The sequence below is a fragment of the Mesorhizobium sp. M0854 genome (assembly GCF_040319815.1).
Classification (GTDB): domain Bacteria; phylum Pseudomonadota; class Alphaproteobacteria; order Rhizobiales; family Rhizobiaceae; genus Mesorhizobium.
The window spans coordinates 1-99,970 of the sequence record NZ_JAMYOL010000016.1 but is presented as its reverse complement, the minus strand read 5'-3'; the positions used below and the strand labels follow the sequence as shown (position 1 = coordinate 99,970).

Annotated in this window: 104 protein-coding genes and 4 pseudogenes; 49 read left to right on the top strand and 59 right to left on the bottom strand. The window is 63.1% G+C overall.

The window, feature by feature from the left end; translation table 11 throughout:
- Positions 1-173: 173 nt before the first annotated feature.
- From NKH99_RS22495 to NKH99_RS22470, 6 genes are all read right to left on the bottom strand, one after another.
- Entirely contained in the window at positions 174-935 is a 762-nt protein-coding gene (locus NKH99_RS22495; protein ID WP_352472198.1) for an ABC transporter ATP-binding protein, read from the bottom strand.
- Between the two features lie 37 nt (positions 936-972).
- Positions 973-1,971 (bottom strand): ABC transporter substrate-binding protein, encoded by a 999-nt coding sequence (locus NKH99_RS22490; protein ID WP_352501265.1) that lies wholly within the window; start codon positions 1,969-1,971, stop codon positions 973-975.
- A gap of 58 nt (positions 1,972-2,029) precedes the next feature.
- Positions 2,030-2,878 (bottom strand): ABC transporter permease, encoded by an 849-nt coding sequence (locus NKH99_RS22485; RefSeq protein ID WP_353015594.1) that lies wholly within the window; start codon positions 2,876-2,878, stop codon positions 2,030-2,032.
- Between the two features lie 40 nt (positions 2,879-2,918).
- Positions 2,919-4,283, bottom strand: coding sequence for an LLM class flavin-dependent oxidoreductase (locus NKH99_RS22480; RefSeq protein WP_352501263.1), 1,365 nt, complete (start codon positions 4,281-4,283; stop codon positions 2,919-2,921).
- A 52-nt stretch (positions 4,284-4,335) separates the two neighbouring features.
- Positions 4,336-4,893 carry an FMN reductase gene (gene msuE / locus NKH99_RS22475; RefSeq protein ID WP_023677302.1) on the bottom strand — a complete coding sequence of 186 codons (558 nt, stop codon included), beginning with the start codon at positions 4,891-4,893 and terminating at the stop codon, positions 4,336-4,338.
- 732 nt (positions 4,894-5,625) lie between these two features.
- Positions 5,626-6,918 carry an Nramp family divalent metal transporter gene (locus NKH99_RS22470; RefSeq protein ID WP_352501261.1) on the bottom strand — a complete coding sequence of 431 codons (1,293 nt, stop codon included), beginning with the start codon at positions 6,916-6,918 and terminating at the stop codon, positions 5,626-5,628.
- Positions 6,919-7,154: 236 nt separating this feature from the next.
- On the opposite strand from NKH99_RS22470, the gene NKH99_RS22465 reads away from it, so the two are divergent.
- Positions 7,155-7,460, top strand: coding sequence for a hypothetical protein (locus NKH99_RS22465; RefSeq protein WP_023677305.1), 306 nt, complete (start codon positions 7,155-7,157; stop codon positions 7,458-7,460).
- Between the two features lie 104 nt (positions 7,461-7,564).
- Here the strand turns inward: NKH99_RS22465 and NKH99_RS22460 are convergent, their stop codons facing one another.
- Positions 7,565-8,419, bottom strand: a complete 855-nt coding sequence (locus tag NKH99_RS22460) for an aldo/keto reductase (RefSeq protein WP_352997294.1) — start codon at positions 8,417-8,419, stop codon at positions 7,565-7,567.
- Between the two features lie 228 nt (positions 8,420-8,647).
- Between NKH99_RS22460 and NKH99_RS22455 the strand changes: the two genes are divergently transcribed.
- From NKH99_RS22455 to NKH99_RS22440, 4 genes are all read left to right on the top strand, one after another.
- The gene (locus NKH99_RS22455) at positions 8,648-9,283 is read left to right on the top strand and encodes an ankyrin repeat domain-containing protein (protein WP_353015591.1); all 636 of its coding nucleotides are present in this window, start codon (positions 8,648-8,650) and stop codon (positions 9,281-9,283) included.
- A gap of 145 nt (positions 9,284-9,428) precedes the next feature.
- Positions 9,429-9,818: an ArsR/SmtB family transcription factor gene (locus NKH99_RS22450; protein WP_352569142.1), complete on the top strand. Its 390-nt coding sequence runs from the start codon at positions 9,429-9,431 to the stop codon at positions 9,816-9,818.
- Complete coding sequence (locus tag NKH99_RS22445) at positions 9,815-10,348, top strand: SRPBCC family protein (protein WP_353015589.1); 534 nt, start codon at positions 9,815-9,817, stop codon at positions 10,346-10,348. Before NKH99_RS22450 ends, NKH99_RS22445 begins: the two co-directional genes overlap by 4 nt.
- 101 nt (positions 10,349-10,449) lie before the next feature.
- Positions 10,450-11,025: a dihydrofolate reductase family protein gene (locus NKH99_RS22440; RefSeq protein ID WP_353015587.1), complete on the top strand. Its 576-nt coding sequence runs from the start codon at positions 10,450-10,452 to the stop codon at positions 11,023-11,025.
- A 64-nt stretch (positions 11,026-11,089) separates the two neighbouring features.
- Here the strand turns inward: NKH99_RS22440 and NKH99_RS22435 are convergent, their stop codons facing one another.
- The 6 genes from NKH99_RS22435 to NKH99_RS22410 all read right to left on the bottom strand — a co-directional run bounded on the left by NKH99_RS22435 (position 11,090) and on the right by NKH99_RS22410 (position 16,858).
- Entirely contained in the window at positions 11,090-11,890 is an 801-nt protein-coding gene (locus NKH99_RS22435) for a class I SAM-dependent methyltransferase (RefSeq protein WP_353015585.1), read from the bottom strand.
- Positions 11,891-12,050: 160 nt separating this feature from the next.
- Positions 12,051-12,962 carry a DUF930 domain-containing protein gene (locus NKH99_RS22430; RefSeq protein WP_353015583.1) on the bottom strand — a complete coding sequence of 304 codons (912 nt, stop codon included), beginning with the start codon at positions 12,960-12,962 and terminating at the stop codon, positions 12,051-12,053.
- 183 nt (positions 12,963-13,145) lie between these two features.
- Entirely contained in the window at positions 13,146-13,895 is a 750-nt protein-coding gene (locus tag NKH99_RS22425; protein ID WP_352489988.1) for a glucose 1-dehydrogenase, read from the bottom strand.
- A 47-nt stretch (positions 13,896-13,942) separates the two neighbouring features.
- Positions 13,943-14,947: a sugar-binding protein gene (locus NKH99_RS22420; RefSeq protein ID WP_352489989.1), complete on the bottom strand. Its 1,005-nt coding sequence runs from the start codon at positions 14,945-14,947 to the stop codon at positions 13,943-13,945.
- A gap of 53 nt (positions 14,948-15,000) precedes the next feature.
- Positions 15,001-16,062: an ABC transporter permease gene (locus NKH99_RS22415; protein ID WP_352489990.1), complete on the bottom strand. Its 1,062-nt coding sequence runs from the start codon at positions 16,060-16,062 to the stop codon at positions 15,001-15,003.
- A gap of 55 nt (positions 16,063-16,117) precedes the next feature.
- On the bottom strand, positions 16,118-16,858 hold the full coding sequence (locus NKH99_RS22410) for an ATP-binding cassette domain-containing protein (RefSeq protein ID WP_254819718.1): 741 nt from the start codon (positions 16,856-16,858) through the stop codon (positions 16,118-16,120).
- A 469-nt stretch (positions 16,859-17,327) separates the two neighbouring features.
- On the opposite strand from NKH99_RS22410, the gene NKH99_RS22405 reads away from it, so the two are divergent.
- Together NKH99_RS22405 and NKH99_RS22400 are read left to right on the top strand one after the other, a co-directional pair.
- Positions 17,328-18,761 carry a coiled-coil domain-containing protein gene (locus tag NKH99_RS22405; RefSeq protein WP_352472183.1) on the top strand — a complete coding sequence of 478 codons (1,434 nt, stop codon included), beginning with the start codon at positions 17,328-17,330 and terminating at the stop codon, positions 18,759-18,761.
- A gap of 185 nt (positions 18,762-18,946) precedes the next feature.
- Positions 18,947-20,449 carry a serine hydrolase gene (locus tag NKH99_RS22400; protein WP_352472204.1) on the top strand — a complete coding sequence of 501 codons (1,503 nt, stop codon included), beginning with the start codon at positions 18,947-18,949 and terminating at the stop codon, positions 20,447-20,449.
- A 19-nt stretch (positions 20,450-20,468) separates the two neighbouring features.
- Here NKH99_RS22400 and NKH99_RS22395 read toward each other — a convergent pair whose 3' ends face one another.
- Positions 20,469-21,401, bottom strand: coding sequence for a hypothetical protein (locus tag NKH99_RS22395; protein ID WP_353015581.1), 933 nt, complete (start codon positions 21,399-21,401; stop codon positions 20,469-20,471).
- Positions 21,402-21,666: 265 nt separating this feature from the next.
- On the opposite strand from NKH99_RS22395, the gene NKH99_RS22390 reads away from it, so the two are divergent.
- Positions 21,667-22,107 (top strand): lipid-binding SYLF domain-containing protein, encoded by a 441-nt coding sequence (locus NKH99_RS22390; protein WP_352451439.1) that lies wholly within the window; start codon positions 21,667-21,669, stop codon positions 22,105-22,107.
- Positions 22,108-22,125: 18 nt separating this feature from the next.
- On the opposite strand, the gene NKH99_RS22385 is transcribed toward NKH99_RS22390, so the two are convergent.
- Complete coding sequence (locus tag NKH99_RS22385) at positions 22,126-22,758, bottom strand: TetR/AcrR family transcriptional regulator (RefSeq protein ID WP_023677324.1); 633 nt, start codon at positions 22,756-22,758, stop codon at positions 22,126-22,128.
- A 717-nt stretch (positions 22,759-23,475) separates the two neighbouring features.
- On the opposite strand from NKH99_RS22385, the gene NKH99_RS22380 reads away from it, so the two are divergent.
- From NKH99_RS22380 to NKH99_RS22370, 3 genes are read left to right on the top strand one after another with little or no spacing between them, the layout of a single operon-like run.
- Positions 23,476-23,961 carry a (2Fe-2S)-binding protein gene (locus NKH99_RS22380; RefSeq protein ID WP_352489999.1) on the top strand — a complete coding sequence of 162 codons (486 nt, stop codon included), beginning with the start codon at positions 23,476-23,478 and terminating at the stop codon, positions 23,959-23,961.
- Positions 23,958-24,941, top strand: a complete 984-nt coding sequence (locus NKH99_RS22375) for an FAD binding domain-containing protein (protein WP_352458226.1) — start codon at positions 23,958-23,960, stop codon at positions 24,939-24,941. The genes NKH99_RS22380 and NKH99_RS22375 overlap by 4 nt, the downstream gene beginning before the upstream one ends.
- Positions 24,938-27,259 carry a xanthine dehydrogenase family protein molybdopterin-binding subunit gene (locus tag NKH99_RS22370; RefSeq protein ID WP_353015573.1) on the top strand — a complete coding sequence of 774 codons (2,322 nt, stop codon included), beginning with the start codon at positions 24,938-24,940 and terminating at the stop codon, positions 27,257-27,259. The genes NKH99_RS22375 and NKH99_RS22370 overlap by 4 nt, the downstream gene beginning before the upstream one ends.
- A gap of 347 nt (positions 27,260-27,606) precedes the next feature.
- On the opposite strand, the gene NKH99_RS22365 is transcribed toward NKH99_RS22370, so the two are convergent.
- Entirely contained in the window at positions 27,607-28,617 is a 1,011-nt protein-coding gene (locus NKH99_RS22365) for a zinc-dependent alcohol dehydrogenase family protein (RefSeq protein ID WP_352774396.1), read from the bottom strand.
- Positions 28,618-28,722: 105 nt separating this feature from the next.
- Between NKH99_RS22365 and NKH99_RS22360 the strand changes: the two genes are divergently transcribed.
- Entirely contained in the window at positions 28,723-29,652 is a 930-nt protein-coding gene (locus NKH99_RS22360; RefSeq protein WP_352490004.1) for a LysR family transcriptional regulator, read from the top strand.
- 36 nt (positions 29,653-29,688) lie between these two features.
- Here NKH99_RS22360 and NKH99_RS22355 read toward each other — a convergent pair whose 3' ends face one another.
- Positions 29,689-30,459, bottom strand: coding sequence for a slipin family protein (locus NKH99_RS22355; protein WP_023680344.1), 771 nt, complete (start codon positions 30,457-30,459; stop codon positions 29,689-29,691).
- Positions 30,456-31,847, bottom strand: coding sequence for an NfeD family protein (locus NKH99_RS22350; RefSeq protein WP_352472176.1), 1,392 nt, complete (start codon positions 31,845-31,847; stop codon positions 30,456-30,458). The genes NKH99_RS22355 and NKH99_RS22350 overlap by 4 nt, the downstream gene beginning before the upstream one ends.
- 88 nt (positions 31,848-31,935) lie before the next feature.
- On the opposite strand from NKH99_RS22350, the pseudogene NKH99_RS22345 reads away from it, so the two are divergent.
- Positions 31,936-32,025: pseudogene (locus tag NKH99_RS22345) on the top strand (HAD family hydrolase); the annotation flags it as partial.
- 100 nt (positions 32,026-32,125) lie between these two features.
- Here the strand turns inward: NKH99_RS22345 and NKH99_RS22340 are convergent.
- The 4 genes and pseudogenes from NKH99_RS22340 to NKH99_RS22325 form a co-directional block, all read right to left on the bottom strand.
- Positions 32,126-32,413 carry a hypothetical protein gene (locus NKH99_RS22340; protein WP_352472174.1) on the bottom strand — a complete coding sequence of 96 codons (288 nt, stop codon included), beginning with the start codon at positions 32,411-32,413 and terminating at the stop codon, positions 32,126-32,128.
- 69 nt (positions 32,414-32,482) lie between these two features.
- Positions 32,483-33,073 (bottom strand): RES family NAD+ phosphorylase, encoded by a 591-nt coding sequence (locus NKH99_RS22335; RefSeq protein WP_353015570.1) that lies wholly within the window; start codon positions 33,071-33,073, stop codon positions 32,483-32,485.
- Positions 33,074-33,421, bottom strand: a complete 348-nt coding sequence (locus tag NKH99_RS22330; protein ID WP_023680350.1) for an antitoxin Xre/MbcA/ParS toxin-binding domain-containing protein — start codon at positions 33,419-33,421, stop codon at positions 33,074-33,076.
- 146 nt (positions 33,422-33,567) lie between these two features.
- Positions 33,568-33,765 (bottom strand): annotated as a pseudogene (locus NKH99_RS22325) (pseudouridine synthase); the annotation flags it as partial.
- 134 nt (positions 33,766-33,899) lie between these two features.
- Between NKH99_RS22325 and NKH99_RS22320 the strand changes: the two are divergent.
- Together NKH99_RS22320 and NKH99_RS22315 are read left to right on the top strand one after the other, a co-directional pair.
- A complete protein-coding gene (locus tag NKH99_RS22320; RefSeq protein ID WP_352501243.1) occupies positions 33,900-34,409 on the top strand; it encodes a hypothetical protein in 510 nt (169 codons plus the stop codon).
- Complete coding sequence (locus tag NKH99_RS22315; RefSeq protein WP_352501242.1) at positions 34,399-34,608, top strand: hypothetical protein; 210 nt, start codon at positions 34,399-34,401, stop codon at positions 34,606-34,608. The genes NKH99_RS22320 and NKH99_RS22315 overlap by 11 nt, the downstream gene beginning before the upstream one ends.
- A gap of 22 nt (positions 34,609-34,630) precedes the next feature.
- On the opposite strand, the gene NKH99_RS22310 is transcribed toward NKH99_RS22315, so the two are convergent.
- A complete protein-coding gene (locus NKH99_RS22310; RefSeq protein WP_352774402.1) occupies positions 34,631-35,395 on the bottom strand; it encodes a pseudouridine synthase in 765 nt (254 codons plus the stop codon).
- Between the two features lie 114 nt (positions 35,396-35,509).
- On the opposite strand from NKH99_RS22310, the gene NKH99_RS22305 reads away from it, so the two are divergent.
- Complete coding sequence (locus NKH99_RS22305) at positions 35,510-36,100, top strand: DUF922 domain-containing Zn-dependent protease (protein ID WP_352541186.1); 591 nt, start codon at positions 35,510-35,512, stop codon at positions 36,098-36,100.
- A 36-nt stretch (positions 36,101-36,136) separates the two neighbouring features.
- Here the strand turns inward: NKH99_RS22305 and NKH99_RS22300 are convergent, their stop codons facing one another.
- Complete coding sequence (locus tag NKH99_RS22300) at positions 36,137-36,880, bottom strand: SDR family oxidoreductase (RefSeq protein WP_352817036.1); 744 nt, start codon at positions 36,878-36,880, stop codon at positions 36,137-36,139.
- A gap of 284 nt (positions 36,881-37,164) precedes the next feature.
- On the opposite strand from NKH99_RS22300, the gene NKH99_RS22295 reads away from it, so the two are divergent.
- The 5 genes and pseudogenes from NKH99_RS22295 to NKH99_RS22270 all read left to right on the top strand — a co-directional run bounded on the left by NKH99_RS22295 (position 37,165) and on the right by NKH99_RS22270 (position 42,132).
- Positions 37,165-37,788, top strand: coding sequence for an NAD(P)H-dependent oxidoreductase (locus NKH99_RS22295; RefSeq protein ID WP_352472165.1), 624 nt, complete (start codon positions 37,165-37,167; stop codon positions 37,786-37,788).
- Between the two features lie 875 nt (positions 37,789-38,663).
- Positions 38,664-39,086: an arsenate reductase (glutaredoxin) gene (gene arsC, locus NKH99_RS22290; RefSeq protein ID WP_353015567.1), complete on the top strand. Its 423-nt coding sequence runs from the start codon at positions 38,664-38,666 to the stop codon at positions 39,084-39,086.
- A gap of 69 nt (positions 39,087-39,155) precedes the next feature.
- Positions 39,156-39,488 (top strand): ArsR/SmtB family transcription factor, encoded by a 333-nt coding sequence (locus NKH99_RS22285; RefSeq protein ID WP_352490030.1) that lies wholly within the window; start codon positions 39,156-39,158, stop codon positions 39,486-39,488.
- Positions 39,489-39,538: 50 nt separating this feature from the next.
- Positions 39,539-40,915 (top strand): FAD-dependent oxidoreductase, encoded by a 1,377-nt coding sequence (locus NKH99_RS22280; protein ID WP_502900096.1) that lies wholly within the window; start codon positions 39,539-39,541, stop codon positions 40,913-40,915.
- A pseudogene (locus NKH99_RS22270) lies at positions 40,912-42,132 on the top strand (MFS transporter). The gene NKH99_RS22280 and the pseudogene NKH99_RS22270 overlap by 4 nt, the downstream one beginning before the upstream one ends.
- A gap of 24 nt (positions 42,133-42,156) precedes the next feature.
- On the opposite strand, the gene NKH99_RS22265 reads toward NKH99_RS22270, so the two are convergent.
- Together NKH99_RS22265 and NKH99_RS22260 are read right to left on the bottom strand one after the other, a co-directional pair.
- Positions 42,157-42,381 (bottom strand): hypothetical protein, encoded by a 225-nt coding sequence (locus NKH99_RS22265; RefSeq protein ID WP_031213090.1) that lies wholly within the window; start codon positions 42,379-42,381, stop codon positions 42,157-42,159.
- A gap of 230 nt (positions 42,382-42,611) precedes the next feature.
- On the bottom strand, positions 42,612-42,977 hold the full coding sequence (locus NKH99_RS22260; protein ID WP_352472157.1) for a VOC family protein: 366 nt from the start codon (positions 42,975-42,977) through the stop codon (positions 42,612-42,614).
- A gap of 144 nt (positions 42,978-43,121) precedes the next feature.
- Between NKH99_RS22260 and NKH99_RS22255 the strand changes: the two genes are divergently transcribed.
- The gene (locus NKH99_RS22255) at positions 43,122-43,433 is read left to right on the top strand and encodes a hypothetical protein (RefSeq protein ID WP_352686972.1); all 312 of its coding nucleotides are present in this window, start codon (positions 43,122-43,124) and stop codon (positions 43,431-43,433) included.
- A 44-nt stretch (positions 43,434-43,477) separates the two neighbouring features.
- A complete protein-coding gene (locus NKH99_RS22250; protein WP_353015559.1) occupies positions 43,478-44,353 on the top strand; it encodes a sigma-70 family RNA polymerase sigma factor in 876 nt (291 codons plus the stop codon).
- Positions 44,354-44,541: 188 nt separating this feature from the next.
- Here the strand turns inward: NKH99_RS22250 and NKH99_RS22245 are convergent, their stop codons facing one another.
- Positions 44,542-45,699 (bottom strand): sulfite oxidase, encoded by a 1,158-nt coding sequence (locus NKH99_RS22245; protein WP_353015556.1) that lies wholly within the window; start codon positions 45,697-45,699, stop codon positions 44,542-44,544.
- Between the two features lie 278 nt (positions 45,700-45,977).
- Between NKH99_RS22245 and NKH99_RS22240 the strand changes: the two genes are divergently transcribed.
- The gene (locus NKH99_RS22240; RefSeq protein WP_353015554.1) at positions 45,978-46,130 is read left to right on the top strand and encodes a hypothetical protein; all 153 of its coding nucleotides are present in this window, start codon (positions 45,978-45,980) and stop codon (positions 46,128-46,130) included.
- A gap of 149 nt (positions 46,131-46,279) precedes the next feature.
- On the opposite strand, the gene NKH99_RS22235 is transcribed toward NKH99_RS22240, so the two are convergent.
- The 5 genes and pseudogenes from NKH99_RS22235 to NKH99_RS22215 all read right to left on the bottom strand — a co-directional run bounded on the left by NKH99_RS22235 (position 46,280) and on the right by NKH99_RS22215 (position 50,004).
- A complete protein-coding gene (locus tag NKH99_RS22235; protein WP_353015552.1) occupies positions 46,280-46,924 on the bottom strand; it encodes a hypothetical protein in 645 nt (214 codons plus the stop codon).
- A 168-nt stretch (positions 46,925-47,092) separates the two neighbouring features.
- On the bottom strand, positions 47,093-48,334 hold the full coding sequence (dinB, locus tag NKH99_RS22230) for a DNA polymerase IV (RefSeq protein ID WP_352472146.1): 1,242 nt from the start codon (positions 48,332-48,334) through the stop codon (positions 47,093-47,095).
- A 131-nt stretch (positions 48,335-48,465) separates the two neighbouring features.
- Positions 48,466-49,016, bottom strand: a pseudogene (ybiA, locus tag NKH99_RS22225) (riboflavin biosynthesis intermediates N-glycosidase).
- 98 nt (positions 49,017-49,114) lie between these two features.
- On the bottom strand, positions 49,115-49,573 hold the full coding sequence (locus NKH99_RS22220; protein WP_352472143.1) for a GNAT family N-acetyltransferase: 459 nt from the start codon (positions 49,571-49,573) through the stop codon (positions 49,115-49,117).
- A gap of 68 nt (positions 49,574-49,641) precedes the next feature.
- On the bottom strand, positions 49,642-50,004 hold the full coding sequence (locus NKH99_RS22215) for a hypothetical protein (protein WP_353015550.1): 363 nt from the start codon (positions 50,002-50,004) through the stop codon (positions 49,642-49,644).
- Positions 50,005-50,204: 200 nt separating this feature from the next.
- Between NKH99_RS22215 and NKH99_RS22210 the strand changes: the two genes are divergently transcribed.
- Positions 50,205-50,498, top strand: coding sequence for a hypothetical protein (locus NKH99_RS22210; RefSeq protein WP_353015548.1), 294 nt, complete (start codon positions 50,205-50,207; stop codon positions 50,496-50,498).
- A gap of 234 nt (positions 50,499-50,732) precedes the next feature.
- Here NKH99_RS22210 and NKH99_RS22205 read toward each other — a convergent pair whose 3' ends face one another.
- Complete coding sequence (locus tag NKH99_RS22205) at positions 50,733-51,428, bottom strand: XRE family transcriptional regulator (RefSeq protein WP_352579488.1); 696 nt, start codon at positions 51,426-51,428, stop codon at positions 50,733-50,735.
- Between the two features lie 82 nt (positions 51,429-51,510).
- Here NKH99_RS22205 and NKH99_RS22200 point away from each other — a divergent pair, with 82 nt between their 5' ends.
- The 3 genes from NKH99_RS22200 to NKH99_RS22190 all read left to right on the top strand — a co-directional run bounded on the left by NKH99_RS22200 (position 51,511) and on the right by NKH99_RS22190 (position 53,286).
- Positions 51,511-51,927: a hypothetical protein gene (locus NKH99_RS22200; protein ID WP_353015546.1), complete on the top strand. Its 417-nt coding sequence runs from the start codon at positions 51,511-51,513 to the stop codon at positions 51,925-51,927.
- Between the two features lie 52 nt (positions 51,928-51,979).
- Positions 51,980-52,615, top strand: a complete 636-nt coding sequence (locus tag NKH99_RS22195) for a high mobility group family protein (RefSeq protein WP_353015544.1) — start codon at positions 51,980-51,982, stop codon at positions 52,613-52,615.
- Positions 52,616-52,680: 65 nt separating this feature from the next.
- Complete coding sequence (locus NKH99_RS22190) at positions 52,681-53,286, top strand: DUF6456 domain-containing protein (protein ID WP_352472136.1); 606 nt, start codon at positions 52,681-52,683, stop codon at positions 53,284-53,286.
- 44 nt (positions 53,287-53,330) lie between these two features.
- Here NKH99_RS22190 and NKH99_RS22185 read toward each other — a convergent pair whose 3' ends face one another.
- Together NKH99_RS22185 and NKH99_RS22180 are read right to left on the bottom strand one after the other, a co-directional pair.
- Complete coding sequence (locus NKH99_RS22185; protein ID WP_352467934.1) at positions 53,331-53,642, bottom strand: hypothetical protein; 312 nt, start codon at positions 53,640-53,642, stop codon at positions 53,331-53,333.
- A gap of 223 nt (positions 53,643-53,865) precedes the next feature.
- Positions 53,866-54,129, bottom strand: a complete 264-nt coding sequence (locus NKH99_RS22180; protein WP_352997785.1) for a hypothetical protein — start codon at positions 54,127-54,129, stop codon at positions 53,866-53,868.
- A gap of 273 nt (positions 54,130-54,402) precedes the next feature.
- Between NKH99_RS22180 and NKH99_RS22175 the strand changes: the two genes are divergently transcribed.
- Both NKH99_RS22175 and NKH99_RS22170 read left to right on the top strand, forming a co-directional pair.
- Complete coding sequence (locus NKH99_RS22175; RefSeq protein WP_352774435.1) at positions 54,403-54,660, top strand: hypothetical protein; 258 nt, start codon at positions 54,403-54,405, stop codon at positions 54,658-54,660.
- Positions 54,661-55,165: 505 nt separating this feature from the next.
- On the top strand, positions 55,166-56,158 hold the full coding sequence (locus tag NKH99_RS22170; RefSeq protein WP_353015541.1) for an HNH endonuclease: 993 nt from the start codon (positions 55,166-55,168) through the stop codon (positions 56,156-56,158).
- A gap of 27 nt (positions 56,159-56,185) precedes the next feature.
- On the opposite strand, the gene NKH99_RS22165 is transcribed toward NKH99_RS22170, so the two are convergent.
- The 7 genes from NKH99_RS22165 to NKH99_RS22135 all read right to left on the bottom strand — a co-directional run bounded on the left by NKH99_RS22165 (position 56,186) and on the right by NKH99_RS22135 (position 65,754).
- A complete protein-coding gene (locus tag NKH99_RS22165) occupies positions 56,186-57,940 on the bottom strand; it encodes a response regulator receiver domain (protein ID WP_353015539.1) in 1,755 nt (584 codons plus the stop codon).
- Entirely contained in the window at positions 57,930-60,911 is a 2,982-nt protein-coding gene (locus tag NKH99_RS22160) for an ATP-binding protein (protein WP_353015537.1), read from the bottom strand. Before NKH99_RS22160 ends, NKH99_RS22165 begins: the two co-directional genes overlap by 11 nt.
- Complete coding sequence (locus NKH99_RS22155) at positions 60,908-62,014, bottom strand: DNA cytosine methyltransferase (RefSeq protein WP_353015535.1); 1,107 nt, start codon at positions 62,012-62,014, stop codon at positions 60,908-60,910. The genes NKH99_RS22160 and NKH99_RS22155 overlap by 4 nt, the downstream gene beginning before the upstream one ends.
- Positions 62,015-62,051: 37 nt before the next feature.
- Positions 62,052-62,660: a very short patch repair endonuclease gene (locus NKH99_RS22150; RefSeq protein ID WP_353015532.1), complete on the bottom strand. Its 609-nt coding sequence runs from the start codon at positions 62,658-62,660 to the stop codon at positions 62,052-62,054.
- Positions 62,661-62,754: 94 nt separating this feature from the next.
- Positions 62,755-64,719, bottom strand: coding sequence for an acyltransferase family protein (locus NKH99_RS22145; RefSeq protein WP_353015530.1), 1,965 nt, complete (start codon positions 64,717-64,719; stop codon positions 62,755-62,757).
- Positions 64,720-64,911: 192 nt separating this feature from the next.
- On the bottom strand, positions 64,912-65,133 hold the full coding sequence (locus NKH99_RS22140) for an alkylphosphonate utilization protein (protein WP_023675660.1): 222 nt from the start codon (positions 65,131-65,133) through the stop codon (positions 64,912-64,914).
- A 333-nt stretch (positions 65,134-65,466) separates the two neighbouring features.
- Positions 65,467-65,754 carry a hypothetical protein gene (locus NKH99_RS22135; RefSeq protein ID WP_352501220.1) on the bottom strand — a complete coding sequence of 96 codons (288 nt, stop codon included), beginning with the start codon at positions 65,752-65,754 and terminating at the stop codon, positions 65,467-65,469.
- Positions 65,755-66,014: 260 nt separating this feature from the next.
- Between NKH99_RS22135 and NKH99_RS22130 the strand changes: the two genes are divergently transcribed.
- Positions 66,015-68,012, top strand: coding sequence for an AI-2E family transporter (locus tag NKH99_RS22130; RefSeq protein ID WP_352969806.1), 1,998 nt, complete (start codon positions 66,015-66,017; stop codon positions 68,010-68,012).
- A 124-nt stretch (positions 68,013-68,136) separates the two neighbouring features.
- On the opposite strand, the gene NKH99_RS22125 is transcribed toward NKH99_RS22130, so the two are convergent.
- From NKH99_RS22125 to NKH99_RS22085, 9 genes are all read right to left on the bottom strand, one after another.
- On the bottom strand, positions 68,137-69,072 hold the full coding sequence (locus NKH99_RS22125) for a phosphatidate cytidylyltransferase (protein ID WP_023675663.1): 936 nt from the start codon (positions 69,070-69,072) through the stop codon (positions 68,137-68,139).
- A 22-nt stretch (positions 69,073-69,094) separates the two neighbouring features.
- The gene (locus NKH99_RS22120; protein WP_031211476.1) at positions 69,095-69,757 is read right to left on the bottom strand and encodes a lysophospholipid acyltransferase family protein; all 663 of its coding nucleotides are present in this window, start codon (positions 69,755-69,757) and stop codon (positions 69,095-69,097) included.
- Between the two features lie 8 nt (positions 69,758-69,765).
- Positions 69,766-70,194 carry a hypothetical protein gene (locus tag NKH99_RS22115; RefSeq protein ID WP_353015528.1) on the bottom strand — a complete coding sequence of 143 codons (429 nt, stop codon included), beginning with the start codon at positions 70,192-70,194 and terminating at the stop codon, positions 69,766-69,768.
- The gene (locus NKH99_RS22110) at positions 70,191-71,534 is read right to left on the bottom strand and encodes a phosphatase PAP2/dual specificity phosphatase family protein (protein ID WP_353015526.1); all 1,344 of its coding nucleotides are present in this window, start codon (positions 71,532-71,534) and stop codon (positions 70,191-70,193) included. The genes NKH99_RS22115 and NKH99_RS22110 overlap by 4 nt, the downstream gene beginning before the upstream one ends.
- A 2-nt stretch (positions 71,535-71,536) precedes the next feature.
- Positions 71,537-73,324, bottom strand: coding sequence for a bifunctional alpha/beta hydrolase/class I SAM-dependent methyltransferase (locus NKH99_RS22105; RefSeq protein WP_353015524.1), 1,788 nt, complete (start codon positions 73,322-73,324; stop codon positions 71,537-71,539).
- Positions 73,325-73,350: 26 nt separating this feature from the next.
- Positions 73,351-73,953, bottom strand: a complete 603-nt coding sequence (locus tag NKH99_RS22100; RefSeq protein ID WP_353015522.1) for a CDP-alcohol phosphatidyltransferase family protein — start codon at positions 73,951-73,953, stop codon at positions 73,351-73,353.
- A gap of 109 nt (positions 73,954-74,062) precedes the next feature.
- Complete coding sequence (locus tag NKH99_RS22095) at positions 74,063-74,740, bottom strand: hypothetical protein (protein ID WP_352775650.1); 678 nt, start codon at positions 74,738-74,740, stop codon at positions 74,063-74,065.
- Between the two features lie 63 nt (positions 74,741-74,803).
- On the bottom strand, positions 74,804-75,325 hold the full coding sequence (locus NKH99_RS22090; RefSeq protein WP_353015520.1) for an Hsp20/alpha crystallin family protein: 522 nt from the start codon (positions 75,323-75,325) through the stop codon (positions 74,804-74,806).
- A gap of 29 nt (positions 75,326-75,354) precedes the next feature.
- The gene (locus NKH99_RS22085; protein ID WP_353015518.1) at positions 75,355-75,831 is read right to left on the bottom strand and encodes an Hsp20 family protein; all 477 of its coding nucleotides are present in this window, start codon (positions 75,829-75,831) and stop codon (positions 75,355-75,357) included.
- Between the two features lie 332 nt (positions 75,832-76,163).
- Here NKH99_RS22085 and NKH99_RS22080 point away from each other — a divergent pair, with 332 nt between their 5' ends.
- A complete protein-coding gene (locus NKH99_RS22080; RefSeq protein WP_031211480.1) occupies positions 76,164-76,388 on the top strand; it encodes a hypothetical protein in 225 nt (74 codons plus the stop codon).
- Positions 76,389-76,525: 137 nt separating this feature from the next.
- Positions 76,526-76,795, top strand: coding sequence for a DUF982 domain-containing protein (locus NKH99_RS22075; protein ID WP_352541165.1), 270 nt, complete (start codon positions 76,526-76,528; stop codon positions 76,793-76,795).
- A gap of 115 nt (positions 76,796-76,910) precedes the next feature.
- Here the strand turns inward: NKH99_RS22075 and NKH99_RS22070 are convergent, their stop codons facing one another.
- On the bottom strand, positions 76,911-77,180 hold the full coding sequence (locus tag NKH99_RS22070; protein WP_352457304.1) for an usg protein: 270 nt from the start codon (positions 77,178-77,180) through the stop codon (positions 76,911-76,913).
- 339 nt (positions 77,181-77,519) lie between these two features.
- Between NKH99_RS22070 and NKH99_RS22065 the strand changes: the two genes are divergently transcribed.
- From NKH99_RS22065 to NKH99_RS22050, 4 genes are all read left to right on the top strand, one after another.
- Complete coding sequence (locus NKH99_RS22065; protein WP_352457303.1) at positions 77,520-77,834, top strand: co-chaperone GroES; 315 nt, start codon at positions 77,520-77,522, stop codon at positions 77,832-77,834.
- Positions 77,835-77,891: 57 nt separating this feature from the next.
- Complete coding sequence (gene groL, locus NKH99_RS22060) at positions 77,892-79,523, top strand: chaperonin GroEL (protein WP_352472117.1); 1,632 nt, start codon at positions 77,892-77,894, stop codon at positions 79,521-79,523.
- Positions 79,524-79,626: 103 nt separating this feature from the next.
- Positions 79,627-79,842 (top strand): hypothetical protein, encoded by a 216-nt coding sequence (locus NKH99_RS22055; RefSeq protein WP_353015515.1) that lies wholly within the window; start codon positions 79,627-79,629, stop codon positions 79,840-79,842.
- Between the two features lie 292 nt (positions 79,843-80,134).
- On the top strand, positions 80,135-80,467 hold the full coding sequence (locus tag NKH99_RS22050) for a DUF982 domain-containing protein (RefSeq protein ID WP_352501430.1): 333 nt from the start codon (positions 80,135-80,137) through the stop codon (positions 80,465-80,467).
- Between the two features lie 196 nt (positions 80,468-80,663).
- On the opposite strand, the gene NKH99_RS22045 is transcribed toward NKH99_RS22050, so the two are convergent.
- The 5 genes from NKH99_RS22045 to NKH99_RS22025 all read right to left on the bottom strand — a co-directional run bounded on the left by NKH99_RS22045 (position 80,664) and on the right by NKH99_RS22025 (position 85,628).
- The gene (locus tag NKH99_RS22045) at positions 80,664-81,161 is read right to left on the bottom strand and encodes a GNAT family N-acetyltransferase (protein ID WP_352457301.1); all 498 of its coding nucleotides are present in this window, start codon (positions 81,159-81,161) and stop codon (positions 80,664-80,666) included.
- A 90-nt stretch (positions 81,162-81,251) separates the two neighbouring features.
- Entirely contained in the window at positions 81,252-81,620 is a 369-nt protein-coding gene (locus NKH99_RS22040; RefSeq protein WP_352472114.1) for an endonuclease domain-containing protein, read from the bottom strand.
- Between the two features lie 241 nt (positions 81,621-81,861).
- Positions 81,862-82,878, bottom strand: a complete 1,017-nt coding sequence (locus NKH99_RS22035; protein ID WP_353015513.1) for an ABC transporter permease — start codon at positions 82,876-82,878, stop codon at positions 81,862-81,864.
- Positions 82,875-84,449 (bottom strand): sugar ABC transporter ATP-binding protein, encoded by a 1,575-nt coding sequence (locus tag NKH99_RS22030; RefSeq protein WP_352541163.1) that lies wholly within the window; start codon positions 84,447-84,449, stop codon positions 82,875-82,877. The genes NKH99_RS22035 and NKH99_RS22030 overlap by 4 nt, the downstream gene beginning before the upstream one ends.
- Positions 84,450-84,677: 228 nt before the next feature.
- Positions 84,678-85,628 (bottom strand): substrate-binding domain-containing protein, encoded by a 951-nt coding sequence (locus NKH99_RS22025; protein ID WP_352472200.1) that lies wholly within the window; start codon positions 85,626-85,628, stop codon positions 84,678-84,680.
- 317 nt (positions 85,629-85,945) lie between these two features.
- On the opposite strand from NKH99_RS22025, the gene NKH99_RS22020 reads away from it, so the two are divergent.
- The 6 genes from NKH99_RS22020 to NKH99_RS21995 all read left to right on the top strand — a co-directional run bounded on the left by NKH99_RS22020 (position 85,946) and on the right by NKH99_RS21995 (position 92,587).
- A complete protein-coding gene (locus tag NKH99_RS22020; protein ID WP_352472112.1) occupies positions 85,946-86,170 on the top strand; it encodes a hypothetical protein in 225 nt (74 codons plus the stop codon).
- Between the two features lie 87 nt (positions 86,171-86,257).
- The gene (gene ligD, locus NKH99_RS22015; protein WP_353015511.1) at positions 86,258-88,756 is read left to right on the top strand and encodes a DNA ligase D; all 2,499 of its coding nucleotides are present in this window, start codon (positions 86,258-86,260) and stop codon (positions 88,754-88,756) included.
- A gap of 218 nt (positions 88,757-88,974) precedes the next feature.
- Positions 88,975-89,889 carry a non-homologous end joining protein Ku gene (gene ku / locus NKH99_RS22010; protein ID WP_353015509.1) on the top strand — a complete coding sequence of 305 codons (915 nt, stop codon included), beginning with the start codon at positions 88,975-88,977 and terminating at the stop codon, positions 89,887-89,889.
- Positions 89,886-90,980 carry a tetratricopeptide repeat protein gene (locus NKH99_RS22005; RefSeq protein WP_352490093.1) on the top strand — a complete coding sequence of 365 codons (1,095 nt, stop codon included), beginning with the start codon at positions 89,886-89,888 and terminating at the stop codon, positions 90,978-90,980. The genes ku and NKH99_RS22005 overlap by 4 nt, the downstream gene beginning before the upstream one ends.
- Before the next feature lie 182 nt (positions 90,981-91,162).
- Positions 91,163-91,807, top strand: coding sequence for an alpha/beta hydrolase family protein (locus tag NKH99_RS22000; protein ID WP_353015507.1), 645 nt, complete (start codon positions 91,163-91,165; stop codon positions 91,805-91,807).
- Between the two features lie 9 nt (positions 91,808-91,816).
- On the top strand, positions 91,817-92,587 hold the full coding sequence (locus NKH99_RS21995) for an exodeoxyribonuclease III (protein WP_353015505.1): 771 nt from the start codon (positions 91,817-91,819) through the stop codon (positions 92,585-92,587).
- 39 nt (positions 92,588-92,626) lie between these two features.
- Here the strand turns inward: NKH99_RS21995 and NKH99_RS21990 are convergent, their stop codons facing one another.
- Positions 92,627-93,091: a GFA family protein gene (locus tag NKH99_RS21990; RefSeq protein ID WP_352490952.1), complete on the bottom strand. Its 465-nt coding sequence runs from the start codon at positions 93,089-93,091 to the stop codon at positions 92,627-92,629.
- Between the two features lie 65 nt (positions 93,092-93,156).
- Here NKH99_RS21990 and NKH99_RS21985 point away from each other — a divergent pair, with 65 nt between their 5' ends.
- The 3 genes from NKH99_RS21985 to NKH99_RS21975 all read left to right on the top strand — a co-directional run bounded on the left by NKH99_RS21985 (position 93,157) and on the right by NKH99_RS21975 (position 96,227).
- A complete protein-coding gene (locus NKH99_RS21985) occupies positions 93,157-93,528 on the top strand; it encodes a WD40 repeat domain-containing protein (protein WP_352816966.1) in 372 nt (123 codons plus the stop codon).
- Between the two features lie 363 nt (positions 93,529-93,891).
- Entirely contained in the window at positions 93,892-94,443 is a 552-nt protein-coding gene (locus tag NKH99_RS21980; protein WP_353015501.1) for an isochorismatase family protein, read from the top strand.
- A 161-nt stretch (positions 94,444-94,604) separates the two neighbouring features.
- The gene (locus NKH99_RS21975; protein ID WP_352472101.1) at positions 94,605-96,227 is read left to right on the top strand and encodes an ABC-F family ATP-binding cassette domain-containing protein; all 1,623 of its coding nucleotides are present in this window, start codon (positions 94,605-94,607) and stop codon (positions 96,225-96,227) included.
- Positions 96,228-96,288: 61 nt separating this feature from the next.
- Here NKH99_RS21975 and NKH99_RS21970 read toward each other — a convergent pair whose 3' ends face one another.
- Positions 96,289-96,720 carry an SAM-dependent methyltransferase gene (locus tag NKH99_RS21970; protein WP_023675692.1) on the bottom strand — a complete coding sequence of 144 codons (432 nt, stop codon included), beginning with the start codon at positions 96,718-96,720 and terminating at the stop codon, positions 96,289-96,291.
- 491 nt (positions 96,721-97,211) lie between these two features.
- On the opposite strand from NKH99_RS21970, the gene NKH99_RS21965 reads away from it, so the two are divergent.
- From NKH99_RS21965 to NKH99_RS21955, 3 genes are all read left to right on the top strand, one after another.
- The gene (locus NKH99_RS21965; RefSeq protein ID WP_502900095.1) at positions 97,212-98,333 is read left to right on the top strand and encodes a KamA family radical SAM protein; all 1,122 of its coding nucleotides are present in this window, start codon (positions 97,212-97,214) and stop codon (positions 98,331-98,333) included.
- Positions 98,334-98,528: 195 nt separating this feature from the next.
- Positions 98,529-98,783: an exopolysaccharide production repressor protein gene (locus NKH99_RS21960; protein WP_352472098.1), complete on the top strand. Its 255-nt coding sequence runs from the start codon at positions 98,529-98,531 to the stop codon at positions 98,781-98,783.
- 325 nt (positions 98,784-99,108) lie between these two features.
- The coding region (locus tag NKH99_RS21955; RefSeq protein WP_353015496.1) for a hypothetical protein at positions 99,109-99,970 on the top strand (862 nt) is incomplete at its 3' end.

Below are 99,970 nucleotides of genomic sequence, written 5' to 3'. Positions count from 1 at the left end.
CCGGGCGGGGGGCGCGGAGAGGCTCAGACGCCCCCGCGCGCGCGGCCCCCCCCCCCCCGCGGGCGGCGCCCGCCCCCGCGCCAATAACCGAGGCCCCCGCGCCGCGGCCCGGCGGCCGCCTACACACCTCTCCCGCTTTGCGGGGCGAGGACCCAAGGCTCCTTAGGCGGCTTTCAGTGCAGGCCGAATTCGCGCAGCAATTCCTCGCGGTAGCGCACGAAGCGGCTTTCGCTGCGCTCGCGCGGGCGGGGCAGGTCGATGTCGATCAGCCGCGCCGCGCCGCCTTTCTCCTTGGGCAGGATCAGCACCCGGTCGGCGAGGTAGATTGCTTCCTCGAGGTCGTGCGTCACCATCACCATGGTGACGTTCTCCTCGCTCCAGATGCGCGCCAGTTCCTCCTGCATGCCGATCTTGGTCATCGCATCGAGCGCGCCCAGCGGCTCGTCGAGCAGCAGGATTTCGGGCTGCACGGTCAAGGCGCGGGCGATGCCGACGCGCTGCGCCATGCCGCCCGACAGCTGCCGGGGAAAGGCATCGCTGAATTCGGCGAGGCCGACGAGCGCGATGTAGAAGCGCGCCCGTTCCTCGGCCTCGGCCTTTGGCACGCCGCGCACTTCGAGACCGAAGGCGACATTGCCGAGCACGGTCAACCAGGGCAGTAGGCGCGGTTCCTGGAAGATCACCGCACGTTCGGCACCGACGCCGTGCACCGGCTTGCCGTCGATGGCGACGCCGCCGCTGTCGGCGGCCTCCAGCCCGGCAAGGATGCGCAGCAGCGTGGTCTTGCCCGATCCGCTGGCGCCGACGATGACAAGGCATTCGCCCGAGCGGATGTCGAGGTTGAGGGTCCTCAACACGGCGAGCGAGCGCCCACTGATGCTGAACGATTTGGACAGGTCGCGTATGCTGACCTGACCGCCGCTTGTGCTGCTCATCGCGCGCGTCTCCCAACTGGTTGGTCGGTTGCCTTTGTCAGTTGGTCTTGGTTTCGCCCGGCCGGTAGAGGATGTCTGTTGCCTTCAGCTTGCCCTTTGGCAGGCGGCCGTCGCGCTCGAGCACGCTGACCCAGAAGTCGATGTCGCGGTCCGTCGCCTTGGCCCCCTGGCGCAGGCCGAAGCCGGTCCAGTAACGCGCCAGTTCGCCGTTTTCGCCGCGCTTGTCGAGGATTGTGGCGAGCACCTTGCGCGCTTCGTCGGGGTTCTGCAGCGACCAGTCGGAGGCGCGCGCCGATTGTTCGACGAAGTTGCGGGCGGCGTCCGGATGCGCGGCGATGAAGTCGCGCCTGAGCACGACGAAGCCGCCGGCCAGCTCGCCCAGCACGTCGGTGTCGTTGAACACGCCACGCACGCCGCCGTTGTCCACGAGGGCGCCGGCAAACGTCGCCTGCCAGTAGCCGAGCGCCGCGATGTCGACCTGACGGGAGCGCAAGGTCTGTTCGAGCTGCGGTCCGGGCACGACGACGAGATTGGCGGCATCCGGCGGCAGGCCGACGCTGTGCAGCGCCTCGCGCACGGTGTAGTCGAGATGGGCGCCGAGCGTGTTGACGGCGATGGTCTTGCCGGCGATGTCGGCGATCGATTTGATCGGGCTGTCGTCCAGCACGTAGAAGACGCTACGCACCTTGCTGTTGATGCCGTTGCTCGGATAGGCGGCGACGAAGTCGTTGCCGCCGGAGATCGAGTTGATCACGGCTGCGGTTGCAGCCGAGCCGATATCGACGCTGCCGGAGGCCAGCGCAAACAATGATTCCGGGCCGCCGCCGGAATAGCCGACATTCTCGACCTCGATACCGAGGCCTTTGAAATAGCCGAGCTCGGCGGCCAACTCATGCGGAGAGATGCTGCCACGGCTGGCGAGGGAGCGGAACTTCACTGGTTCCGCTTCGGCAAAGGCGAAGCGCGGCAGGCCCGCGGCGAGAAGGCCGGCGGCGAAGGGCGCGCCGGCAAGCAGGGAACGGCGGGAGATTTTCATGGTCCGGGTCTTTCCTGATTTGAGTTCTGGCCTGGTTGAGATTGGTAAGGGCGGGTGGTCAGTCGACGGAATTGCTCCAGCGGCAGAGCCGGCGCTGCAGGCTGACCAGCGCCTGGTTTGCAATCAGGCCGAGGCCGGCGAGGATGACGATTGCCGCAAACATCAGCGGGATCTGGAAATTGTATTGCGCGTTCATCACCTGGAAGCCGATGCCCTTGTTGGCGCCGATCATTTCGGAAGCGATCAACAGCAGCAGCGCCGTGGTGGCGCTGAGCCTCAGTCCGACGAAGATCGACGGCACGGCGCCGGGCAGCACGACGCGACGGAAGACGGTGAGCTGCCTGGCACCATAGACGCGGGCCATCTCCAGCAGTTTCGGATCGACTTGCTTGACGCCGCCGATGGTGTTGAGCAGCAGCGGGAACAGCGTCGCCCAGAAGATGACGAATACCTTGGACGCTTCGCCGAGCCCAAGCAGCAGGATAAAGACGGGATAGAGCGCCAGCGCCGAGGTCTGGCGGAAAACCTGCAGGATGGGATCGAGCGCGGTTTCGACCGTGCGCACCTGACCCATGAACAGGCCAAGCGGGATGGCGACCAGCACGGCGGCCGCGAAAGCGAGACCGGCGCGCTGCAGGCTGATGGCGATGTCGCCGAGCAGAGTGCCGCCGGCCAGCCCCTTCCAAAGTGCTGCGACAATCATGTCGATCGGCGGCAGCACGGCCGCGTTGACCCAGCCCGCGCTGCTCGACACTTGCCAGATTGCGAGGAAAGCGATGAGGACGCCGTAGCGCGACAGGAAGCGGATGCCCGCCCGGCCACCGAGGCGCAGGAAGTCCGTGCCGAGGCTTGTCGTGCTGTCAGGCGTGCCGAGGCTGGCGGCCTGTTCGATGTGCTGCAAGGTCATCGTGTTGCCTCCTGCTTGGAAAATATCGGGCTTCTCGGGATTATTCGGCGGCCAGCACCGCCGAGCGGGCGGCGGTCCAGGGGTTTTCCGGCCGCCTGAGGCCGAGGTTCTCGCGCAGGGTCCTGCCTTCATAGGCGGTGCGGAACAGGCCGCGGCGCTGCAGTTCGGGGATCACCAGCTCGACGAAGTCGTCGAGCCCGCCGGGCAGCCAGGGCGGCAGGATGTTGAAGCCGTCGGCGGCTTCGTTGCCGAACCATTCCTCCAGCTGATCGGCGACCTGCGTGGCGCTGCCGATGACGGTATAATGGCCGCGGGCCGTTGCCACCCATTGGTAGAGCTGTCGGATGGTGAAGTTGTGCTCGTCAGCAATCTGGCGGATCAGCGCCTGGCGGCTCTTCATGCCTTCGGTCTCCTTGCTCGGCGGCAGTGGTCCATCGAGCGGATAGCCGGTGATGTCGAGCGTCTGGCCGGCCAGCCCGTTGAGCAGGGCGACGCCGTCTTCGGGCAGGATGAGATCGTTCAGTTGCTGGTACTTGGCGCGCGCTTCTTCTTCGGTGCGGCCGACGAAGGGTGCCACGCCCGGCATGATCAGCACCTGCTCGGGATCGCGGCCGACGGCCGCCACGCGCGCCTTGATATCGCGATAGAATTCCTGCGCCGACGCCAGGTTCTGATGGGCGGTGAAGATGACTTCCGCCGAGTGGGCGGCGAGCTTGCGACCGTCTTCCGATTGCCCCGCCTGCACCACGACCGGGTGCCCCTGCACCGGGCGCGGCACGTTGAGCGGCCCTTTCACGCTGAAATGCGCTCCCTTGTGGTCGATGTCGTGGAGCTTGTCCTTGTCGTAGAAGCGCCCCGATTTCTTGTCGCGGATGAAGGCATCGTCCTCCCAGCTGTCCCACAGGGCCTTGACCGTCTCGACGTGCTCATGCGCGCGGGCATAGCGCTCGGCGTGGGCAGGCTGCGTCTCCCGATTGAAGTTGCGCGCGGTTTCGTCGCCGGCCGAGGTGACGACGTTCCAGCCGGCGCGGCCATTCGACAGATGATCGAGCGAGGCGAATTTGCGGGCGAGCGTGTAGGGCTCCTCGTAGGTGGTCGAGGCGGTAGCGATGAAGCCGAGATGCGTGGTGAGCGGCGCCAGCGCTGCAAACAGCGTCACTGGCTCGAAGCCGGCGATCTTGGCATTGCCGCCTTCGCGGGCGCCGAGCCCGACCGTCAGATTGTCGGCGAGGAAATAGGCATCGAACAGGCCGCGCTCGGCGGTCAGGGCGAGCTGCTTGTGGAACTCGAAATTGGTGGCGCCGTCGGCCGGCGCCTCGGGGTGGCGCCAGGCGGCGATATGCTGTCCGCCGCCGGGCAGGAAAGCGCCCAGTTTGATTTGCCCGGATTTGGTGGATCTGGTCATCGCGGCGTGCTCCTGGACGGATCGGAAAGGGGATCTCGGGTCAGTGGTGCGTTCAGGCGGCAAGGCCGACGCCGTAGGGCACCCCGGTTACACGGCATGCCTCGGCGACCGCCTGCCGGGCGCGGGCGTGGATGGCTTCCGACACCAGCACGCCATTGGCAAAATCCTTGTCGGAGGCGTAGATCGCGGTCGGCACGGTCAGCGCCTCGAAGAAGCCGAACAGCGGCCGCAACTGGTGCTCGACGATCAGCGAATGGCGCTCGCCGCCGCCGGTCGCGGCGAGAATGACGGGCTTGCCCCTCAGCGACGACGGATCGAGCAGGTCGAAGAAATGCTTGAAAAGCCCGGTATAGCTGCCTTTGAAAGTCGGCGAGCCGGCCACCAGGATGTCGGCGCCCAGCAGCCGTTCGACAATGTTGCGCGCCGCCGGGTCGAGGTCGCCGAGGCGCCTTGCCTGCGGCAGGGAAGCGCCGAGATCCTCGATATCGAAGACGGCCGAGGCCGCGCCGATGCTTTCGGCGGCCTGCCCGACGATGTGGCTGACGAACGCCTTGGTCTTCGAGGGCCGGGTCAAATTGCCCGACAGCCCCACCACGAGCTTTTTCGACATTCCTGGCTCCCTCTCAAGCGCTCTATTTTAAGATCTTGGGTCTAGCGATCTATGTTAAATCTAGAGAGTTTGTAGAATTAAGAGAGTGAGAAAATTTCAAAAGTAGCGCAGTGGGCGAACGGAGTTTGCGGCACATCGCCCACAATTGGTTCATTCAATGCGCCGCAGCGCGCTGAAAACCCGCCACAGCGCCTTCAGCCGCGATGGCGCAGCGCGTCGGACAGAGCGCATGAAGCCGGCCGGACATATAAGGCAAGTCGCCCTCGGACGCTCCCGGCGCGACGTCGAGGAACTATGTCCCGATACCACGATCCTCGACGGCCTAGCGGTCCTCGGGGAGGATGCAAGCGAGGCACAGGCCACGGCGCTGGAGTGGCTCCGCGGCATGCAGTGAGTCAGGCCAATTTGATTCAAATCCGGCTGTGGATATTTGCTTTTGGCTAAATCGAGGCGGTCATCTTGCCGGCGGGCGGGCAACAGGGAGATGCCTATGACAAGCGACTTTGCCGCCGCACACCTGCACCTTGAACGAGCCTGCCACTATTTGAGCGGCGAGGACGAGACGAGCCGCACGGCTCGTGCGGCTCTGGATCTCCTGATCGATGCAATTGTCGCAGCGCAATACAAGCGGCCGGTGGGAGATGTTGTGGAGTTTCCAAGGCCGGCAAAGCTGGGGCAATCCGCAAGCGGGAACGGGTAGTCCAACTGGCGGCGTCCCTTGTCCTGCCGGATTTACATGAACCAGGTGGCCACCAGGCCGATCGTCGCCGAGAAGATGGCGGCGGTCGTTGCCCAACCGAGTATGTTGGTGCTGCGGCTGTTCACCTGCTCCCCCATGATCCTGCGGCTGTTCGTCATCAGCATGATGAGCAGCAGCAAGGGCGGTGTCGAGAAGCCCTGAACGATGCCGGACCAGACCAGCGCCTTCATCGGATTGAAGCCGAGAAAGTTGAGGCCGGCGGCGATCGCCGTAAAAAATCCGATGGCGAGATAAAATTTGGGTGCCTCTCGAGCCCGGGCGTGCAGGCTGTTTTTCCAGCCGATGGCTTGCGCCACGTCATAGGCAGCGCCGGCGGTCATGACAGGAACCGCGAGGAAACCGACGCCGATCACGCCTGCGGCGAACAGGACGCTTGCGGCCTGGCCGGCTAGCGGGCGCAGCGCCTCCGCCGCTTGCGCTGCCGTGTCGATATCGTGGTGGCCCGCCTTGTAGAGCGTAGCACCCGTCGACAGGATGATGAAATACATGATGAGATTTGAAAACGTCATGCCTATGAGGATGTCCCGGCGCGAGCGGCGGAGTTCGCTGTCGGTAGCGCCCTTCCTTTGGCTGAGCGTTGTGCGCCCCTGGGCAATCTCCTCCTCCACCTCCTCATTGGACTGCCATGTATAGAGATAGGCGGACAGCGTCGTGCCGATGATGGCGACCAGGATCGACAGGAACTCGCGATTGAATTCGATCCTTGGAAGCAGCGTTCCGCGCAGCACCGCCGCGGCGTCCGGTTTGGCCAGAATGGCGGCACCGACATAGGCGAGCAGCGCCAACGCCAGCCAGCGAAAGATGTTGCGGATCAAAGTATAGGAGCCGAAAACCTGGAGGGCGAAGATGAGGGCGGCGACGAACAGCACGATCAGCGGAATGGGAAGCGGCACGAATATGTTGATCGCCGCCGCCATTCCACCAAGATCCGCCGCTGCCTCGATGGTGTTGCCGACGAGCACACCCAACAGCACCGACCAGAGCAGCCACCGCGGGTAGAAGTCCTTGATGACGTGGAACAATCCGCGCCCCGACACCTGGCCGAGCTTCGACGACAGATAGACAACCGCGTACATCATCGGCAACGTCACCGGGGCCGTCCAGAGCAGGTCGGGTCCGAAACGGGCGCCGGCACTTGCATAGGTGCCTATAGCGGAACAATCGTCGTCGGCCGCCCCTGTTATCAGGCCGAGGCCGAGCGCTCGTCCTATGCCGCCCTTGCCCTCCTTCGGTGGGATGGAATGATCGGAACCGGCCTGCCTCATTGCGACCGGACCGGGTTGCGAACGAAAGACGCGGCCTGCCATGCAATAATGGTAAGGATGGGTCGCGGCGCTGGTCTCATTTTGCTTCCTTCAACAACTTGCCCAAACCCGGCGTGCCATGACTTGTTCCGCGACGACCGGACAGGGGTTTTGTCTCAGGCAAAAAAGTTCAGGTTGACCACTTCCGAACGCGAAGCGACTATCCGTTCGAGGCGAAGATCGCAGGAGGAAATGCAATGGACGAGCCCGGTCAGTGGCGCCACATGTCGAGCGCGCCAAGGGACGGCAGCAGAATCCTTGTCACGGTTCGGCCGTCCGAGCAGGGTCCGGCCGAGGTCGACATGGCTTACTGGGCCCGCGCCGATCAGTTCGGCAGCGAAGGCTGGCGCGCCTCCGACTCGTCTCCAGGACGCATCGTCGAATATGCCGAACCCGAACTGAAGTGCTGGATGCCGCTGCCGTCGGCCAATCTCAGCAAGGGATCGATGCCGAGCCCCTGGGAGGGCGAAGATGTGCCGCTGGTGGATGGCTCCGGGATATGAGCTAGCGGGAAGGTAGTTTTGATCGCTGGCGGGACAACGCCTCCCTCTGTCCTGCCGGACATCTCCCCCACAAGGGGGGAGATAGGCAGCTTCACTGTCGGCCCTCAGAACAGGAATGCAGCTGTAGCGGGGTTCGGGCCGGTGCGGCCGTCGGGCGAATCCATGCCCCGGATAAGCTCGAGGTCCTTCGCTTCGAGCTCGAAATCGAAGACATCGAAATTGGCGGCGATGCGGTCCTGGTGGATCGACTTTGGAATGACGATCAGCCCTTCCTGAAGGTGCCACCTGACGATCGTCTGCGCCACCGACTTGCCGTGTTTCCTGGCGATACTTTCAAGCGTCGGATCGCTCAACAGCCGGCCGCTGCCCAGCGGGCTCCAGCTCTCGATGCGGATGTTGTGGCTGTCGTGGAATTCACGTTTGTCACGCTGCTGGAAGCGGGGGTGGAGCTCGATCTGGTTGACGGTCGGCGTGACGCCGGTCTCGCCGATGATCCGTTCGAGGTGGTCCTGGTTGAAGTTCGAAACGCCGATCGACTTGATCCGGCCTGATTGCCTGAGTTCGATCAGCGTCTTCCAGGCCTCGACATATCTGTCCTGGCTGGGCACCGGCCAATGGATCAGGAACAGGTCGATCTGTTCGATGCCGAGCTTGCTCATCGTTTCGTCGAAGGCGCGCAAGGCGGCGTCGCGCTGATGCGCGCCGTTGCGCAGTTTCGAGGTGATGAACAACTCGCTTCTCGGGACGCCGGCCGAGCGGATCGCCTGCCCGACACCTTCCTCGTTCTGATAGCCTTCGGCGGTGTCGATCAGCCTGTAGCCGGCCTCGATTCCCCAGCGCACCACCTTGGCGGTGATGGCTGGATCGACCTGCCACACGCCGAGGCCGATTTGCGGAATGGCGGAGTCGTCGTTCAATCTGATTTGTTCAGGTCTATTCAGGGTAATCTGTTCAGGCATGTTCAGGTCCTTCTGCATCGTTCCGCCCGGCGCAGGCTCTATCTAGTCTGAATGGCCGCCAAAGCCAGTCGATATCAGGAGAATGTGAGGAGACGGACGTGAAGCGCTGATCCTCCGCTTCGGGCCGACAGCTCTCTGTGACCCACGGGCTCCAGGGAACTCTATGCAGGATGACCCCACTATCGCGGATTCTGTGGTATTCTGTGACTATCCGAGGAGGCGACTGCGTTGACCAACAGCTTGGAAGCCGAAGGGGCAAGAGACTGGTCGCCCCTGCTGGTCGCGGCAGAACAAGGCGATGCGGAGGCGGTTCGATCGGAATTGGCGGCTGGCGCCGACATCAATCAGTCGGACGACGGCGGCTGGTCTGCACTTCACCTTTCAGCCCTCAATGACCGCACAGCTGTGGTGGAGGCGCTGATCGAAGACCCGGAAATCGACGTGAATGCCAGAAACAAGTGGAAGAGCACGCCCTTGAGCCTTGCGTCGGCCAAGGGACATTACGCGTGTATCTCAGTCCTCGTGAGACACCCCCAAATAGAGATCAACGCGCGAGCTGACTACTACGGCAGAACGGCTCTTATCGAGGCGGCGAAGAACGGGCATCTCGAAGTCGTCAAGTTGCTCGTGGAGAATGGCGCGGAAGTAAATCTGACCGACAAGACGGGGAGAAACAACGCGCTCATCGAGGCTATCAAGGGGCGGCACTACGAGATCGCGGAATACCTGCTGGATTCTGGGAAAGTGAGCTTTATCAACAAAGAGATGAGGCTAAACGCCCTGATCTGGGCTGGCAGCTGCCACAACCCTCAGCTTATCGAAAAGCTGGAAGCCGCGATCCACAGTTTCTTCGACGGCAAATAAGGGCCTCGCCCTTACTGTCGCGGGGCGCGTCCCTATCTCCCGTCACGTCGACGCGCTCGATGGCGCAAGCGGCCCCGCGGCGCTTCGCATAAATTATTCAACCAAATGGTTGACTATCTCAAAGCGCGCGTCTATATTCAACTACATGGTTGAATTAGAGACACCCCAGATGGACGCGGTTTTTCACGCCCTTGGCGACGCCACCCGGCGGCACATGCTTCGCGATCTCGCCGATGGCGAGAAAACGGTAAGCCAGCTGGCGGAACCCTTCGCGATGTCGCTCGCGGCGGCCTCCAAGCACATCAAGGCGCTGGAGAACGCAGGGCTTATTCGTCGAGAGGTGAGGGGCCGCACGCATCTGTGCCGACTAGCCCCTGGACCGCTGGCCAGCGCCCATCAGTGGCTCAGCTTCTACGAGCGCTTCTGGACCGGTCGTCTCGATGTTCTCGAACGCCTTCTTCGCGAAGAGGACGCACGCAAAGCCCAGGATGAGTCCAGGAAATCGCCCAACCCGAAAGAAGGAGACGAGCAATGAACCAGATGAGAAGCATCGACGCCTATGGCGCGCTGAGCGAGCCCGCCACGTTCACCATCCAGCGCCTCTTGCCCGGCCCCATCGAGCGCGTCTGGGCCTATCTCACCGAGAGTGACTTGCGCCGGCAATGGATGGCCGCGGGCCAGATGGAAATGAAGGCCGGCAGCTCGTTCGAATTGGTCTGGCGTAACGACGAGCTGACGGACCCGCCTGGCCAGCGCCCCGCGGGCTTTCCCGAAGAGCATCGTATGGAGGGCCGGATCACCGAACTCGATCCGCCGTCCAAGCTTTCCATCACCTGGGGAAACACCGGCGGCGTCTCCTTCTTGCTGGAGGCGAAGGGTAGCGATGTGCTGCTCACCGTCGTTCATCGCCGCCTGCCGGAACGTGCAATCCAGCTCAACATCACCGCCGGCTGGCACATACACCTCGACCTGCTGGCCGCCCGCCTGGCGGGCAAGACGCCGACCTCGTTCTGGGACGGCTGGAGCCGCCTGCGGGAAGAATACGACCGCCGTCTGCCGGCCTGATGTAACTCGCGGCGGCTATCCCTGAGGTCGCCGCCAGCAACACGAAGCAACGCCGAACCGATGAAACGTGCTTGCATCCCGCAAGCCTGATGGAGGAAGTCATGCGCAAATTGATCGCTGGAATGAAGATTTCCGTCGATGGCAAGATGGAGGGGCCCGAGGGTTACGCCGACTGGGTCGACGCGTGGTCGGACGAATACGGCCTGACGCCGCAAATCGATGCCTGCCTGCTTGGCAGCGTCATGTATGCCGGCTACGAGCGCTACTGGAGCGCCATCCAGAACGAGCCCGACAAGCCGCTGCCGATGACCGGCAAATTGCCGAAGCCGGCCGAGCTAGAATGGGCCCGCTTCGCCGCGCTGACCCCGCATTATGTGCTGTCGAACACAATGACTTCGGCGGCCTGGCCAAAGACGCGCTTCGTGCGGAATTTCGAGGATATCGCTGCGCTGAAACAGCAGCCCGGCAAGGACATCTACCTTATGGGCGGCGCCCGAATTACCGCAAGCCTTATCGATGCCGGGCTGGTCGATGAACTCAGGCTGATCGTCTATCCGCTGCTTGCCGGTGAAGGAAAGGCGCTGTTTGGGACGGCGAAAAATCGTCGTGGGCTCGAACTGCGCAAGGTCGAGCGGCTGTCGGATGGCCGCGTCGGGCTGGTCTATGGGATCGGCTAAAGCGCGTCGCGTTCGATCGGCCTCATGCGACGCGCTTTTTGCGCGGCATGCATTAGCGCCAAGGTCAGGCAACGACGCCGCGGCAGGCCCAGGCGACATTGGCAAAGGACCTCGGGCCGTCGGGCCGGCCGGCCTCGTAGGCGTCGCGCATGGCGGCGTCGGTGCGCGCCCGCTCTTCCGGGTCGAGCGCGGCCACATATTTGCCGAGCGGCCCTTCGCCGGCGGCAATCGGCGCCCAGTAATCATCGAAGTTTTGGTAGTCCATGCGGATCATCAACTCGGTTTCCGTAACGTCGCGGAGATCCTGTTCGACAAAGGTCCGTTTCATTTCACCCGGCTGCATCATCGGCTGCGTGCAATAGCGGGCACGCAGCTGGCGTCCGCCTTCACTGAGCACCGCCACCGTGTCGATCATCATGCGCATCCCCGGCATGCCGCCGAGATGGTCCCATACCGTCGCCGCGACGACGCCGCCCGGCCGCACGACGCGGCGCATCTCGGCGACTGCCTTGCCGGCTTCGGGCACGAAATGGAGCACGAGCAGGGCCAGGGCACGGTCGAACGCGCCGTCCTCAAAGGGCAGGGCGCAGGCATCCGCCTGACGGATTTTTATCCGCGGATCGGTGTTGCGCCGGATTGCCTCCTCGACGAAAACGGCCGAAAAGTCGATCGCCGCGACCTCACCGAGGTCAGCGGCCTTGGCGAGCGCGAAGGTCAGACTGCCGGTGCCGCAACCGACGTCGAGGATCTTTTCGCCGTCCTTGAGGCCCGCGAAGCCGATGAACAGCGGCGCGAGCTTTTGGCTCCAGCGGCCCATGAGCTGCTCATAGCCGGCAGCATGGTGAACGTTGAAACTTGAAGTCATCGAACCCTCCCTTAGCATAAGCTAAACCTCGACACAGCGATTGCCAAGACGGGCGAGCATTCGTCCCACCTTCGGCCGGCCGTTGGCGAAAGCTAACTTACGGATGCCGGGTTGCTTCGTGGATTGAGGCCCCGCGTCGGCCTCGATTAGCCTCAGCGAGTTATTCGGCCGGCAGCCCGCGACGTTTCAATTCGCTGCGCGGCACCGGATCTCCGACACGGAAGCCGAAGGAAATGACTTTCGTCGCGTCCGGATCGACCTCGCAACGAAAGCTCAGGTCGTACCACTGCCCGTTGACGGGAAAGGGTGCACTGGCGACGTCAAGGACCGTGCCCTCCTTCAACCGATACTTGGGAATGCTATCAAAAAAATAGGGGGGCGAGGCGTGGAGCAACTGCCCGCCGAGTTCCGTGGCGCAGAGCTGCCCGACCCGTTCGCCGCGCGGCAAAGCAGCCATTGCGATTGTCGCTATCGGATCACCGGTTACTGCTTCCGAGAACAACGTCTTGGCTTGCTGAAGCTTCAAGGGTTTTTGCTCCTTGGCGACGTTCGCTGGCTTGGGCTTAGGCGGCGCGGATGCGCCAGGCGGTGGAGCCGAGTCTTTGCCGTCGGCCGCAGTCACGGCAGGTGGCTGCGCAAGATCCTGATTATTGGGATCTTGCGGCGCTGGCGGTTGTTCCGAACCATCCTCCGCACTGTTGCCGTCCAGAGACTCGCGAGGACCGGCGTCCTTCTCACCGAATTGGAAGACATGTCTCTGCGCGGCAACCTCACGGCTCGTCGGCGTCTCGACCTTAGGTTCCGGCTGCTTTTCCGGCTTGGGCGGCTCAGCGGGGGACGGAGGTTTGATTTTTTCCGGCGGTTTAGGCGGCGGCACGATATCAACTGCGATGGGCTGCTCCTTCCCTGGCTGCGAGAGCGTTGCCGGCAGTCCGAACAACAAAAGCGCGACGATGAGCAGATGCAGCGCAATCGAGGTGGGCAAGGCCCACCCGAATACCCGGCGCTGATCCCGTATGTCGTCTCTCATCGTGACCGGTGTGTGGAATGAAATATTGGCGGCATCAAGCATCGATGCCGCCAGACGTCGAAATAACCTGTTGCGAATCGAAAGTCGGCGGCTGCAATGCGGCGCGGCATCCAATCGTGTGGCGTCGGCGTCCGCGCAGGGGACCGGGCCAGCAGCGCATGCATCAAGTCGTCATTTCAGGCGGCTAGCAGGCACGCCCTCCCGGCACGGTGTCGCCGGTTGAAATCACAGGGAAACCGATAGCCCGCCGTCAACCGCCAGCACGTGCCCGTTGACGTAAGCGGCAGCGTCGGAGGCGAGAAACACCACGGCTCCGCCGAGCTCCTCAGGCTGGGCCCAGCGGCCCGCGGGGGTTCGTGCCTCGACCCATTTGGTGAAGGCCTCGTCGTGCATAAGTGCGGTGTTGAGCTCGGTGGCGAAATAGCCGGGGGCGATGGCGTTGACGGTGATGCCGTGACGGCCCAGCTCAGCGGCAGTGGAGCGTGTCAGCCCGTGCAGGCCCGCCTTTGCCGCCACATAGGCGTGAATGGTGGGGCGGCCAAGGATCGCTGCGACCGATCCGGTGTTTATTATGCGCCCGAACTTGTTTGGCAGCATCAGGCGCACCGCGTCGCGCATCATGCGGAAGCAAGCCGACAGATTGACGGCAACCACATGGTTGAAATCCTCGTCCTGCCATTCGACCAGCGGTTTCCGATGCTGGATGCCGGCGTTGTTGACCAGAATATCGAGGCGGCCGTGGCGTTCGACGATTCCTTCGAGCGACGCCCTTGAGATCGCCGCGTCGGTGACATCGAACGGCAGGGCTTCTGCACCGATCCTTTCGGCCGCCACGGAAAGGGCGGCCACGTCGCGGGCATTGACGATCACCGTCGCACCGTTTTCGGCAAGTGCCTTGGCCATGGCAAAACCAAGACCACGCGAGGCACCCGTGACCAATGCGACACGGCCCTTGAGCGAGAACAATTCCGGCATTGAGATCCCCTATGAAAAGGGCGGGAGTTTCCTCCCGCCCAAAAGCGCTATTTGGCGACGCAGGTGTCGGCTGTCTCCGGAGTGCAGACATCGAGGCCCGTGTAGGTCGGGTCGGCCGGCGGAGCCTTGCCCTCCTTCATGTCCTTCAGCGCCATCATCGTCTTGTAGCCCATCTCGAACGGCCGCTGACCGACCTGGCCAAGGGAGAAACCTTCCTTCATCTGGTCGATCTGTACCGGAAGCGTGTCGGCAACGACAAGGGCCAGGGCTTTCGAGGCGATCTTGTCCTTGTACGGTGCGACCGCGGCGCGGTTGGCGTCGGGAATGAACTGCGGGAAGCCACCGGTTGGGACGAATGCGTCGAGGTTCGGGTTTTTCGCCATGATATCCTCGAACTGTTGCACCGAAAGCGGGAAATCATCGTTGGTGTAGAGCGGACAGCCTTCGATTTCGGTCCAGCCGTTCTGGCCCGTCAGCCGATCCCCGGGCGAGGCCGCCGATTTGGTGCCCGAAAGCGTATCGCGAATGCCCTGCATGCGCTCGTTGTGGTTGGCCGCCGCGGCGCCGCCGGACTGGATGCAGATCGTGCCGCCTTTGGGCTTGATCTGCATGACAAGCTTGGCGAGGTTCTCGCCGATCTCATAATTGTGCGTGCCGATATAGGCAACGCGCAGATCCTTGTTTTCGGGCAGGAGATCGGAGTCCCAGGTGAGGACCGGGATGCCGGCTTCCTTGGCGGCCTGCAGCGCAACCGCCATCGCGGCGGCGTTCGATGGCGACACGGCGATGCCGTCCACCTTCTTGGCCACGAGATCCTGCACGATCTGCACCTGCTCGTCGCCACCACCATGTTCGCCGGGGCCGATATACATGCACTCCACGGCGCCATTGGATTCGGCCTCGGCTTTCTTGCAGCCGTCGCGTGCCTGGTCGAAGAAAGGATTGTTCATGTTCTTCGGCACCAGGGCGAAGGTGTATTTCGCCTGGGCGCCGGAAACGGCAAGCACCATTGCGCCAAGCGCGACGGCGGCCGTCAGCAGATGTTTTTTCATGTGACGTTCTCCTCCTTGGTGTGATGTCCCGCAAGCCTCCCGCCGGCGGGTTTCTAGCGGCGTTTTTTGGGCATCAAGACTGCCAGCGACGCGGCGAGAATCGATTTGCCGCCCGTTTGCATGCCCAAGAGAACCGCAAGAACGATGAAGGCGCCGACGAAGGCACCCTGCCAGTTTGAATCGATGCCGGCCATCAGCAGCGCATTCCTGATCACCTCGAGGAAGGCCGAACCGATGATCGCACCGAAGGCCGTGCCGGCGCCGCCCATGAGGCTGGCGCCGCCAATGACTGTCGCGGCGATAACGCGCAGTTCGTAGCCCTGGCCCATGGCATTTATAGCCGAACCGTTATAGCCGAGGAGCAGGAGCGAGGCGAGCGCGGCGGTGAAAGCCGAGAAGACATAGGCCTCGAATTTAATCCAGTTGACCGGAACGCCGGTGAGCCGTGCCGCCTCCTCATTGCCGCCGATGGCGAACAGATGCCGGGCCCAGGCTGTGAAGTTGAATACGAAGCCGACAATCAGGGCCAGGATCACCATGGTCCAGAACTGTGACGACAGTTCTGGTATCCAATGCGGTGCCCAGTCGTTCGGACCATGCCGCGGCCATTTCCACTGACCGATTGCCTTCACGATCGGAGCATCGGGCCCGAACTGGTAGAGCATCTGGTTGGCCGAGAATACGACCGCCAGCGAACGCGCGACGGACAGCATGCCGAGGGTGACCACAAAGGACGGCATCCCGACATAGGCGACAAAGAATCCGTTGACCGCGCCACAGGCCAGACCGGAGAAAAGGCCCATGGCGAAGGCGACGTACCAGGGATAATGCCAGGTGAGGAACAGGCCGGCGACGATGACCACGAGACCCATGACGGAGCCGACCGACAGATCGATACCGCCGGTGATGATGACGATCGTCATGCCAAGTGCCATGATGCCGAAAGGTGCGAAGTTGCGCGTCACATTGGCGACGTTTTCAGAGGTGCCGAAGCTCGGCTCCATCGCAGTCATCAACATGACGAGCGCGATGAGCGCGATCATCACCCAGAAGGGCTGACTTGAAATCACACGTTGGAGAACTGTTTTTTCCTTGGTCGGGACGAAATCCGACATGGCCGGCCTGCCATGTTCTTCGACTGAGCCCTGAACGCCAACTGACTCCTGAACACTATTCGCCACGGATGGCCCCCGTTATCAGTCCGGTGATTTCCTCGGGCGATGTTTTGTCGGCTGGCTTGTCGGCAACTTTCGAGCCCCGCCTGAGGACGATAATGCGATCTGCCACGGCGAACACGTCAGGCATTCGGTGACTGATCAGCATGACGCCGACTCCTTGTGCTTTGAGGCGTCGGATCAGTTCGAGTACTTCCGCCACCTGGCGCACTGAGATGGCGGCCGTTGGTTCGTCCATCAGCACCAGCTTGGCATTTGAAAGCCGGGTCCGCGCGATGGCGACCGCCTGGCGCTGCCCACCCGACATCTTCCTGACGAGGTCGCGCGGCCGGGTTTCCGATTTGAGTTCCTTGAACAGCGCTGCCGAGCGATCGATCATCGCCTGCTTGTCAAGAATCCTGATCGGCCAGAAGCCCTTCTTGATCTCGCGCCCCAGAAAGACGTTCTGCGCGGCCGTCAGATTATCGGCGAGCGCCAGGTCCTGATAAACAACTTCGATCCCCTTGGCGCGGGCCTGCACGGGCTGGTGGAAGTGGCACACCTCGCCCTCGACTACAATTTCGCCGTCGCTCGGAGGAAAATTCCCGGCCACAGTCTTGACTATCGTCGACTTGCCGGCGCCGTTGTCCCCCATCAGACCAACGACTTCGCCTCGCTCCACCTGGAAGCTGACGTCGGTCAGGGCCTGGATAGCCCCGAAATTCTTGGAGACGTGGCGAACCTCAAGCACCGGCATCGCGGTCCTCCCGGGACAACATTTTATCGGTCTTGTCCCTGGTCTATGCACAGCAGCTAATCAGCGAAACGTATTCAACACAATCATTTATTAGGTCAGGCATTTATTAGATCAGGCCTCCCGGCAGTGACACGCGTCGTCTTAGGCCGTGACCTTGTAGCTGCTGCAGAACACCGAGGGCTCGGCCGGTCCTTAAGACAATCACCAGGCGATCCTCAGGCTTGCGCCGCTTCATATCCGTTTCGGGTGAAATGAGCAGGCATTTTGCGAGCGGTGCCAACGCCTCGGGTATGGAGCGCGGCAGAACACGGTTTGCGTCATTCAAACACACGAGGACAGTGGCCAAGCCTGTCCCTAGCGTGCGTCGGCCAGAGCGCACGTCAGGAGATGAACCCGCATTCGGGGGAGGCGAGGGTCAAGTATTGAAAATCCGCTCCTTGCCGGCGCTGCACGAGAGGGATATTCGGTCATGAATTTCAAAGGTTTGATCAAGCGTGCCGAGACAGTGGAGAGAGCGTTCAAGGAGCTCGAAACCGATTTGGCGGATGCGTTTAGCGAATGTCTCAATGTGGACGATCAGTCGCCGTTGAACGACGTCACTGTGCCGGATGAGACGGTATCGGATGAGAATCTCGCGACAACGGATGACAGCTCGCAGCTCGAAGCCAATGCGGACGCCTTCGAGACCGCACGACGGCTGTCCCCCCATACGCAAACCCGGCTGGCTGCCTTAAATGCGGTCGATGGGCTCTTTCACGACGCGCAGGAGTATCTGGGGGAGATCAATGCGAAACTGTCGGAGATCGCGACCTCGCATCATCTGACGGGCGAATTCCTGAAACTGCTTCACGGCGACATTCTTCGCGCCAACGAATTGGAGCTGGCAAATACCGGCCTGACCGCGCAGCAAAGGGTGCTGTCCGAACAGCTCCACGATGCAACCAGAAAGCAGCGCGAGCGCGACAGCGCTATCGAGGCCCTGCAGCAGCACGAGGCGAGCCTGGTCGAGGACAAGGAAGCACTTCGCGGCGCGCTGGCTGCGGCAAGGCTGGAACTCGTCGTCGCAGGCAATGCGAGCGCAAAACGCGAGGCCGAGTTCGGCGAGCTTGTCAAAACGCTCTCGGCCAGAGCGGTCGAGGCCAACAGACGCTCGCGCGAGAACGAGATGCTGCGGGAGAAGCATGTCAGTCTGTCGATCGATCTCGACAAGGCGCTGAAACGGGAGGCCGAGGCGCGGCACAGGCTGGACGAACTCTCGACCGTCCATGCCAATGACGCCGCGCAGGTTTCCGAACTGCTGGCCGCGCTTGGCAAGAGCGAGAAAGAGGAAATGCGGCTGCAGAAATCGCTCGATATGGCGCAGACGAAGCTATCGGAAATAACGGAAGCGGCCCGCCTCAGGGACGGTGACAGGGAAGCCGAGCTTGCACGCAGTGTCGCGGAGATGACCGGCTTGCGTTCTGAAATCGAGGACCTTCGATCGCGGCTGGAAGCCGCCTCCAACCACAACAGCGAAGCCGTCACCGAGATCGCCAGGCTCAAGGCTCAAGCGAGCGACGCGGTGGCCGAAAAGCAAATTGTCGAGCAAAAATTGTCCGCTCTCACGAAGGAGAGCGAACACGACAAGATGAACCTTTCCGCGGTCAGCGCGAATTTTTCGCAGCTTTCCCTGCAGCAGGCATCCGAACAGATACAGTTCGACGTCCAGCGGCAGGAATGCGAGGATCTGCGAGCCGAAGTCGCGTCGCTTCAAGCCCGGGTCAAGGAACTGTTGCCCTATGAGCGGCTCCACAAGGCCACCAACGCCAGACCGCGTGAAGACGGCGTGGTCGAGATCACCGCCGCGGTGGCGGAGAAGGCCCGCGCCAGCAGGCGGCGCCTTCGCCTGCGCGCTGCTTCGTAGCTCAGGCGCGGCTGTCTGAATTTCGACTGGTGCGAAGCGAACATCCGTCGATGGAAGCGATCCTTGGGGCTGGCCTCCCCTGCGTCAGGCTGCAATAGTGCACGCCGGTGAGGCGGAGGGGGCTGAGCGTGCGGCTATTCACAAACCGGAACCACCTCCGTTGGAGGTTGGCCGTCATCGCAATCATGGTGCTTTCGCCGAAGGCGGCGTCGGCCGACACCATTACGCCCGACCGGGTCGCCGCGGCCATTGCGAAGCTCGAATTGCTTGCCGAAGGCGTCGTCGCGGATGGTAGCGTGCCCGGTCTGGCCATCGGCGTCGTGCACGGCGACGAGGTGATCTTCCTCAAGGGGTTCGGGCATCGCGAAGCCGGAAAACCGGAGATCGTCGATGCTGACACGGTCTTCCAGATTGCCTCGCTCTCCAAGCCGGTCTCCGCCACCGTCGTGGCGGCGCTGGTCAGCGACGGGATCGCTTCGTGGGATTCCAAGATCGCCGACCTCGATCCGGCTTTCCGGCTCGCTCAGCCCTATCCGACCAGCGAACTCACGGTCCGCGACCTGTTTGCGCACCGCAGCGGGCTTCCCGGCACCGCCGGCGACGACCTCGAGGACATCGGCTATGACCGCGCGGAGATCCTGCGCCGGCTGCGGTTCGCGTCGCCGTCATCGAGCTTTCGTGCGGGCTATTCCTACAGCAATTTCGGACTGACCGAGGGTGCGGTCGCGGCCGCGAAGCCGACGGGTAAATCATGGGAAGAGGTCGCCGAAGAGAAGCTCTACCGTCCGCTTGGAATGGCCTCGACCAGCTCCCGTCATTCGGACTTCATCAAGCACGCCAACCGCGCCGAGCTCCACGCCAAAATCGATGGCGCCTGGACCGCGAAGGTCCAGCGCTATCCGGATGCGCAGGCGCCAGCAGGCGGCGTCAGCTCCACCGCACGCGACCTCTCGCAATGGATGCGCCTTGTGCTCGGCAACGGGGTCTATGCCGGCAAGAGACTCATTGCCGCCGATGCGCTGGAACAGACACATATTCCCTTGATGGTTCGCGGCAAGAACCCCGTCTCCGGAGGCGAGGCCTTCTACGGCCTCGGCTGGAATATCGAATTCGGCCGGCACGGGCTGATCTGGGGTCATGCGGGCGCCTTCAGCACCGGCGCACGCAGTCTGGTGATGCTCTTCCCCGAGGAGAAGCTTGGCATCGTCGTCATCGCCAACGCCTTTCCGACAGGCGTGCCGGACGGGCTGTCCGACAGCTTCGCCGATCTCGTCTTCGACGGAACCCTGGGCAAGGATAAGATAAAGGCATGGAATGATATCTATGCGAGCATGTTCGGCCCGGTGATTGCGGCGGCCAAGGCCACCTATGCCGCGCCGCCCTCTCCAGCAAGTCCGGCCGAGCCGGCCAGTGCCTATGCAGGCCGTTACTTCAACGACTTCTTCGGCGAAGCTATTGTGTCGGGCGAAGGAGACGCTCTTGTCCTTAAGGTCGGGCCTGCCGGTGCGCGGTCTTATCCACTGAAGCATTTCAACCGCGACCTCTTCGTGACCTTCCCCGATGCCGAGATGCCGGACAGGCCTTCGGCTGTCAGCTTTGCCCTCGGCCCCGACGGCAAGGCGTCGGCCATGACCGTTGATTTTCTCAACGACAATCATCTCGGCACGCTGCGGCGCGTGGGGGATTAGCCACCGGCGGTGAGGGAGCCTATGCCGGGCCGAACTGAAGCAATTTGAAGCAATTGCCGCTTCCCGACTTCAACTGTGTCAGGAAGCCTTTCGACCGGTCGATCCATTCCTGGTGCGATCTGGCATCGGCTTCGATTTCATTGGCCGGTGCAAGCTTGACGAAGCCGCGCCCCGTGCTGAAAAGCCAGCACGCGCGGCCGAGAAACCGCCTGCTGCGCTGGCGCAGCAGATCGGCATCATAAAAGACGTCGAGCACCTCCTGCTTGATCTTCCGTTCCTTTTCGGGATTGGCGATCGCAACCTCGATCGGCTCGCCGCCGATTGCATCCTGCAGGTCCTTGTAATCCAGAGCGATCTGGGTAGTGGCATATTTGATATCGCTCTCGTCCCGGACGATGTTGAACCATAGCGTTGGGTTGAGCTCGTTGACGACGAACGATGCTTCGAAATCGCGCGACAGATTCAGGATATCGAACCCCTGAACATCGACGTCGCGCTCGACCAGAAGGATCTGCGAAACCTGCTTGGCGAGCGCCGTTCCGTGGGCGCTGACGGCGGCATTGTTTCCGCCGTGTTCCGGACTGACATAGGCACCGCCATCATCCAGCAGCGCGTCGAATTCGCCGAGGGCCTCCACGACAGCGCTGCCGCGGGCAACACGCGCCGCCAGTTTGGCGAGAACCTGCTGGAGCTCCGTTTCGCGTTTGCGCTGGTCCTGATAATTCTGCTGGAAAAAGAAGATGAACAGGGACACGCCAATCCCGATCAGGATCACGCCCAGCTGCGAAAAGATATTGCGATAATATTCCAGCAGCTTTTCACGATGGCGTACGTCGTCACGCACACTGTGCGCCACGCGAAGATTGACGATCAGCGAAACGACCAGGAGCCCGGCACCGACCAGGATCAGGCCGCCGATCAGCACGTAGCCATGGCGTGAGTTGAAGTCCATTGCTTTGCCGCGCTCCCGAAACCCCAGACAGCGCAGACTAATACCATTCCGCCTCAACACCTACGATCATCCCCACCATTCGGCCACTGTTCTTACTGCCAGGACTACGCTCGCCATCCGCCTCGTTTCGTGGCGGTCTTCTCGCAGCCGGATTCAGGCCGCGTGCTTGGAACCAATGACGGGCGAGACTGTTCAGCTATGACTTTGATACGACGCCGACGTGCCCGGCCGGCTGGGCTTGCGGCGATCTTGAGGAGTTCTCATCATGAAGATTTCGTCCAGATTTCGTTCAGTCGCAGTTGCCGTCATCGCTGCGGCGGCAGTTAGCTTTGCCAGCGTCGCGCATGCCGACAGCGGTACGATCCGCTTCGCCGTCTACAAGGCGGCCTTTTTCATCGGCGGCTCCGGAGGCGAGGGCACACTGACCTTCCATGGTCGCCGATATCCCATCTCGGTCGGCGGCATCTCGGGCGGCCTCGCCTTCGGCGCCTCCAAGACCTATTTCAAAGGTACCGTGCGCCACATACGCCGCGCCCGGGATGTGACGGGGGTGTACGGTGCAGCGGGCGGTGGCGGCGCGCTCGGCAAAGGAGCCCAGGTGATCGTCATGACCAATGACAAGGGTGCCCAACTCGAACTCACGGGCAGGCAGGTAGGCCTGCAAGTCAATGCCGATCTCAGCGGTATGAGCATCTCGCTGAAATAAGGACAGTCACTGCATTCGTTATTCCTTGGATGGGCCGGATTTGGCCGCTCCAAACCGCAACCCATCCATCAGCAGCGACACCAATCGGCGCGAGCGGTCGCGCCAGTCCTTGGTGTCCGGGGCCGAATAGATGCCGCCCAGCGCATGCAGCACGTCGGAGGCATCGACATCGCCGCGGATCGAGCCGTCGGCGACCGCAGCATCGATCAGCCGCCGCAAGGCGAGCGTCACCCTGCCGGAAACGTCGGAGAACAGGGTTGAGTTGGTCGTGAGCAGGATGCGCAGGCTTGTCGACAGCCCGCGCTTGGTGGCGATGTAGTCGACGAAGCGCTGCATCCATTGTTCGAGCGCCATGTCGGGCGCATGATCGCGGGCGAGTTCGTCGGCCGCCTGGCACAGTCCTTCCACTTCGCGCCGATAAACCACCTCGACCAGGTGCTCGCGGGTTGGGAAATGCCGGTAGAGAGTGCCGATGCCGACGCCGGCCTGGCGCGCAATCTCCTCCAGCGAGGCATCGACGCCTTGCGCGGCAAAGGCTTTTGCCGCGACCTCGACCAGAGCATCGCGGTTGCGCTGCGCGTCGGCGCGCAGCGGCTTTGCAACGGCGGCTTCGGTTTTGTCTCCAGAAATGACGGGCGGCTCCGCGGCCAATTTTTTCTCCAGTGCTGATCCGAAGCATACCCGGATAGGCAGGCCCCGTTTCAAGAACGCAGACGCTTCCACCTTCGTTACGTCTCCGACAAATATAATCGCAAGTAAATATAATCACAGGATCGAGTCTGGGCCGGCGTTCCGGCAGGCGAGGCATCTTGCCCGCCTCCGGTGCACGGCCCGTGGATGACGTCCGGAGGATGACGACGGAGGATATTTCCTCGCGGCCGGCACTCGTCATCTGTTCGGCCGATGCCGTGGGGCAAAAATGAGCCCATGTTGAGCACGATCCCCTCAGGATCATTGGACTGTCCTGCCCCTACAGACAGTTCAGAGAGCACCACCGGCTTGGGCCGGTGGTGCTTTTTTGTCTCCAGACATGACGGCCGGCTGCCCTGCCAATTTCCTCCAATTTTGATCATTTTCGATCCGGGGCTTGAACAGGGCGGAGCAGGCCCTTAGGTAACAAACGGAGGCGCCTCCGATTGTGGAGCGCCTTTCTCATGTAATCACGGGATCGGGTATGTCACGTCTTTCGACCTCCCAAGCCGCAGCCCTCCCGGAGCTCGCGCCAAGTCGAACCGACCCCCTCTGCCCTGCCGGGCACTTCCCCCAAGGGGAAGATAGCCTTCACCTAGCCATAAGCTGACCTTGCCGCTCGCCGGCCGGGCACCAGATCATCCCCTCCCGCGTCAAGCAACTGGAGCCAGACGCCCCATGACAAGCAAAACCCGAACTCCAATCCAACTTCGAATCAACGGACATCGACATGAGCTGGAGGTCGAACCGCGCGTTACCCTGCTCGACGCCTTGCGCGACCATCTCGGGCTGACCGGCACCAAGAAGGGCTGCGACCAGGGCCAGTGCGGCGCCTGCACCGTTCATATCGACGGCCAGCGCGTGCTGGCCTGCCTGACGCTTGCCACTCAGGCTGAAAGCAGGGACATCACCACCATCGAAGGGCTTGCCGGGGAGGATGGCACGCTGCATGCGGTGCAGGCCGCCTTCCTCGAACAGGATGCCTTCCAGTGCGGCTATTGCACGCCGGGCCAGATCATGTCGGCGGTCGCCTGCATTCGCGAAGGCCATGCCGGCTCGGATGAGGAGATCCGCGAATACATGGCCGGCAATCTCTGCCGCTGCGGCGCCTATCCGCATATCGTCGCCGCCGTGCGCCAGGTGGCCATGGAGGCCGCGTCATGAGGGACTTTTCGTATCTCCGCGCCGGCTCCGTCGATGCAGCCCGTGAGGCAGCAGCACTTCCCGGCGCCATGCTTCTGGCCGGCGGCACGACGCTTGTCGATCTCGCGAAATGCGGCGTTGCCGAACCCGAGACCGTGGTCGACATCACCCATCTCAAGGGACTGGACACGATTGCCGTTGATGACCGGGGCGCCACGATCGGCGCGCTGGCCAGGATGAGCCGCGTCGCCGACCATGCCGATATCAAGAGCCGGTTCCCCGCAGTCTCGGAAGCATTGTGGCAGGCGGCGTCGGCGCAGCTGCGCAACATGGCGACGATCGGCGGCAATCTGATGCAGCGTACGCGCTGCCCCTATTTCCGCGATCCGGCGAATTTCCCCGCTTGCAACAAGCGCTCGCCCGGCAGCGGCTGCTCGGCGATCGGCGGCGTCACCCGCGGCCATGCCGTGCTCGGCACCAGCGAGGCCTGCATCGCCACCTATCCCGGCGACCTGGCGGTTGCACTCGTCGCCTTCGATGCGATCGTCCATCTCGGCGACCGTCAGGTCGCCGTCGATGATTTTTTCCTGTTGCCTGGCAGCACGCCCGAAAGGGAACATGCGATCGAGCCCGGCGAGATGATCACCGCGATCGGCATTCCCGCTTCGGCCGCTGCCCGCCGCTCGACCTATCTCAAGGTCCGCGACCGCCAGTCCTATGAATTCGCCGCGGCAAGTGCCGCGGTCGGCATCGAATTCGAGGCCGACGGAAGGACGATCCGCGATCTGCGCGTCGCGCTTGGCGGCGTCGCCACCAAGCCATGGCGCGCCCTTGCCGTCGAAGAGGCGCTGAAAGGCAAAGTGCTCGAGCCGGAGGTCGTCAGGCAAGCCAGCCTGCTCGCCGTCGAGGGCGCCGTCGACCATGGCGCCAACCACTACAAGATCGAACTGGCGCCGCGCGTCGTCGCCCGCGCCATCCTCAAAATGGGAGAAACGGCATGACCGTTCACGAGTTGAGAACAAGACCCGGCGATGCCAAACGCGGCGACGCTTCGGACGGTGCCGTCCTCGCCGACCAGGTCGGCGGCCGGCTGTCGCGCGTCGACGGCCCGGCCAAGATCACCGGTGCCGCCAAATACGCCGTCGAGCAGCAGCTCGAGGGGCTTACCCATGCGGTGCTGGTCGAGAGCACCATTGCCGCCGGCCGGGTGCGTTCGATCGACACGGCCGCGGCCAAGGCGTCGCCCGGCGTGCTGCTGGTGCTGACGCCCGACAATATCCTGCCGCTGAGAACCGCAACGGACTGGCTGGGTACGCCGCCGCCGGACGTCGCCTATTGCCCGCTGGCGCGCGACATCACCTTCAGCGGCCAGCATGTCGCGGCGGTGGTGGCCGAGAGTTTCGAGCAGGCGGTCGCGGCCGCGGCGCTGGTCAGGATTGCCTATGACGAGGCGCCGGCGATCGTCGACCTCAGCGACCCAAAGGCCGGCGACGGCATCCCGGTCGATGCGATGACCAAGGAATGGGGCGAGGCGGAGACAGCGTTCGCCTCGGCTCCGGTCAGGATCTGCAACGCCTACAACACGCCGCGCGAATACCAGGCGCCGATGGAGCCGCATGGCCTGATCGCAAAGTGGCAGGGCGACCAGCTGACGGTCTGGGAGCCGAGCCAATGGCTCGACGGCATGGCGCGGACCTATGCCGAATGGTTCGGCGTGCCGTTCGAGAATGTACGACTGGTCTCGCCTTATATTGGCGGCGGCTTCGGCTCCAAGGCGTTTGCCTATGGCTACGGCGCTGTAGCGGCAGTCGCCGCGAAAATGCTGGGACGGCCGGTGAAGCTGGCGGTCACCAGGCCGCAGACCTTCACCGCCTATGGCGGACGGGCGGCGACGCGCCAGACCGTGGCGCTCGGCGCCAACGCGGAGGGCCAGATCCAGTCGATCGTGCATCGCGGCGTCAACGAGACCTCGGTCGACGGCATGTGGGTCGAGCCGCTCGGCTCGGTCACCTCGGTCATGTACGCGACGCCGAATTTCTCGTCGCGGCAGAACGTCGTGCGGGTCAACACGGTGGTGCCGGGGGCATTGCGCGCGCCGGGCGAGAACCCGAGCGCCTTCGGCATCGAAAGCGCCATCGACGAGCTCGCCTATGAGGTCGGTATCGATCCGCTGGAAATCCGGCTCAGGAATTATGCCGAGCAGGATCCGCATGCGAAGAAGCCGTGGTCGACACGGCAGCTGCGTGAGGCCTTCGCGGCCGGCGCCGAAGCCTTTGGCTGGTCGAAGCGGAACCCCCGGCCGCGTTCGATGCGCGACGGCAACCAGCTGATCGGCTGGGGTGTCGCGGCAGGTACCTATCCGGTGCGGCGCGCCTATGGCGAGGCGGTCGTGCGCATTCTCGCCGACGGCTCGGTCGAGGTCGAAAGCTCATCGATCGACATGGGGCAGGGCACCTACACGATCCTGGCGCAGACCGCCGCCGAGGTGGTGGGCGTGCCGGCGGAAAACGTCGTCGTCAAGCTTGGCGATTCCCGCTATGCCCGTGCTGGCGTCACCGGCGGTTCGCGGCTGGCCGGGGTGATGACCGGCGCCGTCCACAAGGCGGCGAGTGCCGCGCTCGACCAGCTGATCGGGCTCGCCATCAGCGATCCGGCTTCGCCGTTCCATGCGCTGCAGGCCAACACGCTCGTCGTCGCCAATGGCCGCATCGCCTCGCCGCGCGGCAACGGCCCTGAGGTTTCGATCGCCGAACTGCTCAGCAGCGTCGGGCGCGAGCATATCGAGGCGAAGGGCGACACCATGCCGGCCAATTCGACGGTCGAGGACCGCTACAAGAACTACACCACCATAGCCATGGCGCTGCCACACACCGAGGGCGACTATTCCCGCCACAGCTGGTGCGCGCATTTCATCGAAGTCCGTGTCGACGAGGACTTTGGCACGGTTCGCGTCTCCCGCGTGGTGTCGGCGCTGGATTCGGGCCGGCTCTACAATCCCAAGCTCGCCGAAAGCCAATGGAAGGGCGGCATCATCATGGGCATCGGCCAGGCGCTGCTCGAGGAGGGCATCGTCGACCGCCGCCACGGCCGCATCGTCAACGACAATTTCGCCGACTATCTCATCGCCACCAATGCAGACATTCCCGACATCGAGGTGATCTCGGTCGGTATTCCCGATCCGCATTCCTCGGTGCTGGGCGGCAAGGGGGTCGGCGAGCTGGGCATCGTCGGCGTGGCGCCGGCGATCGCCAACGCGGTATTCCACGCCACCGGGAAAAGGGTGCGGGATCTGCCGATCACGCTGGAGAAGCTGATTTAGGCGGAGGTTGCGACTGTCGGCGCGTTGGCGATTGGCGAAAGCCGAGGTGACGACCGATCTCCCCGCCAGAGGCAGGGCAATCGCATTTGGATTCTTACGAAGATGGACCCCCACCCTAACCCTCCCCACAAGGGGGAGGGAACGCTGCCGCGCGCCCTCACTTCCCCTTTTGGCGCCGAAAGGCAGGCAATTTGCCGAGGTCAGCGCCAACGGAAGTCTCCCTCCCCCTTGTGGGGAGGGGTTAGGGGTGGGGGTACGTCGTAGAGCGAAAGCCTCGGCTTTCCATCTGCGATAGCCCTGCCGCCAGAGGGGAGATCGGCAGCTTCGACGCTTTGCCTTTTTCAGGCTCACCACGACAGACTGAATGCAAGCTTGCCGAAATGCCGGCCGCCGGCCGCCATATGGGCGTAGGCCTCGGTCGCCTGATGCTGGCTGTAGACCGTGTCGATGACCGGATCGATACGGGCGGCGCCGATGGCCCGCGCCGCGTCGCGCAGGTCGGATACCGAACCGGTGTTGTTGCCCACCACCTTGAGTGCCTTGATGATGATCGGCAGCAGGTTCGTGGTGGCCTCGGCGCCGGTGACGAAGCCGATGGCGAACACCGTGCCGCCGGGCGCCGCGGCATTGATGGAGCGGGCGAAGGTCGCCGCGCCGCCGGTTTCGACGATCAGATCGGCGCCGAGGCCGTCGGTCAACTCGAGCACCTTGGCGTCCCAGTCCGGCGTCTCACGATAATTTATGAGATGATCCGCACCCAAGGCCTTGGCGCGGGCCAGCTTTTCGTCAGACGACGAGGTGATGATGACCGTGGCGCCGGCTGCCTTGGCCAGCTGCAGGGTCAGGATCGAGACACCGCCGGTACCGAGCAGGACGACGACCGACCCCGGCCCGGCATCGGCGGCGCGAAGCGCATTCCACGCGGTGGTGCCGGCGATCGGCAGCGTCGCTGCCGCTTCGAAGGACAGATGCGCCGGCATCGGCACGACGGCATTGGCCGGCAGCGCGACATATTCGGCGAGCGAGCCGGGCAGTGTCAGCCCGCGCATCTCTCTGGTCTCGTAAGGCCGCGGACGGCCGCCGATCCAGCGCGGTTTTGCATGGGCGATGACGCGGTCGTTGATGGCGAGCCTCGACACGCCCTCGCCGATGCCGACGATCTCGCCGGCGCCGTCGACGACGGGAATGAGCGGAAAGCTCGGACCTGGATAGTTGCCGCTCGCTATCGCGACATCGACAAAATTGAGGCTTGCGGCGCGCAGGCGGATCAGCACTTCGCCGCGTTGCGGTTCAGGCGTGGGAACGGTGGCCGCGCGAAACGCGTCCAGTCTCGGGGCAGTCAGTTCGATCGCTTTCATGTCTCACTCCGGTTGATGGCCGATTGACGGGCCGGGATTGAGTGAAACTAGCTGCTGCGCTATTGGTATATAATCCTTGTGTTTTACATTTGAGCTCTGCGCCTGATGCAGCAATCGCACGAACCGGCAGCATTGGTCGAAATGGCCGCCTTCGCGGCCATCGCCGAAGCACGCTCCTTCACCAGGGCGGCTGCTCGCATCGGCCGCGACGCGACGATCCTGTCGCGGCGCCTTGCCTCGCTGGAAGAGCGGTTGGGCGTGCGCCTGCTGCACCGGACGACACGAAGCGTATCGCTGACCGAGGCGGGTTCGGAATTTCTCATCCGGGTCCGCGCCATCCTGGCTGCGGTCGACGAGGCCGAGGCTGCCGCGTCGGCGCATGCCGGCGGCGGGCCGCGCGGCGTGCTGCGGCTGGCGCTGCCCGGCTCGTTCGGGCGCATGTGGATCGGCCCGCTGCTGCCGCAGTTTCTCGCCGAATTTCCCGATGTCCGTATCGAGGCCGAGTTCTCCAACCGCTTCGTCGATCTCGTCGCCGAGAATTTCGATGTCGCCGTGCGTCTCGGCGCGCTGGAGGATTCGCGGCTGGTGGCGCGCAAGGTCGCTACACGGCGGCGGCTGCTGTGCGCCGCGCCGTCCTACCTCGCCCGCCGGGGCACGCCGACTGAACCTGAAGCACTGCTGGAACACAGTTGCCTGGGCTTCTCAGGCTTCCAGACCTTTCCGGCCTGGGAGATGACCGACAGTTCGGGCCGTCGCGTCAGTATCGAGGTCTCCGGGCCGCTGGTCACCGATGATGCCGAGGTACTGGTCGAAGCCGCCGTGCAAGGCGTCGGACTGATGATGAGCACGGATTGGCTGGTCGGACGCGAGCTCGCCGACGGCCGTCTGGTGCCAGTGCTGGAGGACTGGACGCTTGCCGACGAGGGCGCCGTCTATGTCGTCATGCCTTCGGCCAAGGGGCAAGCCGCCAAGACACGTGCCTTCGCCGACTGGATCGGCAAACGCTTTGCGCCGGTCCCGCCGTGGCGGAGGTGAGGGTGCTGATCCCCCTCGAGGGGGGAGATCACGTGCTCAGCCGCCTCCGCCTCCACCACCCTGCTTGATGAAATGACCGAGCAGATCCATCGGCACCGGAAACACGACCGTCGACGAGCGCTCACCGGCGATGTCATGGAGAGCCTCGAAATAGCGTAGCTGCATGGCCTGCGGTGCTTCGGCCAGCATCTTGCCGGCCTCGACGAGCTTTGCCGCCGCCTGCTGTTCGCCGTCGGCATTGATCACTTTCGCACGCCGCAGCCGTTCCGCCTCGGCCTGCTTGGCGATGGCGCGGACCATGTTCTCGTTGAGGTCGACATGCTTGATCTCGACATCGGAGACCTTGATGCCCCAGGCATCGGTGCGCTGGTCGAGAATCTCCTGGATATCGCTGTTGAGCTTGTCACGTTCGGCCAGCATTTCATCGAGCTCATGCTTGCCGAGCACCGAGCGCAACGTGGTCTGTGCCAGCTGGTTGGTGGCGGTCATGAAGTCTTCAACCTGGATCACCGCCCGCTCGGCGTCGACGATACGAAAATACAGCACCGCGTTGACCTTCACCGAGACGTTGTCGCGCGAGATCACGTCCTGCGGCGGGACGTCCTGGACCACCACTCGCAAGTCGACCTTCACCATCTGCTGCACGAAGGGGATGAGGATGATAAGGCCGGGGCCCTTGACCCCGGTGAAGCGGCCGAGCGTGAAGACCACGCCGCGCTCATATTCCCGCAGGATGCGAATGGCCGCGGATAGGAACATGACCACGACGAGCGCTGCTGCCAGATAGGCCACATAACCGATGATCATTGCCTTGCTCCATCGCTTCTCACATTGCGGCGCCGTATCGTCAGCACAAGATCCCTGACATCGGCCACCTCGACGCTGTCGCCCACTGCAAGCGGTTCGTCGGCTTTTGCCCGCCAGCGCTCGCCCCGGGCGAGCACGTGGCCCTCACTGCCCTGCCAGTCGAGAACCTTCGCCGGCAGCCCATGCATGGCCTGTGCGCCAACACGCGGAACGTTCTTGCGGGCCGCCCACAGATAGCTGCCGGTCAACAGCGCCAGGCCGAGCGTCAGGACGGCGGCGGTGCCGATAACGGCCCACGACATCTCGAAGCCGGGCCCCTCGATCCTGAGCAGCATGGCTGCGCCCAGCAGAAACGCAGCCACGCCTCCCAGCCCAAGGACCACAGTCGGGTTCAAGGCTTCGACGACCAGGAAGATGATGCCAAGCAGCATCAAGGCAAGGCCGGCATAGCTGATCGGCAGGAGATTGAGCGCATAGAGTCCGAGCAGAAGGCAAATCGTGCCGATCACGCCGGGCGCGACCGCGCCCGGGCTCGTGAATTCGAAGACGAGGCCATAGACGCCGACCAGCATCAGGATGACGGCAATATTCGGGTCCGTGATGACGGCGAGAAGCCGGATGAGCCAGCCTGGCTCGAGCGTTTCGACCGGCAGCCCTTTCGTCGCCAATGCCTCTTTTTTGCCGGCGATCTCGACGGTCCGGCCGTCGGCCAGTTGAAGCAGTTCGGTGGTGTCACGGGCGACGAAGTCGATGACATGCTGCTGCAGCGCAGCGCCGGCCGACAGGCTGGCCGCCTCGCGCACGGCCTTTTCTCCCCATTCGGCATTGCGGCCGCGCAATTCAGCCAGGCTGCGGATCAGGGCAACGGCATCGTTCGTCGCCTTGGCGATCATCGCATCGCCCGCGGGTGCGTTCTTCTTGTCCTTGTCCGCCTCCGGGCCATCGTTCTTGCCGCCGGGAAACGATGGCAGCGGCCCGCCCATCTCGATCGGCGTTGCCGCGCCCAGATTGGTGCCGGGCGCCATCGCCGCCAGATGGGTGGCGTAGAGGATGTAGGTTCCGGCGCTCGCCGCGTGCCCGCCGGCGGGCGCGACATAGCCGATGACGGGAACCGGCGAGGCGAGAATGCCGGCGATCATCTCGCGCATGCTGGTGACCAGCCCGCCGGGCGTGTCCATCTGCAGGATGAGAGCCTGGGCATTTCGGTCCGCGGCCACCGCCAGTGCTTCCTCGAGCTGCCTGGCACTCGCCGGACCGATGGCGCCGTCTATCTCGACGCGCAACACAATTTTCTCCCGGCCGTCCGCCTCTCCGGTTGCTGAAGAGGGACAAACGGCCGCAACAGCCACGAAAGCCGCGGCAAGCAGGACCGCACGCGCGAGTTTCACGCTCAAAGCTCCACATCTAGGAATATGGGCTGGATTTTGCCGAAATCCATGACGCGGCGCGCGGCGGGTGACGCATCGCACGGTCCTGCTGAATGTCGGCCTGCTCAGCGGCGGCTACGGCACCGAGGAGCTCCGCCAATCGGGCGCGTTTCGCGTCTATGAAGATTCCGACGACATGCCGACGAAGTCGGCGGCCGCACATGAAGGCGACCGGCGGGCTGTCGCCGTCATTCGATCACACCTATGTTTTGCGCATTGGAGCCATCTCTGGCGGGCTTCTATTGCGCGGCGTCCTCCTGGATTGTCTGTTCCTGGATTCGGGCGGGTGCCCCGAGACACTGATCGTAGCCGATGGTGCAATTATTCAGACATTCGTTGCGCCCCTGGATGGATTTGACGCTGTTGTAGTCGATCGGCACAGCCTGGCATTTCTTCTGGCACGCCTGGTCCTTCTCGGCGCAATTCGTGCCGTGGCCCTTAGGGTACTTCTTCGTGGTCGCTTCAGCGTTCAATGGCAAGACGGCCAGCAGCGCCAGCAGCGTCGGTATCAGTCGGAGCATACGCATGGATCCTCCCTTGCGCGTTAGACCTCTGCACTTGGAGGCAATGTTAGCGCGCCACTTCCGCTGGCCACATCACCCGTGCGGGGGATGGACGGCAGCGGGGCCGCCGCTAGCCCAGGCAATTTCCCCGTGATCGGTTCTGCTCGTCATCGCTCCGGCCGGCAACCGATCACAAAACGCGACGACGTTCAGGCAGTCATGTCGCGCGCTGGGCACGATCAGGCCGTCATAATCGAGGAAATGCGCGGCCTCGCCGATGTCTTGCGATCTCGGATATTCGGCGTGCTTTTCCTGATACGAAAGCTGCCCGTAGCGCGCGGTGTCGAGGCCAAGGGTCTGCAAGGCTGCCAGGTCGAGCAGTCTGAGCGTCCGGTCCAAAGCAAGATCGATCTCGAAGAGATTGTATCTGACACGCGAAGGGATCACTGGCTGCCCCCGCGTCAGGTGGAATCTCATCTCGCTCAAGGCACCTTCGCGCTCTTGCGAGGTGTAGAGCACGTCGAACGTTCCATCGTCCCAACGGCCGCCGGAGCTCGAGCACTGGATCGGGCTGCGGCCCTGGCGCACCACACGCCAAACCGTTCCGGAGTATTCGACCGGAACTATTGCCTCGATAGCGTCGATGAGCCGGCTATCGCGTCGTTTCCGCCCGGCGATCGCCAACTAGAGAAAGACCTCGTTCTCAAGCCGATCGATGACTTTGAGCACGTCGAGAGCACGGTCGTCGTGAATGAGATCTATCGCCCTTTCACCGTTCAATTGCGGGTGGCGAGCGTAAAGCCAGGTGCGGATATCGCTTGGCTCGTAGAATTCCTGCAGTCGGCCGACGATATAGTGCAGGTCCGATAGAATGAGCTCGCTGCGCGGCTGGGGCTTGATGTCGCCGGCCTTCCACCTCGAAACCGTGGCCTTGGACACGTCGGTGATGTTTGCAATGTCGGTTCCCTTGAGACCGCCAAACGTGCCCAATTCGTCCAGGAATCTGGGGACCGCCCGCAACGCCGTGCTCATGCTTTTCTCTCCGGCTGCCGAGCCACTTCGCGTCGGACCAGCCCTTCAATTGCGCTGTCGCATTTCGGTTTCATAAAAGGAAAATATGAAACAGGAATGTTAATGTCAATCACCCGTTCGGTGCGAAGGCCCCTGGAGCCAGCACTTCAGGCCTGAAGCAGCGCCAGCTCTTCCGCGCTCAGATGGCGTGCCTTGCCTTTGGCAAGCTCGCCGAGCTGCAATTGGCCGATCGCCACCCGCACCAGGCGCAGCACCTCGATATCGTAGGCGCCAAGCAGCCGGCGGATGTGGCGGTTGCGGCCCTCGTCGAGCACGATCTCCAGCCAGGCGGTGCTGGTGCCGCTTCCACTCGATCGAAAATCAATCGCCTGAATTGCTACAGCGCCCTGTCGCCGGTAATGCCACGGGACAATTTGTTTTGTATAGTCCTTGATGCCACGTGGCCGACGATGGTTCGATGACTTGGGAAGGGAAGATCATGCGAAGCGGATTGGCGAAATTCGTCGTGGCGGGTTGCGTCGCCGCTCAGGTCGTCCTGCAAGCGGCGCAGCCGGCGTTTGCCGCGCCGTGCGGCTGGACGGCGAAACTGGAGGAAGAGGAGGGCGGCAAAGTGCTGATGGCGTCGGTCTGCGGCGGATCGAATGGCGGCGCCCAGCTGACGCTGGCCTGTTTCGGCAAGCCGACGCTGAGCTATGATTTGGGCGACAGCGGTCCGCAACTGGAACCCGGCATCGCTTCGTTCGCGTTCAAGGCCGGCGGCAAAGCGGTGACCAAGACGCTTCAACTCGAAGAAATGTACAACACCTTCACCGTGGAATTGAGCAGCACCGACCCGCTGTTGGCCCTGCTGCGCTCCAAGGGCGAGGTCACGGTCGCCTCGGGCAAATATGGCGAGAACAGCTTTCCGCTTGCCGGCTCATCCGCCGCCATCGGCAAGGTGCTGGCCCAGTGCGGCAAAGCCAAGGCTTCTTCCGACAATGAAGATTGATGAACCCCTCACATTTCGATTTGAATCACGCGAGACGTTGGTCGCGAACATAGAGCGTGATCCTGCTGATCTCGATCCCTGGACAGGGCTTGTCGAGTTGGAGGCCGAGGAAAGCAGCCTGGACACCGCGGTGTCAGTTCTCTTGCGGGCAATTGATGCTGTATCCGACAGGGAACAGCTTTGGCGGGCAGCTGCCTGACTGTCGAGTCGCCGCCAGCAGTTCAGGCCTGAAGCAGCGCCTGCTCTTCCGCGCTCAGATGGCGTGCCTTGCCTTTGGCAAGGTCGCCGAGTTGCAGAGATCCGATCGCGATCCGCACCAGGCGCAGCACCTCGATATCATGGGCGGCGAGCAGCCGGCGGATATGGCGGTTGCGGCCCTCGTCGAGCACGATTTCCAGCCAGGCGGTGCTGGTGCCGCCGCGCAGCAACTCGATCGAGCGGGCCGCCAGCAATTCGCCGTCGACGGTCGCGCCGGCGCGCAACCGCGCCAGCATGGCCTCGTCGGGCAGCGCGCCGATCTGCACGTGATAGGTCTTGGCGACATGCGAGGCGGGATCGAGCAGGCGCTGCGCGAAGCGCGTGTCGTTGGTCATCAACAGCAGGCCTTCGCTGGCCTTGTCGAGGCGGCCGACGGGCGAGACGAAAGGCAGGTCGAGGCCTGCCAGGCAATCATAGACGGTGCCGCGGTCCTGCGGGTCGTCACGGGTGGTGACCAGCCCGCGCGGCTTGTTGAGCATCAGATAGACCTTGCGCTCGGCGGCGACGCGGCGGCCGTCGACCTCGATGCGATCGCGGCCTGGATCGACGCGAATCGAGCCGTTGCGCACGATCTTGCCGGCGACCCGCACGCGCCCCTCGGCAACCAGAAGCTCGGCCTGCTTGCGCGAGCACAGGCCAAGCTTCGACAGCGCGCGACAGAGGCTGACGCCGGGAGGCTGGGCCCCGGGGGCAGGGCGTTGCCGGGCAATGTTCGGTCGCGGCGACATGATGTTGCCTGTGGATTCTTGTATACGAGCATCCCACTATAGCCGGCCGCCGGCTATGTCCACGGAAGGGAACTGCATATCGTTTGCGTCGTGCGCAGCGGCTGCGAGGACTGCATGAAAACAGCCATTCGCCTTTGCCTGCTGCTCGCCTTGTTGCCGACATCGCCGGCGCATGCCGGCTGGCAGGCAGTCGAAAAGGTCGAGACCTATGCCATCTCAGGGCAATCCGGCCCGGAGCTCTATGCCTCGATCGGCGGGCGCGGACCGCTGCTCGGCGAACGCCGCGTCATCGCGCATACCAATTTCAAGCTGACCTGGGTGAGGGACTACCAGCCGCAAGGCGACGCCTGCGTGCTGGTGTCGGCGCGACCGAAGCTGATCATTACCTACACCTTGCCGAAGCCGGCCGCGCGGCTGCCGGGCGCAATCCAGAAGAACTGGGAGGTTTTCGCAGCCGGCCTCGCCGCCCACGAGAAGGTGCACGGCGCCAGCATCGTCGACATGGTGCACAAGATCGAGGCGGCCACCATTGGCCTGACCGTCGCCGATGACCGTGGCTGCAGCAAGATCAGGATCGAAGTGACGAGACGGCTCGCCGGAATCTCCCAGGCACAACGGCAGGCGAGCCGCGATTTCGACCGGGTCGAATTCGGCCCAGGCGGCAAGCTGCGGCAGCTTGTGTTCACGCTGATGACCGGCGGATGAAGCTGCGGGGGCGGCGCAGGGTACCACCTTGCGGCCTCACGCCTGCGCGGTCGGATAGAGCGTCAGGATGTTGACGTTGACCCTTGGCGGCTGGCTCACCGCATAAAGGATGGCGGCGGCGATGTCCTGGCTTTCCAGCTGCTCCATGTCGCCCAGCCTCTGCTCGACCGCCTGGCGCACATCGGCGCGCATATTCTGGGTGAACTCGGTCTTGACGGCGCCAGGCTCGATGCAGGTGACGCGGATGCCGTCCTTGCCGATCTCGCGGCGCAGCGATTCCGCCATCGCGCTCACCGCGTGCTTGGTGCCGGAATAAACCACCGAAGGGTGAATATAACGGCCGGTGCCGGACGAGACTACGACGATGTGGCCGGCGCCTTGCCGCTGCATCGACGGCAGTGCCGCATGGATCGGATAAAGCAGGCCCAGGATGTTGACGTCGACCATCCGGCGGTATTCTTCCGGCGTCGTGTTGCGGAACGGCGCGGCGACGCCGACCCCGGCAACCGCAAGCAGCATGTCGAGCCGGCCGTACTCCTGCTGGACCCGCTCGACCATCGCCGTGGCTTGCGCTTCGTCGGCGACATCGACGGCAATCGGCAGTGCCGCGCTGCCGGTCTCACGGATCCGCTTCGCCAGATGGTCCAGCCGCTCGGCGCGCCGCGCGGCAATCGCCAGCGTGGCGCCCTCGGCCGCCAGCGCCAAGGCGGTGGCCTCGCCGATGCCGGAAGAGGCGCCAGTCACCAAGGCGATCTTGCCGCTCAGTTTTCCTGTCTGCATGTTTTCTCTCCTGACGCTTTGGACACGCCGTGAAGCTAGGGCGCCGGCTTTCTGGAACAATGCTGATCGAAAAACCGAATCCACCGTTAGGGTTTTGGCCCCAGCAAGCCCACGTCTGCGCACGAGCGGGCCTTGACGTGACTGGAGCTGTTGCGTCTTGATACGGGGGCTGCGGGGCTTCGCATGAAAACAGCTGATCGACTACGTCTGCGGGTGGCTTGTTTGCATGCGACGCTTGCATGCACCCCCGCGATCCTCTCGCGACCGACAGGTCTGAGCGCCAGATGAAGGTCCTCGTCGTCCATTGCCATCCCTGCGCCGACAGCTTCAACGGCGCGGTGCGCGACACGGTGCTGGAGACGCTTGCCGAAAGCGGCCACCAGGTCCACCTGCTCGACCTCTATGCGGCCGGCTTCGATCCGGTCATGCGCACGCAGGAATGGCGCGGTTACCACGACAAGGCGGCGAACCTGCAACCGGTGCACGAACATGCGCAGGAGCTGCTCTGGGCGGAGGCGGTCGTCTTCATCTATCCGACCTGGTGGTATGGCCTGCCGGCGATGCTGAAAGGCTGGCTGGAGCGTGTGCTGGTGCCGGGCTTCGCTTTCGAGATGCCGACGGCACGACGCGGCCCGCGGCCCAAATTGCGGCACATACGCCGGGTGATGGCAATGACCACATGTGGCGCCACGCCGCTGATGTCGTGGATCATGGGACAGCCCGGCCGGCGGACCCTGCTGCGCGGCTTCCGCTCCGTCTGCCATCCGCTGTGCCGGACCAAATTCCTGGCGCTCTACCGGATGGACAGCGTCTCGGCCGCCGGACGCCAGGCGCATCTGCAGCGGGTCAGAAAAGCGGTTGCCGGCCTTGGTCGCGCTGATGCGGTCGCCGCCACAGTGCCTGGCTGATCAGCCGGGTGGGCCGTCGCCGGCGCGGGCAATCGCTTTGGACGGGCGATTGCGCCAGGTTGGTGTTGAAGACGGCCAATTATCGAAGTAGGCGCCGCCCCTCTGGCCCTGCCGGGCGTTTCTCCCCGTAAACGGCAGGGCAATCGAATATGGACTTGACGGACCCACCTACCGAACGCTGCAACGCCTGAAACGAAAAACCCGCCTCGGAGGCGGGTCGTTGGGAGCCAATTAGCACCACACCGAAATTAGTAGCATAGCTGCCGGCACAAAGCAAGAACAAAATACGCTGTAGCGATAGAAAATCCGAATTCCTGCTCGTCCGAGGTCGCTGCTCAGAACGATTGCAAACTCGTATTCCTTCGCCCCACTTGGCATCTCCCGCAGGGGCAGGGCAAATCGCATGTGGATTCTTACGAAGAAGGGACCCCCACCCCTAACCCCTCCCCACAAGGGGGAGGGAACGCTGCCGCGTGCCTTTACTTCCCCTTGGCGCCGAAAAGCAGGCAATTTGCCGAGGTCGGCGCCGACGGAGGTCTCCCTCCCCCTTGTGGGGAGGGGTTAGGGGTGGGGGTCCTTCGTAGAGCGAAAGCGTAGAGCGAAAGCCTCCGCTTTCCATCTGCGATAGCCCTGCCATAAACGGGGAGATAGACCCGGCCGCAACGCTGGCGCTATGCTTGCAACGTTGGCGCTTTGCGAAATTGTCAGCGTCCCTCGCTCCGTCTACAACGACCCCAGCAAGCAGGCATGGGGCGGCGCAAACCCGTGAAGTAAGGGGCTGATTCAAATTTAGGTCTAAAGCGATTGCTCGCCATGGCCTTCGCGGGGTGGCTGCTCGCCCAACCGAAACCAGCCGGACAGATGAAAGCTGCGCAATGACCATCACCATCTATCACAACCCCGATTGCGGCACCTCGCGCAACACGCTGGCCATCATCAGGCAGTCCGGCGAGGAGCCTGAGGTGGTCGAATATCTGAAAAATCCGCCGTCGCGCGAAAAGCTCGTCGAGCTGATCGCAGCGATGGGCATGACGCCGCGCCAATTGCTGCGCGAAAAGGGCACGCCCTATGCCGAACTTGGCCTGGGCGAGCGGCAGTGGAGCGACGACGAGATCCTCGATTTCATGCTGGCGCATCCGATCCTGATCAACCGGCCGATCGTGGTGACGCCGCTCGGCACCATGCTCGCCCGACCATCCGAAGCCGTGCTCGATATCCTGCCCAATCCGGATATCGGCCCGTTCACCAAGGAGGACGGCGAGGTGGTCATCGACGCCAGCGGCAAGCGCCTCGGCTAGATATCGTCTTATTTCGATCTTTGTCGAAATTCTCTTGACGTGCAGCGATTCTGGAAATAGCTTATTTCCATGAAACTCGAAAAAGCAGCCTCGCAACTTGAAGCCCTCGGCAGCCCGACGCGGTTGCAGCTCTATCGGACGCTGGTGCGGGCGGGCGATGAGGGGCTGCCGGTCGGGCGTATCCAGGACAGATTGGGCATCGCTGCCTCGACGCTGTCGCATCACCTCAAGCGGCTGGTCGACACCGGCCTGGTGACACAGGAGCGCCAGGCGACCACGCTGATCTGCCGGGCCAATTATCCCGCCATGAATGGGCTCATCGGATACCTCGCGGACGAATGCTGCGCCGACGCCACCTGTGCGCCGGCATCGGCGGAAGCGGCCGCCAAAACGGCGGCATGATTTTTTTGCCATTATAATTCGAAATTACCGGAAGGATGGAAGACATGGAGATGATTGAAAAACTCCCCGTTGCGGTGATCGGCGCCGGGCCGGTCGGCCTGGCGGCAGCGGTCCACCTGATCGCGCGGGGCATTCCTGTCAAAGTCTACGAAGCCGGCAATGCGGTTGCATCCAATCTCAGGGATTGGGGCCATGTCCGTGTGTTCACGCCTTGGCGCTATTGCGTCGATCAGGCGGCCAGAAACCTGCTCGAGGCGCATGGCTGGCGGATGCCTGAGCCCGAGGCATTCCCAACCGCGGACGACCTCGTCGCGGATTATCTCGAGCCGCTGGCAAAGCTTCCGCAATTGTCGCCGTCGATCGAAACCGGCGCCCGCGTCGTTGGCATTTCGCGCTGGGGCGCCGACAAGGTCTCGAGCAAGGAACGCGAAACCCGGCCGTTCATGCTGGTGGTCGAAACCGCCAGCGGCACCAGGCGCGATAGCGTCCGCGCCGTCATCGATGCTTCGGGAACCTGGCAGATACCGAACCCGCTCGGCGCCGGCGGAATTGATGCCGAAGGCGAAGCCGAGTTTGCCGACCGCATCGCCTACGGCATCCCCGATATTCTCGGCCGCGACCGCAGCCTTTATGCCGGCAAGACGACGCTGGTCGCCGGCTCCGGCCATTCGGCCGCCAATGCCTTGCTGGATCTCGCCAGGCTGGCGGAGGTGGAGCCCGGCACCGCTTTCATCTGGACAACGCGCGGCACCGACCTGGTGCGCATCTACGGTGGCGGTGATGCCGACCAATTGCCGGCACGCGGCGAACTCGGCGCCGAAGTGCGCGAACTCGCCGAGAGCGGCGGCGTCAGGCTGGTGACGGGCTTTGCGGCTGTTTCGATCCGCGATGCCAACGGCCGGCTGGTCGTCGAAGGCCAGACCAGGGACGGTTTGCAGGCGCTTGGTCCGGTCGACCGCATCATCGCCGCGACCGGACAGCGCCCCGATCTGTCGCTGACCCGCGAGCTTCGGCTCGAGCTCGATCCGTGGCTGGAAAGCGTCAAGGCACTGGGACCGCTCATCGATCCCAACGAGCATTCCTGCGGCGACGTGCCGCCGCACGGCCACCGTGAGCTCAGCCATCCAGAGGAAGGGTTCTACACAGTCGGCATCAAGAGCTATGGTCGCGCGCCGACCTTCCTGCTGCTGACCGGGTATGAGCAGGTCCGCTCGGTCGCGGCGGCGATCGCCGGCGACATGGTTGCGGCCGACAATGTCCAACTCGTGCTGCCGGAGACCGGCGTCTGCACCGTGCCGCGGATCGGCGTGGCCGACAAGGGGTGCTGCGGCGGTCCGGCGCCGGCGGCTTCGAGCGCCTGCTGTGTCGCCGATGCCGAAGCAAAGGCGATCGGCAAAAGCGGCTGTGGCTGCAGCGTCGCGGCATGAGCCTTCTGGCACCTTCAACGGTCACCTTGCCCAGCCGCGGCGCGATCATCACCGCGCTTGGCCTGACGCAGATCATGGCGTGGGGTTCTTCCTACTATCTTCCCGCGGTCATCGCGCCGGCGGTCTCCTCCGATACCGGCTGGCCGCTGGCATGGGTTGTCGGCGGCCTGTCCCTCGGCTTGCTCACGGCATGATTGATCTCTCCGCGCGTCGGGTCGTCGATCGAGCGGCATGGCGGCCGCAATGTCCTGGCGTTCAGCGCCGGATGCATCGGGCTCGGCCAGATCGGGCTGGCTCTTGCCCCTAATCTTGCGGCCTATATCGCGGCCTGGCTGATCGTCGGTCTGGGCATGGGGGCGGGGCTTTACGATGCCGCTTTCGCAACGCTTGGCCGCCACTACGGCCACGGCGCGCGCTCCGCCATCACTATGCTGACGCTGTTCGGCGGCCTTGCCAGCACCATCTGCTGGCCGATCTCAGCCTTGCTGCTGGGGGAGGTCGGCTGGCGCGGCACCTGCCTGGTTTACGCCGCCTTTCAGCTGGCAATTGCGCTGCCGCTCTATCTCGTGATCCTGCCCCGGGAGCCGCCGCAACCGGCAGTCAAACCGGGAGTGAAGAAGGCGGCACCCATTCTCGACAACCAAGCCGATCCGTCGATCATGATCGTTCTGGCCGCGACCCTGACACTCGCAGCGGTGATCTCGTCGACACTATCGGTGCATCTGCTCACAATCCTGCAAGGCAGCGGCATGGCGCTTGCAGCCGTAGGGCTCGGCGTGCTGGTTGGTCCATCACAGGTGGCGGCGCGCGCGATCGAGATGATGATCGCGCGCTACCACCATCCGATTTTCACCAAGTTTGCCTCGGTTACGTTTGTGGCGATCGGCGTTTCGACGCTCTGGGCCGGCATGCCAATCATCCCGCTGGCGCTGGGCTTCTACGGCGCAGGGATCGGCCTGGAATCCATCGCGCGGGGGACGTTGCCGCTCGCGCTGTTCGGCTCTAACGGCTACGCGAGACTGATGGGCCGCCTCGCCATGCCGAGCCTGATCGCCCAGGCGGCGGCACCCTCGGCCGGCGCATTGCTGCTGGATCGCTTCGGCCCGCACGGGACGTTGGCCGCGCTTTCCGGCCTGGCGCTGGCCAACGTCATCCTCGCATGCGGCTTGGGCTGGCGGATGCTCCGCCGGCGGCAATCGCAGGTTCAAACCCGATAGGATTTCGACCTGCGTTCGGCGCCTTCAACTGGAGAGCGGGAGATCTTCCAAGGGATCGACAAGGAAAGACGCGGCGATCAGATCGTCCGCATCGAGGCGCAGTGAGCCTTTGGCGCCGCCCATAATGGCGGCAACCTTTTGAAACGTCTTGATCTCATGCTCGGTAATCTGGGCACTTTGCATTCTGGATTTGAGGTCAGCGACGCGCAGCCCCAAACTGTGGGACATTCCGATTTTACGGTTCGACATGGTAAGATGCTCCTCCCCGGCCCATGTTTGTTTTGCCACCCGCCCTTATTCGTATTTCCTCCGCCTGCCTAAATATGAGGCATCGCGATACAGCGCCCGAACGCCCGATGCAAGGGAAGGTTCCGGCGCGCAGCGGTCACGAAATAATAATAGGTAGGAAGCACGGCCGATGGTCCGGCCGGAGGTAGGACTTAGGTACGACGCCCCGCCGGACAGAGGGCTCCGGTGGCTTAGCGGCTGGCGAGGACCATGCGGTTGCCTTCGCTGTCGCGAAACTCCGCCACCGTGCGCCCCGGCTGCCACGGCGCCTCATGCGGTTCGGTGACGATCTCGACGCCGTCCTTCTTCAGCGCCGCGATCATTGCCCCGACATTTTCGTCGACCAGCACCAATACAGGCTCCGCGCCGGGTGCGTCGTCGGCGCGCCTGACAAAATGCAGGTTCGTCACGGCATGCGGAAATGCCAGCTCGATCCAGCGCCAGCCGCCATCACCCATCTTCTGGTCGGCCATGACCTGGCAGGCGAGATGCCTGGTGTAGAACGCCTTGGCGCGGTCCTGCTCGAACACCGGAAGCTCGGCAAACTGGATATGCATGATCGTCTCTCCTGCTTGATGGCTGCCGCGCAGCCGCCCACGCGGGAAAGACGATGCGGGCAACCGAAAAGATTCTTCGGCAAGGAGAATCTTTTCAGCGCAGCCGGTCGTCCTTCGTTCATACCAACCAGTCAGGAGACGATGATGAACTACGCGCTCATTCGATACGGTGTGAAGCAAGCCGACCTGGAAGATAACCGCGTGCTGGTCGAAAAAGTATTTGAAGCGCTGGGCGAGGCGGCACCGCCGACGGTGCGCTATCTCGTGCTCGAGCTGGATGACGGCTCGTTCCTCCACATCGTCGGCCAGGACGGCGATTCGTCGGCGCTGACCGGGCTTGCGGCTTTCAAGGCGTTTACGGAAAACCACGCCCAGCGCCGTTCGACCCCGGCAATGCGATCGCCTGTCAAAGTCATCGGCAACTATCGTATGCTGGCGGATCAGAAAGCCGGGTAGCGCCCGCCATGCCGCTCGCGCAGAAATGGGACGCTACGCCGAAAATGAACAGGGCGACTTTGGAGGTGATGCTCGTCGGGTTGCGGCCAAGGCTGCATCGCTACTGCGCGCGCATGGCCGGCTCGGTGATCGATGGCGAGGACATCGTCCAGGAGGTGCTGATCAAGGCGCTGCAGGCGATCGACGGCGGTGCGATGGTCGAACGGCCGGAGCAATGGCTGTTTCGCATCGCCCACAATGCCGCGCAGGATCATCTGCGGCGGCGCAATCGGGAAAGGTCGCGCATGACCGAGGCCGACATGAGCGTCATCGAGGATCCCTCCGGCAGCGCCGACAGCCGGCTCGCCGCCCAGACCGGCCTGCGCTCCTTCATGCAGCTTTCGGTGCCGCAGCGCAGCGCCGTGATCCTGGTCGACGTGCTCGGGCTCAGCCTGCATGAGACCTGCGAAGTCACCGGCGCGACGCTCGCCGCCACCAAGGCCGCGCTGCATCGCGGGCGGGCGCAGCTCAAGTTGCTGGCGCTGCAGCCCGAACAGGCGCTTGCGCCGAGGCTCGACGCCGATGACGAGCGCCGGCTGCGGCGCTATGTCGACCTGTTCAACGCGCGCGACTTCGACGCGGTCAGGGCACTGATCGCCGAGGACGTGCGGCTCGACGTCGTCAACCGCGTCCGCCTGCGCGGCAAGGCCGAGGTGTCGACCTATTTCGGCAATTATGCCCGTATCAGCGACTGGACATTGTCGCTCGGCTTCGTCGACGGCAGGCCGGCGATCCTGATCCGCCACCCGCAAGCGGCCGACGGCGCGGTGCGCGGCTTCATGCTGGTCGAGTGGCGGGACGATCAGGTCATCCAGATCCGCGACTTCCGCTACGCGCCCTGGTGCTTGGTCGACGCGGAGATTGAAACGGTGGACGGGTGAGTAGAGGGCTGGAATGGTGCGGAGATGGCGATCAGGCAGCCTCCTGCCGTTTGACCCAAACGCAATTGCCACATGGCAGCACGTTCTTAGAGCGGTTCCGGTTCTCTTGGAACCGGTAACTCGCTCTAACTATCTGTTTTGCCGCATTTATGCGGATGCCAAATGACTCCATTTGGCGGCAAAATCCTCTAGCCGATACGCACGCGGCGCGTCACCTGGCCATTGCTTTCCCAGTATGTGTGTTTCTTGGCAATCAAGGGATCGTCCATCGCCGGTTGAATTTGTCCTGTGGTGCTGACCGCGCGCGAGGTTACGGTGTGTTCTCCAGGAGAGGGATTTGCCCAAGCCAGGGACCAAATTTTCCAGGCGTGTTCGGCCTCCTCACTGTGGTCAATGGTCGCTGGTATCCAAGGCCCTTGATCGATTTGCACTTCGACCCGGTCGATCGGCGCCCCCCAGGCTGCCCCAACGATGCGGTAATCTGAATCTTTCCGGGTAACCTTCGCAGGCGCGGACTTTATCAGCGCTCGCCCGACTGACGTCTCGGCCCATACGGTCTCGCCGTTGTGGTCCTCCTCCCGGATGGTGACATAGTCACGGGCCATCAGAAGGCTCATGAACCGCGTATCGCGAACCTCGATGCGCTTTAGCCACTTGACGTTGGCGATCCCGTACCAGCCTGGCGCAATGAGCCGTACCGGGAAGCCATTGGGCGCCGGCAAGGCGGCCCCGTTCATTTCATAGCAGAGGAGATTGTCGGGGTTCATCGCGTCGGCGAGCGACATGCTACGAGCGAAGTTCTGCCGCATCTTGACGTCGCGTATCGGGATCTCGCCTGTGTCGGTACCGAAAAAGACGACCTCGATGCCCTTCTCCAGAACGCCAGCTTCCTCAAGGATCGGGGCGAGCGGCGTCCCTGCCCAGCGAGCATTGCCGATGCCGCCGGTGAAAAAGGGAAACCCGTGGTTGCCCGAGCATTCCACTGTGAAAACGACCTCCTGCCGCGGTCGCGCCCTGATGTCGGCGAGCGTTAACTCCAGGGGCTTCTTAACCAGGCCTCCGATTTCCATCGACCATGTCTTCTCGTCGATCGTTGGTCGGTTGAAATGCGAGATGCTGAAGAACTTGTCGTTTGGCGTTATCCAGCTATCCAAATCCTCCCAGACAAGCTGCTTCTGGATACCCACCGGATCGGGATTTTCGGTCGGCTGATCCAGCCATCGAATAACTTCCTCGTTCGGCCGTGTTGGAAAAGCGTAAGCCCGGCGCGAGGTATAGAGAGCAGCAATTGCGGCAAGAGCCGCGCTTCCTTGAACAAGAAGTTCTCTGCGCTGAAAATCAGGCATGTTGTTTACCTCCCAGTTGATCCGGAACGGGCTGCAACGTGCCTTAGGCCGTAGCCTGATCACGGATAGGCGACACAATGTGAGATCTGCCCACCCGGAAGTATCCGGGTAGGTCAGATAATCACCGACGCAAGTCAAGCATGTGAAGCGTTGCACGAAACGCCAGCTCGCGTTTCGCATGCTAAGAGTGCGCCTTTGAGAAGGAACTGTCCACAACTTGGACGGGACATGATGATGATTGCAGCATTCCATGCCGATTTCCGGTCCTGCCAAAATCGTTGCTGCTCGGATCGCTGCCGACCGCCCGCTTCTGGGTCATTTCCGGACTTTCGCAGGTTCTCGTCGAACCGGTGTTTCCTGCCGGCCCATGGGTTGGCCGTGCGGCCGGCACCGCCCTGGTCGCCTGGGGCGGCGCAACGCTTTTGGTCTGACGACCAGGGCCGCCTCGAATGTCGCATTTGCAGGAGGAGGCGGGCCCGGGCGGCACATCAGAACCGAGGTGGCCAGCAAGCAGGCCGCCCGGCTCGGGCGCGGCAGAATCAATCACACGTGAACCATTCGCCAACCGAGCGGGGACGCCCTAGTTGGTGGTGACTTGCGTCACCGCCACGCCGGTTATCCTGCCGTTCCCGGCTGTGTAGGTGAGCGTCTGCGTGACCGTGGTGTCCTTCTGGTCGGGAGACGAAGGAGGATAAGAGGCGGCGAAGCCGAAATGGCCGTAACGATCGGGCTTGGCGGCGCCAAATTTCGCGGCCACGTCGCTCAGCGGCGCTCCGACGCCGGGCGTATCGAGTTCAATTGCTGTCAGGCTGGCAGGCGCGCCGGCGCATCCTTCCGGCACCTTGCCTTCCGGGTTCGGCTGCAGCGCGACGGACAGGACACCGTGGTCGGAGCCGCCCATCTCGCCGGAGACGAACCAGAAGATCGACGGCGATCCGCCGGCGTCGGGGCCGGCATAGCAAAGCCAGTGGCGTGAATCTCCGGCGTCACCTTCATCGTGCATCGCTCCGCCGAAGGCTTTTTCGACATCGGCAAGCGTGGTTTCCTCAAGCTTTATCTCCAGCGGCCCGGCCTTGACCTGCTTGAATAGCGGGCTGGCCAGCGGCGAGTTGATATCGCCCAGGGATGGAATCGCCCGGTCCGGGTTGAGCGGCTTGGCCAGCGTCGTCGCATTGGTCACCAGTCCGGCAACGATGACTGCGAAATATCCGGCGTTCTGTCCCATGCCGATCTCCTGTCGTTCGAAGTGAGGGCGGAAGGATTTGCGAGCGGCTGCTACCCTGTCTGGCTGATACCCAAACCGGTGCACGACGAACTGGTCCCAAGATAAATTCACAACGGCGCAGCCTTCAACGTCATTCCGGCGACTTGGCAACCAAAGTGTAATCGAGGCTCACAGTTCCTTCTCGGCCAGCTCGCGAAATGCGTCGGGAACCGACCGCTGTAGCCCGAGCGCGACCGAGGCGTAGCCCACCGCCTCCCAGCCGAAGCGGTCGCGGATCTTGTCGACGGCGCGGTCCGCGGTCCAGCGCGCCGCGCCCTTGCTGGTGCCGGGGCGGCGGCGGTCGTCGTCGAGGCCGAGCGGCAGTTCCAGTTGCAGGCCGGCATGCTGCTCCAGATGCGAGACGGCGATCGCCAGCAGCGAGATTGTCTTTTCGTGCGGATGGTCGATGAGCACCTTGCGCACCAGCGCCTCGGCGATCTCGGCCAGCATGGCGGTTGCCGATATCGGCTGGTCGAGCGTGATCGAGCGCGTCACCGAGCGCAAATCGGCAAAGCGGACGCGAACCGTCACCGTGCGGCCGGGCCGGGATTTCGCCCGCAATCTTGTGGCGACCCTGTCGGCCAGATGCAGCAAAGCGGGCACGAAGACCTGCTCCTCGGCCGGTTTTCGGCCGAGCGCAGACTGCGCACCCGCCGAGCGCGCCCGGCGCTGCGTCTCGAGCTTGCGCGGATCGCGGTTCCATGCCAGCGCGTTGAGTTTTTCTCCGGCCGCCGGCCCGAGCAGGCGCTCCAGCGCCCCACCGTTGGTCTTCGCCAGCTCGCCGATGGTGTTGACGCCGATGCCGGCCAGCCGCTGCCTGGTGACCGGGCCGACGCCCCACATCAGCTCGACCGGCAGGTGGTGCAGGAACTCCAGCTCGTGGCGCGGATCGACCACCACCAGCCCGTCCGGTTTTGCGACCTGTGAGGCGATCTTGGCCAGATGCTTGGTGCGGGCTACGCCGACCGAGATCGGCAGGCCGAGCTCGGCCCGCACGCGGCGGCGGATCTTGCCGGCGATCTCGGCCGGCGAGCCGAACAAATGGGTGCAGCCGGCGACGTCGGCAAAGGCCTCGTCGATCGAAATCCGCTCGACCACCGGCGTGAAATCGCCGAGCACCTTGATTGCCGCATCGCCCAGCCGCTGGTAGTCCTTGAAATGGCCGCCGACGAAGACGAGTTGCGGGCAGAGTTCCCGCGCCCGCCGTCCCGGCATACCGCCGCGCACGCCGAACGCCTTGGCTTCATAGGATGCGGCAAGCACTACCCCGCCGCCGACGGCAATCGGCTTGCCGCGCAAGGCCGGGTCGAGCAACTGTTCGACCGAGGCGTAGAAGGCATCCAGATCCGCGTGGAGGATGTTGGCTTCCATCCGGCCCGTTCGCCCGCGGCGGTTCGAACGCCGCATTGTCTCGAGTTGTGGTGAGAACATAAAGAGAACATTGTGGGTGGATTGTCAAGCAGCGCGGAGGCTGCCGCAGATGACGAGCGCACGGCAAATGTTCAGCCGCGCAGCCGATCGCGGGCCTGCATCAGCGCGAATCCCAACAGGTTCTCGCCGCGCCACAGCAGCGGGTTCACCGCCCTCTCGTCATCCGCCGCAAGGCCGATACCCCACACCGGTCGACAGGGCTCGCCTCGACCAGCACCCGGTCATGCGTCGACAACAGATATTCGCGCAGCGCCGCGTTCTGACGGAACTTCTGAAAGCTCCCTTCAGTCACGATGCGATATTTGTCTGCATCCCATTTGGTGCCATCGAAGCCGCTCACCTGGCGGCCAAGCTGCTTTGCCTGCTTGGGGCTCGCCGCCCTGAGGATTTGTGTTGCCGTCGGAGCATCACCGAACAGTCGTGCCTTCTCGGCCATCATCCAGTGTTCGGCAGTCGGATAGCTCAGGCCATCGACGGTAAAAGGCGCATGCCACCACTGGCTGAAGCACGACGTGCTTATTATTCGGCCGTCCTTAGACGGCTGATGGCCCCAGAAGAACAGGAACTTCTGCCGGGGCTTTGCGCGAAAGGTTTTCTCAAGCCAGGTTCGGTCGTAAATCATGGGCGGATGGAGCAGGGCGAAAGGCCGGCTTGTCAATGCTCCATCCAGAGTGGGTAGCGAAGATGAGCGGTCGGCGCTGAATGCGATGAAATGCTGATCTACAGCGCCATCTTGTAGCCGAGATGACTGGCGGTGAAGCCGAGGCGCTCGTAAAAAGCGTGCGCCTCCCGTCGACCTTTGTCCGTGGTGAGCTGGACGAAGCTGCAATTGCGCGAACGGCATGTTTCAATTGCCCATTCGATCATCAGCTTGCCGACGCCGCGCGAGCGCCATTGCCGGGCGACGCGAACGCCTTCGATCTGGCCGCGCCAGGCGCCTTTTCTCGAAATGCCTGGAAGGAAGCTGAGCTGCAGCGTTCCGACCACTTGCCCGGCGTTGACCGCGACGGCCAGCAACTGGTTGGGATCGGTATCGATTGCGCTGAAGGCATCGAGATAGGATGGCGCAAGCGGCGTGGACGGGTCTTCCCGGTCTGCGCCGAGCACATCGTCGGCAAGCATTGCAACGATCGCCGGCAGGTCGGGCGCCTGCGCGCGACGGAATTCGATCTCGCTCATCGCGCGGACACATACGGCGCGGTGTCGGCGATCGCAACATCCGTTTTGCAAGGGAGGCCCGCGCGCCTTCAGGTCGCCTCGAGCGCCCAGAGGCGGTGGCCGTAGCGGCGGAAGAAGCGGGCGAAGAGGCGTTGCTGCCTGGCGCGGGCGAAGTCGGCGGTGCGCCTTTCCTGTCGCCAGCGCGGCATGTTGCGGAACATCGACAGGAAGCGGACAGCGTCCTCGAGTGCCTCCTCGGCTGACTGCGCCGGGCGGATCGCTGCCAGGAACAGAGCGCGGCTCGGCTTCATCCGGTCGATCGCCGACTTGCGCTGGCCATGGCCCTGGCGCGCCGTGCGGATGCCGTCCTGGCGGATGGCTGCGAAGGCAGCAAGCATGGCCGGGCTGTCGCCGGCATAACCGCAGGCCTGGGCGAACTGGGCGAGGTCCATCGTCACTCCCTTGCTTGCCGGCCGACGGAGCGGCCGCGGTTCTGTTGCTCGCGCCGATTTCCAGCGCTGCACGAGATAGAAGCATAACTCAAGTACATGAACAAGTGAAACTTTCACGTTGGTGCAAGCGGAACCGACTCGACTCCGCCCCGAAAACCGATAATGATGTGAACAAAGCAGGAACAATGATGGGGATGGCTATGGCATTAGCGGGCAGGGAAGCGACGATCGCGGATGTTGTCTCGATTGCCGTCGAGTGCATCGATTGCGGCCGCAACAGGTGGTGGAAACCGGCCGAACTCAAGCGGCATGGGGTGAGGCCGGAGACACCGCTGGCCGCACTTTCGGGGCGCCTGATCTGCAAGGCCTGCCGGGCCGACGGCCTGCCGGGCGCCGCCGTCTCGATCCAGGCCGCCTTCATCGACGACCGGCAGCGGACCCGCGCCGAGGCGCGCCTGCTCAACGGTCGAGAGCTGCAGTCGAGGCGGGCTTGAGGGGGCGGGCGGGGACGGTGTTCTTCCTTCTCCCCTTGTGGGAGAAGGTGGCCGAGCGAAGCTCGGTCGCATGAGGGGTGTTGGACGGATCGCGGAGTTGAAGACGTAGGGATTTAGACTAGAATCATCCGAATATTTTTAAACGCCTCATTTCTTCCAACACCCCTCATCCGGCTCGACGCTGCGCGCCGATCCACCTTCTCCCCAAGGGGAGAAGGGCGCGCCGGCGCCTCCTCAATACCCCAGCAGTTCCTTGAGCGGGATGACGCGGAAGACGTTCTTGATGGCGTAGCGGTTGAAGGACAGCGTCTTGGGCGGGTTGTACTGTTCGACGATCAGCTCGGCGGCGGTGCGCTTGACCAGCTTCTTGATGAAGGCCTTGCCGTTTTGCTCGTTCTCCTCGGGCAGGGTCTCGATCACCACATGGTCGCCGGGCAACGCTTCGCGGCCGCCGCAATAGATCATCTCGCCGGGCTCGTAGCGCGGCACCATCGAATCGCTCAGCACGTGCAGCGCAAACACATTGCGCAGATGCCGGATCCCCGGCGGCCGCTGGACATAGCCGGCCGGCTGGCCGTTGAAGGTAAAGTCGCCATCGTCGCCGCCGACGGCGGTACCGAGAAGCTGGATGTCCATCGGCCCGGCGGGCAGGGGGCCGGGATCGGTGACGATCTCGGCATCGGCGACCGGTCCGGCATCATCGAGGAAAACGACCTCGCCCTTGCCGAGTGCCACCGGGTCGACGCGCAGGAAAGCGGCGGTCTTCAAAAGGTTCTCGGTCTTGGGCAGGTTGCGCCCGGTCTCCCAATTGCCGACGGCAGCGACGTCGGTGTCGTTGTGCTCGGCAATGTGACGCATCACCAGGCCGCGCTGCTTGCGCGCCCGGCGGATCGCCGCTCCGACCTTGATCGACAGTGCAGTTTTCGCCATGGCTCCATCTGTGGCATAAGATTCGGTTTAGTCTATGCAAGAATCGCTTGCATTATGATTTGAGTTATGCTCTTATGTAGGCATGCACAAGTCGCTTCGCCAGCTTTCGGTCCTTGAATCCGCCGTTCAGCGCGCCGGCAGCGCTCGCCTGGAGGCGGTAGCGCAACCGATCGCCGGCGCCATGCATGTGCCAACCCTGTCCCCTTCGTCGCGGCTGTCCTCCTCCCCGGCCGGGACGATGCCCGAGGCTCGCGCCTCGGATCCGGCAGCGCAAGCGGCCGGAACGGCCGGAGCCGTTCCCCTCACGGCTCCGGCCACGAATTACCTGCCGGCCGGCAATGCGGATGCCGCGGTTTCCTGCATCCGCAGCGAAGACGGCACGGTCATCGCCTTCGACGAGCGGACGGGCAAGGCAGTGTCCGGCGCAACAAAGGCAGGCGGCCGAGATGAAGCGCGATCGCAGCAGACCACGCGAAGGCTGACCGGCTTTCGAGCCTGAGGCCGGCGAAGCCGGCGCCGCACACAACCATTTTTGCAGGGAATGAAACATCATGGCCGCCCGCTATTCCGCCTCGGAACTGGAACAAATCGAGAACTGGCTGATGAGCGGACTGTCGGCCGCGAAGATCGCCACCCGGTTGACCGCGCTGCGCGGCCGCCCGGCCTCGCGCGCGGCCATCATCGGCATCGTCCACCGCACCGCCCGTTTGCGCACCATCGGCCTTGCCAGATCCAAGGGCTGGTGTGGCGGACGCTCTGGCGGCCGGCTCGGAAATTCGGCGCCTGAGCCATCAAGCACTGCTGATCAAGCGGAGTCGGCTCCGAAGGCCGAGCCACGCTGCCGCCCGGCAAGGCTGTCGGCCAGGCTGGCGCCGCCGGCCTGGCAGCCGGGTCCGGCTCGGATCACCGGGACCGATGGCGCACCGCTCGAAATGCCGGCGCCGCGCCCGATCGCCGCCGGCGGCCGCCAGCCGCATTTCGCCGCCATGCGCTTCATCGATTGCCTGTTCGAGCGCTGCCGCGCGCCGCTCGACACGACGCCGCAGGAGGATGCGGAAAACGACGCCCCCGGCAGCCGGCCAGGTTTGGACATGCTGTGCTGCGGAATGCGCACGAACCCATCGAAAAGCTACTGCGCCTATCACGCTGCGCGCTTCTTGCGCACGCTGCCGGCCGAAGCGATTTGAGCTCGCTGCAATGAGACTGGAAGTTCGCCAGAGCCCGACGACCAAAACCCAGGAGGACCGAGCCGATGAGCACCAAAACCGCCCAAAAGGTCAAAGCCAGGCCACCGAGATTGCCGAAAGGCGAGGCCGAGCAGGTGCGCATCCGCAAGGAGATCGGCCATGATTTCGCACTGAAGGACGACCGGTTCGGCCGCAAGCGGCTGGCGAAGGGGACGCAGGAAGGAGCGCGCCTCTATGAGGTCTCCAATGACGGCCACACAGCGACCGGCGGCATCGTGCGGGTGCGCAACGTCGACCCGCTGAGCGGCCTCACCTCGCTGTCGCGCCAGCAGCGCGAGGCGGGCATGCGCTACCGCCAGGATTTCCGCAACTCGTCCGAGGCAACCGCCAAGCCGATGGCCTGGGCCGAGCGCGTCGACGGCGGCCGCACCGGCAGCGGCGTCGCCGAACACATCCTGTCCGCCGGCCGCGACCATGCCGAGGCCACCAGGGCGCTTGCCCACTGGGAGATCGCCGGCATCGTGCAAAAGGTCTGCTGTGCCGACGCAACGGTCAAGAGCCTGGCCGAACAGGCCGGCGAGCCGCGCGACGTGGTGGTGAAACTACTCAAGATCGGGCTCGACATATTGGCCGTGCATTACGGCATGATGCTGATGCGCAAGCCGAGGTGAGAAGCCCCGCCGATCCGGCCGGCACTACCGGCCGGATCGATCCGTCAACGACGGCAGACACGGATTCTTTCGATAATCCGGTGGTGATGACGCCAGTGCCTGATGACTTCGGTGTGGCAGCGCCGGTGGTACCGGTACCGGTAGCGCGGCGCGTAGTCCTCGTTATAGACATCATAGCGGTAACGGGGAACGTACTCATCGTCGTAATCGGAATACCGATGGTGGCGATAGTAATAGTCGTCGTCGTCATAGCCGTTGCCGATGCCGATTGTGACGCTGCCGCCGGCATTCGCCGGGCCGATCACGGAAGCCGCCGATGCGATGGCGATCACCGAGGCAAGCAGGAGCTTCTTCATAGCTACCTCCTTCTTTAACGTCCCTCTAATAGAAAAACCCCCGAGGGGCAGCCTCGTTCCATAGATTGGCAAGATGTAACGAACGGACGAGCCCGAAGTTTAGCGCCTGCTGGCGCGAAAACGCCGCTGGCTGCGCCGGGGTCGGATCGTCGACGCAGCGTGGCCGCTCCTCTCATCAAACAGCGGCAATCGCGCGTCAGTCCCGTTTTTTGCCGACGTCTGCCTACAGAACATGGCCCAGTTCCAGCAAAACGAACGCGGTCGCACCCAGCACAGCGAGGGCGTAGGCCGCATAAAGAACAAGCAGCATCACCTCAAAGTCCCGGACGAAGCTTGCGGCAATCCTGGTCTCCTTAGGCTCTGCTTTCTCGATGCGGTCGGTTTCCAACTCCTCCGTTGCCATGACGAGGCAGACAATCCTGTCGTTGTCGGCCGCCTGCAATATCCGTTCCGTCAAATCGACTGCAATCACTGGATCATCGGCCAACTGATCCCGCGATAGCCGGCTTTCAGTGACGGTCTGGATTTCACGCTTTCTCACGCACGCATAATTGCGTTGACTAAATTAGGTTCCACTAAAATATATAGATTGCCTCGACCCGATCACGACGTGGTGAGGCGTGAGCCCAGCTGGGCGGGGAACCGCCGCCCGAGGTCCGCATTTGTCGACTGTCGGGGCGAATCGCGATCCGCATCCTCCGATCAAAGGGCGCGGGCTTCTTCATAGGCTGCTACGATGCGCCATTGCTGGTAGGTCGCAATGCCAAAGCAGCCAAACTCTCATATCGCGAACGCAGCGCCGACGTCTTCGGTGCTGACCGGTTATGACGAAGATCGCATGCTTACTTATATCCGGCTGCTCGACGCTTCGGCGGAAGGAACGGACTGGCGCGAGGTCGCCCGCATCGTCCTGCATCTTGATCCGGAGCGGGAGCCGGAGAGGGCTTTCCGGGCGTGGGCGACACATCTGGCGCGTGCACGATGGATGACCAGGAAGCGGAACGAGTTGCGCCAGTAGCATAAAGAGCGGTGCGGACGAGCACCCTGACATTTAAGCGGAACTGCCGTTTCGGTCTGGCCGTTGAGGGAGAAGGCCAACATGGAAAAGCGCCCAATGACTTCTTGGCGAGCCAATACTTTCGAGTTGTGCTGCCTTCTTGCAGTTCCGCTGTCGCTTCTCCTTACCGTTTTCCTGGCGGGTCTCATCCTTAGCTGACCCCCGCATGGTTGCCGTGTCGGTCAACGTGGCACCAATGCCCGCCTGAAGGATTAAGCGGTCGCCAGCGATCGCGAGAGCGATCACGGAAGCCGCCGGGGCGATGGCGATCACCGACGCTAGTTGGAGCTTCGGAACTGGGGCGGTCAAGTAGCCAATCTCGTTGAAATGAAAGGGTTTTGCCGCCGACAAGCGCAGAGTTGGCGGCCTCACCAACAGGAGATCCAGATTTTTACAGAGCTTGATGGCGCTGAAGCTCTCGAATAGAACGTAGTCGGCTCGTAATTAATTCAAGACTTTCAAGGCTATGTCGCAGTTTTGGTGGGTTAATCACAATCAGACCGCCCGCCAAGAAATCGACGGGCAATATCTATGGTCGCCCAAGACGGAGAGTAACGGCGCCCGTAGCGAGTTCTATAACAACATGCGACGGGCAGCACCCGGCGATCTCATCCTGTCCTATTTCGACCAGGCAGTGCGCTATGTTGGCCGGGTGACGGAATTCGCATTCACAGCACCGAAGCCGACAGAATTTAAAAACACCGGAACCTATTGGAACCAGGAAGGTTGGTTGCTCCCGGTGTATTGGACGCCGCTTGAACCGACAGTTAGCCCAAAGGCCATGATCGGCGAATTGGGTCCGCTTCTGCCTGCCAGGTACTCGCCGATCCACCCGAACTCCGGATCGGGAAATCAGAAAGCCTATCTCGCCGGCGTGTCGCCAGATGTGTTTCACATCATCGTCGCCAACGCGGCTTTCGACCGTGAAGCGCTGGAGCGCGGTGGCGCCAACAGCCTTACTTTTGAGATCGTCAACGAAACACTGGAGGATCTGGTCGAGCGCCGTATCCGAGAAGACCTTCATCTCGAAGACACTGTAAAGAAGAGCGTCATTCTGGCTCGTCGCGGCCAAGGGCAATTTCGCGCGAACGTCGAAGCTACAGAGCGCTCCTGCCGCCTTACTGGCGTAACCAACTCCTCGCTCTTGATCGCAAGCCACATCAAGCCGTGGCGCCTGTGCGTTTCTGCGCAGGAGCGCCTTGACGGTATGAACGGTCTGCTCCTCACGCCCGATGCCGACCATCTATTCGACCGTGGATTCATCAGCTTTGAAAACGGAGGCGAGGTGCTGATCTCCCCTCGCGTCGACAAAGCAGATCTGCGGCGCCTTGGGTTCGAGCAGTTGGTGATGCAGAGCTTCGGCTTTTCCGAAGCCCCTGCCGTCTGGCGCACCGCAGTCTTTACGCCGCCGCAGCAGGGTTATCTTGCCCATCATCGAGCGGATGTGTTTGTGGCTTAGTCTAGGAAGGCCGATCGGCGGTTCGTGCTAAACGAAATCCAAGCCAATGCGGGTCAATGACCCGCCGAGGCGTTGGACAAGATTTAGTGCGTACTCATACCGCAATTGGCAAACCACTTGCGCATCGCATTTCCGCTGCAGCAACCTTCTGGTGCCTTTCTCAGTGATGGACAACTTAAAGTTGAAGTCTTTCGAAAATATGCCTCGCTTTTCTGCATAGAGCATGTGCCATGCAGGCGCTGAAGCGTCGCTCGAAGGGTCATTGAAACAGAAGCATTTCACTCCTCCCGCCACCCGAAGAAAGACGTAGCGGTTCGTCTGGACGTCTTTGAGCACCTTGCCATCAGCTACCGGAATCAGTTTGACTGCCATGAACGGCAATCGTTCTCCGAAGAGCGCTACCCGGCCAGCCGACAACTGGGCCGGAACTGTGTCGCATGCGGGGGACACGCACACCCAGTAATCTTGGCCAACGACAAACACTTGTCCTGTCGTGAGGTGCCAACCCTCAGGCGGTTTGCTGCTCACGAAAGCGTTGTGCTCGTACTCAGCCTTTAGCTTCTCGTGCGCGTTCGTCAAATCGATACTAAAGTGCTCTTTGCTCAGCGTTTCTGGCACGCCTGTCTTTGCCTCGGCAGCGATCAAACGGCCGGCAAAATTCTCGACCCTTGGAAGGATCCCATTCATCAGCTGTTCGGAGTGTCTAGCGACGCTCTCGGTAATAAGCCATCGGCGATCGGGTCCCTCGGAGGCGAGGAGGCGTCGGTACCAGTGCGCAAGAGCATGCAGATTGTCCAGGACTGCGCTCTGCGCCATGACGCCGTATTCATCCATCTCGGCTCGTAGCTTTGCTAGGAACAGCCTGGACGGCCGAGGGTTCCAAGCGTTCAAAGCTGCCAATAGCTCTGAAAGAAGGTCGTCATCATTATTCTTTTGCGAGAAGGCGATGAAGACGGTGTTAGTCTTGATGTATCTGCTGCCGCCGTCATCCCAATCAAGTTGTGAATCCGAACCCACGTTGAAACGTGCAGCAAGGCCCAAGTCAACCTGCTCTAAGAGGTACCTCAGAACAAGCTTTCGGTCATCGGATTCCCACTCCAGTTGATCGCATTCGGCTCTGAATGCTGAGTAGGGTTGCTGAGACTTGCTCATGATTCGAAGATAGCTGCCATGAAAGCGTCGCGCATGGACATACTGGTCAATGCCAACGCTTTGGGAGAGCCGGTCGCCGATCCCGTCTGCTTTATCTTCAGCTTCGATCAATAGTGTTTGCGCCCGCTGCGAGTCATCAGCCTCGAGACGATCTACAAGCGGAGCCATAAGCGAAATCAGCGTCTCCCGGAACACCGTCTCCAGGTTTTCGCTTGTGTGGACGACGACCAGATTGAAGTGATCATTGCTCATAAGACTTCGGATGATCTCAATGGCCAGCGCCCCGTCGCCTGGCTTCGCCTTGTCGAGCTGATAGTCGAGAACAAGAAGGTCCGATTGGTGTAAATGGGCTGCAATTTTGATTTCGGCGCCTGAAGACACATTGGTGCCGTCATGGATGTCGACAAGAAGGGCGCGCCCAGGAATCCTGAAGCTGGCGATGACTTTCTTGATGCGAGCCGGGTCGTTGTACCAATCTTTGGCCTTCTTATGTTCTCTCTGCCCGTTTCTGGCAATCTCGGCGTCGAGCATTTCGTCGAAGGTAGGATAATCGTCATCTACGATCAAAACCGAACGGATCGGCTTCACGAAAGCTTCTTCCACAAAGGCCGAATAATGCTCACCGGCCATCGAACTCAGCACCCCTAAATGAAATGAGAAAATTTGCCCCTTTTAGAGGCATATCCGCTGTAGCTGGCTCGTACCGAATCTTGTGACCTCCAGCCGCCAAATTGGCCCTGGCGAGATATAATCCGACGCCGCGACCTCCTCGCGCTTTCTTTGTAAAGAAAAGGCTGAATAGGCTTCCGACGTCCTCTGGATCCACGCCAGGACCACTGTCCGAAATGACGACCTCGTCACCAATAACATCGATCAACACGCGACGCTCCCCCTCCGACTTCGCACCTACCCAGTAGATGCTGTTGTTCAGTAGGTTAATGAACACCGGGTAGAGCCGTGATTGCTGATCGTAGATTCGAAGAGATCGGAATTCGGCGCTGACGTCCAGAGATATCCTATTCTTGGCGAGATTAAGTTTGAAGAACTCCGCAACATACTCAGCTATCTCGGTGCCGGTTATCCAACGTTGAATGCGCTGCCCTGCGAGCCTAAGGGGTGACAAAAATCTTAGCTGGTCTGTGAGGCCGTCATAGCCGAACTCAATGTCTTGCACAGCCTTGCTGTTGCGCACTTCGTCGGGAAGCTTACGAAGCGCCGAACCGATGATGTCGTCATAGGCCTGCAACTCATGTCCTACGATCTCCACAGCGATACCGAGTTGAGCTAAGCTGTTAAGTCGCTCAAGCTCTACTCTAAGATCGCTTAACTCCTCCATTCCAAACGACGCCAGGTTTTCGAGGTCGATACTCTCTTTTAGACTCTCAAGCGCTCCAATGTAGGGCCCGAATATCTCGGCGTTCTCTAGATCCGTATCCTCCTTCATTCTATCCAGGAGCTTGGAGGTGGCTGAATAAGTCAACTCGCCTCTATCAAATCTGGCAAGGAAAGGAGAGGCTTCGTTGTGGAAGTGTTTGTTGCGGTAATTTATTAGATCCCGGATTCGTTCGAACTCGCCTCGCTGTAAGGCGTCGACCGATCGTTTCCATTGCTGGATACGATGATGGATCTGCGCCGCATTCCTTGCGATCTGCCGCTCCAGCAGGACACGCGGTTGTGCCGGGCTAATCCGTTCGATTTGTTCATCTAGGTCCGCTGCGATCGCTGTCAGCAGAGTGGTGGTGGTCCGCATATTGTCGCGGTAGTTGGAATATGTTTCTTCCAGTGGACCGAGCGACTTGGGCGCGCCCGGTAGGCGAAGATCGGAGGCTCTGTCACGGAAAACTTCAAGCTGCTGCTGTGCAGCCCCAATTTCGCTCTCGTTGCCGATCGACAGGCTCTTTGCGAACGCCTCCATCTCTTTGTTGAAGCGAGGAAGCTCGCTTGAGACGGCCTGAAGCTTTGTGCGGAATTCTCTGCGCTGACGTTGCCGCAGTTTATTTCGAGCTTCGCTCGCCTTCTCAGCCTTGTTGGAAGCCTTGATCTGCGGAAGTACTTCCTCGCGAATGTCGGAGTCAGAGCCGAAGTATCGCCGCGCCGATACACGGAGGATGTTAGAAACAAGAACCTTCAAGGTCTTGGCTGCTCGATTGTCGAGCAGCCCTTCGCGCCCCGCTTTGTCCTTTAGATTAGAGTTTACATCGCGCCGAATTGCAAGGCGACCAAACATTTGACGATGATTCCAAAACTCGCGTCCAGCATTTTTGCTGCGTCTTGATTCTATTTCGAAAAAATCATTGTCGGTGCGCCCATAGGGGAGCACTCTTAGGCCATCTCTAAACATCATGAAGCCAGAGTAGCGTTCGGCTAACTCCTGAAAGCGCTGAAACTCCATGCGGGGCAGAGTCGTGTTGCTGGCCTGGAATTCCATGGAGGCAATATAGAGCTCGAAGGGACCGACTTCGGTATCTGCTCGATGCGGGATCGCAAGATCCTTCGGCGGTTCGATGATACACGGTTCCGTCACCCATTTGCCGAACGCCTTTATCCTGCCAGTGAAGACCCCTTCGGCATCGACAGTGCCCACGAGCTGATGCTCCATCGCGTCTAGGAGCCGCCTATCAAACTGCTTTTCGGAACCGACTATCAGGCGAGGATTTGAGCCATCCCACGCACGAACGATGTAGGAGAATTCGAGCTGGCTGGCCGTTGACCCTCTTTCGGTCGGATCTAGGAATGGATCAACGAAACTCGAAAGCGTTTCGAAGAAGCGGTCGCGCGCAGCTCTGGCTGACGAGTCAGCTACCGCTTCGTCCAGCTCGACGCGCAGATCGTAGTTGATGCGCGTGACCACCAAGGCGGTGCCATGCTCGGAATTCCCAGACCATACCGGCCATTCAGCAAGATATCTCTCGCCAAAGGAAATACTGGTGATGGTGGAGAGTATCTCTTCGGAGGGCAGCCCGAGCTTATTCGTGACCCCGGCCGCATGCTCAGCCTCGTAGAGCCGATCATAGGCTCTCCACGCCGCCGTCAGTCGAGCCTTACGAAACTCGTCCTCGCCTCCTATAATGTTTTGTGCAAGGCCTTGGCCAAGTTCTGGTAACAAGCGCAGAAGTTCTTCTTTCTTCTCAAACTCCGTCACTGGGATATGAACGTCCCCAAGGTTAATGAATGGATTTTCGAAAAGGCGCCAGTCCAGCAACGCTGCTACAAATGGCTGTGTCCTACGTTTCGACACTAGTAGCAAGACTGGACCAAGGTTAGCACATGAGAGGCGGCCTATACCTTTTTGGCCTTGTCTCGCCCTGGCCCGCAGACCGTTGCGGTCTACGAACGGTGTATGATCTACGGTGGCTTTGGATTCTGTTCCGACCACAAGCCAACGATCTTCAAATTCGCGTCGGCTCATACCGTGCCCGTCGTCGCTGATCACAGCAGTCGGCTCCTCGCCATCATAGATGTCGAGAGCAACATTCCTTGCATAGGCGTCGAAAGCGTTTTTCCAGATCTCCGATATCGCGGTAGGGCAGTCGGCTATCTGTTCACGCCCGAGATGGTCGACCGTCCGGGCTTTGGTCTGAAAGGCTAAAGTTGAGATCACGCCAGCTCTCGCTGACGCACATCTCTGCGGGACTTGACACCGTCCTTCTGCTCGGAAAGGAGTGGCTTGATGTGCTCAATAAGTTTTTGGGCAAAAGCAACAGGAACAGCGTTTCCGACTTGTTCGCCAGCCGCGATCAGGCCGCCATCGAACACAAAGTCATCGGGGAAGGTTTGAATGCGTGCTGCCTGTCGGACGGTGATTCCATGATGGAGAGTGGGGTGGACAAAGCGGCCCTTTGACGGATTGATACAAGCTGTTGTCATAGTGGGGGCTGGCTTGGTTGGATCGATTCGGCCATAGACATCGTTGTGCCCGTCGTGGTCCGAATGGCAATTGAGTGTGCGACCTGATGCATGACGGCTTCCACCATTAGGAGGCGTATTCGCAAACGCCTTCAGCAACGCCTCACCGTGCTTCATATGAATGTCATTGGGATCATCCGCTGCGGCTGGAAGAAAAGCTGACTGGCATCCAGCCCAGGGCTCGAGGTGGGGTTTGGTCCGGCGGAGCACGTCGCTCCCGTGTGTTTGCTTTAGGGGCCAGGCAAGATTGCCTAGTTGTACGCCGCGGCGCAGCCCAAGGATGAAAACACGTTTTCGGCGCTGGGCAATCCCGTAGTCGCGAGCATCCAATACGACTGGTTCAAAGACATCATAGCCCGACTCAGCCCCCTTAGAATAGAATCGGTCCAATGCTGCTTTATGTCGGGGCCATAACATCCCAGGTACGTTCTCCATTAGGAAAACTGTCGGCGAGAAGGCCCTAACGAAATCAAAGTATATGTGGATCAGGTCGTTCCGCTCGTCAGAGACGCCTGCATCATTCAGTCTATGCGTCGAAAAACCTTGGCAGGGTGGTCCGCCTAACAACAGGTCACATGACAGCTTCTCACCGAATATCTCCCGCATCAACAGATCAGGTGACAATGTTCGGATGTCTTCATCGCGAAGAACAAGTTTAGGTTCTAGGAAGCTAAAGTTTTTGCGGTATGTCGACGCTGCCTTCTTGTTGTGCTCAACGGCAAGCTTAATAGTCAGTCCCGCGTTCCGCGCCGCGAGAGAGAAACCACCAGCTCCCGCAAACAGATCAATGCAGTTCAACAATCTGCCGCTCCGTAATTGCCTTCACGGGCGGTCGTTAAAAAGTTGGCTCACGTAGCCGCTCCAAATCAAGCTTAGCACTCTTTTTAGTTGCAATCGACTTTTTTCGAGAGATGAACCAAGCTTGGACCAATTTTTCTCGTTGCTGGTTCAATTCCTCTGGCGTCGTGGACTGACCCTTCGCCAACAAAGCAATCAGAATCTCGCGGAGCCGATCATCAGACCGTGTTTCACATTCCCAGATCACATGAACTTGCCATCCCATTCTTTCCAAAGACTCAAGCGCGCGAGCATCTCGGAACTGGTTCCGTTCGAACTTAGCAAGCCAGAAATCGACATTGCTCGATGGCATCGAGGCTCGACTGCAGCCTTCATGTCGGTGCCAAAAGCAACCATGGACGAAGACCGCCATCCTATGTCGAGGAAACACTAGATCTGGGGTGCCGGGAAGGTCGCGACGGTGAAGTCGAAAGCGAAATCCAAGCGCGTGAGCCAGTCTTCGCACTTTGATTTCAGGCGCGGTATCTCGCGACCGAACCTTCGACATCATTAACGATCGGGGAGATCGAATTGATGAGCTCAAATGTGCTCCTCGAGTGCCTTTAAAAATGCATTCTATGTGCCACAGGCCGACGCCGATTGCCATAGACTTCGACAGGTCGGGAGACAGCCGCCGCAATCAAAACTACACAATGCTAACCGCGGCTTTTCGGCGTGAGCGCCGACCGATCCGATTCCCCCTACCTCGCCGCCATCACATCCGAAAACAGCGCCCGCTCCACTGCTGGTTCCAGCGTTTCGGCGAAGGGCGTCGCCAGGTGGTGGCGGTCGCGGAAGGCTAGCTTGCCGTCGATGAAGACGTGGCAGGTGGTCTGGTCGCAAAAGCGGTCGGTCATGTCGATGTAAGCAGCGTTCGGTGTCGAGCGCACGATATCGCGCTCGATGGTGGCGATGTCGTCGTTTGCCGCCATGATCCGGGGCGTGTCGCATGTCGCGGGCGTCTGGCCCCGCCACAGCGCCCGCGCCACGCATTTGTCGGCGTAGCTTGCATTGTAGGGAACGTCCCTGATGACCGCGACCTTGATGCCGGCCTGGCTGAAGGCCTGAAGCGTCCAGGTGAGGCCCGTCCGCCACTGCGCTTGCCAGTCGGCGTGCTTCAACTCCTCGGGCGATTCCTTCATCACATTGCCGATCGAGAACTCCGAGATCACCACCAGTTGCGGGTGGAGCGCGATGATGTCCTTGACCGACTGCTCGCGCCATTGGTCGCATTCGGTGTAGTCGCGCTTCAGCCGCCAGTTCCAGGTCGTCACCCGCGAAGCCCGGCAGGAGGATTTGAGAAAGGTGACGACGCGAAAGTTGTTCTTCTCGGCCGCCTTGATCAGCGGCGTCGACCAATGGTCGGCATGCGAGTCGCCGAACAGCACGACCGAGCGCTGGGCATCCTTGCGGCCGAACATGCAGGGTTTTGGCTTGACGGTCTCGAAATCGAGCACGCAGCCGCCATTGCTCGCGCGCACAGTGGAGAGCTGCGCGGCGCTGTCGGCGATGACGTGCTGTTCGGGGCTGAGATTGTGCTCGGCAAAGCGCGCATTGCCATAGGCCGCGACCACGCCGGCGCCGGTCAGCGCGACGGCGGGCACCAGCGCCCGCGCTGCTCCGGCCATCAGCCAGCCGTTGCGGCGGATCGGGTTCTCGATGAAATGATAGGTGAACATCGACAGAAACAGCGTCAGCGCCGCGCAGGCAAGGCGGTCCAGGATGGACAGGCTGGGAACCACCATCGCCGCATAGACGATGACCGGCCAGTGCCAGAGATAAAGCGAATAGGACAGCCGGCCCAACCATTGCATGGGCGGCAGCGCCAGCAGGGCGCTCGGCAGATTGCGGCCGCCGCTGCCGCTGAGCAGCAGCAGCACGGTGCCGACAACAGGCGCCAGCGCATTCACCCCGGGAAACGGCGAGTCTTCGTCCAGCATCAGATAGGCCCAGGCGATCAGCGCCAGACCGAGGCATGCCTGGAGCGTGGCCAGCAGCGGCCGGTCGCGCCAGATCTTTGCCGGCGCCATGGTCGCGAGGCCGCCGGCGGCGAATTCCCAGGCCCTGAGCGGCGAGAAATAGAAGGCCCAGGGCTGCGACACTTCCGTCAGCCAGGCGCAGGCGGCGAAGGAGGCCGCGCCGGCGACGCCGATGACGATTATAGCGGCGCGCTTGCCGGGACGCAGCCAGGCGGCGGCAAGAAGCAGCGCCGGCCATGCCAAATAGAACTGTTCCTCGACCGAGAGCGACCAGAAGTGGATGAACGGGTTGTTGGTGGCGTCGGCGGCGAAATAGTCGAACGACCAGCGGATCAGCCAAAGGTTGATCATGTAGGCGGAGGCGAACATGGCGCCTTTCGAGTAAAGCGCCTGTTCCTCCGGCGACAGGATGAAGTAACCCGCGAACAGCGTGGCGAGGATGACGAACAGTGCCGCCGGCAACAGGCGCCGGGCGCGCCGGGCGTAGAAGCGCCAGAGGTTCAGCCGCCCGGTCTCGGTGATTTCCGTAACCAGGTGGCGGGTGATCAGATAGCCGGAGATGACGAAGAAGATGTCGACGCCGGCAAAGCCGCCGGGCAGGCCGGACAGACCAAAATGGAAGGCGATGACACCCGCCACCGCCAGCGCGCGCAGCCCTTCGATGTCAGGCCGAAATGATGCCGACACAATCACCTCATGCAAGGAATGCCCACCTCGCAGAGGCTCGACCCGATGCGACGATATTGCAATGCAACAAATCTAACGCAGTGCAACATAGGGGGAGGGCGCGGCTCCTCCAGTTCCTCGCGTGGGCGGTTCACTCACACGAGCGATTCGAGAGCCACTGATATGGAAGCGAAGCGAAGGGTGCCGAGGCGATCACGCCTTTTTCAAAAACTCGGTCTTCAGTACCAGGCCCTTCACCTGCCTGGTGCTGCATTCGATCTCGCCGGGATTGCCGGTGAGGCGAATATTCTTCACCAACGTGCCGCGCTTGATCGTCTCCGACGTGCCTTTGACCTTGAGATCCTTGATCAGGGTCACGGAGTCGCCCTCGTGCAGCGCCGTGCCATTGCTGTCTCTTATGATCGCGTCGGTCATGGCAGGTCTTTCGTGGGACTCCGGTGGGAGGTGGTCGGGCCAGTCCCCGGCCTATCCCACGCTCGGCGACAAGGTCAAGCGTCAAGCGGGGTCAAGCGTCAAGCGGGGTCAAGCGTCAAGCGGGCCGTCCGCCAATACTATGCGGGAACGGCCGACCGGAAAACCCAGGTTGCAAGCAGACGGTGCCCCTGGACCATAATGTCATTGCCGCTCCGGCCGGCGTCGCGATTTCAAATGGCTAGGCACCCGCCGGTATGAGTGCGGACTGGAAGGTCGCGAAAGGGCCGCCCGCCCTTTCGCTTGGCCCCATTTCGCTTGGCAAGAAGCCGACGGTTACTTGTTGAGCTGCTTGGCCATCTTGCAGAAGTCGGCATGCATCTTGGCAATGCCTGCGTCGCTGCATTCCTTCAACATCATGGCCCGGTCGCTCGTGGACATGGCCATCCATGCCGCCTTGAATTCGGCTTCCGACTTCATGGTCTTCATGCCGGCGTCGGTGAAGAAGGGCGTCATTTTCTGCGGATCGTCGAGCGCCGAAGTGCCAGTGGCACCGGCGGCAAGCGCTGCGCCGGTCATCATCGAAAGGGCCATCGCGCCCATGCAAAGCGTCTTGAAGTTCATGATCATTCCTCCTGAGCTGCTGCTTTGAGGTTGTCCATCAGCGATCTACGAAGGAACGGTGTTTTGACCCAAAAGTTCCACGTTCTGGCGCAGACATGGAACAGGATTGCCCGTGACGTCATTAATGCAAAAAATTCTACCATGACTGAATTTGCCGCGCTGCCGACCAGGGCAATCGGCGTCCAGCTGGGTGAGACGCTGCGAAGTTGCAGGCCGGCTCAATATGCCCGATCATGGCGACGGCGGAGCGGAGGTATCAAGTGGCGGCAAATCGTCGAAACGACGCGCACCTGTCGGAGCCCCGGCGGGCGGGCATCGTTTCCGCGGCCAGGGCGCTTCCGCGCACATCGTTGCCCAGCGTAGCGTCGGTCGTGACGGCCGTCGCGGCGCTCTATTTCGGGCGCGAGGTCTTTCTGCCGATCGCAATCGCGCTGCTGCTTACCTTTGCGCTCGTGCCCATGGTGTCGGCACTCAAGCGAGCGGGCATTCCGCGTCTTCCGGCCGTGATCGCCAGTGTGCTCGGCGCATTCACCGTGCTGGCGCTGTTCTCCTTCATCGTCGCCACGCAGGTCAGTGAACTGGCGCAGAACATTCCGCTCTACCAGGCGAATATCCTGACCAAGGTCCGGTCGCTCAAGGAAACCGGCGTCGGCGGCGGCATCGTTTCCAGATTGAGCCGGGTGATCGAACGCGTCGGCCAGGAACTCGACAGACCCGAGCCCGTACAACCCGCCGCCGATCAGCCTCCGCGGGAACCGATCCCGGTCGAAATCGTCGCGCGCGAACGACCGCTCGAGGTCCTCCAGAATCTGATCGGCCCGCTGCTGAGCCCGCTGGCATCGGCCGGACTGATCGTCGTGGTCGTCATATTCATGCTGCTCGAGCGGGAGGACCTGCGCGATCGCTTCATACGCCTCGTCGGCTATGGCGATCTGCATCGAACCACCGAGGCGCTGCAGGATGCCGGCAAGCGCGTCGGCCGCTATCTGCTCATGCAACTGGTCGTGAACATCGTCTATGCCGTCCCGATTGCAATTGGACTTTGGCTGCTGGGCATACCCAATCCATTGCTGTGGGGTTTGCTGGCGCTGGCGCTGCGCTTCGTTCCCTATATCGGCCCGGTCATCGCGACGCTGTTGCCTCTGTTCCTGGCGCTTGCCGTGGCGCCCGGCTGGTCGCTCGTGCTCTGGACCGCAGGGCTTTTCGTCGTGGTCGAACTGATCACCGGCAACGTGATCGAACCCTGGCTCTACGGCTCGCGCACCGGGCTGTCGCCATTGGCCATCATCGTTGCGGCGATATTCTGGACCTGGCTCTGGGGGCCATTGGGCCTGGTTCTGTCGACGCCGCTCACGGTCTGCCTCGTCGTGCTCGGCCGCCATGTGCCGCAGTTCGAATTCCTCGACGTTCTGTTCGGCAACGAACCCGTGCTCGAACCTCACGCCCGGCTTTACCAGCGGCTGTTGGCCGGCGATCCCGAGGAAGCGACGGACCATGCCGAGGAGATGCTGGACGAAGAATATCTGGTCGAGTTCTACGACAAGGTCGCGATTCCCGCACTTCTGCTCGGCGAGCAGGACCGGGTGCGTGGTGTGCTGAGCGACGAGCAAAGACAGCAGGTCGCGGGCAGCGCGCTGACGATGGTGGCGAACCTCGACGACAGCGCGCAGGAGGAGGCGGAAGCGGACGACACGGCCGCGGCCGAGGACAACGGCTCACGCGAGGACAGGCACGTTCAGGGGGAGGTTCAGGGCGAGGAGTACACCGAACTGCCGGATGGCACGGGCATGTCGGTGCTGTGCGCCGGCGGGCGCGGCGAACTCGACGACGCGGCGGCCGCCATGCTGGCCCAGGTGCTCGAAGTCCAGGGCGCTACGGTGTTGAGAGCGAGCTTCGCCGAGATGGAACCGGGGAGCATTCGCCGCCTTGAGCTCGACGCCGTCGATAGTGTCGTCATCGGATTTTTGAACCGGGATTCCGTCAAGCACGGGCGGTTCCTGGTCCGTCGGCTGAAACGCACCAAACCAAGGTTGCGAGTGGGCATCGTGTTGTGGTCGGAAGCCGACAGCGACAACCAGGAGGCAGATGCCAGATTGGCCAACGAGATCAACGCCGATTTCGTCGCACATGGCATGGTCGGCGCGGTGCTCGGTGCGTTGTCCAGCGCTCCGCCGGTGGCGCTGAAGACCACCGCCAAACGCCGCATGCGCCGCCTCACGCCGGCGCGCAAGAAAGAGCCGCTCGCCGCGGCAAAATGAGCGCGGCGAAGACCGCGGCAGGTCGGGTTATTACCGCTTTCGCGAAAGTGGTAATAACGAGACGGATCAGGTTATCTTCGCAAGATCGCGCTGAACCATCCGCCGCGGCAAACGGCGCCAACCTTCATACAGTCCAGAAATAGCGCACCGTATGGAAGAAAACCGGAGCGGCGAAGACCAGGCTGTCGGCACGGTCCATCATGCCGCCATGGCCTTCGATCAGATGGCCCCAGTCCTTGACGCCCTGATCGCGCTTGATGGCCGAGGCGACCAGCCCGCCAAGGAAGCCCATCAGGCAGGCGATGAAGGCCACGCCGGCTGCCTGCAGCGGCGAGAACGGCGTCAGGAACGACAGCAGCGCGCCGAGCAGGCTCGACGCCGCCAGCCCGCCGACCAGCCCCTCCCAGGTCTTCGACGGCGAGACCGTCGGCGCCAGGAGATGCCGGCCGAACAGCTTGCCGAAAATATATTGCAGCACGTCGCTGCCTTGCACGGTGATGATCAGGAAAGCGATCAGCAACAGGTTGCGGCCTTCGAAGCCTGGCACCTCGAGCGTCAGCAGCGCCGGCACGTGGCTGACGCAGTAGACCGAAATCATCACCGCCCATTGCTGCGCCGAGACGCGCTCGAGAAAGCGTTCGGTGTCGCCGTGCAGCGCGGTGATCGCCGGCATCAGCAGGAAGCAGTAGACCGGGATGAAGATGGTGAACAGGCCATACCAGGCGGTCCACACCAACCAGTACTGGAACGGGATGACGATGCCGAACATGCCGAGCAGCACCCAGTGGTCGCTGCGGCGGCTGTGCGTCAGCGTCACGAATTCGCGCAACGCGGCGAAGGAAATCAGCGCGAACAGGATGGTCATGCCGGGGCGGCCGAAGAAGAAGGCGACGGTGATCGCCACCACCATCACCCACCAGGCATTGATGCGCTGGGTGAGGTTGACCAGCGTCGGCGACAACGGTTTTGGCGCGCGCCATGACAAGACGCCGGCGACGACGCTGGCACTGATCAGCACCGCCAGCAGGCCGACAATCAGAATGAGGGTTTCGTGCATCATCGGCAGCATTTTGCCTTGGTCCTCAATCGTCTCGCTGCGGCCGGGGGTTCAGCGCCAGCAGCGTTTCGCGGGCGCGGTCGAGAAAGGCGCGGCGTTCCTCACCCGGTTGAATGGCGATCGGCGCGCCGAAGACGACGCGGCAAAGCAGCGGCACCGGCACGAATTGGCCCTTGGGCAGCACCCGCGACATGTTCTCGATCCAGCACGGGATGAGCTCGACATCGGGCCGCGCCATCGACAGATTGTAGAGGCCAGAGCGGAACGGCAGCAGCGGTTCGTCGGTCATGTTGCGCGTGCCTTCGGGAAACAGGATCAGCGAATGGCCCTGGTCGAGCACCGACAGCATGATCGAGATCGGGTGCTGCGTTTCATCCGTCCACTGCCGGTGGATCAGCACGGAAGACAGCATATCCTCGGCAATGAAACGGCGCAGCCGCGTCTTGCTCCAATAATCGGCGGCCGCCACCGCATGGGTACGGGCGCGCTCCTTCTCGCTGAGGCAGGCCGACAGCAGGATGAAATCGCCGTGGCTGGCATGGTTGGCGAAGTAGATACGCTGCCGGTCCGACGGCTGGCTGCCGTTCCAGATCGGCCGCACGCCGGTGACCACCCAGGCCAGTGCCGACAGGCCGACCGAGGTCACCGTCTGCAGCAGGGTATAGGTGCTGACGCGAAGCTTTGTCATGGACGGGCTCAATAGAATGCCGCGACGACCGAGGCCGCCGCGAACAGGCTGAAGGCGATACGCTGCTTGGCGAGCAGACGGCGCGTGCCGGCCATCCGCTGGTCGAGCGAGCGGCCACCGGCCGCCGTGGGTTTCAGCCGCATGCGCGCCAGCACGTCGTCGATCGCCGCAGCGCCGCCTGCTTCGCTGGCGTGGCTGGCCATCAGCCGGAACAGCAGCGCGTCGAACAAAAGCAGGGCCGAGAGAATGATTGTGGCTATGGCACCCGCGGCGGCGATCAGCCAGGCCGCCGCGGACAGCGACGATGTTTGCGGCGCAGTCGCCAGGCCGATGACCGGTGCCGCCAGCAAGGCAGCAGCAATCAACAGCAGCGGCCACGCCACCTGCACCATCAGTCCGGCGGCGAACGTCTCGGCCTTATCTCGAAAAGCGGTCATGTCGCCGCGTCCATGCCAAGATGCACAGGCCGGCCGGCGGCAGCGAGCTTGCCTCGCGCCTGATCCGGCGTGGCGGCCCGGCCGCTGGCGACCAGCCATTCGGCGACGACGGCGGCGCTGCGCTGGAAGCCGAGCGCACAGCAGACCAGCACCGTGCCCTTGCTCTGCGCTGTCTCGATCGCCGCCACCGCTTGCGCACGCGCCTCGCGAGACGGCGGCAAAAGGTCGACCATGGGCAGGCTCATCCAGTGGATCGAGGCGCCACGCGGCCGTTCCAATTCGCCGGCAAGGTCGATCACCGTGCCAAAGGCGTCGGCCTCGGCGGCGGTCGGAAAACGGCCAAGGGAAACACCGTCGGCAATGACGATCTGCGCCGGAAGCTTTCGCGTCCATGCCCACACATTGACCTTGGCGGCAACCCGGTAGGGCCAAAGCAGAAGACGGCTGGCCAGCGACACGCGGCCATCGGCTGTTTTCTGGAACACCTTGGCGCCGGCGCCGGCATAGGCGAAAGCGACTATGGCCAGCGCCAGTGCCGGCCACAACAGGATGAGCCATAGCGCCGAGACCAATGCGCCGGCAGCAGCGCCGGCCAGCGCAAAGGCTGCGCCAAGCGCATAGAACAGCGCCAGAAGCCGCGCTTTCGGGTCCGCGGTCAGGCGGAAGCCGGCGAAAGGCAAGGCGCCGTCGCGCGGAAACAGCCACAGCGCGAAAAGGCCGAGCAGCGCGCCGGTCGGAATGTCGATGAAATGGTGCTGCCACGTCGTCAGCACCGAGGCGCCGATCAGGAAACACCAGGCATGCCAGGCGACGCCGGCGATGCCGGTCAATCTGTGACGCCAATGGTCCCAGATGATGACCAGCAGCGCAATATGCAGCGACGGCGCCTGGTTGAACGGTTTGTCGAAGCCCCCGAGCACGGCGAACATGGAGCCGGGCAGGCCGCTCGTCTGCGGGCGCACGAACGTCGCAGTCAGCGGGAACAGGATGAAGCAGGCGACGGCGACGATCTGCGCCGTCAGATAGCGGCCGGCAAGGCGGTCGACGCCGCTCTTCGAATTGTTCAACAGCAACGACAAGCCATAGAACAGGTTGATCGACCAGTAGGGCACGATCGTCCAGGCAAGGAACGGGATGCCGCGCTCCCAGCCAAAGACGATGCTGCCGACGTCGTCGCGCCGCGACGCCAGCCAATTGGCGAAGCCGTAGGTGGCGTAGAAGAACGGCGCCAGAAATGACAGCCACAATGCGGCGCGCAGGACTATCCCGGGATACGGCTCGCGCGGCAAGGCCGGAAGGGCAGCGGCATCGCGAGGTGAGGCAGAGGCAGGCAGGTCCATGCTCAGACGCGCCGCGCGACCGAAACGGTGAAGATGCCCCACTGGTCGATGCGCTGGTCGAGCTTCTCGAAGCCGGCGGCCGCCACCAACTGGTCCATCTCGGTCTGCGTGCGGCGGCGCATCACCCATGCCTGGCCGCCGCGGTGCGAGGTCAGGCTGCGCGCGATCATCTCGAGCTGCGGATGCCAAGGCTGGTTGGTGTAGACCAGCAGGCTTCCGGGCTGCATGGCGCTGGCCAGTCCACCGAGCGAGCGGGCGATCATGGCATTGTCGGAAAACAATTCGTAGAGCCCCGAGACGATGGCGAGATCCGGCGCCGGGTCGAGCCCGGCCAGCAGCGTGGCGTCGAAGGCGTCACCTCGATGGAACGAGACGGTCGCCGGCAGCTGGCGCTCGGCGATCAGCTTGCGGCCGAGCGAGACGTTGAGCTCGGAGAAATCCTGCAGCCGCACGCTTGCCGGCGGCGCCGCGCCTTTCTGCACGGCATCGAGCACGTAGCGGCCATGGCCGGCGGCGATATCGACGATATGGACCGGCCGGCCGGCGGCCTTCAGCGTCTCAACGGCGCTGCCGATCAGCTCCTCCAGATGCAGCTTGCGCTGGCGGATGCCGCGCCAGCCGACGGCATCGAGAAAGGTGCGGTCGATCATGCGGCCAATGGGGCTGATGCCGCGCGCCTCGTTCTCGTAGACGTAGTCGAGCGTCGAGCCGGAATCGAAGCCGGTGGCAATCCCTGTCTTCATGCCGGATGACAGCCAGGCGCCCATGCGGATCGAGGCGCGGCTGATTGCCCAGTAGAGCCCCCTTAGCGACAGCAGCGGCAGCGGCGAGGCCAGCCGGTCGGCCTCGTCGCGCGTGTAGCCGGCACGGTCGGCCCCGGTCAGGTCGACCGGCTCTTCCGGCGCCGCGAACTGGCTTTCGAGGAAGGGCCTGATCAGGTCGAGTGCCTTGTGGCGGTCGCGCTCGCCCAGCGTGTCGTGGAAGTAGCCGGGCAGCACGTGCCGCTCCTTGGCCGGGCTCGCCAGATTGACGAAGAATTCGTGCTGCGGTCCATGCCGCACCACCCAGTCGCTGCCGGAGATCAGAAGCTGTGTCGGCACGGTGATGGCGCGGGCGTCGGCGACGATGCGCGCGGCATGATCGTAGAGCTCGACCAGGATGTTGGAGGCGATCGGCCGGGTGATCAGCGGGTCGGCGTCGAAGGAGGCGATGCGCTCGGGGTCATGCGTCAGGAATTTCGCCTTGACGTAGGAATTGACGAAGAAGCGGCCCTTCAGCTTCTGCCACAACGCAATGCCCTGCTTGGCGAAGGGTACGTAGAGCTTGACCGAGAAGGCCGGCGAGGCCAGCACCAGGGCGCGAATGTCGGGCGCGTAATCATGCACCCAGGCGGCGGCAAGCACGGCGCCGAAGGATTGCGCGATCAGCGCGATATCGCGCCGGGCAAAGCCGTCGCTGCCGATCTCGCGCACAAAACAATCGATGTCGCGCACCAGTGCGGCAAACGATGGCGCATAGCCGCGTTCGCCGGCGGAGCGGCCATTGCCGCGCGCGTCCCAGGCATAGAAGGCGTGGTCGGGCATCTGGAGCTCGTCGACCAGATGCGCCATGCGGCCGCCATGCTCGTGGCCGCGATGGAACAGCAGGATGGCGCCCTTGCGGTTTTCCGACAGCGCCGGCCAATAGCGGTAGAAGATCTCGGTGCCGTCATGGCTCTTGAAGCTGCGCTCCTGCGCCACCCGCTCGATATTGGCTGAAGCCACTGCGGCAACCGTCTGTTGGTGAAGCATGTTGTTCTCCCTGGCGAGACCGGAATTCAGCTGCCGCTCCCGTTAAGGCCGCTGCATATCCGGTTGATGGCGGTCGCCAGCGAGAGTGTAGCCATGGCCGGAAACACGAGCGGCGTGAGCGCCGGGACCCACAGGCCGGACGCGATAAGCACGGCGAGGATGCCGAGCGCCAGCGCCCGGTCGCTTTTGCCGAACGGGCCGGCATAGTTGCGCCCGGTTCCGGCGGCGATGCCGAGCACGCCGGCGAACTCAGTGATCATAGCCGCGATCGCAAATGCAACGACACCCCAGGCGGGAAAAATGACGGCAAATGCCAGGATCAAAGCGAGGTCGGAGATCATATCGCAGAGCTCGTTGAGATACATGCCGAGCTTCGAGGCCTGGCCATGTTCCCTTGCGAGCATGCCGTCGATGGCATTCAGCGCCATTCGCGTAAACAGCACGAGCGGCATCAGCAGAAAGACCGCGCGATGGCCTGCAAGGACTGCCACCGCAAGGCCGGCGGCGAGCGAGAGGGCAGCGGCCAGCAGTGTGATCTGGTTGGCGGTGACGCCGGCCCTGGCCAGGCCATCGGCAAGCGGCCGCAGCCTGGCCTGGAAGGCCGGTTTCAGCGCATAAAGCGTCGGCATATGCGAACCCCCCGGCCGCGGTGCAAATGATGTTGGCGAGGATGGTCAATTGGCGCGCAAGACGCAAGGGCGGCGCCCTGCCACTTTTCGACATCCGGATATGTCGGCGCTAGCTTTCCCTGCCATTGTCGCCCGGGAACCGTGCGGGCAAGCTTTCTTCGGCCGCCGCCCAGGCGCGACTATGATAGCGCCGCAGGATGAGAATGCATGTCGCGAAGACCGCCAGCCCGCAAATCACGCCGGGCGACATGCCCCCGCCGAAAGCGGACTTAACAACGATGCCGGTGAAGACGCCGGCAATGGCGCCGTTGATCGTGCCCACCATCCCCGCGGTGGTCATGAAATATTGCAGCGGCGAGGGTCTGAGGCCCTTGTCGACCAGCACCGCCGAGGGGTCGTCATGCGTGGAATTGACGAGGTATCTTTGCAGGACCGGCGCCAGTTCGACGAAATAGTGGCGGATCCTGGCCATGCCGCGGGCATGCACCATGTCCTCGATGGCAACCTGCACCGCGCGCACAAAGGTGACCAGTCCGATGAAGAAAAGGCAAGGCAGCAAGATCAGGCTGAACAACACGAACGGCCTGCCCATCTCCGTGACCTGCGCGACGAAGGACAAGGCAATCGTTGCGCTTGAGACCGAGGTCAGGAACAGATCGGCTCTCTGGTTCGCTTCCTGAATGGTCGCGGCGCGAGCGTTTTGCAGCACGAAATGCTCGGTCGTCAGGCACTGCAGGGCGTGCTGCGCCTGGTCAGGCGGAACCGGAGCGTCGGGAGAACGGGTCATCGACATTTGCCCGCTTCTGCCCGCCGGAACCGACAGGCAGAAGGGACGTCGTCCTACGAGCCGTCAGGACTTGCCGTCGCCGCCGGTGATGGCGATACGCTTGGCCTTTGCCTGGGCGCGCTCCGTCTTGGGCAGCGTCACGCTGAGCACACCGTTCCGGAACGCGGCGTTCACCTTGTCTTCGTCGACTTCGTAGCCGAGCGGGATACGCCGCTCGAAACGGCCATAGAAGCGTTCGGAGAACTGCCTGTCCTTGTCCTCGGTCTCTTCGCGCTTCTCGCCGCGCAGCGTCAGCACGCCGTCATCGAGCAGCAGCTCGACGTCTTTCTCGTCCATGCCGGGGATCTCGGCGGTGACGCGGATCTCCTTTTCGCTATCGGAGATTTCGACACTCGGCCAGCTGGCGCGGGCAGCGGAGAAGCCACCGAGCGACGGCATCCTCGTGTCGAAGCCGCGGAACGCCTCGTCGAACAGGCGGTTCATTTCGCGATGCAGCGTCAGGAAGGGATCGCCGTCGCCGTTGCGGAACAGGCTGGGGGGCTGATTGTTCTCCCGGCCCCACGGAATGAGATCACGAATAGCCATTGCATAGTCTCCTTTCTCGACTGGTGCATTCAGGCAGCCTGCTTGTTTGCTTCGCCCTGCGCGACCTTCGGCCCGGTCTTCGGCGAGGCGACATCGGTCGCGATGGCGATGCGCCGAGGCTTCATCTCCTCGGGCACCTCACGTACCAGATCGACGCTGAGCAGGCCGCTGTCGAGCGAGGCGCCTGCGACCTTGACGTGATCGGCAAGCTCGAAACGGCGGGTAAAGGGCCGTGTGGCGAGGCCATGATGCAGATACTCCGCGTTGTCCGGCTCCTTGTGCTGGCCGGAGACAATCAGGAGGTTGGGTTCATGGGTGATTTCGAGGTCGTCCTCGGAAAACCCGGCTACGGCGATGGTGACGCGGTAGTTGTTCTCGCCGCTGCGCGCGATGTCATAGGGCGGCCAGGCGTCGAAGGCCTGCGGAGCATTTTCCAGCAGGTTGAAGACGCGGTCGAAGCCGATGCTCGACCGATAGAGCGGGGAAAAGTCGAATGCGGTTCTCATAGCTACATCCTCCATCGAGCAACATAGATACGAGGGGCGCCAAAGAGCTGGCGCTCCCTGGTTCCGCCGGCCCCATTTCGGCGACCGGTGCCTTCGATCTGGTTATTGTCCGCCGCAAGTCAAGACCCGGTGGCTCTCGCGTTGCCGGTTTTTCGGGCCGGTTTTCGGTCGGTTCGGCGAGGCTACCAATCTCGCCACAAGTGGGGAGATGTCCGGCAGGAGATTGCCTGTTGGTTTCAATTGCCAACGCTGACTTCCCCGGCCGGTTATTGTCTGCAGCAGGTCAAGACCCAGATTTCTTGTGTTGCCGGGCCCGTTCCCGGCACTCGCAGATGGAGCTGACCATGACACGCGACGAGATCATTTCTGTGCTGGGCCCGGTCGACGAAGCCGTGATCGCCGACATTGCGGCGACGGACGGGACGGTCCAGGAATTGCGCGAGGCCCTGGCCTGGATCGCCGCCGACGAGGCGCTGGTGAACGAGGGCCGACCGCTGCCGACGGCAAGGGTAGCGACGCTGATCGAACTGCTGCAAGGGCCGGACGAGGAGGAATAACCGGCTGCTGCCGCGATGCTCTTGAACCGCGCAAAGGGACGAACCATGTCCTTCAGCGGCGCCGGCCGGCCGCCGGTGCCGCCAGCATAACGTTGCTTGCTCAAACAAGAAGACGATCAGAAAACAAGGAGGAAGTGATGGACGACGTCCGCTTCGCCGAGCCGATCACGTTGAAATTCCAATCCAGCGAGCGCAAGGTCGCCAGCAGTTGGGAAGCCATCGAATGCATGCGCCAGCAGTGGCCGGACCGTGCACGCGGCCGGAGCTGGCGCGCCGCCTATCGGACCTGCCGCGACGCGCTCGACGGCTGGCGCACCGCGCGTGATGCGCGCAAGGCCTTCGTCAGGGCGGCGCGCAAGGCTGGATTGCTCGCAGCGGCCCGCAAGCCTGTCGACCACGCCGGCTAGTCCGGACGCCCTCCGATATTGTGAGATCCAAAACAAAGTGGGGGAGAGTCAGCTACCCCTCTCCCCCGCTTCGGAGGCACTTTGTTTGCTGTCTGGCGGCAGATCGGCTTGCTCCTCAGTGGACGGTGATAATGCCATTTACGGCCCGCCATTCGGACGGTTGGATCAGACGGTGATGAGCCACGCGCACCGAATGCAGCGGGCCTTCGATCTCGCGCTCCCAGAAATCGAGGAAATGCTTCAGCGTCGGGAAATCAGGGGCGATATCGTATTCCTGCCAGATATAGAGCTGAAGCAGGCTTCGATGATCGGGCAGGCGGTAGTGGATCTCCGCCGTGGTGAGGCCAAACCCTTGCATCTGGAGCTGAAAGTCCCTGCTGGTCATGCAATCCTTCCTTTCCCAATGAACCTCGGTCTGCAAAACGCCTCGCCTTCCACATAGGTTCCAGCCGCCGGCAAGCGGCTCAGGAGACGGACAGATTTGGAAATCCGGCCGGGTCATCGCGCCGGAAACGGCGAATGTGCGAACAATTACAGCGTATTGGCACTCTCAGGTGTCGAGTGCTAAAATTTTTGCATGATCCTCTTGAAAGCTGAAAAAAGCGCGACTAGTTCGTATGCGCGCGATGCCTTAAGAAGAGATCGCGCACCCCGTGCCGGGCCGATATTGCCGGTCCGGTCAGGAGGATGTTCGAAAATCTGTTTGTCCCGAGAGGAGAACGACATGGCGTTCCGTCCATTGCATGACCGCATCCTGGTCCGCCGCATCGAGGTCGACGAAAAGACCGCGGGCGGCATCATCATCCCCGACACCGCCAAGGAGAAGCCGCAGGAGGGCGAGGTCATTGCCGCCGGTCCGGGCGCGCGCGACGACAGCGGCCAATTGCAGCCGCTCGACGTCAAGGTCGGCGACCGCATTTTGTTCGGCAAATGGTCCGGCACCGAGATCAAGCTCAATGGCGAGGATCTGCTCATCATGAAAGAGAGCGACGTGCTGGGCGTGATCGAAGCCACGGGCGAGATGAAGAAGGCTGCCTGAGCGGGGCCTGAACAAGCATTCCAGTCAACGAAAAGCTGCCTATCGAGGAGTGTTCCAATGGCTGCCAAAGATGTGAAATTTCATACCGAAGCCCGCGAGAAGATGTTACGCGGTGTCGATATGCTTGCCAATGCGGTGAAGGTGACGCTTGGTCCCAAGGGCCGCAACGTTGTCTTCGACAAATCGTTCGGCGCGCCGCGCATCACCAAGGACGGCGTGACGGTGGCAAAAGAGATCGAGCTCGAGGACAAGTTCGAGAACATGGGCGCTCAGATGGTCCGCGAAGTTGCTTCGAAGACCAGCGACACCGCAGGCGATGGCACCACGACCGCGACGATTCTTGCTCAGGCCATTGTCAGGGAAGGGGCCAAGGCGGTCGCTGCCGGCATGAACCCGATGGATTTGAAGCGCGGTATCGACAAGGCGGTCGACGCCGTGGTCGCCGACCTGAAATCCAATGCCCGCAAGGTGACCAGGAACGACGAAATCGCTCAGGTCGGCGCCATCTCTGCCAATGGCGATGCCGAGATCGGCCGCTTCCTCGCAGAGGCGATGGAAAAGGTTGGCAATGAGGGTGTCATCACTGTCGAGGAAGCGAAGACCGCTGAGACCGAGTTGGAAGTGGTCGAAGGCATGCAGTTCGACCGTGGCTACCTCTCGCCCTATTTCATCACCAATCAGGATAAGATGCGCGTCGAACTCGAAGAACCCTATGTGCTGATCCACGAGAAGAAGCTGTCCAACCTGCAGGCCATGCTTCCTGTGCTCGAAGCCGCCGTGCAATCCGGCAAGCCGCTGTTGATCATCGCCGAGGACGTCGAGGGCGAGGCGCTGGCGACGCTGGTCGTCAACAAGCTGCGCGGCGGCCTGAAGGTCGCGGCCGTCAAGGCACCGGGCTTCGGCGATCGCCGCAAGGCCATGCTGGAGGATATTGCCATCCTGACCGGCGGCACGGCGATTTCGGAGGACCTCGGCATCAAGCTCGAGAACGTCACACTGGAGATGCTCGGCCGCGCCAAGAAGGTGCTGATCGAGAAGGAGAACACCACCATCGTCGACGGCGCCGGCCGCAAGGATGAAATCCATGCGCGCATCAGCCAGATCAAGGCGCAGATCGAGGAAACCACCTCCGACTACGACCGCGAAAAGCTGCAGGAGCGGTTGGCCAAGCTCGCCGGCGGCGTCGCCGTCATCCGTGTCGGCGGCTCGACCGAGATCGAGGTCAAGGAGCGCAAGGATCGCGTCGACGACGCCATGCACGCCACACGCGCGGCGGTTGAGGAGGGCATCCTGCCCGGCGGCGGCGTGGCGCTGCTGAGAGCGGCGAAGGCGCTCGATAACGTCGTCGTCGACAATCCCGATCAGAAGACCGGTGTCGACATCGTGCGTCGCGCCATCGAAGCGCCGGTGCGCCAGATCGCCGAGAATGCCGGCGCCGAAGGTTCGATCATCGTCGGCAAGCTGCGCGAGACGGGCGAGTTCGGCTATGGCTGGAACGCGCAGACCAACGAGTTCGGCGACCTCTACAGTCAAGGCGTCATCGACCCGGCCAAGGTCGTGCGCACTGCTCTCCAGGGTGCCGCCTCTGTTGCCGGCCTGCTGGTGACGACCGAGGCGATGGTGGCCGAGAAGCCGAAGAAGGAAGCTGCCGCGCCGGCCATGCCCGGCGGTGGCGGCATGGACTTCTAAGGCCAGGCTTCCAAAGCGCGACTTCGAAACGGCAGATGGACCGTGTCCGCCAAAAGCGGGCACGGTCTTGCCGGTCCGGGACTAATGCTGAGCAGGTGTTGCCATGGATATGATGGACAGTTTTGGAAAGATCGCGGCGCCGACCCGCCCGAAAAACGATTTCAACTATGAAGCCGACTGCAGGGCGGCGCTGGCGCCTTTGGTCGACGGCTTGCTGGATATGGCCGAGTCGGCCGGCTGGGACCGCGGCAAGGCGGCCTACACGCTGATGTTTCTGTCGGCTCAACGCGTGGGGGCCGGCACGGAGGAGCGCAAATGATCGCGGCGCGGATGCGCGAATGCCTGCGCCTGCTGCGTTGGTCGGAAACCGATTTCGCCGAAGAGGCGGGTTACCCGCTCGCCAAGGCAAAGGCGTGGCTCTACGGGCGCGAACATCCGCCGCTGGGCGTGGCGGCCTGGCTCGAGCGCTGGTCAAGGTGCATCGGCTGCTGCCGCGGCCGGGCATGCAAGCCGTATTGCATTCGCCGATCGACGCCGTCCTGCAGGCGGATCGAAGCGCCCGCGCGGTTGAGTTCCGAAAGGAGCCGATTGAGCCAGGAAAGGAGAGTGTCATGGATCGTGCTTCGTTCGACAAGCCGGTTACCATCCTCACCGGCCTCGGTACGCCGACGAAGATAGAAAGCGCGGCTGAGGCTTATGCACTTTTGGCTGAGTGGCCGGCAACGAGCCGGACGGCCGCGCATGACATCGCCGCAAAAGCGTGCCGTGCAGCACTGGAAGGAGAGATCGACGCCGAGACGGCGCGCGCCACCTTCGTTGCCTTCGCCCGCCGCAACGACCTGCTTGCGCCGCAGACGAACGGGACGGTTGCCGGCGAGAGCGTTGCTGGCGCGACGGTTGCCGACTGGGCAACGCGCGCACAGCGCGTCAACGCCCCGGCCTGAGCGGTTGGAGAAGTCGCCAATCTCCCCCCTTGAGGGGGAGATGTCGCCGAAGGCGACAGAGGGGGTCGGTACGTCCTGGCGCGACGCCATGTTGGACGAAAGAGAAAGTTGGCGCCTCACGCGCGGCTACCCCCTCTGGCCTGCCGGCCATCTCCCCCTCGAGGGGGGAGATTACGCGCTCAGCCGCTTTCGCCTACTAAGCCATCGGTAGCAGCCGGCGCATGATCAGCGAGGCATGGCCGCCCACCCCGTGTGCAGCCGGCCGGCGCTCGACGACCTCGAAGCCGTGCTTGCGATAGAAGGCGATTGCGCGGTCGTTGCCCTCGATCACTTCCAGGGCGATGCTGGGAATACCCGCATGCGCGGCAAGAACGGCATGCAGCAGGTCGGCGGCAAGGCCGGTGCCGTACTCGCTTTTGTCTATATGGAGCCGCTCGAGCATGACCTCGCCTTTGTCGTCCATCGCGGCCATCGCATAACCGGCGAGCGAGCCGTCAGCCCGCTCGGCGACGAAGGACATCTTGCTGTCGTCCCTGAGCTCGGCCGCCAACCGCTCCGGCGCGTGCCTCTCATCCGACAGCCGTGCCGTCGTCTCGGCACCCAGGATCGGCGAATAGGTGTGTCGCCAGGACCCTCCAAGCAGCCGCGACACCGCCGGAACGTCCTGTTCGGTCATGGTTCTTATTTGGGTCATTGGCACCTCGCCCCAGAAACCTGCCCCTTTTGAGCGGAGATGTCCGGCAAGACAGAGAGGTACTGTCCCGCCGGCCCTGCACGGCTGAGTTCAGCGCACATCCGCGCCGGCCACCATGACTATGTGCTGGCAGACATTGTCGATATCGCGAATGACGTCGTCGTTCCAGAACCGCAGGATAGTCCAGCCCAGCGCTTCAAGCCGTGCGCTTCTGGTAGCGTCCGATATTGAGGCATCGGCCCGGGCATGCTGGGAGCCATCCAGTTCGACAATCAGCTTTTTGTCCGGGCAGGCAAAATCGACAATATGGCCTGCAATTGGCATCTGCCGCCGAAATGCCAGCCCCATGAGTCGATGCGCCCTGACCTCATTCCAGAGCTTCAGCTCGGCATCCGTCATGGCCTTGCGCATCTTGCGCGCATTGCCGCGGTTACGGGGAGGTACGGGATAGTGATTCACTACTTCTATTCCTCAGCGCGAACCTTGCCCATCTTCTCTATGCTGCGCTTGAACACCCCCCTCTGTCCTGCCGGACATCTCCCCCTCAAGGGGGGAGATTGGCAGCTTCGCCGAAAATTCTCCCTTCTTTAGAGATTGGCGAAAGCTGGAGCGACGTCCAATCTCCCCCCTTGAGGGGGAGATGTCCGGCAGGACAGAGGGGGGTGCTGGCCCGCCGACCTGGATAGGCATGGCACCTGTATCACCGCCTTACCCGCGATTTCAGCCAGCGGTCGAAGGCCACGGCGAGGATGAGGATCAGGCCGATGACAATGCTTTGCGTGTAGGACGAGACATTGTTGAACTGCAGCCCGTTCTGCAGCACGCCGATCAGCCCTGCACCGACCACCGTGCCGCCGACGCTGCCGATGCCGCCGAACAGCGAGGTGCCGCCGATGACGACAGCCGAGATCACTGTCAGCTCGTAGCCGATGCCGGCGACGGCTTCGGAGGAGTTGAGCCGCGCCGACAAAACGAAGGCGGCAAGGCCGGCGAAGAAGCCGACGATGATGTAGACCGAGATCAGGATGCGGTCGACACGCAGGCCGGAGAGTCGTGCCGCCTCGGCATTGCCGCCGACGGCATAGACCGCGCGGCCGTAACGTGTGTAGCGCAGCACGATATGGCAAAGCATCGCGGCAATCGCGAAGATGATCGCCGGCACCGGAACCGGGCCGATCAGGCCGGTACCGAACCAGCGCATCGAGGCGTCGAAGCCGGAGATCGGGCCGCCATTGGAAATCGTCAAGGTCAGGCCGCGAAACACGGTGAGGCCGCCAAGCGTGACGACGAAGGGCGGCACTTTCAGCCTGGTGATGGCAAAGCCCTGGACGCCGCCGGCCACGGCACCGACGACGACGGCCGCGAGAAGGGCGGCGAACCAGCCATAGCCCTGCGTGCCCGTTGTCGACAGCGACAGCGTGTTGGCGGTGCCGCCCTTGGCCACCACCGCCGCGACCATGCCGCAGAAGGCGAGCAGCGAGCCGACCGACAGGTCGATGCCGGCGGTGAGGATGACGAAGGTCATGCCAAGCGCGATCAGGCCGGTGATCGAGATCTGGCGCATGATGTTGAACAGGTTGATCGGGTCGATGAAGCTCGGCTTCAGCACGGTGAAGACGACGATCAGCAACGCCAGGAACATCAGTGGGCCGAAACTCATCAGCAGCCGCGCAATATTGACACCGCCGCGCTGGCTCCGTTCGGTCGTGCTGGTCATTGCGTTGCTTCCTGCTTCTGGTCGAGCGCCATCAGTTCCATCAATTTCTCCTCGGTCGCCTCGACGCCGGGCATCTCGCCGGTAATGCGCCCGCGCCGCATGGTGACGATCCTGTCCGACACCGCAAGCACTTCGGGCAGCTCGGACGAGATCATCATGATGGCGATGCCGCGCGCGGCGAGCTCCACCAGGATCTGGTGCACTTCCGCCTTGGCGCCGACATCGACGCCGCGCGTCGGTTCATCGACGATCAGTACCTTGGGATCGCGCGCCAGCCAGCGGGCAAGGATCACCTTCTGCTGGTTGCCGCCGGACAGGCCCTCGATCGCCTGCTCGGGCGAAGCCATGCGGATCGACAGCATCTTCCTGTAGTTCGCCAGCGCCTCGCGTTCGCGCCGCTCGGCCATGAAGCCGACACTGGAGTAGCGGTCGAGCGCGGCGATCGAGAAATTGGTGAGGATGGCGAGTGCTGCGAAGATTGCCTGGTGCTTGCGGTCTTCCGGAACCAGCCCGATGCCGAGTTCGATGGCGTCGGCGGGTGAGGCGGGCGCGATCGGCTTGCCGTCGAGCCTGATGGTGCCGGCTGCAATGCGGTCGGCGCCGAAGATGGCGCGGGCGAGCTCGGTGCGGCCGGAGCCGACGAGGCCGGCGACGCCGAGGATTTCGCCCGCCTTGAGGTCGAGATCGACGCCTTCGAGCACGATGGCGTGCGGCGCCTGCGGATCGCGCACCGTGCGCAGGCCGCGCACCGAGAGCCGGACGTCGCCGGCGACGTCGCGCTGCGTCGGCCTGGCATAGAGCTCGGAAGCGGCGCGGCCGACCATCTTCTCGATGATCTTCGGCAGTTTGATCGGCCCGCCTTCGCGGTCGAGATGGCCGGCCAGCCTGCCGTCGCGCAGCACCGTCATGCGATCGCAGATCGCCGAGGCCTCCTCCAGCCGGTGGGTGACGAACATGATGGCGACGCCATCCTTGCGCAGCCGGTCCATGATCGACATCAGCCTGTGCACTTCGGTTTCGGTCAGCGCCGAGGTCGGCTCGTCCATGATAATCAAGCGGCTCTTCAGCGACAGCGCGCGGGCGATCTCGACCAGCTGCTGCTCGGCCACCGACAGCGCCGACACCGGCGTCGCCGGGTCGAGGTCGAGGCCGACGCGAGCGATGATCGCGCGTGAGTCTTCCACCATCTTTCGCCAGCTGACCAGCCCGAACCGGCCGAGCGGCGCGCGACCGATGAAGATGTTCTCCGCTACCGTCAGCGTCGGGATCAGGCTCAGTTCCTGGTAGATTGTTACGATGCCGTGGCGCTTGGCATCCTGCGGATTGTGCGGGCTGAATTCGACGCCGTCGAAGACGATGCGGCCGCTGGACGGCGGCATCACGCCGGAGAGGATCTTGAGCAGTGTCGACTTGCCGGCGCCGTTCTCGCCGAGCAGGCCGAGGATCTCGCCGGGGCGGACTTCAAGCGATACGTCGTTCAGCGCGGTGACGCCGGCAAAGCGCTTGGTCACGCCCTCGACGGTGAGCAGGGCGGGAGAGGGTGAAGGCGCTGCGGCTTCGGCTGCGGGCAAAGGTTGCTCCCAATTTGCGATTGATGGCGGGACAGCGCCCCCTCTGTCCTACCGGACATCTCCCCACGAGGGGGAGATTGGATGTCTTTCGCCAATCTTCCTGCGTTGCAGAAAAGGCGCCATCGGCGAAGCTCCCGATTTCCCCCCAAGTGGGGGGAGATGCCCGGCAGGGCAGAGGGGGGGCGCGACAGAATGCTACTTTTGCCGCTGCGCGCCCTTTGTGCAACCTTACTTCGTCTCGCCCAGCCTCTCCGCCTTGTCGAGATTGTCCTTGCCGATGACGATCGGCGTCAAAAGCACCAGCTTTTCCTTCGGCTCGGTCTTGTCCCTGGCGTAAGCGACCGCGATCTGCACCGCAGTGCGCGATTGTTCGCCGGGGAATTGCTCGACCGTTCCGGCCAGCTTGCCGTCGCGCACGGCGACCAGCGCTTCGGGAAGCGCGTCGAAGCCGTAGATCTTGACGTCGGTGAAGTTGCGCGCCGCGCAGGCTTCAACCGCGCCAAGCGCCATGTCGTCATTGGCGCAGATGATCGCGTCGGGCTTGCCGTTGGCGGCAAGGCCGGCCTCGGTGACGGACAGCGCCTCGGCGCGGGCGAAGTTGGCGGTCTGCTCGAAGATGATCTGGTACTTGTCCTTCATCGGATCGAGGACGTTGTGCACACCCTTGTTGCGGTCGATCGCCGGGCCGGCACCGGGCTGGCCCTGCAGATGGAAGATCTTGGCGCCGTTCGGGAATGCCGCCACCATGGCCTTCGCTTCGGCCTCGCCGCCCTTGACGTTGTCGGCGCCGACATGGGCAAGGATGCCCTCGACGCCTTCGACACGGCGGTCGATGGTGACGACGGGAACGCCGGCCTTGACCGCTTCCTCGATGGCTGGGGCCAGCGCATTGACGTCGAGCGGCGAGATGACGATGGCGTTGACCTTCTGCACGAGCGCCGCTTCGATATCGGCGGTCTGCTTGGGCGCCGAATTCTGGCCGTCGCTTTCGACCAGGTTGACGCCCTGCGCCTGGGCTTCCGCCTTGATCTGGTTCAGCATGTGCACGAAGAACGGAAAGCCGAGGCTCGGCACCGAACCCAGGATGGTCAGCTTGTCCTGGGCAAAAGCCAGTTGCGGAGCGGCCAGCGCCAAAGCGCCCATCGCCGCGGTCGACAGCAGGAATTCACGTCTGTTGATCAATTTAGTCTCCTCCCAGATGAGCGCACGACCCCGAAACCGGAATGGGTTTTCCGGAAGGTTCCTTGCGTCGATTCAAAAATGGAGTGTCCTTCGAGCGCCCAACTCGTGTTTGAAGGGACGCAACGGCGCTCCAGCCGGTCCACCGCGACGTTCTCCTCCGCTCGGTGCCTGCCGGCGGATGCTAGCCAAGGCCGGAGCTTTGCGCAAGAACGCGCTACCGCGCGCGGCTCGCAGCGACCGCCAAATTGACAGCCGACACGCTCTCGGCCATCCTTAAGGCACGCCGCCTTGCGGCTTGTGCGTGAGTAACCAGCATGGCCAGTTCCGTCGCCAGTCAGAAATCCAAGCGCGCCGCGGTGCGGAACGCGCTCGACCGCCACAAGGTGTACATCACCGCGCAGCGTTTTTCGGCCGGCAGCTACAGCGCGCGGGTGCTGGTCAACGGCGAGGCCTATTGGGTCGACGAATTCCGGCTCAGCCAGCTGCAGCAGGGCCTGTCGCCGGCCGAGCTCGAATTGACGCCGGCCACCGACGATTGAGCGGCATGACGCCGACCTGCCGCATGCTGACAAAATGATTCAAGACATGCGCATCAAGCCGTTGTTTTTGCGCAAGAGCATGTGGCCGTGACCGCCCCGCCAAAGCTCAAGGCCTATCGCGCCAAGCGCGAGTTCACGAGGACGCCGGAACCCGCCGGCGGGCTGGTTGCCGGGGAAGGCAACCGCTTCGTCGTTCACAAGCACCACGCCACCGCCGACCACTACGACCTTCGCCTGCAGGTCGGCGACGTGCTGAAGAGCTGGGCGGTGCCGCGCGGCCCGTCGCTCAACCCCGCCGACAAACGGCTGGCGGTCGAGACCGAGGACCATCCGCTCGAGTATATCGACTTCGAAGGTGTGATTCCCGAAGGCGAATATGGCGGCGGGCCGATGATCGTCTGGGACACCGGTGTCTGGGCGCCGATGGACGATGTCGAGAAGAGCCTGCGCACCGGTTCCTTCAAGTTCCGCCTCGCCGGCGAAAAGCTGAATGGCGGCTGGATGCTGACGCGGCTGAAACCGAAGCCCGGCGAGGATGCGGGCAAGAAGAACTGGCTGCTGTTCAAGGAGCGCGATCTCGCCGCCGACGCCAAGCTCGACATACTGGAAGCCCGGCCGGAAAGCGTCAAATCCGGACGCCGCATCGAGGAACTGGCGGCAACGCCGAAGCCGGCCGCCAAGCCTGCCAGGCCGGTGGTGCTGAAGCCAGGTGCTTTGCCGGGCGCCGTCAAGGCGCCGCTGCCCACCCGCATCGAGCCGCAACTGGCGACGCAGGTTTCGAAACCGCCGGGCGGCGATGACCCAGCGGCCCGAACGGGCGAAGTCTGGCTGCACGAGATCAAATTCGATGGCTACCGCACCATGGCGCATCTCGGTAACGGCGCAGTCAGGCTGATCACCCGCGCCGGCCTCGACTGGACGAAGCGCTATGGCGACCTGCCCCTTGCCTTCGCCAGGCTGCCGTGCCGCGAGGCGATCATCGACGGCGAGGTCGTCGCGCTCGACGCCAAGGGCATCAGCCGCTTTGCCCTTTTGCAGAATGCGCTGGCCGAAGGCGCCGGCAACAAGCTCCACTTCTACGCCTTCGATCTTCTGTATCTCGACGGCTGGGACCTGAGACAAGCGCCGCTCCGCCGGCGCAAGGCGCTGCTTTCGCAATTGCTGTCCGGTCTCGGCGCCAATTCGGCCATCCAGCTCAGCGATCATGTCGAAGGAGACGGCCAGGCACTTTATGACCAGGCGTCCGAGATGGGGCTCGAGGGTGTCGTCTCCAAGCGCGCCACGGCAATCTACCAGAGCGGCCGTACCAAGACCTGGACCAAGACCAAGGCGCTTCAGACCGGCGACTTCGTCATCGCCGGCTACACAGTTTCCGACGCGGCCGAGGGGCTGGCTGCACTTGGCCTCGGCGAATTCGAGGACGGCGAGCTGCACTATCGCGGCAAGGTCGGCACCGGCTTCGATGCGGGAACCGCCGGCGAATTGCTGGCCAGGCTGGAGCCGCTAAGGGCGGGTGCATCCGCGCCAGAAGGCGTTCCGCGCGAAATCATGCGCGAGATGAAATGGGTGCGGCCGCTGCTTTCGGCGCATATCCACTACGCCAACCGGACCACCGACAATGCGCTGCGCCATGCGGTGTTCCGCGGCCTGCGCGACGTCGGCCTGTCGACGCCGGTTTCGGCCAAGCGCAAGCGGCTGATCGCCGAGGCCGACCTCGCCACCATCTGGGTGACCAATCCGACGCGACGGCTGTTCGGCAAGACCGGCCCGACCAAGCTCGACATTGCCGTCTATTATGCGCTGGTCGGCGATTTCATGCTGCCGCACATTCTCGGCCGGCCGGTGTCGCTGGTGCGCTGCCCGACCGGCAGGCCGCAGGACTGTTTCTTCCAGCGCCACGCCTTCACCGGCATGCCGTCATCCGTGGCGACTTTCGAAGCGACCAATTCGGAGGGCGAGACCAAATCCTATCTCTCGGTGGAAGACGCCAAGGGCTATCTGGCCCTGGCGCAGTTCGGTGTCGTCGAGTTCCACACCTGGGGCACCCATCGCACGCGGCTCGACAAGCCGGACCTGGTCGTTTTCGACCTCGACCCGGGCGAGGGGATCGCCTGGCGCGAGGTGGTTGAGGCGGCGGTGCACATTAAGGGCGAGCTGGAAGCGCTAGGGCTGGTGCCGTTCGCCAAGACGTCCGGCGGCCACGGCATCCACATATCAGTACCGGTGACGCAAAAGCAGAACTGGAAGAAATTGCACCAGGCGACCAGCGCCATCTCGACGCATCTTGCCGCCACCGCGCCCGACACTTTCACCACCACCATGGGCAAGGATAACCGCAAGCGGCGCATCTTCATCGATTATCACCGCAATGCGCGCGGCCACACCTCGGCGGCTCCCTATTCGCTGCGCGCCCGCACCAATTTGCCGGCCTCGACACCGGTGAGCTGGAGCGACCTGGCGACCATCGATGCCCCGCAGGATCTGAATTATTCGTCACTGCCGGGCCTGCTGGCGACGTCAGGCGACCCTTGGGCCGACATGGAAGATTTCGCCCGGGATTTGCCGGTGATGGGCACTGCGAGATAGTCCCGCGGGCGCGGCCCCAGACTCCATCGACGCTCCGGAAAATTTGAATTATTCTTCGCCACGGACCTCTTACCTGCAGGGGCTCCGGCGGAGGAAGATTTCGCTAGGGATTTGCCGGTATTGTAAGGGCAATGTAGGATTTCGGCAGCCGCATTCGTCCTCCGGACGAATGAACGCTGCGAACAGTTCGACAGCACAAGGCCGCGTAGGAGTATTTCATGGCGCCCAGGGCAAGTTGGAAAGGTTACCTCAAGCTCAGTCTGGTCAGCTGTCCGGTCCGGCTCTATCCGGCGACGAGCGCCAGCGAGCGCATCAGCTTCAACCAGCTGCACAAGAAGACGCACAACCGCATCAACATGAAGCCGGTCGACCCCGAGCTCGGGCTGGTCGAGCGTTCGGACCTGGTCAAGGGCTACGAATACGAGGAGAAGCAGTACATCATCATCGAGGACTCCGATCTCGATGCGGTGCGCATCGAATCCAACCATACGATGAACATCGAGGCTTTTGTCGACGAGCATTCGGTCGACGTCATCTATCAGGACGCGCCCTATTACCTGGCGCCGGACGGCGCAATGGCCGAGGAGACCTTTGCCGTGTTGCGCGAAGCGATGCGCAAATCCGGCAAGCTGGCGATCGCCCGCCTGGTGCTGTCCAGCCGCGAGCGCGTGGTGACGATCGGCGCGCGCGAGAACGGCATGTTCGTCTGCACCTTGAGGAATCCGAACGAAGTGCGTGGCACGGCTGAATATTTCGGCAATATCCCGGCCGGAAACCCCGATCCCGAAATGCTGCAATTGGCCGAAGCGCTGATCAAGCAGAAGGAAACCACCTTCGATCCGAAGAATTACGAGGACCGCTACGAGATCGCGCTGATGGCGATGATCCGCGAGAAGCTGAAGGGCCATAAGCCGATCATCGCGGCGGCCCCCGAGCGCGGCAATGTCATCAATCTCATGGATGCGCTGAAGGCGAGCCTGTCGCAATCGGCCAAACCGCCGGCCAAGTCGAAGAGCAAGGCCGATGAAACGGCCAAACCCGCGGCGAAATCCGCCAAGGCCGGCGCCGCCGCGGTCAAGGAAAACCCGCTCAAGGCGAACCTTCTCAAAGCCGTCGGCAAGAGCAAGGCGTGACGGCTCTCGCCGGCACGGTCTTCGGCATCGTCGGCGCGCTGGCGGCCTTTCCGCTCAGGCTGGCGGCGCGCGAGGTCGAGCGCCAGCACGGCCAGTTGCGGCGCGGCGTCACTCGGCGCACCACACATGTCGTGTTGGGCCGCAAGTTGCTCGCCAAAGCCGGCGATGGCGAGATCGAGCGTCGGGCTGCTGCGGAGCGCACGGCGGGGCGCAAGCTGGTCAGCGAGAACGGCTTCCTGCGCCTGCTCGGATTGATGAAGGCGCCGGAGGCTTCTGCGCTGTCGCGGCAGTCGCTGATCGACCAGTCGCGGCTGACCGGCGAGGATCTCGACCTTTTGTCGCTGTTCGATGCCTTCGAGCATGATTGCGAACCGTATTCCTTTCGCGACCTGATCCTCGCCCGCAAATATGCCGGGCTGGTTGCCGGCGGCGCCTCGTGGGGGGCGATTGCGCGCTCGGTGCACCGCTCGGGCCCGGTCGCCTCGCTCACCGCCAAGTCGCTCGCCGTCGGCTCGCAGCACGGGCGGGCCGATGCGATCTATCTCGAAGGCGGCCAGAGCGAACTCGACGGCCAGCTGCTGTTCGATCTGGGAACGCAGGATGACGACACGCTGGAAGAGCTGTTCGCCGATGCCGAGGCGGCGGAAGGGGCTGAAGAGCACGAGCAGGCGGCGGCGCTCTACCAGCGCTGCCTGGCCATCGACCCAAGCGATGCCATCGCCGCCTTCAACCGCGCCAACTGCCTGCGCGCCGCCGGCCAGGCGGCCGAGGCGGCGCACGACTATGCCCGCGCCATAAAGCTCGATCCCGGCTTCGTCGAGGCCTGGTTCAATCTCGCCGGGCTGATGAGCGAGGAGGGGCGGGTAGCCTCGGCGCGCCGCCATTTGCTGAAGGCGATCGCACTCGATCCCAATTATGCCGACGCGGTGTTCAACCTTGCCAGGCTGGAGTTCGACGCCGGCAATCTCGCCGAGGCGCGGCGTCGCTGGGTGCGCTACCTCGAGCTCGACGCCAATTCCGAATGGGCGCGCACGGCGGCCAAGGGGATACAGTTCGTGGATTTGCAGCTGGCGCGGATGTCGGCAGGGTGAGGTAGTAGCGCCTCCTTCTCCCCTTGTGGGAGAAGGTGGATCGGCGCGCAGCGCCGAGCCGGTTGAGGGGTGTTGGAAGAAATGAGGCGTCGGCGTTCCCTGGAACACCCCTCATCCGACCGAGCTTCGCTCGGCCACCTTCTCCCACAAGGGGAGAAGGGGTCACCAGCGTTGGAGTCCCCATGACAACCTTCCTCTTCGATGGCCCCGACACCGCCCCAATCACCATCCTGCTCGCCCATGGCGCAGGCGCTCCTATGGACTCCCCCTCGCTGACAGCCACGGCAAAAGCGCTGGCCGAGGCCGGCTTCCGCGTCGCGCGCTTCGAATTCCACTACATGGCGGCTCGCCGCTACGGCCACCGCAAGCCGCCGCCGCGCGCCGAGACGGTTAACCCGGAATACGTCAAGGCGATCGCCGACCTCCGGGCGAAGGGCGTGAAGGGTCCGCTGATCATCGGCGGCAAGTCGATGGGCGGACGCGTCGCTTCGATGATCGCCGACGAGATGTTTTCGAAGGGCGAGATTTCAGGGCTGCTTTGTCTCGGCTATCCCTTCCATCCGCCTGACAAACCGACGCAGCTTCGGACAAAACACCTGGCCGATCTCAAGACGCCGACAGTGATCTTCCAAGGCACGCGCGACGAGTTCGGGACCAAAGACGAGGTCGCGACCTATGCTCTGTCCGACGCAATCGAGATTTTGTGGCTGGAAGACGGCGACCATGATCTGAAGCCGCGCAAAAACATCTCCGGCTTCTCCACCGCCGATCATCTGAAGACGCTCGCTGATGCGGTGAAGGCGTGGACCGAACGCATCGTGCGCTGAAGCAGGCCGATGAAGATCGCCACCTTCAACGTCAACAACATCAACAGCCGGCTGCCGAACCTGCTCGCATGGCTGGCTGCCGCCAAACCCGACATCGCCTGCCTGCAGGAGCTCAAGGCGAGACAGACGCAGTTTCCGCGCACTGCGCTGGCGGCGGCCGGCTACGGCGCGGTTTGGGTCGGGCAGCCGACCTGGAACGGCGTCGCCATCCTTTCGCGTGGCGCAGAACCCGTTCTGACCCGCGAGGCGCTGCCCGACGACGATAGCGACCAGCAGGCGCGCTACATCGAGGCAGCGGTCAACGGCATCGTCGTCGCCTGCCTCTACGCGCCGAACGGCAATCCGCAGCCCGGCCCGAAATTCCAGTACAAGCTCAACTGGCACGAAAGGCTGGAGGCGCATGCGGCGCAGTTGCTCGACACCGGCCTGCCGGTGGTGCTGGCCGGCGACTACAACATCGTGCCCGAGCCGCGCGACATTTACCCGACCCGCTCCTATGACGACAACGCGCTGGTCCAGCCGGAAAGCCGCGCATCGTTCCAGCGGCTGCTCGACCAGGGCTGGCTTGACGCGCTGCGCAAGAAGCACCCGAACGAGACGCTCTACACATTCTGGGACTATCGCCGCAACCGCTGGCCGCGCGATGCCGGCCTGCGCCTCGACCATATCTTGCTCAGCAAGAAGCTGTCGCGCCGGCTGGTAGCGGCGGGCATCGACCGCGACGTGCGCGGCGAGACCGGCGCCAGCGATCACGCGCCGGTCTGGGTGGAGTTGAAGTGAGGCACGGAGGCTGGCGCCGCCTTTCCTGGCGGCAACCAGTCAAGTTGGCCGCGCCGCTTCGCGGGCGAACGCCTCGATCAGAGGTGCGTATCCCTCAAGGTCGGGCTGCGTTGCGAAACTGTGGCTAGCGGCGGTCGAAGCCCAGGGCAGCTTTTCCGACGTGAAGACTTCGACGAAAGGCACATACCAATGATGTTCGTCCAGCATGGTCGCACGAACGTTGACGAAAAAGTCCAGTCCATGCGGACGCGTGAACATCCAGTTCTTGCAATGCGGGCAATAGAGCTGCCGGTGCGGGCCGTGCAGGCCGCCGACCACCGGCTCGCCTTGCGTTATGGCGAAACCGTCGCTGGGCACGGCGATGGTCAGGGAATACGCGCTGGCGCTCAGCTTCTGGCAGCCGGTGCAGTGACACGCCATCGTCAGCAAGGGCGGGGCGCTGATGCGAAAGCGTATTCCGGTGCACAGGCAACCGCCGTCCCAAGGTAGCTTCCAATCGTGCATTGCTGGCCTCGAGCGAGATCCTCGGCGAGCGATCTAGCGCACCACTGGCCTCCGGCAACGCCGCGATGCCTGCGGCAGCTGCCGCCGACGGGCACCATGTCATCACCGGCAGCGGCGATTACACGATCAAGCTGTGGGATCTGGACAGCGGCCGCGAGGTCCGCCGTTTCGACGGCCATGAAGGCACCGTCTACGCCCTGGCGCTCTCAGCCGACGGCGAGCGGCTGCTCTCAGGCTCGCTCGACGGCACGGCGCGGCTGTGGGACATGGAGACCGGCAACCAGCTCGCCATGTTCGACAGCCAGTCCGGCCCGATCTATGCGGTTGCCTTTGCCGCGGGCGGCACGGTGCTGACCGGCGGCTACGACCGCAGCATCAGGGACTGGCCGGCTGGCGGCGGCGATAGGACGGTGCTTTTCGCCGGCGCGCCGGATTGATTGCGGGATATCCAATTTCGTCGCCAGGGCTTGGACACCCCCACTGTTGCGCTGGGCAATCGCATTTGGATTCTTACGAAGATGGATCCCCACCCTAACCCTCCCCACAAGGGGGAGGGAACGCTGCCGCGCGCCCTTACTTCCCCTTTGGCGCCGAAAGGCAGGCAATTTGCCGAGGTCAGTGCCAACGGAAGTCTCCCTCCCCCTTGTGGGGAGGGGTTAGGGGTGGGGGTCCATCGTAGAGCGAAAGCCTCGGCTTTCCACCTGCGATAGCCCTGCCCCACGAGGGGGAGATCAGCAGCTCCAGCGTCGGCTTCGGCGCGTATACTTGACCCGCCTACCACCCACGCTATGCTCGCGTCCATGTCAGAGACCAGCCCCTCGGCCGCTGCGCCGCTCATCGTGATTGACCTTCAGACCGGCATGTTCGACGGTGTTGCCGAACCGCCGATCCATGATGCCGACGGCATCGTTGCCCGCACCCGCGCGCTGATCGAATGGGCGCGGCGCAGCGGGCGCAAAGTCGCCTTCATCAGGCATGACGGGCCGCAGGGCGATCCTCTGGCGCCGGGTGAGCCGGGCTGGCCGGTGTGGCCGGCGCTCGGCCAGGCCGAGGACGAGCCGACTTTCGCCAAGTGTGTCGGCGATGCGTTCAGCAATGCCGCCCTTGCAGAATGGGTGGCCGGGCAGGGCGCCGGCGAGGTCGTTCTGATCGGCGCGCAGACCGATTTCTGCGTGGCGGCCACGGTGAAGGGCGCCTTTGCAGCGGGCCTGGGCGTCACCGTGGTTTCCGACGCCCACAGCACGCTCGACGCGGCCAGCGAGACCGCCGCGGAGATCATCGCCCGGCACAATGCGGCATTTGCCGCCGCCGGGGTCAAGCTGGCGACGACAAAAGCCCTGACCGATAGCTGATCCGCTGGCTCATCCCTACGCCGTCAAAGCCTGATCCAGCCGGGAAGCAACTGGCGGGTTCAGACAATTTGGCGCGGGGCGCCTCACTACTGCGGGCTTCCGCCGGCGCGGTCTATCGCGTATTGGCGCAGGAACTCTCCTTTGGCCTTCCCCGGAAAACCATGATTCGTCTCGAAAGCATCAGCAAGCAGAACGGCAGGCAGATCGTCTTCATCGAAGCCTCCGCCGCGTTGCAGAAGGGCGAGAAGGTCGGGCTGGTCGGGCCTAACGGCGCCGGCAAGACGACGCTGTTTCGCATGATCAACGGCGAGGAGCAGCCCGACGAAGGCCAGGTCTCGGTCGATCGCGGCGTCACCATCGGCTATTTCAGCCAGGATGTCGGCGACATGGAAGGCCGCAGTGCGGTGGCCGAAGTGATGGACGGCGCCGGACCGGTCAGCGAAGTGGCGGCCGAGATGCGCGAGCTCGAGCACGCCATGGGCGACCCTGACCAGGCCGACCAGATGGACGAGATCATCGCCCGCTACGGCGAGGCGCAGCACCGCTTCGAGGAGCTCGACGGCTACGCGCTGGATGGCCGGGCGCGCGAGGTGCTGGACGGCCTCGGCTTCAGCCAGGAGATGATGGACGGCGACGTCGGCAAGCTGTCCGGCGGCTGGAAAATGCGCGTGGCACTGGCCAGGATCCTTTTGATGCGGCCCGACGCCATGCTGCTCGACGAGCCGAGCAATCATCTCGACCTGGAAAGCCTGATCTGGCTGGAGCAGTTCCTGAAGAACTATGACGGCGCGCTGCTGATGACCTCGCACGACCGCGAGTTCATGAACCGCATCGTTAACAAGGTGGTCGAGATCGACGGCGGTTCGCTGACCGCTTACTCCGGCAACTACGAATTCTACCAGCAGCAGCGGGCGATTGCCGACAGGCAGCAGCAGGCGCAGTTCGAGCGCCAGCAGGCGATGCTGGCCAAGGAGATCGCCTTCATCGAGCGCTTCAAGGCGCGTGCCTCGCATGCCGCCCAGGTACAGAGCCGGGTGAAGAAGCTGGACAAGATCGACCGGGTCGAGCCGCCCAAGCGCCGCCAGAAGGTATCGTTCGACTTCCAGCCGGCGCCGCGCTGCGGCGAGGACGTGGTGACGCTGAAGAACGTGCACAAGGGCTATGGCAGCCGCTCGATCTACGAGGGATTGGATTTTCAGGTGCGCCGCCGCGAGCGCTGGTGCATCATGGGCGTCAACGGCGCCGGCAAGTCGACGCTGCTGAAGCTGGTCGCTGGCGCTTCCGAGCCGGACAATGGCACGGTGGCGCGCGGGCCCAGCGTCAAGATGGGCTATTTCGCCCAGCACGCCATGGAAGTGCTGGAGGGCGAGCGCACCGTGTTCCAGACGCTGGAAGATGCGTTTCCGCAGGCCGGCCAAGCACCGCTCAGGGCGCTGGCCGGCTGCTTCGGCTTTTCCGGCGACGAGATCGAGAAGAAATGCCGCGTGCTGTCGGGCGGCGAGAAGGCGCGGCTGGTGATGGCGCTGATGCTGTTCGATCCGCCCAATTTGCTGGTGCTGGACGAGCCGACCAACCACCTCGACATCGCCACCAAGGAGATGCTGATCACGGCACTGTCGCAGTACGAGGGAACCATGCTGTTCGTCTCGCACGACCGCCATTTCCTGGCGGCGCTGTCGAACCGGGTGCTGGAACTGACGCCCGAGGGCATCCACACCTATGGCGGCGGCTATACCGAATATGTCGAGCGCACCGGGCAGGAGGCGCCGGGGTTGCGGAGCTGAGGCCGGCTCTGCCGCGCACGGTCACGTAGACGCTCGATTCCGGGGGCCAAGCACGAGGTGCTCAGCCATGTATCGCAATTTCGCGCAGCGGATCGCCGCCGTCGATGAACAGCCGGCCTTGCGCGGTCAACGCCGCCTTGAGCCGTCGCAGGGCAATTTTTCCTGCTTCGGGATGACGCCCGTCCAGCGCGCCGACGCGCACCGCAACGGCAATGTCGAAGTGCTTCTCATCGGCCTCCAACTCGAAATCCTCGATGGCGATCTGGCGAAGGCTCAGCCGGCCTGCCGCAATCTCGGCGCGCGAGGCGGCCCCGGCCTGCGCGATGGCCTTGGCCGAGCGGTCGATCGCCAGCACGTGCCCGCCGCCGATCCGGCGCGCGATCTCGCGCGCTGCAGCACCCGGTCCGCAGCCAATCTCCAGCACTCGCATGCCCTGCCGCAAAGGCAGCGCATTGACGATCTCCAAAAGCCTTGGCGACAAGTCGTTCGCCATACGCTGTTCTCCAGCTTTTTCACAATCCGAGATTAGCGACCGCGGCCGGCGACGGGAAGGCCGAGAGACGCGGGCATCGCCGATGTGTTCAGCTGGCATGTTCAGCTGGGTGCTGCTTGAGCAGGGGGCATGATCGACATCGAAGAGGTCGACGATCCGGTCTCGACCGCGGGCGACCGGGCGGGCCCGAGCGGCCCGGCGTCGTTGACCTGAGGGGTAGGGAGGGAACTGGCGCCGAGCCTAACCGGTTGGGGGGTAGATCACCGGCCGTTTATGTGTATACGCTCAAGCTAATATAAGAGCAAGCTAATGTTTTGCGTCAGCGATGTTGGACGATTGTTCTGACCATGGCCGGTTGTGGCTTCCTGCCGCGCCCTCCAATCCGGCCAAACACCGCTTATTGCCTTCAAGTCCTGCCTTCAATGCTGTACCCCGGCCCGAAATTCAAGGAGCCTGCGATGACCTCACATCCCGACATCCCCGACGCCAGCATGGCGGTCGATGCGGCCGGCGTGGCAGCCGATGACCGGCGCGCTCGCGAGGCGGATGCCGCATGGCGGGACGATGTTCGCGAGGGCGTGCGGCAGGTAGGCGATCTGGATTCGCTGCCGCTGTCGCCAGCCGAGCGGGCGGCGGCCAAAGCCGCGGCCACGCGCCACAAGGTTCGCATTCCCAAGGCCTATCTCGACCTGATCGACTGGAACGACCCCGCCGATCCGATACGGCTTCAGGTCATCCCGTCGCCCGACGAACTGGCAGAGCAGGAGGGCGAACTCGACGATCCGATCGCCGACCACGCCTTCAGTCCCGTGCCTAGATTGACGCATCGACATGCCGACCGGGTTCTGTTGTTCCCGACCTATCAATGCGCGGTCTATTGCCGGTTCTGCTTTCGCAAGGAGCAGCTGACCTCGATCGGCCGGGGTTTTTCGCGCGAGGCGCTGGAGCCGGCCTTCGCCTATATCGCGGCCCATCCGGAAATCCGCGAGGTGATCCTGACCGGCGGCGACCCGCTGTCGCTGCCGGACAGGGCGCTGGCGGAAATCCGCGCCCGTGTCGAGGCGATCCAGCATGTGCGGCTGTTGCGCATCCACACTCGCGTACCCGTCGCGCTGCCGTCGCGCGTCACCGGCGGGTTGATTCAAGCCTTGCAGGGCCGGCTGATGGTCACTGTCGTCACCCATTTCAACCACCCACGCGAAATCACGGAGGCGACCGAGCGGGCCTGCCGCACGTTGCGGCAGGGCGGCTTCGTGCTGCTGAACCAGAGCGTTCTGCTGAAAGGCGTGAACGATACGGTCGAGGTGCTGGAAGAACTGTGCCGCGAGCTGATGTATCGCCTTGGCGTCAAACCCTACTACCTGCACCACGGCGATCTCGTGCGCGGCATGGCGCACCGGCGCACCACGATCGCCGAGGGCCAGGCGCTGGTCAGCGCCTTGCGTGCGCGCCTGTCGGGCATCTGCAATCCCGTCTACGTGCTGGACCTGCCGGACGGCGGAGGGAAAGTCCCGCTCGGCCCGTCCTATCTCGAGGCGCGCGAAGCGGAGACGTGGCGAATACGTGGGCTTGATGGGGCGGTGAGGGCGTATAGGGAGGTTGCTGGGGAGTAGGGGACGCGCAGCCGCTGTCCAAGCCAGCCCACCTTGGTGACCTGACATGCAGCCCTTGATCACGGAAGCATGCGTTAACTGCTGTTCTATTTGGTGCTTGCGCAATTGCTAAAATAGTGAAAACGTTGGCCCGGGGTAATGGGTTAGGGGAGTTCGTCCCGGCTGTTGCGAGTTTCGGGGCGGCGCAGAAAAGTCATGAACTTTCCACAGTTCCTGGTGGGGCTGACCACCACATCGTCCATCGTGGCGATCTCGACTTACTTTGCGACGGGTTCAATCTGGAAGACGCTGGCCTGGACGATCTTGACCTTGATCGTCATGCAGGTTGGATATTTCCTGTTCGTCGTCCGGTTGATCTACGGATCCGGGGCGAAAGGCGCGGCGGCAAAGCCGCGGCGTCTGAGGGCTGTGCCGCCGAACCGTCGAGGTCGCATTCAGCTTATGCAGTAATGTCCCATATAGATATCATGGTCTAGACAGGACATGTTCGGTTCTGGGAATGTGCGTTGGACGTTCCGCTAGTTTAGCCAACTAATATATATCGCCCAACTCATATCGTCGTTTTTGGGCTAGCGGGAAAACCTGCCTGCTGCTTGTACGACTGTGCCTAAGGCCACATTTTACAACCGGCTGGCAAGCTCCCTTTCGTTGATGCAGCCTAAATCCGGCTGGTGTTTTCGATGGGCGGTTGAGGCTATAAAGCCGTTCAACCGGGCGGCATCGGGATGCATTTCGGCCGGTCGAGAGGGTTGTGGTGATCGACGGAACGCCAAACGTGATCTTGCTGATCGGCAGCGCCCCCGATGTGGTGCGCTGCGCCGCCTGGCCCAAGCAGGCCTTCGGCAAGATCGTCGCCATCAACAACGCCTGGCGCGTGCGGCCGGACTGGGATTTCCTCGTCCATGCCGGCGATTTCCCGGCGGAGCGGATGCCGCAAGGCGGTCCCCTGCAGCAGGCGCAGATCTTCAGCGCCTCGCATTACGTGCCGGCGCAAAACAGCTTTGGCGGCTTCGTCTATGCCGGGGGCACCATGTCGATGACAGCGGCCTACTGGACGATCCACAGTCAGAAGCCGGACGTGCTGGCATTCCTTGGCTGCGACATGATTTACGACCAGCCCGGCAACACGCATTTTTACGGCGTCGGCCGCGCCGATCCGCTGCGCAACGACGTCACCCTGCGCAACCTCGAGGCGAAGTCGGCCCGCCTGCTCATCCATGCGCTTCGGCGCGGCTGCCTGTGCGTCAACCTATCCGACCTGCCGCGCAGCCGGCTGGTCTTCCCGCGGCTGACGCTCGATGAAGTCGGCGCGCTTTCTTCCTCGCGGCTTTCGGAAATGAAGGCCGACATGCTTGCCGGCCTGCGGCTCGATCAGGCGGAGGAGGCCGACAGGATCGAGAAGGATCTCGGCTATTTCTTCGAGGACGGCATGTACTGGAAGCACCTCAAAAAGCTCGACGAGAAATTCCTGGCCAATATCGACCGGCTGTGGATGGCGGCGGTGAAGGCGAGCTTGAGCAGTCGGCCGAAGCTCCCGATCTCCCCCCCTTGTGGCAGGGCAATCGCATTTGGATTCTTACGAAGATGGACCCCCACCCTAACCCTCCCCACAAGGGGGAGGGAATGCTGCCGCGCGC

Coding starts and splice junctions, on each gene's coding strand:
- NKH99_RS22490 (WP_352501265.1), bottom strand. CDS start 1,971: ATGAAAATCTCCCGCCGTTCCCTGCTTGCCGGCGCGCCCTTCGCCGCC.
- NKH99_RS22135 (WP_352501220.1), bottom strand. CDS start 65,754: ATGAACTTCAAGACGCTTTGCATGGGCGCGATGGCCCTTTCGATGATG.
- NKH99_RS22195 (WP_353015544.1), top strand. CDS start 51,980: ATGGCCGCCCGCTATTCCGCCTCGGAACTGGAACAAATCGAGAACTGG.
- groL (WP_352472117.1), top strand. CDS start 77,892: ATGGCTGCCAAAGATGTGAAATTTCATACCGAAGCCCGCGAGAAGATG.
- NKH99_RS22075 (WP_352541165.1), top strand. CDS start 76,526: ATGGACGACGTCCGCTTCGCCGAGCCGATCACGTTGAAATTCCAATCC.
- NKH99_RS22435 (WP_353015585.1), bottom strand. CDS start 11,890: ATGACTTCAAGTTTCAACGTTCACCATGCTGCCGGCTATGAGCAGCTC.
- NKH99_RS22485 (WP_353015594.1), bottom strand. CDS start 2,878: ATGACCTTGCAGCACATCGAACAGGCCGCCAGCCTCGGCACGCCTGAC.
- NKH99_RS22200 (WP_353015546.1), top strand. CDS start 51,511: ATGCACAAGTCGCTTCGCCAGCTTTCGGTCCTTGAATCCGCCGTTCAG.
- NKH99_RS22080 (WP_031211480.1), top strand. CDS start 76,164: ATGGAGCTGACCATGACACGCGACGAGATCATTTCTGTGCTGGGCCCG.
- NKH99_RS22355 (WP_023680344.1), bottom strand. CDS start 30,459: ATGATCATCGGTTATGTGGCCTATCTGGCAGCAGCGCTCGTCGTGGTC.
- NKH99_RS22220 (WP_352472143.1), bottom strand. CDS start 49,573: ATGAGCGAGATCGAATTCCGTCGCGCGCAGGCGCCCGACCTGCCGGCG.
- NKH99_RS22185 (WP_352467934.1), bottom strand. CDS start 53,642: ATGAAGAAGCTCCTGCTTGCCTCGGTGATCGCCATCGCATCGGCGGCT.
- NKH99_RS22175 (WP_352774435.1), top strand. CDS start 54,403: ATGCCAAAGCAGCCAAACTCTCATATCGCGAACGCAGCGCCGACGTCT.
- NKH99_RS21980 (WP_353015501.1), top strand. CDS start 93,892: ATGTCAGAGACCAGCCCCTCGGCCGCTGCGCCGCTCATCGTGATTGAC.
- NKH99_RS22380 (WP_352489999.1), top strand. CDS start 23,476: ATGACAAGCAAAACCCGAACTCCAATCCAACTTCGAATCAACGGACAT.
- NKH99_RS22035 (WP_353015513.1), bottom strand. CDS start 82,878: ATGACCAGCACGACCGAACGGAGCCAGCGCGGCGGTGTCAATATTGCG.
- NKH99_RS22310 (WP_352774402.1), bottom strand. CDS start 35,395: ATGTCGCCGCGACCGAACATTGCCCGGCAACGCCCTGCCCCCGGGGCC.
- NKH99_RS22265 (WP_031213090.1), bottom strand. CDS start 42,381: ATGTCGAACCGTAAAATCGGAATGTCCCACAGTTTGGGGCTGCGCGTC.
- dinB (WP_352472146.1), bottom strand. CDS start 48,334: ATGGAAGCCAACATCCTCCACGCGGATCTGGATGCCTTCTACGCCTCG.
- NKH99_RS22125 (WP_023675663.1), bottom strand. CDS start 69,072: ATGATGCACGAAACCCTCATTCTGATTGTCGGCCTGCTGGCGGTGCTG.
- NKH99_RS22255 (WP_352686972.1), top strand. CDS start 43,122: ATGAACTACGCGCTCATTCGATACGGTGTGAAGCAAGCCGACCTGGAA.
- NKH99_RS22495 (WP_352472198.1), bottom strand. CDS start 935: ATGAGCAGCACAAGCGGCGGTCAGGTCAGCATACGCGACCTGTCCAAA.
- NKH99_RS22280 (WP_502900096.1), top strand. CDS start 39,539: ATGATTGAAAAACTCCCCGTTGCGGTGATCGGCGCCGGGCCGGTCGGC.
- NKH99_RS22120 (WP_031211476.1), bottom strand. CDS start 69,757: ATGACAAAGCTTCGCGTCAGCACCTATACCCTGCTGCAGACGGTGACC.
- NKH99_RS22410 (WP_254819718.1), bottom strand. CDS start 16,858: ATGCCGGTGCTTGAGGTTCGCCACGTCTCCAAGAATTTCGGGGCTATC.
- NKH99_RS22090 (WP_353015520.1), bottom strand. CDS start 75,325: ATGGCTATTCGTGATCTCATTCCGTGGGGCCGGGAGAACAATCAGCCC.
- NKH99_RS22140 (WP_023675660.1), bottom strand. CDS start 65,133: ATGACCGACGCGATCATAAGAGACAGCAATGGCACGGCGCTGCACGAG.
- NKH99_RS22260 (WP_352472157.1), bottom strand. CDS start 42,977: ATGCATATCCAGTTTGCCGAGCTTCCGGTGTTCGAGCAGGACCGCGCC.
- NKH99_RS22105 (WP_353015524.1), bottom strand. CDS start 73,324: ATGCTTCACCAACAGACGGTTGCCGCAGTGGCTTCAGCCAATATCGAG.
- NKH99_RS22425 (WP_352489988.1), bottom strand. CDS start 13,895: ATGCCGGAATTGTTCTCGCTCAAGGGCCGTGTCGCATTGGTCACGGGT.
- NKH99_RS22340 (WP_352472174.1), bottom strand. CDS start 32,413: ATGCGTATGCTCCGACTGATACCGACGCTGCTGGCGCTGCTGGCCGTC.
- NKH99_RS22165 (WP_353015539.1), bottom strand. CDS start 57,940: ATGGCCGGTGAGCATTATTCGGCCTTTGTGGAAGAAGCTTTCGTGAAG.
- NKH99_RS22045 (WP_352457301.1), bottom strand. CDS start 81,161: ATGACCCAAATAAGAACCATGACCGAACAGGACGTTCCGGCGGTGTCG.
- NKH99_RS22300 (WP_352817036.1), bottom strand. CDS start 36,880: ATGCAGACAGGAAAACTGAGCGGCAAGATCGCCTTGGTGACTGGCGCC.
- NKH99_RS22465 (WP_023677305.1), top strand. CDS start 7,155: ATGGACGAGCCCGGTCAGTGGCGCCACATGTCGAGCGCGCCAAGGGAC.
- NKH99_RS22480 (WP_352501263.1), bottom strand. CDS start 4,283: ATGACCAGATCCACCAAATCCGGGCAAATCAAACTGGGCGCTTTCCTG.
- NKH99_RS22400 (WP_352472204.1), top strand. CDS start 18,947: ATGGTGCTTTCGCCGAAGGCGGCGTCGGCCGACACCATTACGCCCGAC.
- NKH99_RS21970 (WP_023675692.1), bottom strand. CDS start 96,720: ATGGCGAACGACTTGTCGCCAAGGCTTTTGGAGATCGTCAATGCGCTG.
- NKH99_RS22095 (WP_352775650.1), bottom strand. CDS start 74,740: ATGACCCGTTCTCCCGACGCTCCGGTTCCGCCTGACCAGGCGCAGCAC.
- NKH99_RS22110 (WP_353015526.1), bottom strand. CDS start 71,534: ATGGACCTGCCTGCCTCTGCCTCACCTCGCGATGCCGCTGCCCTTCCG.
- NKH99_RS22295 (WP_352472165.1), top strand. CDS start 37,165: ATGAAGGTCCTCGTCGTCCATTGCCATCCCTGCGCCGACAGCTTCAAC.
- msuE (WP_023677302.1), bottom strand. CDS start 4,893: ATGTCGAAAAAGCTCGTGGTGGGGCTGTCGGGCAATTTGACCCGGCCC.
- NKH99_RS22235 (WP_353015552.1), bottom strand. CDS start 46,924: ATGGGACAGAACGCCGGATATTTCGCAGTCATCGTTGCCGGACTGGTG.
- NKH99_RS22305 (WP_352541186.1), top strand. CDS start 35,510: ATGAAAACAGCCATTCGCCTTTGCCTGCTGCTCGCCTTGTTGCCGACA.
- NKH99_RS22285 (WP_352490030.1), top strand. CDS start 39,156: ATGAAACTCGAAAAAGCAGCCTCGCAACTTGAAGCCCTCGGCAGCCCG.
- NKH99_RS22370 (WP_353015573.1), top strand. CDS start 24,938: ATGACCGTTCACGAGTTGAGAACAAGACCCGGCGATGCCAAACGCGGC.
- NKH99_RS22170 (WP_353015541.1), top strand. CDS start 55,166: ATGTCGCAGTTTTGGTGGGTTAATCACAATCAGACCGCCCGCCAAGAA.
- NKH99_RS22375 (WP_352458226.1), top strand. CDS start 23,958: ATGAGGGACTTTTCGTATCTCCGCGCCGGCTCCGTCGATGCAGCCCGT.
- NKH99_RS22405 (WP_352472183.1), top strand. CDS start 17,328: ATGAATTTCAAAGGTTTGATCAAGCGTGCCGAGACAGTGGAGAGAGCG.
- NKH99_RS22445 (WP_353015589.1), top strand. CDS start 9,815: ATGAACCAGATGAGAAGCATCGACGCCTATGGCGCGCTGAGCGAGCCC.
- NKH99_RS22420 (WP_352489989.1), bottom strand. CDS start 14,947: ATGAAAAAACATCTGCTGACGGCCGCCGTCGCGCTTGGCGCAATGGTG.
- NKH99_RS22460 (WP_352997294.1), bottom strand. CDS start 8,419: ATGCCTGAACAGATTACCCTGAATAGACCTGAACAAATCAGATTGAAC.
- NKH99_RS22250 (WP_353015559.1), top strand. CDS start 43,478: ATGAACAGGGCGACTTTGGAGGTGATGCTCGTCGGGTTGCGGCCAAGG.
- NKH99_RS22390 (WP_352451439.1), top strand. CDS start 21,667: ATGAAGATTTCGTCCAGATTTCGTTCAGTCGCAGTTGCCGTCATCGCT.
- NKH99_RS22450 (WP_352569142.1), top strand. CDS start 9,429: ATGGTTGAATTAGAGACACCCCAGATGGACGCGGTTTTTCACGCCCTT.
- NKH99_RS21995 (WP_353015505.1), top strand. CDS start 91,817: ATGAAGATCGCCACCTTCAACGTCAACAACATCAACAGCCGGCTGCCG.
- NKH99_RS22330 (WP_023680350.1), bottom strand. CDS start 33,421: ATGAGCACGGCGTTGCGGGCGGTCCCCAGATTCCTGGACGAATTGGGC.
- NKH99_RS22215 (WP_353015550.1), bottom strand. CDS start 50,004: ATGGACCTCGCCCAGTTCGCCCAGGCCTGCGGTTATGCCGGCGACAGC.
- NKH99_RS22150 (WP_353015532.1), bottom strand. CDS start 62,660: ATGGCAATCGGCGTCGGCCTGTGGCACATAGAATGCATTTTTAAAGGC.
- NKH99_RS22320 (WP_352501243.1), top strand. CDS start 33,900: ATGCGAAGCGGATTGGCGAAATTCGTCGTGGCGGGTTGCGTCGCCGCT.
- NKH99_RS22115 (WP_353015528.1), bottom strand. CDS start 70,194: ATGACCGCTTTTCGAGATAAGGCCGAGACGTTCGCCGCCGGACTGATG.
- NKH99_RS22415 (WP_352489990.1), bottom strand. CDS start 16,062: ATGTCGGATTTCGTCCCGACCAAGGAAAAAACAGTTCTCCAACGTGTG.
- ku (WP_353015509.1), top strand. CDS start 88,975: ATGGCGCCCAGGGCAAGTTGGAAAGGTTACCTCAAGCTCAGTCTGGTC.
- arsC (WP_353015567.1), top strand. CDS start 38,664: ATGACCATCACCATCTATCACAACCCCGATTGCGGCACCTCGCGCAAC.
- NKH99_RS22065 (WP_352457303.1), top strand. CDS start 77,520: ATGGCGTTCCGTCCATTGCATGACCGCATCCTGGTCCGCCGCATCGAG.
- NKH99_RS22360 (WP_352490004.1), top strand. CDS start 28,723: ATGCAGCAATCGCACGAACCGGCAGCATTGGTCGAAATGGCCGCCTTC.
- NKH99_RS22430 (WP_353015583.1), bottom strand. CDS start 12,962: ATGCTTGATGCCGCCAATATTTCATTCCACACACCGGTCACGATGAGA.
- NKH99_RS22055 (WP_353015515.1), top strand. CDS start 79,627: ATGGATATGATGGACAGTTTTGGAAAGATCGCGGCGCCGACCCGCCCG.
- NKH99_RS22315 (WP_352501242.1), top strand. CDS start 34,399: ATGAAGATTGATGAACCCCTCACATTTCGATTTGAATCACGCGAGACG.
- NKH99_RS22470 (WP_352501261.1), bottom strand. CDS start 6,918: ATGAGGCAGGCCGGTTCCGATCATTCCATCCCACCGAAGGAGGGCAAG.
- NKH99_RS21975 (WP_352472101.1), top strand. CDS start 94,605: ATGATTCGTCTCGAAAGCATCAGCAAGCAGAACGGCAGGCAGATCGTC.
- NKH99_RS22085 (WP_353015518.1), bottom strand. CDS start 75,831: ATGAGAACCGCATTCGACTTTTCCCCGCTCTATCGGTCGAGCATCGGC.
- NKH99_RS21960 (WP_352472098.1), top strand. CDS start 98,529: ATGAACTTTCCACAGTTCCTGGTGGGGCTGACCACCACATCGTCCATC.
- NKH99_RS21985 (WP_352816966.1), top strand. CDS start 93,157: ATGCCTGCGGCAGCTGCCGCCGACGGGCACCATGTCATCACCGGCAGC.
- NKH99_RS22050 (WP_352501430.1), top strand. CDS start 80,135: ATGGATCGTGCTTCGTTCGACAAGCCGGTTACCATCCTCACCGGCCTC.
- NKH99_RS22020 (WP_352472112.1), top strand. CDS start 85,946: ATGGCCAGTTCCGTCGCCAGTCAGAAATCCAAGCGCGCCGCGGTGCGG.
- NKH99_RS22245 (WP_353015556.1), bottom strand. CDS start 45,699: ATGCCTGATTTTCAGCGCAGAGAACTTCTTGTTCAAGGAAGCGCGGCT.
- NKH99_RS22210 (WP_353015548.1), top strand. CDS start 50,205: ATGGCATTAGCGGGCAGGGAAGCGACGATCGCGGATGTTGTCTCGATT.
- NKH99_RS22190 (WP_352472136.1), top strand. CDS start 52,681: ATGAGCACCAAAACCGCCCAAAAGGTCAAAGCCAGGCCACCGAGATTG.
- NKH99_RS22440 (WP_353015587.1), top strand. CDS start 10,450: ATGCGCAAATTGATCGCTGGAATGAAGATTTCCGTCGATGGCAAGATG.
- NKH99_RS22395 (WP_353015581.1), bottom strand. CDS start 21,401: ATGGACTTCAACTCACGCCATGGCTACGTGCTGATCGGCGGCCTGATC.
- NKH99_RS22070 (WP_352457304.1), bottom strand. CDS start 77,180: ATGACCAGCAGGGACTTTCAGCTCCAGATGCAAGGGTTTGGCCTCACC.
- NKH99_RS22205 (WP_352579488.1), bottom strand. CDS start 51,428: ATGGCGAAAACTGCACTGTCGATCAAGGTCGGAGCGGCGATCCGCCGG.
- NKH99_RS22100 (WP_353015522.1), bottom strand. CDS start 73,953: ATGCCGACGCTTTATGCGCTGAAACCGGCCTTCCAGGCCAGGCTGCGG.
- NKH99_RS22365 (WP_352774396.1), bottom strand. CDS start 28,617: ATGAAAGCGATCGAACTGACTGCCCCGAGACTGGACGCGTTTCGCGCG.
- NKH99_RS21990 (WP_352490952.1), bottom strand. CDS start 93,091: ATGCACGATTGGAAGCTACCTTGGGACGGCGGTTGCCTGTGCACCGGA.
- NKH99_RS21965 (WP_502900095.1), top strand. CDS start 97,212: ATGGCGGTCGATGCGGCCGGCGTGGCAGCCGATGACCGGCGCGCTCGC.
- NKH99_RS22000 (WP_353015507.1), top strand. CDS start 91,163: ATGACAACCTTCCTCTTCGATGGCCCCGACACCGCCCCAATCACCATC.